The sequence below is a fragment of the Pseudomonas sp. KU43P genome (genome assembly GCF_033095865.1).
Classification (GTDB): Bacteria; Pseudomonadota; Gammaproteobacteria; order Pseudomonadales; family Pseudomonadaceae; genus Aquipseudomonas.
In genome coordinates, this window is the sequence record NZ_AP019365.1 from 2,362,544 (window position 1) to 2,477,886 (window position 115,343).

The 115,343-nt window shown below is 64.5% G+C and carries 90 protein-coding genes and 3 pseudogenes (2 of these 93 running past the window's edge); 54 read left to right on the top strand and 39 right to left on the bottom strand.

From position 1 onward, the window contains the following. From KU43P_RS10730 to KU43P_RS10745, 4 genes are all read right to left on the bottom strand, one after another. Positions 1-923, bottom strand: the 5' portion of a protein-coding gene (locus tag KU43P_RS10730) for a VCBS domain-containing protein (protein WP_317662936.1). It extends 9,619 nt beyond the left edge of the window; only the first 923 of its 10,542 coding nucleotides appear in the window; its start codon is at positions 921-923; the stop codon falls past the left edge of the window. 98 nt (positions 924-1,021) lie between these two features. Then, complete coding sequence (locus KU43P_RS10735) at positions 1,022-3,112, bottom strand: HlyD family efflux transporter periplasmic adaptor subunit (RefSeq protein ID WP_317662938.1); 2,091 nt, start codon at positions 3,110-3,112, stop codon at positions 1,022-1,024. After that, the gene (locus KU43P_RS10740; RefSeq protein ID WP_317662940.1) at positions 3,112-4,458 is read right to left on the bottom strand and encodes an efflux RND transporter periplasmic adaptor subunit; all 1,347 of its coding nucleotides are present in this window, start codon (positions 4,456-4,458) and stop codon (positions 3,112-3,114) included. Before KU43P_RS10740 ends, KU43P_RS10735 begins: the two co-directional genes overlap by 1 nt. Beyond that, positions 4,445-5,206 carry an efflux RND transporter periplasmic adaptor subunit gene (locus tag KU43P_RS10745; RefSeq protein WP_317662942.1) on the bottom strand — a complete coding sequence of 254 codons (762 nt, stop codon included), beginning with the start codon at positions 5,204-5,206 and terminating at the stop codon, positions 4,445-4,447. Before KU43P_RS10745 ends, KU43P_RS10740 begins: the two co-directional genes overlap by 14 nt. A 240-nt stretch (positions 5,207-5,446) precedes the next feature. Between KU43P_RS10745 and KU43P_RS10750 the strand changes: the two genes are divergently transcribed. The 11 genes from KU43P_RS10750 to KU43P_RS10800 all read left to right on the top strand — a co-directional run bounded on the left by KU43P_RS10750 (position 5,447) and on the right by KU43P_RS10800 (position 21,455). Beyond that, a complete protein-coding gene (locus KU43P_RS10750; protein WP_317662944.1) occupies positions 5,447-7,750 on the top strand; it encodes a tetratricopeptide repeat protein in 2,304 nt (767 codons plus the stop codon). A gap of 272 nt (positions 7,751-8,022) precedes the next feature. Continuing rightward, entirely contained in the window at positions 8,023-8,997 is a 975-nt protein-coding gene (locus KU43P_RS10755) for an AAA family ATPase (RefSeq protein WP_317662946.1), read from the top strand. Between the two features lie 11 nt (positions 8,998-9,008). Then, positions 9,009-9,959 (top strand): DUF58 domain-containing protein, encoded by a 951-nt coding sequence (locus KU43P_RS10760; RefSeq protein WP_317662948.1) that lies wholly within the window; start codon positions 9,009-9,011, stop codon positions 9,957-9,959. Continuing rightward, positions 9,956-10,441, top strand: coding sequence for a DUF4381 domain-containing protein (locus KU43P_RS10765; RefSeq protein ID WP_317662950.1), 486 nt, complete (start codon positions 9,956-9,958; stop codon positions 10,439-10,441). The genes KU43P_RS10760 and KU43P_RS10765 overlap by 4 nt, the downstream gene beginning before the upstream one ends. Beyond that, positions 10,428-11,429: a vWA domain-containing protein gene (locus KU43P_RS10770; protein ID WP_317662952.1), complete on the top strand. Its 1,002-nt coding sequence runs from the start codon at positions 10,428-10,430 to the stop codon at positions 11,427-11,429. Before KU43P_RS10765 ends, KU43P_RS10770 begins: the two co-directional genes overlap by 14 nt. Continuing rightward, positions 11,426-13,027, top strand: coding sequence for a VWA domain-containing protein (locus tag KU43P_RS10775; RefSeq protein ID WP_317662954.1), 1,602 nt, complete (start codon positions 11,426-11,428; stop codon positions 13,025-13,027). Before KU43P_RS10770 ends, KU43P_RS10775 begins: the two co-directional genes overlap by 4 nt. Continuing rightward, complete coding sequence (locus KU43P_RS10780) at positions 13,024-14,334, top strand: hypothetical protein (RefSeq protein ID WP_317662955.1); 1,311 nt, start codon at positions 13,024-13,026, stop codon at positions 14,332-14,334. Before KU43P_RS10775 ends, KU43P_RS10780 begins: the two co-directional genes overlap by 4 nt. A gap of 36 nt (positions 14,335-14,370) precedes the next feature. After that, positions 14,371-15,375, top strand: coding sequence for an HAD family hydrolase (locus KU43P_RS10785; protein ID WP_317662957.1), 1,005 nt, complete (start codon positions 14,371-14,373; stop codon positions 15,373-15,375). Positions 15,376-15,479: 104 nt separating this feature from the next. Beyond that, entirely contained in the window at positions 15,480-17,048 is a 1,569-nt protein-coding gene (locus tag KU43P_RS10790) for an arylsulfatase (protein ID WP_317662959.1), read from the top strand. 194 nt (positions 17,049-17,242) lie between these two features. After that, the gene (locus tag KU43P_RS10795) at positions 17,243-19,771 is read left to right on the top strand and encodes a fused MFS/spermidine synthase (RefSeq protein ID WP_317662961.1); all 2,529 of its coding nucleotides are present in this window, start codon (positions 17,243-17,245) and stop codon (positions 19,769-19,771) included. Between the two features lie 55 nt (positions 19,772-19,826). Continuing rightward, positions 19,827-21,455: a mechanosensitive ion channel family protein gene (locus tag KU43P_RS10800; protein WP_317662963.1), complete on the top strand. Its 1,629-nt coding sequence runs from the start codon at positions 19,827-19,829 to the stop codon at positions 21,453-21,455. A gap of 2 nt (positions 21,456-21,457) precedes the next feature. On the opposite strand, the gene KU43P_RS10805 is transcribed toward KU43P_RS10800, so the two are convergent. From KU43P_RS10805 to KU43P_RS10840, 8 genes are all read right to left on the bottom strand, one after another. Then, a complete protein-coding gene (locus KU43P_RS10805) occupies positions 21,458-22,471 on the bottom strand; it encodes an AraC family transcriptional regulator (protein WP_317662964.1) in 1,014 nt (337 codons plus the stop codon). 77 nt (positions 22,472-22,548) lie between these two features. Continuing rightward, positions 22,549-23,217, bottom strand: coding sequence for a DUF3313 domain-containing protein (locus tag KU43P_RS10810; RefSeq protein WP_317662965.1), 669 nt, complete (start codon positions 23,215-23,217; stop codon positions 22,549-22,551). 51 nt (positions 23,218-23,268) lie between these two features. Beyond that, on the bottom strand, positions 23,269-24,555 hold the full coding sequence (locus KU43P_RS10815; protein WP_317662966.1) for an OmpP1/FadL family transporter: 1,287 nt from the start codon (positions 24,553-24,555) through the stop codon (positions 23,269-23,271). Between the two features lie 350 nt (positions 24,556-24,905). Continuing rightward, positions 24,906-26,588: an aspartate-alanine antiporter gene (gene aspT, locus KU43P_RS10820; protein WP_317663775.1), complete on the bottom strand. Its 1,683-nt coding sequence runs from the start codon at positions 26,586-26,588 to the stop codon at positions 24,906-24,908. Between the two features lie 98 nt (positions 26,589-26,686). Then, a complete protein-coding gene (locus tag KU43P_RS10825; protein ID WP_317662968.1) occupies positions 26,687-27,154 on the bottom strand; it encodes a DoxX family protein in 468 nt (155 codons plus the stop codon). 11 nt (positions 27,155-27,165) lie between these two features. Further along, the gene (locus KU43P_RS10830) at positions 27,166-27,921 is read right to left on the bottom strand and encodes a DNA-binding domain-containing protein (RefSeq protein WP_317662970.1); all 756 of its coding nucleotides are present in this window, start codon (positions 27,919-27,921) and stop codon (positions 27,166-27,168) included. Then, on the bottom strand, positions 27,918-28,751 hold the full coding sequence (locus tag KU43P_RS10835) for a DUF692 domain-containing protein (RefSeq protein WP_317662972.1): 834 nt from the start codon (positions 28,749-28,751) through the stop codon (positions 27,918-27,920). The genes KU43P_RS10830 and KU43P_RS10835 overlap by 4 nt, the downstream gene beginning before the upstream one ends. Positions 28,752-28,767: 16 nt before the next feature. Next, positions 28,768-29,046 carry a DUF2282 domain-containing protein gene (locus KU43P_RS10840; protein WP_317662974.1) on the bottom strand — a complete coding sequence of 93 codons (279 nt, stop codon included), beginning with the start codon at positions 29,044-29,046 and terminating at the stop codon, positions 28,768-28,770. Positions 29,047-29,238: 192 nt separating this feature from the next. Between KU43P_RS10840 and KU43P_RS10845 the strand changes: the two genes are divergently transcribed. From KU43P_RS10845 to nhaA, 3 genes are all read left to right on the top strand, one after another. Continuing rightward, a complete protein-coding gene (locus KU43P_RS10845) occupies positions 29,239-29,823 on the top strand; it encodes a sigma-70 family RNA polymerase sigma factor (RefSeq protein ID WP_317662976.1) in 585 nt (194 codons plus the stop codon). After that, complete coding sequence (locus tag KU43P_RS10850; RefSeq protein ID WP_317662977.1) at positions 29,810-30,451, top strand: DUF1109 domain-containing protein; 642 nt, start codon at positions 29,810-29,812, stop codon at positions 30,449-30,451. Before KU43P_RS10845 ends, KU43P_RS10850 begins: the two co-directional genes overlap by 14 nt. Before the next feature lie 112 nt (positions 30,452-30,563). Then, entirely contained in the window at positions 30,564-31,922 is a 1,359-nt protein-coding gene (gene nhaA / locus KU43P_RS10855; protein ID WP_317662978.1) for a Na+/H+ antiporter NhaA, read from the top strand. A 126-nt stretch (positions 31,923-32,048) separates the two neighbouring features. Here nhaA and KU43P_RS10860 read toward each other — a convergent pair whose 3' ends face one another. The 3 genes from KU43P_RS10860 to KU43P_RS10870 all read right to left on the bottom strand — a co-directional run bounded on the left by KU43P_RS10860 (position 32,049) and on the right by KU43P_RS10870 (position 37,030). Then, complete coding sequence (locus KU43P_RS10860; RefSeq protein ID WP_317662980.1) at positions 32,049-33,563, bottom strand: nucleobase:cation symporter-2 family protein; 1,515 nt, start codon at positions 33,561-33,563, stop codon at positions 32,049-32,051. A gap of 125 nt (positions 33,564-33,688) precedes the next feature. Continuing rightward, a complete protein-coding gene (locus tag KU43P_RS10865; RefSeq protein WP_317662982.1) occupies positions 33,689-35,047 on the bottom strand; it encodes an 8-oxoguanine deaminase in 1,359 nt (452 codons plus the stop codon). Positions 35,048-35,704: 657 nt separating this feature from the next. Beyond that, the gene (locus KU43P_RS10870; protein WP_317662983.1) at positions 35,705-37,030 is read right to left on the bottom strand and encodes an MFS transporter; all 1,326 of its coding nucleotides are present in this window, start codon (positions 37,028-37,030) and stop codon (positions 35,705-35,707) included. A 310-nt stretch (positions 37,031-37,340) separates the two neighbouring features. Here KU43P_RS10870 and KU43P_RS10875 point away from each other — a divergent pair, with 310 nt between their 5' ends. From KU43P_RS10875 to gltS, 3 genes are read left to right on the top strand one after another with little or no spacing between them, the layout of a single operon-like run. Next, the gene (locus KU43P_RS10875) at positions 37,341-38,066 is read left to right on the top strand and encodes an IclR family transcriptional regulator (protein WP_317662986.1); all 726 of its coding nucleotides are present in this window, start codon (positions 37,341-37,343) and stop codon (positions 38,064-38,066) included. 20 nt (positions 38,067-38,086) lie between these two features. Further along, entirely contained in the window at positions 38,087-39,025 is a 939-nt protein-coding gene (gene hutG / locus KU43P_RS10880) for a formimidoylglutamase (protein ID WP_317662988.1), read from the top strand. Between the two features lie 42 nt (positions 39,026-39,067). Continuing rightward, positions 39,068-40,276 (top strand): sodium/glutamate symporter, encoded by a 1,209-nt coding sequence (gltS, locus tag KU43P_RS10885; RefSeq protein WP_317662990.1) that lies wholly within the window; start codon positions 39,068-39,070, stop codon positions 40,274-40,276. Positions 40,277-40,339: 63 nt separating this feature from the next. On the opposite strand, the gene KU43P_RS10890 is transcribed toward gltS, so the two are convergent. Beyond that, on the bottom strand, positions 40,340-41,566 hold the full coding sequence (locus KU43P_RS10890; protein ID WP_317662991.1) for an MFS transporter: 1,227 nt from the start codon (positions 41,564-41,566) through the stop codon (positions 40,340-40,342). 207 nt (positions 41,567-41,773) lie between these two features. Here KU43P_RS10890 and KU43P_RS10895 point away from each other — a divergent pair, with 207 nt between their 5' ends. Beyond that, a complete protein-coding gene (locus KU43P_RS10895) occupies positions 41,774-42,118 on the top strand; it encodes a hypothetical protein (protein ID WP_411567239.1) in 345 nt (114 codons plus the stop codon). 30 nt (positions 42,119-42,148) lie between these two features. Here the strand turns inward: KU43P_RS10895 and KU43P_RS10900 are convergent, their stop codons facing one another. Further along, on the bottom strand, positions 42,149-42,913 hold the full coding sequence (locus KU43P_RS10900) for a class II aldolase/adducin family protein (protein ID WP_317662992.1): 765 nt from the start codon (positions 42,911-42,913) through the stop codon (positions 42,149-42,151). Positions 42,914-42,927: 14 nt separating this feature from the next. Further along, positions 42,928-43,521 carry an HD domain-containing protein gene (locus tag KU43P_RS10905; protein WP_317662994.1) on the bottom strand — a complete coding sequence of 198 codons (594 nt, stop codon included), beginning with the start codon at positions 43,519-43,521 and terminating at the stop codon, positions 42,928-42,930. Here KU43P_RS10905 and KU43P_RS10910 point away from each other — a divergent pair. Together KU43P_RS10910 and KU43P_RS10915 are read left to right on the top strand one after the other, a co-directional pair. After that, on the top strand, positions 43,444-44,625 hold the full coding sequence (locus KU43P_RS10910) for a LysR family transcriptional regulator (protein WP_317662996.1): 1,182 nt from the start codon (positions 43,444-43,446) through the stop codon (positions 44,623-44,625). The genes KU43P_RS10905 and KU43P_RS10910 overlap by 78 nt on opposite strands. 28 nt (positions 44,626-44,653) lie before the next feature. Continuing rightward, positions 44,654-44,836 (top strand): annotated as a pseudogene (locus KU43P_RS10915) (integrase); the annotation flags it as partial. On the opposite strand, the gene KU43P_RS10920 reads toward KU43P_RS10915, so the two are convergent. The 3 genes from KU43P_RS10920 to KU43P_RS10930 all read right to left on the bottom strand — a co-directional run bounded on the left by KU43P_RS10920 (position 44,837) and on the right by KU43P_RS10930 (position 46,726). Then, a complete protein-coding gene (locus tag KU43P_RS10920; protein WP_317662998.1) occupies positions 44,837-45,544 on the bottom strand; it encodes an anti-sigma factor domain-containing protein in 708 nt (235 codons plus the stop codon). Further along, positions 45,541-46,089 (bottom strand): sigma-70 family RNA polymerase sigma factor, encoded by a 549-nt coding sequence (locus KU43P_RS10925; RefSeq protein ID WP_317663000.1) that lies wholly within the window; start codon positions 46,087-46,089, stop codon positions 45,541-45,543. The genes KU43P_RS10920 and KU43P_RS10925 overlap by 4 nt, the downstream gene beginning before the upstream one ends. A 109-nt stretch (positions 46,090-46,198) precedes the next feature. Then, complete coding sequence (locus tag KU43P_RS10930; protein ID WP_317663002.1) at positions 46,199-46,726, bottom strand: DUF3455 domain-containing protein; 528 nt, start codon at positions 46,724-46,726, stop codon at positions 46,199-46,201. Positions 46,727-47,180: 454 nt separating this feature from the next. On the opposite strand from KU43P_RS10930, the gene KU43P_RS10935 reads away from it, so the two are divergent. After that, positions 47,181-47,615 (top strand): PRC-barrel domain-containing protein, encoded by a 435-nt coding sequence (locus tag KU43P_RS10935; RefSeq protein ID WP_317663004.1) that lies wholly within the window; start codon positions 47,181-47,183, stop codon positions 47,613-47,615. Between the two features lie 173 nt (positions 47,616-47,788). Here the strand turns inward: KU43P_RS10935 and KU43P_RS10940 are convergent, their stop codons facing one another. The 3 genes from KU43P_RS10940 to KU43P_RS10950 all read right to left on the bottom strand — a co-directional run bounded on the left by KU43P_RS10940 (position 47,789) and on the right by KU43P_RS10950 (position 52,118). Continuing rightward, positions 47,789-49,609 (bottom strand): CocE/NonD family hydrolase, encoded by a 1,821-nt coding sequence (locus KU43P_RS10940; RefSeq protein WP_317663006.1) that lies wholly within the window; start codon positions 49,607-49,609, stop codon positions 47,789-47,791. A gap of 42 nt (positions 49,610-49,651) precedes the next feature. Next, positions 49,652-51,106, bottom strand: a complete 1,455-nt coding sequence (locus KU43P_RS10945; RefSeq protein ID WP_317663008.1) for a YfcC family protein — start codon at positions 51,104-51,106, stop codon at positions 49,652-49,654. 109 nt (positions 51,107-51,215) lie between these two features. Continuing rightward, a complete protein-coding gene (locus KU43P_RS10950; protein ID WP_317663010.1) occupies positions 51,216-52,118 on the bottom strand; it encodes a LysR family transcriptional regulator in 903 nt (300 codons plus the stop codon). A gap of 200 nt (positions 52,119-52,318) precedes the next feature. Here KU43P_RS10950 and KU43P_RS10955 point away from each other — a divergent pair, with 200 nt between their 5' ends. Both KU43P_RS10955 and KU43P_RS10960 read left to right on the top strand, forming a co-directional pair. Further along, on the top strand, positions 52,319-53,545 hold the full coding sequence (locus KU43P_RS10955) for an OprD family porin (protein ID WP_317663012.1): 1,227 nt from the start codon (positions 52,319-52,321) through the stop codon (positions 53,543-53,545). Positions 53,546-53,783: 238 nt separating this feature from the next. After that, a complete protein-coding gene (locus tag KU43P_RS10960) occupies positions 53,784-54,668 on the top strand; it encodes an alpha/beta hydrolase (RefSeq protein ID WP_317663778.1) in 885 nt (294 codons plus the stop codon). Between the two features lie 229 nt (positions 54,669-54,897). On the opposite strand, the gene KU43P_RS10965 is transcribed toward KU43P_RS10960, so the two are convergent. Beyond that, complete coding sequence (locus KU43P_RS10965) at positions 54,898-55,371, bottom strand: OsmC family protein (protein ID WP_317663014.1); 474 nt, start codon at positions 55,369-55,371, stop codon at positions 54,898-54,900. A 96-nt stretch (positions 55,372-55,467) separates the two neighbouring features. Beyond that, a pseudogene (locus KU43P_RS10970) lies at positions 55,468-55,758 on the bottom strand (cupin); the annotation flags it as partial. 222 nt (positions 55,759-55,980) lie between these two features. Here KU43P_RS10970 and KU43P_RS10975 point away from each other — a divergent pair. Together KU43P_RS10975 and KU43P_RS10980 are read left to right on the top strand one after the other, a co-directional pair. Further along, positions 55,981-56,424 (top strand): annotated as a pseudogene (locus tag KU43P_RS10975) (efflux RND transporter permease subunit); the annotation flags it as partial. Positions 56,425-56,774: 350 nt separating this feature from the next. Beyond that, positions 56,775-57,212: an acetyltransferase gene (locus tag KU43P_RS10980; RefSeq protein ID WP_317663015.1), complete on the top strand. Its 438-nt coding sequence runs from the start codon at positions 56,775-56,777 to the stop codon at positions 57,210-57,212. Between the two features lie 37 nt (positions 57,213-57,249). On the opposite strand, the gene KU43P_RS10985 is transcribed toward KU43P_RS10980, so the two are convergent. Then, positions 57,250-58,629, bottom strand: a complete 1,380-nt coding sequence (locus KU43P_RS10985) for a UDP-glucose dehydrogenase family protein (RefSeq protein WP_317663017.1) — start codon at positions 58,627-58,629, stop codon at positions 57,250-57,252. Positions 58,630-58,854: 225 nt separating this feature from the next. Between KU43P_RS10985 and KU43P_RS10990 the strand changes: the two genes are divergently transcribed. Both KU43P_RS10990 and KU43P_RS10995 read left to right on the top strand, forming a co-directional pair. Continuing rightward, positions 58,855-60,465 (top strand): 5-guanidino-2-oxopentanoate decarboxylase, encoded by a 1,611-nt coding sequence (locus tag KU43P_RS10990; protein WP_317663019.1) that lies wholly within the window; start codon positions 58,855-58,857, stop codon positions 60,463-60,465. A gap of 120 nt (positions 60,466-60,585) precedes the next feature. After that, complete coding sequence (locus tag KU43P_RS10995) at positions 60,586-61,614, top strand: LacI family DNA-binding transcriptional regulator (protein ID WP_317663020.1); 1,029 nt, start codon at positions 60,586-60,588, stop codon at positions 61,612-61,614. Between the two features lie 4 nt (positions 61,615-61,618). Here the strand turns inward: KU43P_RS10995 and KU43P_RS11000 are convergent, their stop codons facing one another. The 3 genes from KU43P_RS11000 to KU43P_RS11010 are packed head-to-tail and all read right to left on the bottom strand — an operon-like array spanning position 61,619 to position 64,412. Next, entirely contained in the window at positions 61,619-62,230 is a 612-nt protein-coding gene (locus tag KU43P_RS11000) for a lactate utilization protein C (protein WP_317663022.1), read from the bottom strand. Continuing rightward, a complete protein-coding gene (locus KU43P_RS11005; RefSeq protein ID WP_317663024.1) occupies positions 62,227-63,639 on the bottom strand; it encodes a lactate utilization protein B in 1,413 nt (470 codons plus the stop codon). The genes KU43P_RS11000 and KU43P_RS11005 overlap by 4 nt, the downstream gene beginning before the upstream one ends. Further along, positions 63,639-64,412 carry a (Fe-S)-binding protein gene (locus tag KU43P_RS11010; protein WP_317663026.1) on the bottom strand — a complete coding sequence of 258 codons (774 nt, stop codon included), beginning with the start codon at positions 64,410-64,412 and terminating at the stop codon, positions 63,639-63,641. The genes KU43P_RS11005 and KU43P_RS11010 overlap by 1 nt, the downstream gene beginning before the upstream one ends. Positions 64,413-64,548: 136 nt before the next feature. On the opposite strand from KU43P_RS11010, the gene KU43P_RS11015 reads away from it, so the two are divergent. The 3 genes from KU43P_RS11015 (at position 64,549) to KU43P_RS11025 (ending at position 67,633) form a co-directional block, all read left to right on the top strand. Beyond that, entirely contained in the window at positions 64,549-65,352 is an 804-nt protein-coding gene (locus tag KU43P_RS11015; RefSeq protein WP_317663027.1) for a response regulator transcription factor, read from the top strand. A 108-nt stretch (positions 65,353-65,460) separates the two neighbouring features. Continuing rightward, positions 65,461-66,708 carry a Zn-dependent hydrolase gene (locus KU43P_RS11020; RefSeq protein WP_317663028.1) on the top strand — a complete coding sequence of 416 codons (1,248 nt, stop codon included), beginning with the start codon at positions 65,461-65,463 and terminating at the stop codon, positions 66,706-66,708. Positions 66,709-66,721: 13 nt separating this feature from the next. Then, on the top strand, positions 66,722-67,633 hold the full coding sequence (locus KU43P_RS11025; protein ID WP_317663030.1) for a dimethylarginine dimethylaminohydrolase family protein: 912 nt from the start codon (positions 66,722-66,724) through the stop codon (positions 67,631-67,633). Between the two features lie 80 nt (positions 67,634-67,713). Here the strand turns inward: KU43P_RS11025 and KU43P_RS11030 are convergent, their stop codons facing one another. Further along, the gene (locus KU43P_RS11030) at positions 67,714-68,619 is read right to left on the bottom strand and encodes a LysR substrate-binding domain-containing protein (protein WP_317663032.1); all 906 of its coding nucleotides are present in this window, start codon (positions 68,617-68,619) and stop codon (positions 67,714-67,716) included. Between the two features lie 180 nt (positions 68,620-68,799). Here KU43P_RS11030 and KU43P_RS11035 point away from each other — a divergent pair, with 180 nt between their 5' ends. From KU43P_RS11035 to KU43P_RS11050, 4 genes are all read left to right on the top strand, one after another. Further along, the gene (locus tag KU43P_RS11035) at positions 68,800-69,540 is read left to right on the top strand and encodes a class II aldolase/adducin family protein (RefSeq protein WP_317663034.1); all 741 of its coding nucleotides are present in this window, start codon (positions 68,800-68,802) and stop codon (positions 69,538-69,540) included. A gap of 97 nt (positions 69,541-69,637) precedes the next feature. Further along, entirely contained in the window at positions 69,638-71,026 is a 1,389-nt protein-coding gene (locus tag KU43P_RS11040; protein WP_317663035.1) for a YjiH family protein, read from the top strand. A gap of 70 nt (positions 71,027-71,096) precedes the next feature. Continuing rightward, positions 71,097-72,833: an amidohydrolase gene (locus KU43P_RS11045; protein ID WP_317663036.1), complete on the top strand. Its 1,737-nt coding sequence runs from the start codon at positions 71,097-71,099 to the stop codon at positions 72,831-72,833. A 25-nt stretch (positions 72,834-72,858) separates the two neighbouring features. Beyond that, the gene (locus KU43P_RS11050; protein WP_317663038.1) at positions 72,859-73,827 is read left to right on the top strand and encodes a CobW family GTP-binding protein; all 969 of its coding nucleotides are present in this window, start codon (positions 72,859-72,861) and stop codon (positions 73,825-73,827) included. A gap of 54 nt (positions 73,828-73,881) precedes the next feature. Here KU43P_RS11050 and prpR read toward each other — a convergent pair whose 3' ends face one another. The 6 genes from prpR to KU43P_RS11080 all read right to left on the bottom strand — a co-directional run bounded on the left by prpR (position 73,882) and on the right by KU43P_RS11080 (position 84,354). Beyond that, a complete protein-coding gene (prpR, locus tag KU43P_RS11055) occupies positions 73,882-75,510 on the bottom strand; it encodes a propionate catabolism operon regulatory protein PrpR (RefSeq protein WP_317663040.1) in 1,629 nt (542 codons plus the stop codon). A gap of 16 nt (positions 75,511-75,526) precedes the next feature. Continuing rightward, positions 75,527-76,300 (bottom strand): SDR family NAD(P)-dependent oxidoreductase, encoded by a 774-nt coding sequence (locus KU43P_RS11060; RefSeq protein ID WP_317663042.1) that lies wholly within the window; start codon positions 76,298-76,300, stop codon positions 75,527-75,529. Between the two features lie 17 nt (positions 76,301-76,317). Then, positions 76,318-77,502, bottom strand: a complete 1,185-nt coding sequence (locus tag KU43P_RS11065) for an acetyl-CoA C-acyltransferase (RefSeq protein ID WP_317663044.1) — start codon at positions 77,500-77,502, stop codon at positions 76,318-76,320. A 34-nt stretch (positions 77,503-77,536) separates the two neighbouring features. After that, positions 77,537-79,639 carry a 3-hydroxyacyl-CoA dehydrogenase NAD-binding domain-containing protein gene (locus tag KU43P_RS11070; RefSeq protein ID WP_317663046.1) on the bottom strand — a complete coding sequence of 701 codons (2,103 nt, stop codon included), beginning with the start codon at positions 79,637-79,639 and terminating at the stop codon, positions 77,537-77,539. Positions 79,640-79,796: 157 nt separating this feature from the next. Continuing rightward, on the bottom strand, positions 79,797-81,584 hold the full coding sequence (locus tag KU43P_RS11075; protein ID WP_317663048.1) for an acyl-CoA dehydrogenase C-terminal domain-containing protein: 1,788 nt from the start codon (positions 81,582-81,584) through the stop codon (positions 79,797-79,799). Between the two features lie 112 nt (positions 81,585-81,696). Beyond that, positions 81,697-84,354 carry a LuxR C-terminal-related transcriptional regulator gene (locus KU43P_RS11080; RefSeq protein ID WP_317663049.1) on the bottom strand — a complete coding sequence of 886 codons (2,658 nt, stop codon included), beginning with the start codon at positions 84,352-84,354 and terminating at the stop codon, positions 81,697-81,699. Between the two features lie 166 nt (positions 84,355-84,520). On the opposite strand from KU43P_RS11080, the gene KU43P_RS11085 reads away from it, so the two are divergent. From KU43P_RS11085 to KU43P_RS11150, 14 genes are all read left to right on the top strand, one after another. Further along, a complete protein-coding gene (locus KU43P_RS11085; RefSeq protein WP_317663051.1) occupies positions 84,521-93,217 on the top strand; it encodes an RHS repeat-associated core domain-containing protein in 8,697 nt (2,898 codons plus the stop codon). Positions 93,218-93,358: 141 nt separating this feature from the next. Then, complete coding sequence (locus tag KU43P_RS11090; protein WP_317663053.1) at positions 93,359-93,568, top strand: cold shock domain-containing protein; 210 nt, start codon at positions 93,359-93,361, stop codon at positions 93,566-93,568. A gap of 251 nt (positions 93,569-93,819) precedes the next feature. Further along, the gene (locus tag KU43P_RS11095; protein WP_317663055.1) at positions 93,820-94,869 is read left to right on the top strand and encodes a phosphotransferase family protein; all 1,050 of its coding nucleotides are present in this window, start codon (positions 93,820-93,822) and stop codon (positions 94,867-94,869) included. Next, positions 94,866-95,228 (top strand): DUF6285 domain-containing protein, encoded by a 363-nt coding sequence (locus KU43P_RS11100; RefSeq protein ID WP_317663057.1) that lies wholly within the window; start codon positions 94,866-94,868, stop codon positions 95,226-95,228. The genes KU43P_RS11095 and KU43P_RS11100 overlap by 4 nt, the downstream gene beginning before the upstream one ends. After that, the gene (locus tag KU43P_RS11105) at positions 95,221-95,940 is read left to right on the top strand and encodes a histidine phosphatase family protein (RefSeq protein ID WP_317663059.1); all 720 of its coding nucleotides are present in this window, start codon (positions 95,221-95,223) and stop codon (positions 95,938-95,940) included. The genes KU43P_RS11100 and KU43P_RS11105 overlap by 8 nt, the downstream gene beginning before the upstream one ends. 27 nt (positions 95,941-95,967) lie before the next feature. Continuing rightward, positions 95,968-97,146, top strand: coding sequence for an acyl-CoA dehydrogenase family protein (locus tag KU43P_RS11110; RefSeq protein ID WP_317663061.1), 1,179 nt, complete (start codon positions 95,968-95,970; stop codon positions 97,144-97,146). Continuing rightward, positions 97,143-97,901, top strand: coding sequence for an SDR family NAD(P)-dependent oxidoreductase (locus tag KU43P_RS11115; RefSeq protein ID WP_317663063.1), 759 nt, complete (start codon positions 97,143-97,145; stop codon positions 97,899-97,901). The genes KU43P_RS11110 and KU43P_RS11115 overlap by 4 nt, the downstream gene beginning before the upstream one ends. Before the next feature lie 158 nt (positions 97,902-98,059). After that, positions 98,060-99,040 (top strand): quinone oxidoreductase family protein, encoded by a 981-nt coding sequence (locus KU43P_RS11120; RefSeq protein ID WP_317663065.1) that lies wholly within the window; start codon positions 98,060-98,062, stop codon positions 99,038-99,040. Positions 99,041-99,053: 13 nt separating this feature from the next. Then, a complete protein-coding gene (locus KU43P_RS11125; protein WP_317663066.1) occupies positions 99,054-99,902 on the top strand; it encodes a TauD/TfdA dioxygenase family protein in 849 nt (282 codons plus the stop codon). Positions 99,903-99,931: 29 nt separating this feature from the next. Then, complete coding sequence (locus tag KU43P_RS11130; RefSeq protein ID WP_317663067.1) at positions 99,932-100,984, top strand: 3-keto-5-aminohexanoate cleavage protein; 1,053 nt, start codon at positions 99,932-99,934, stop codon at positions 100,982-100,984. A gap of 166 nt (positions 100,985-101,150) precedes the next feature. Continuing rightward, a complete protein-coding gene (locus KU43P_RS11135) occupies positions 101,151-102,485 on the top strand; it encodes an MFS transporter (RefSeq protein WP_317663068.1) in 1,335 nt (444 codons plus the stop codon). Then, positions 102,482-103,144 carry a DsbA family oxidoreductase gene (locus KU43P_RS11140; protein WP_317663069.1) on the top strand — a complete coding sequence of 221 codons (663 nt, stop codon included), beginning with the start codon at positions 102,482-102,484 and terminating at the stop codon, positions 103,142-103,144. The genes KU43P_RS11135 and KU43P_RS11140 overlap by 4 nt, the downstream gene beginning before the upstream one ends. After that, a complete protein-coding gene (locus KU43P_RS11145; protein WP_317663070.1) occupies positions 103,141-103,467 on the top strand; it encodes a Rieske (2Fe-2S) protein in 327 nt (108 codons plus the stop codon). Before KU43P_RS11140 ends, KU43P_RS11145 begins: the two co-directional genes overlap by 4 nt. Further along, on the top strand, positions 103,464-104,474 hold the full coding sequence (locus KU43P_RS11150) for a YeiH family protein (RefSeq protein ID WP_317663071.1): 1,011 nt from the start codon (positions 103,464-103,466) through the stop codon (positions 104,472-104,474). Before KU43P_RS11145 ends, KU43P_RS11150 begins: the two co-directional genes overlap by 4 nt. An 18-nt stretch (positions 104,475-104,492) precedes the next feature. Here the strand turns inward: KU43P_RS11150 and KU43P_RS11155 are convergent, their stop codons facing one another. Next, the gene (locus KU43P_RS11155) at positions 104,493-105,548 is read right to left on the bottom strand and encodes an AraC family transcriptional regulator (RefSeq protein WP_317663072.1); all 1,056 of its coding nucleotides are present in this window, start codon (positions 105,546-105,548) and stop codon (positions 104,493-104,495) included. Between the two features lie 244 nt (positions 105,549-105,792). Between KU43P_RS11155 and KU43P_RS11160 the strand changes: the two genes are divergently transcribed. The 6 genes from KU43P_RS11160 to KU43P_RS11185 all read left to right on the top strand — a co-directional run bounded on the left by KU43P_RS11160 (position 105,793) and on the right by KU43P_RS11185 (position 115,089). Next, complete coding sequence (locus KU43P_RS11160) at positions 105,793-106,359, top strand: RBBP9/YdeN family alpha/beta hydrolase (protein WP_317663073.1); 567 nt, start codon at positions 105,793-105,795, stop codon at positions 106,357-106,359. Between the two features lie 82 nt (positions 106,360-106,441). Then, the gene (locus KU43P_RS11165; RefSeq protein WP_317663074.1) at positions 106,442-108,307 is read left to right on the top strand and encodes a DUF1302 domain-containing protein; all 1,866 of its coding nucleotides are present in this window, start codon (positions 106,442-106,444) and stop codon (positions 108,305-108,307) included. 33 nt (positions 108,308-108,340) lie between these two features. Further along, complete coding sequence (locus tag KU43P_RS11170; protein ID WP_317663075.1) at positions 108,341-109,699, top strand: DUF1329 domain-containing protein; 1,359 nt, start codon at positions 108,341-108,343, stop codon at positions 109,697-109,699. A 63-nt stretch (positions 109,700-109,762) separates the two neighbouring features. Beyond that, positions 109,763-110,839, top strand: coding sequence for a WD40/YVTN/BNR-like repeat-containing protein (locus KU43P_RS11175; RefSeq protein ID WP_317663076.1), 1,077 nt, complete (start codon positions 109,763-109,765; stop codon positions 110,837-110,839). A 30-nt stretch (positions 110,840-110,869) separates the two neighbouring features. Continuing rightward, the gene (locus KU43P_RS11180) at positions 110,870-113,395 is read left to right on the top strand and encodes an efflux RND transporter permease subunit (RefSeq protein ID WP_317663077.1); all 2,526 of its coding nucleotides are present in this window, start codon (positions 110,870-110,872) and stop codon (positions 113,393-113,395) included. A 47-nt stretch (positions 113,396-113,442) separates the two neighbouring features. Continuing rightward, positions 113,443-115,089: a fatty acid--CoA ligase gene (locus KU43P_RS11185; protein WP_317663078.1), complete on the top strand. Its 1,647-nt coding sequence runs from the start codon at positions 113,443-113,445 to the stop codon at positions 115,087-115,089. Between the two features lie 41 nt (positions 115,090-115,130). On the opposite strand, the gene KU43P_RS11190 is transcribed toward KU43P_RS11185, so the two are convergent. Then, on the bottom strand, positions 115,131-115,343 hold the 3' portion of the coding sequence (locus tag KU43P_RS11190; RefSeq protein ID WP_317663079.1) for a zinc-dependent alcohol dehydrogenase family protein. Its footprint extends 795 nt past the window's final position; the window shows 213 of its 1,008 coding nt (coding positions 796-1,008); its start codon lies off the right edge, out of view — the gene reads right to left on this strand; it ends in the stop codon at positions 115,131-115,133.

A 115,343-nucleotide genomic window follows, 5' to 3' on the forward strand; every position in this document is an offset into this window, starting at 1 on the left:
AAGCTGTTTACCGCCTGCCCCAGGTAGGTGGCGGAAACGAAGCTGGCACCGTCATTGCCGTCACGGCCGGTGGCCGGCATGAACACGTCGAGGAAGGGCGCATAGCCTTCCTGGGTCGAGGGGTTGCGGAAGCTCACGGTGAAGTTGAACTGGGTGCCGAGCTGCACTTCGGCGCCGCCGCTGCCCAGGCTGGCGGTGGGGCTGGCATCGGCCAGCAGGCCCTGGAAGTTGTCGAGGGTGGCGGCGGCCAGGGCGATGGTCTTGTCCACATCGCCGTTGCGCACTTCAAGGCGCCAGTCACCGCCGGCCAGCTGGCTACCGGTGGCATTGTTCGACGCGCCGACGTCGGCGCCGGTCCAGCGCGCCAGTTCGTTGACCAGGGCCTGGCCGGCGCTGCCGGTGCCCACGTCGCAGCCATAGAGCTGGATGTCGGCGCCGGCGTTGAGTTCGTCGCGCCAGGCGCTCAGGCGCTCGCCGAGTTGTTCCACGCTCTGGCGGGTGAATACCTGGTTGCCCAAGGTGAACTGGCCAGAGGCACCATGGGAGAACACCTGAATGGAGTCGACCTTGCCCAGGTGCGCCAAGGCATTGCTGATGGCCGCAATGGCATCCTGGCCGGGGTCGACCACCAGCGCGGTGGTGCCGGCCGGCAGATTGGCGGCCAGTTGGTCGCGGTTTTCCAGCCGCGCATCGATGACCACCAGGTTGCGCGGCGCCGGCGCTTGCGCGGTGGTTTGCGCTTCGCTGGCAGTGGGGGCGGGGTGGCTACTGTCCTTGGCGTCTGCAGTGCTGGGGTCGCTGTGGTGCTGCTGGTCGACGGCGGTCGCAGCGGCCCCGTCGAACAATATGCGCTGCTCAAGGGCAACCGTTTGTGTCCTCGGGCGCAAGGCTTTGGCGAAGCCGGCTCTGCTGTTGATGTCCATGTCCGTACCTGCTCAGAAATTAGACGGCAAAATCGTCGGCTTTAGCAATCCTAGACGGGTTTTTCGAAGGTGGATGGGCAGCCGCCGAGAGGTCGTATTCAGAACCCGCTTTCGCGCAGGCCAACGCCCAGCAACCATTTGCCCAGCTCACCCAGCACGCTGCGTCTTTCCCCTTCGATCTGCAGCTTGCCTCGGGTTTCGCGCACGCTCGCCAGGGGGTCGTCGAGGGCGATCAGGACCTGGAACAACGCCACGTTGGGTGTCAGCGATTGGCCGCTGGTGGGCACCGGCCCGCCGAAGTGTGACGACAGCATGCGGTGGGCCAGCTGCCCGGCGCGGGTGCTGCCAATGGCCAGTACCTTGCCATGCAGCGCCGTGGCCTGGCCTTCTGGGTAGAACTTCACCGGGTTGCCCACCGCCAGGTGGTGTACCTGGTCCTGGGCGACATAGGCATCGACCTGCCAGTGGCTAGGGTCGATCAGGATGCCCAGCGGTTCCTGGCGGTTGAGCCACTGGCCGGGCTGCAGGTCGCGGTCGACGTCCAGCCAGTTACCCGCGAACGGTGCCTGCAGGTTGAGGCGGGCAATCTCCCGGCGAGCAGAGCGGGCTTCTTCGTTCTGCACGCTCAGGCGTTGCTGGGTGGCAGCATCTTCGGCGAGCCCTGCCGGGTCGGCCAACAGCCCCGACAACCGCGCTTGGTAACTGCGTGCGCTGGCCTCGCTGCTGCGCAGGCGCGAATCCAGGTCCGGTTCGTCGAGCACTGCCAGCACCTCGCCAGCCTTTACCTGGCCTGACCCATGCAGGCTCTTGAGGCGCGCCGGGTAGGGTGTATAGACACGCAACTGATGTTCGGCTCGGGCCACACCCACGGCGTCCACCTGGTTGTGCCAGGGCACCGCCAAAGCCACTGCCAGCAGCCCCAGGCCGAGGTAAAACAGCCGCTTGCGCTGCCCGGGAATGCTGGCGCGCTGTTGCCACCAATGGCTGAGCTCGCGCTTTACCGGCAGGGCGATGAACCACGCCAATTCGACCATGAACAGTACGATCCCCAGCAGCTTGAAGAAGAACAGGTAGACCGCTACGGCGATGCCCAGAAACAGCACCAGGCGGTACAGCCAGGTGGCGAAGGCGAACGCGACCAGCAGGCGCCGCTGGCCGACCGGAAACGGCTCCGGCCAGGCTTCGTTGAGCCCCAGCAGGTTACGCCGCAGGGCCACCCGTGCCATGGCTGAGGCGCGCTCGTGCAGGTTGGGGAAGTCGAGCAGGTCGCTGAGGATGAAATAGCCATCGAAGCGCATGAATGGGCTGGCGTTGAGCGCCAGCGACAGCACCCAGCTGGTGGTCGCCAGGTACAGCAGGGCATTGCGCAGGGCGCCGTCATCGCACAGGGCCCAGCCGAGGGTGGCCAGGCCCGCCAGCGACAGCTCGGTGACGATGCCCGCCGAGGCGATCGCCAGGCGTTGGTGGGCGCGCTTAAGCTTCCAGCTTTCGCCGGTGTCGGTGTACAGCATCGGCCACAGCACCAGGAACGCCACGCCCATGTGCCCGACGCGCAAGCCCAGACGCGTGGCCACCAGGGCATGGCCAAGCTCGTGCAAGGTCTTGGCCACCACCAGGGCCAGGGCGAAGCTGAACAGGCCTTCGGTGGAGAACGACTCCACCACCGCATGGGTGAAGCTGTCCCACTGCTGCATCACCAGCACCAGGCCCACCAGGGTCAGAGTGACCACCAGCACGCCGGTGAGCGGGTGAAACAGCCAGCCCAGGGCTTTGGCCAGGTGCTGCAGGGCAGCTTGCGGGCGCAGCAGCGGGATGCGGAAGAACAGGTAGTGGTGCAGCCACCAGCGCCAGCTCGACCAGGTGCGCGCCTCGCTGGTGGCCTGTAGCCTGGCCAGTTGTTCAGGGCCTGGGCGCAACAGGTGGTGCTGTTCGAGGAACGCACGCAGCGCCAGCACCTGCTCGACATCCGGCTTGAGCGCGCTGTCACGCGACACCTGCTCGCTGACCTGGCGCGGGGTCTGGCCCCAGCGCAGCAGGCATTCGAACTCCAGCCAGCCTATGCGGTAGAAGCGGTTGACCACCGTGTCATGGATCATCCACGCCGGTTCACCCTCCGGGTTGTCGGCGGCTTCGCAAAGGCGCAGGTCCTCGCGCAGCGGGGGCAGGGGCAGGTCGCTGAGGTCGAGCATCACCAGCCACTCCAGGCACGCACGGTGGCTAGCGGGCGGCGCAGCAGGTAATAACCGAGCATCACCCTGCCGCCATAGAGCTTGGCGGTGCCGTGCAGGCCCAGGCGAGCATGCTCGGAATGCTCGTCGATGCTTGCCAAGAGGCGGTAGGCGACCACACCGTCGTCGCTGGGCTTGGCCTGGTAGCTGGTCTCGAGGATCTTGCCCTTGAGCGGGCTGAGCGGGTAGGCGGTGAGGAACAGGGTGACCTCGGCGCCTGGCTCCAGGGCAATGGCATCGGCCACGGCGAGCTGAATCTGCATCGCCGGTTGCGTCGGGTCGGCCACGTGCAGGATGCGCTCGCCGGTCGACACCGGTTTGCCGATCCAGTCGTTGGGGTCGCTGAACACCGCCACGCCGGCCCGCGGCGATACCACCTGAGTGCGCCGCAACTGGGCCTGCACGGCGGCCAGTTCTGCCCGACGTTGCTGGGCCCGGCCCTGCAGCAGGGTCAGCTCGTTCTTGCTTTGCGGGTTGTCGAAAGCCCGCTGGCTGGCGGCCAGCAGCTCGGCATCGGCCACCGCCACCTCCTTGCCAAGCACCTCGGCGCGGCTGCGCAGGGTGGTTTCATCGAGGGTGAACAGGGGGGTGCCGGCCTCCACCGGTTGGTTGGGGCGCACCAGCACTTGGGCGATCACACCGTCGATCGGCGAACTGACGATCTGCGCCTGGCGCGACACGATCTGCGCTGGCGCCAGCGCGGTCTGCCGCACGGGAACCAGCAGCAGCCCGGCGGCCACCAGCAGCGTCAGCAGCACCTGGCGGCGGCTGGGGCGCCAGCGGCGCAGGTGACGGCGGCGGGTAAGGGCACGCCAGCAGTACGCCCAGGTGCGGGTCAGACCTTCCAGTTGCGGGTACAGCACCTCGGGTGGCGCTTCTTCGAGCAGCAGCACCAGCACGCCGAGGCGCTCGCCGGCCGGCCCGTGCAGGGGTACGCACCACAGCCCATTGGGCCACCACTCGGTCCAGCCCTGGGCGATGTCCTCGGGCGGTGCGGCATTGTCGCGGGTCAGCCAGGCCGGCTGGGGCTCGACCAGGCGCTCGGCCAGCCAGCGGCTGGAGCGCTTGAGCCAGACCAGGTACGGCGAGTCTTCGGTGGGCCGCGCCAGGCCTGAAACGCACAGCAGGTCGAGGCCGGCCTTGCCTTGTTCGAACACTAGCGCCTGGTGGAAGGGCAGCAGCGGGTAGAGGTCGTTGGCCATGCTGAACGCCAGGGCGCCCAGGGTTTGGGCAGCCATGGCCTTGTCGCGCAGGGCGTCCAGTTGCAACAGCAACTGCGGGTGGGGGAGTGGCCTATTCACGGTCATGGTCGAACCGCGCCGTGCCGCTCATGCCGGCCATCAGTTCAGGGAAGCGCTGATCGAAGCGCGCCTCCAGTTCCACGGTCTGCGCCACGGCATCGACCCGGGCGTTGATGACGCTGACCTTGGCAGGGTAGGTCTTGCCCGTTTCGTGCACGCTCACTTGCAGCGGCTGGCCGGGGCTGAGGTCTTTCAACTGGCTCGATGGCACATTCAGGCGCACCTTCAAGGCACCGTCACTGACCAGGTCGAACAGCGGCGTACCGGCGCTGACCGTCTGGTAGGGCTTCACGTACACCTTGGCCACATGCCCGGAGAACGGTGCCAGCACCTGGCAGTAGCTCATCTGCGCCTCGCCCATGGCGCGCGCGCCATCGGCCTTCTGTACTTCGGTATTGGCGGCGGCTACTTCGATATCACCCACCGCATCGAGCTTGCGCAGCTGCTTCTTGGCTTCCAGGTTCTGCCGGGCCATGGCAAGCTCGGCCACTGCGACCTTGCCCCGGGCCTGGGCCTCGTTGCAGTTGAAGCGGGCCAGGGTGGCGCCCTTGGCCACGTGTTCGCCGAAGCTGGTCTTGAGCTCGCCCAAGGTGCCGCTCATCTGGCTGGACAGGGTGGTTTCCAGCTCGGCGGCGAGCAGTACGCGGATCAATTGTGGGTCTTCGCCAGTGGTTTCTGGTTCGGCCTGGACGGCAACACTGGCCAGGGCCAACAACAGCGGCAGGTAACGGCGATCAACGACGGGTAATGGCATCCTCGACTCCTTCCTGAGATCCTGCTTGACGCGCCAGCGCAAACGGTTTGAATTCTCATACTAGAAAGGAAACTCAAACTTGCCCAATCGCGCGGCATAGACGCGCCTTCAGCGCGTCGTTGTGGGGGCTGTGCGCAGGATCGAAGACGCTGTACTAGGGTGAAGCAGTGCTTTGGGGGCACGGGTACAACACAGAACAGCCTGCTACAGGGCGAACAGAAATAATCGTGGAGCTGACCAATGGGGTTGCGTGCACAGGTAGTGCGGGGTGCAAGTGTGGTGGTCATGCTGCTGGGACTGTGCAGCGCAGCGTTCGGTACGGCAGCGTCGGTTGATGGCCACTTGCCGGGTCAGGCCAAGGATCGCGAAGGCTACGCCGATGCCGGCAGTTGCCAGGGTTGCCATGCCGAGCAAGCAGGGCAGTGGCAGCATTCCGACCATGCCTGGGCGCTGCGTGACGCCTCCGGGGCCAATGTGCTGGGCAATTTCAATGACGTTCGCTACGACCAGGATGGGGTCAAGGCGCGCTTCTATCGCAAGGGCGACAACTTTTTCGTCAACCTCGAAGGCGAGGACGGCAAGCCAACCGACTTCAAGGTGCTCTACACCTTTGGCTATTCGCCGTTGCAGCAATACCTGGTGGCGCTGTCGCGGGGGCGCTTGCAGGCCCTGACCATCGCCTGGGACAGCCGGCCGGCGGAGCAGGGTGGCCAGCGCTGGTTCTCCCTGTATCCCGGGCAACGCTTTACCCCGGACGACCCGCTGCACTGGACCGGCCGTTACCAGAATTGGAACGGCATGTGCGCCGACTGCCATTCGACTCGGCTGGAGAAGCACTACGACGACGCCAAGGACAGTTTCGCCAGTACCTGGCAGGAAAAGACCGTGGGTTGTCAGGGCTGCCACGGGCCCAGCCAGGCCCACGTCGACTGGGCAACCCGCAACCCCGGTGCGTCGCCTGCCCAGGGCCTGGCGGTGGATTTCAAGGCGCTGGGCAGCAAGGGGCTTGTGGAACAATGTGCGTATTGCCACAGCCGGCGGCAGGGGCTGGGCACCGGCCAGTTGCCGGGCCACCCGCAGCTTGACCAGAGCTTGCCGGCCACCCTGCGCAACGGCCTGTACCACGCCGACGGGCAGATCGACGGTGAAGTGTACGAGTACGGCTCGTTCACCCAGAGCAAGATGTACGCCGCAGGCGTCACCTGCACCGATTGCCACAACCCACACACCACAAAGGTGCGTATCGAGGGCAACGGCCTATGCCTGCAGTGTCACAACACCCAGCCCAACACCGCGCGCTTCGCCGGCTTGCAGGCCAAGGACTACGACAGCCCCGAGCACCATCACCATGCTGCCGGCTCGCCCGGCGCGCAGTGCGTGAATTGCCACATGCCGAGCAAGAACTACATGGTGGTCGACCCTCGGCGCGACCACGCCCTGCGCATTCCGCGGCCCGACCTGGCAGCCCAGGGCATCGGCCCGGACGCCTGCACGGCGTGCCACAAGGACCGCCAGCCCGCCTGGGCCGCCAGCGCCATCGACAGTTGGTTCGCCAACCCCAAGCGCCCGGCCCATTACGGCGAGAGCTTCCATGCCGTGCGCCAAGACCCGAGTTCCGGCCTCAGCCGCCTGGGCTATGTGCTGGCAGACAAGCGCAACCCCGCCATCGTCAGGGCCACCGCTGCCGAGCAGTTGGCGGGCATGGGGCCTGCGGCCAGCAGCAACCTGCGCTGGGCGCTGCAGGACAAGGACGCGGTGGTACGGGCCTACGCGGTGAACGGCTTCAGCCGAGTGCCGCCCGAGCAGCGCGTGGCACCCTTGTTGCCGCTGCTGCAAGACCCGACCCTGGCGGTGCGCGACGAAACCGTGCGGGCACTGGCCGACGTGCCTGCCGCGCAGCTCCCCGAAGCCAGCCGCCAGACCTACGCGGCCATGCTCGCCGAATACGAGCAGCGCCTGCGCAGCAACGCCGACCTGCCGGGCGGGCGGCTCAACCTGGCGGTGCTGATGCAGCGCCAGGGCCATGACGAACAGGCCATGGAGCAATACCGCCAGGCCTTGCGCATGGACCCGTATTTCGTGCCGGCCAGGGTCAACCTGGTGACCCTGGCCAGTGGCAGCCAGCGCCTGGACGATGCCGAACAGCTGTTGCGTGAAGGCGTGGCGCTGGACAAAATGCCGACGCCTGACCGCGGCAACCTGGCGTACATGCTTGCGTTGTTGCTGGTGGAGCGAGGCAAACCCGAGGAAGCGGTGGAGTGGATGGAGCAGGCTGCCGTGGCACTGCCGAGCAATACCCGCATTCGTTACAACCAAGGGTTGCTGCTGTCGCGCATGAACCGCCGTGATGAGGCGCTGCAGGCGTTGCGCAGCGGGCTAGAGCAGGCGCCGGAGGATGCGGATCTGTTGTATTCGCTGATCTACCTGCATGCCCTGGCGGGGGAGCGGGAGCAGGCCTGGCCGTACGTGCAGCGGATGCGCGAGGTGGCGCCGGAGGATGAGCGGTTGCGCGGGATCGAACCCTATTGGCAGAAGCAGCCCTGACGCTTGTGGGCAGAGCACCGCCGTGAAGGCTGCGGTGGTACCTGTGGGAGCCGGCTTGCCGGCGATAGGGCCCTGTCGGGCGACATGACTGGCTTGCTCCTGCACTGGCCTCATCGCCGGCAAGCCGGCTCCCACAGAGGAGGGGGCGCAAGCGTGTGGACTGCCAACAAGACAGCGGCCCCTCCATGCTCTCTTCACGACACCCCATTGCACCTCAGCCCAACCCAACTAGATTTACTTGACCCTCATCCTCACCCAGGAACCCCCGCCCCGTGAACACTCACGAACACGTCCAGGCCCTGGAAACTTCGGTCGCGCAAAAGGTCCTCGGCCAGGCCGAGACCATTCGCCACGTGCTGCTGGGCCTGCTCGCCAACGGCCACGTGCTGCTCGAAAGCCTGCCGGGCCTGGCCAAGACCCGCACGGTCAAAGCCCTGGCCACGCACCTGGAAGCCCAGATGCGGCGCATCCAGTTCACCCCCGACCTGCTGCCGTCGGACATCACCGGCGGCGAGATCCTGCAGCAGACCGCCGAAGGCAACAGCATCCGTTTCCAGCCCGGGCCGCTGTTCGGCAACGTCATCCTCGCCGACGAAATCAACCGCGCCCCCGCCAAGGTCCAGGCCGCCTTGCTGGAGGCCATGGAAGAACGGCAGATCACCGTGGCCGGGCAGAGCTACCCGATGCCCGGGCTGTTCATGGTGCTGGCAACCCAGAACCCCATCGAGCAGGAGGGCACTTACCCGCTGCCCGAAGCGCAGATGGACCGCTTCCTGATGAAGCTGCAGCTCAATTACCCGCTCCCTGAAGACGAAACCCAGGTCCTGCGCCTGGTGCGCGAAGAGGACCAGGCCAGCCAGGACAGTGCGGCGCAACCGGCGCGGTTGGCCCAGCAGGTGATCTTCGACGCCCGCCGCGAGGTGGCCCAGGTGCATGTCGCCACAGCCATCGACCGCTACCTCATCGACCTGGTCAACGCTACCCGCCACCCCGCCGACTACGACGCCGACCTGGCGCGCTGGATCAGCATCGGCGCCAGCCCGCGCGGCGGCATCAGCCTCGACCGGGTGTCGCGGGCCCATGCCTGGCTCAACGGCCAGGACTTCGTTTCACCAGATAATGTACGGGCCGTGGTGCACCCGGTGCTGCGCCATCGCCTGCAGCTTTCCTACGACGCCATCACCGATGGTGTGGGTGCCGATCAGGTCATCGATCGGCTGTTGGACAAGGTGGCCATTCCTGCCTGACGGAGATGCCGATGCCCATGAGCAGCGTTGCCGCCGACGGCTTCGTGTATGCCTCTCTCACCGAGCTGATGGCGCTGGAGGCGCGTGCCCGGGGCTTGAGCTTCGTCGCTCGCCAGCCGCTGTCGAGCATCCTCTCGGGCAACCATGCCTCGCGCCTGCGCGGGCGTGGGCTGAGTTTCGATGAGCTGCGCCACTACATCCCCGGCGATGACCTGCGCCACCTCGACTGGCGGGCGTCGCTGCGCTATGGCAAGCCGTTCGTGCGCACGTTTACCGAGGAACGTGACCGGCCCACGCTGGTGCTGGTCGACCAGCGCATGAGCATGTACTTCGGCTCGCAGCGCTACTTCAAATCGGTCAGCGCCGCACAGGTGGCGGCCATCTGCGCATGGATGGCCTTTCATGCCGGGGATCGGGTTGGTGGCATGGTGTTTGGCAACCAGCAGGTCGATTACGTGCGCCCGCTGCGCAGCCGGGCGCGGGTCGAGGCGTTGTGCAGTGCGGTGGTCAAGGCCAACCAGCGGTTGTCGGCCTACGCGGCCGATGCCGAGCACGACGCCCAGTTGGACAAGGTGCTGCGCAGCTGCGTGGCATCGGCGGGCCATGACCACCTGATCTGCATCATCAGCGACTTCGCCGGCATCGGCCCGCACACCCTGCCATTGCTGCGCCAGTTGCGTCAGCACAACGACGTGATCGCCATTCAGGTCTACGACCCGATTGCCCTGCAACTGCCGGACAAAGGCCGGCTCAATATCACCCAGGGCGCCCAGCAGGTGGAGCTGGAGGTCGGCCAGCGGCGGATCAACCGGCCCCTGGGCGAGTTCCTGGCCGGGCGCCTGCGTGATGTCGCCGAGCTGCTGCGTCGCAGCCAGGTGCCGTTGCTGCTGGTAAGCACCGGCGATGACAGCCTGGAGCAGTTGCGCCGGGAGCTGGGCCGCCTGGCCCAGGCACCACGATGACTACCCCAGCGCCGGCCATCGATCAGCTGCGCGAGCTGGCGCCCGGGGTGCCGCCGTTCAGCTACCTGCCGCAGACCTGGGCCTGGCTGGTACTGGCCGTGCTGCTGTCGGCTGCGGTGCTGCTGTGGGCGGCGCTGCGCTGGCGACGCTGGCGGCGCGAGCGTTATCGCCGCGAAGCCCTGCAGCGGCTCGATCAGTTGGCCGCAGGCGGTCTGGCCGGCTTGCGCGAATTGCCCGAGCTGCTCAAGCGGGTGGCCTTGTCGATGCCGGATGCACCACCGGTGGCCAGCCTGGCCGGCGCGCAATGGCAGGCGTTTCTTGCCCAGCGCGCGCCGCAGCCATTGCCCGAAGGCTTTGCTGGCACCCTGCACAAGCTCGCCTATGCCCCGGATGCTGACGTGCTCAGGTTGCAGGCGCAGGAAGTGGACACCTTGTTCAGTACCAGCCGCCGCTGGATCGAGGGGCACCATGTGGCAGTTTGACTACCCATGGGTGTTCCTGCTGCTGCCGCTGGCCTGGCTGGCCTATCGCGTGCTCGGCGTCTATCAGGAAAGCCGCAGCGCCTTGCGGGTGCCGTTTTTCGCAGCCATGAGCCGCGCCGTGGGCAAGCAGCCGGGGGCGGCGAGCACCAGCGGCGGGCGCGGGCAGTTGCTGCTCAACGTACTGGTCTGGGCGTTGTTGGTGGCCGCCTGTGCCAGGCCCGTGCTGGTGGAGCGGCCGATCCAGCGCGAGCAACCCATTCGCGACATGATGCTGGCCATCGATATCTCCCAGTCCATGTCGGCCACCGACTACACCAACGCCGAGGGCCAGCGCACCGATCGCCTGACGGCAGTGAAGTCGGTGGTGCGCGACTTCATTGCCCGGCGCAAGGATGACCGAATCGGCCTGATCGTGTTCGGCACCGGGGCCTATCCCCAGGCGCCGTTGACCCTCGATCACGCCAGCCTGCTGATGCTGCTGGACGAAGTCGGCATCGGCATGGCCGGGCCGAATACCGCGCTGGGCGACGCCATCGGCCTGACCATCAAGGCGATGGCCAACGCCCAGGCGCCGGAGAAGGTGCTGATCCTGCTGACCGACGGCAACGACACCGGCAGTGCCATCACGCCCGACCATGCAGCGCGCCTGGCCCGAGCCAATCGTATCGTGGTACATACCATTGGTATCGGTGACCCGAAGGCCACGGGAGATGCCAAGGTCGACCTCGCCACACTGCAGTCCATCGCCCGCACCACGGGCGGCCAGTTCTTCCGCGCCGACGATCGCCAGGCCCTGGAGCAGGTGTACGCCACCCTCGACCGCTTGACCCCGCACAAGGTCAAGACCTTCAGCCATCAGCCCAAGCGCGACCTGTTCTTCTGGCCGCTGGGTGCGGCCCTGGCACTCTTGCTGGCGGGCCAGCTGCTGGCGCTGCTGCGCGCCAGGGTGGTCGGTCGCCAGCCGAAGACCGTGGAGCCCCGGGCATGACCCTCGACCTCAGCGCGTTCCACTTTCTGCGGCCGCTGTGGCTGCTGCTCCTGTTGCCCGGCATGTTGCTGCCGGTGTTGTGGCTGCGACGGCATGACCTGCGCCGCCAGCTCGACGGCATCATCGCCCCGCACCTGGTCGCGCACTTGCTGATCACGCCCCAGGAGCAGCGGCGCTGGCGCCCCGTGCACCTGCTCGGTGCCATCCTGATTCTCGGCGCCCTGGCCGCTGCCGGGCCGACCTGGGAGCAGGACCAGCCGGACTTTCTCGATGACCGCGCACCCTTGATACTGGCCGTGGACCTGTCGCCCTCGATGGCCGCCGACGACGTGCCGCCCAGCCGCCTGGCTGCGGTCCAGCACACCCTGCACGACCTGGTGATGCGCCGAGGTGGCGCGCGCACCGCGCTGATCGCCTATGCCGGCAGCGCGCACCTGGTGTTGCCGGCTACCGATGACCCGGCGCTGCTCGATACCTTCATCCAGGCACTGGCCACCGACCTGATGAGCCAGCCCGGCAAGGATGCTCTGGGCGCGATCGACCAGGCGCTCAGGCTGCTGGAAGCGGAAAAGGCCCCCGGCAGCCTGGTGCTGCTGACCGATGGCGCCGACGCCAGCCAGTTCGACGCGATCGGCAAGCGCCTGCAAGGCAGCCCGCTGCAGGTACTGGTGCTGGCGGTCGGCAGCCAGTCGACCGGCGCGCTGCGCGATGCCCAGGGCCTGCCCAGGCTCGATGCCGACGGCCGCCCGGTACAGGGCGATTTCGATGCCAAAGGCCTCGAAGGCCTGGCCAAGGCGGCGAGCGCGCCGCTGGGTAGCCTGTCGCTGAATGATGATGACCTGGACTGGATCGAGCTGCATGCTCAGCGCCACTTCAGGGCCGCCAGTGGTTTAGATGCGCAGTTGCACTGGAAGGATGCCGGCTACTGGCTGTGCTGGCCGTTGCTGTTGCTGGTGCTGCTCAGTGTACGCCGAGGCTGGCGGGTGAACTGGCTGCCGGGCCTGCTGCTGGCGCTGCTGCTGGGCGGCGCGGCGGAACCCGCGCGGGCAGGGGGGCTGGCCGATGCCTTCTTTACCGCCGACCAACAGGGGCGCTGGGCCTTCGAGCACGGGCACTATCCGCAAGCCGCAGCGCAGTTCCACGACCCGTACTGGAAGGGTGTCGCCGCCTATGAGGCCGCCGACTTTCAGGCGGCGCTGGCCAGCCTGGGCAAGGTCGACACGGCACCTGCCTGGTTCTATCAGGGCAACAGCTACGTGCGCCTGTTCAAGTTCCCCCAGGCCATCGCCGCCTACCAACAAGCCCTGCGCCTGCAACCCGCGTTCCCGCAGGCCCAGGCCAACCTGGCGCTGGCCCAGGCACTGCTCAAGGACTACGAGGACCAGCAGCAGGCAGACCCACCCGACGAGAAACCCGACAAAGTGGTCGAAGACCAGACACCCGCCGCTGGCGGCAAGCAACAGCAGCAACAGACGCCACAGGCAGCCTCCGACGAGTTGTGGCTGAACAACCTGACCACCTCGCCGGCGCAGTTCCTCAAGCGCAAGTTCGCGCTCCAGGATGCCGCCCGCCAGCAAGCTGTCAAGGAGGCGCCATGATCCGTTGGGCGTTGCTTGTGCTGATCTGCCTGGCAGGCTGGGTGAATGCTGCTGACCCCGAGGTGCGGGTGCAAGCGCGGCTGGTGCCGGACACGGCGATCATGACCGGGGCCACGGTGAGCCTCGAGGTGGACCTGCTGGTCGACACCTGGTTCACCGATGCGCCGCAGCTGCCCACCCTGCAACTGGCGGGCGCGGTGGTAACCCCGCCTGGCGGCGAGGCTCAGCACCTGAACCAGCGGATCGACGGCAAGGCCTTCTTCGGCTTGCGCTACCGCTATCAGATCACGCCCACCGAGGCCCAGCGGTTCAGCATCCCGGCGCTGGCGTTCCAGGTCCAGCCGGGCCCGGCCAGCACCGAGATGACGGTGCACAGCCAGCCTTTGACGTTCGAGGCCAAGGGCCCGGCCAACACCAAGGGTGAACTGCGACTGGTCGCCCAGCAGGTCGAGCTGACCCAGGCCATAGAGCCTTCGCACACCCCGTTGCGGGCCGGTGACAGCATTACCCGCCGCCTGCATCTCAAGGCTCCCGGTGCCCAGGCCATGCTGATCCCGCCGCCGCGCTTCGCCGAAGTCGAAGGCCTCAAGCGCTATGTGCAGACGCCCCGCGTCACAGCGCTCAGTGATGGCCGCGGCGGCACCCTTGGTGGCCAGCGCGAGGACAGCGTCAGCTACGTGGCCACGGCGGCCGGGCATTATCGCCTGCCGGCCATCGAGGTGAAGTGGTGGGACGCGGCCACGGGCGAGTCACACACGGCCACGGTGCCCGCCGTGGAGGTGGTGGCCGAGGCGGGTACTTATCAGGCGCCGTTCTCCCTCAAGGAAGACCTGCGCGCACTGGGGCAGGGTGCGCGGGTCAGCATCGCCAGCCATTGGCTGTGGCTGCTGACTCTGCTGCTGGTAGTGATTGCCCTGGCCTGGGCGGGGCGCGAGTGGGGGCGGGCGGGTTGGCAGCGGTTGCGGCGTTGGCGGGCGCGGCGTCATCAGGCCTGGCTCGACTCGCCCGCTTACGCGTTGCGCCAGGCCCGCCAGCAGTGCGCCAACCAGCCGGCGCGCCTGGACGGCCTGTACCTGTGGGTGCGGCGCAGTACTGGGCGGCGCATGCTGTCGTCAAGTGAACATCCCTCGGCCGGGCATTCGCAGGACGATTTGCTACCCTTTTTCCAGGCTGCGTATGGTGCCCAAGCCAAGCAAGGGCCAGGCCCGGACGCCCGCAAACACCTGCTGCAGCGCCTGCGTCAGGGCGCAGCAGCGGGCCAGGCCACTGCTCAAGACAAGCACGGGCTCAAGCATTTGAACCCCTGAAACGGTGTGTTCAGGTAAACGCAAGGACGGTAAAGCATGCGCGAATCGACGACTGGCGTTTCACCGCGCGGTCTGATGTACCTGGTGCTGATCCTGCTGCCCATGCTGGCACAGGCGGCCGATCCCTTGCCGGCCTGGCGTGAAAGCCCCTCGCGCAGTGCCATCGTGGCCTTCGTCGAGGCGGTCAGCCAGCAAGGTGGCCCGGATTACGTCGCGCCTGCCGAGCGCATCGCCGTGTTCGACAACGACGGCACCCTGTGGAGCGAGCAGCCGCTGTATTTCGAAGTGCTGTTCGCCATGGACGAGGTCAAGCGCCTGGCCCCCGAACACCCCGAATGGCGCACCCAGCAGCCGTTCAAGGCGGTGCTGGAAAGCGACCACCAGGCCCTGGCCGCCCAGGGCATGGAGGGCTTGCTGAAGATCGTCGCCGCCACCCATTCGGGCATGAGCAGCGCCGACTTCATCGCCCGCAGCCGTAGCTGGCTGGCCAGCGCCCGCCACCCGCGCACCGGCAAGCCCTACACCGAGATGGTGTTCCAGCCGATGCTGGAACTGCTGGCCTACCTGCGTGACAACGGCTTCAAGACCTACATCGTGTCCGGCGGCGAGGTGAGCTTCATGCGCGCCTTTGCCGAAGAGGTGTACGGCATTCCCCCAGAACAGGTGATCGGCACTACCTTTGCTGCCACCTTCCAGGACCAGCAGGGCACGTTGAGCATCCAGCGCCTGCCGAAGATTCAGCACAACGACGACGGCCCCGGCAAGCCAGTCAGCATCGACTGGATCATCGGCCGGCGCCCGATCCTGGCCTTTGGCAATTCCGACGGTGACCTGCAGATGCTGCAGTGGACCATGGCCGGTCCGGGCCGGCGCTTTGCCGGGCTGGTGCACCACACCGACGCCCATCGCGAATGGGCCTATGACCGTACGAGCAAGGTCGGGCACCTGGACAAGGCCCTCGACCAGGCCCGTGCCAAGGGCTGGACTGTGGTGGACATGGCCGGGGAATGGCGCCGTGTGTACCCCTTTGAAGCCCCCTGAGTTTCGATAACAACCGCAGGAGTACTGGGCCAGCCCCGTGTCGGCAAAACCCATGTGCACGAAGTCGTGGACTAAAGCAGTGACGTGAAACGGAGAGCGTAGCTATGAAGTCCAGAAGAGCATGGTTGTCGGCGGCCGCCCTCGCGGCCACGGCAACGTTCGCGGCGGGGCTGGCCAGTGCGGCAGACAAGCCGAACATCCTGGTGATATTCGGCGACGATATCGGCCAGACCAACATCAGTGCTTACGGTAAGGGCGTGGTGGGTTACCAGACACCGAACATCGACCGCATCGCCAAGGAAGGGATGCTGTTCACCGATTACTATGCGGAGAACAGTTGCACGGCAGGGCGCTCGACCTTCATCACCGGCCAGTCGGCGTTGCGTACCGGTTTGTCCAAGGTCGGCATGCCGGGCGTGCCGGTCGGTTTGCAGGCACGTGACGTGACCATTGCCCAGGCGCTCAAGGCCGAAGGCTACGCCACGGGTCAGTTCGGCAAGAACCACCTCGGCGACCGGGATGAATACCTGCCCACCAACCATGGTTTCGACGAGTTCTTCGGCAACCTCTACCACCTGAACGCCGAAGAGGAACCCGAACGCCCTTACTGGCCCAAGGACGACCAGGAGTTCGTCAAGGCCGCCTCGCCACGGGGTGTGATCAAGTCCAGCGCCGACGGCAAGATCGAGGACACCGGTGCCCTGACCAAGAAGCGCATGGAGACCATCGACGACGAAACCACCCAGGCCGCCATCAACTTCATCGACAAGCAGGTCAAGGCCAACAAGCCGTTCTTCGTGTGGATGAACACCACGCGCATGCACGCCTTCACCCATGTGCGCGAGTCGATGCAAGGGCAGAGCGGTATGGTCGGCAACGATTATGCCGACGGCATGCTCGAGCATGACGGCGATGTCGGCAAGCTGCTCAAGACCCTGGACGACTTGAAGGTCGCCGACAACACCATCGTCGTCTACACCACCGACAACGGCCCGAACCAGTGGTCCTGGCCGGATGCGGCGACCACGCCGTTCCGCAACGAGAAAAACTCCAACTGGGAAGGTGCCTTCAGGGTGCCGGCCATGGTGCGCTGGCCAGGCAAGATCAAGGCTGACACCGTGAACACCCAGATGATGTCCGGCCTCGACTGGTTCCCGACCTTGCTGGCCGCAACCGGCGATACCGACATCAAGGACCGCCTGCTCAAGGGCGCTGACGTGGGTGGCAAGAACTTCAAGGTCCACCTCGACGGCTTCAACCAGCTCGACATGCTCACCGGCAAGACCGACAAGAGCGCCCGCAACGAGTTCTACTATTTCAACGATGACGGTGAGCTGGTGTCGATGCGTTATGGCGACTGGAAAATCGTCTTCTGCGAGCAGCGTGCACCGGGTGGTTTCGCGGTCTGGAGCGAGCCGTTCACCTGCCTGCGGGTACCGAAGATGTTCAACCTGCGCATGGACCCGTACGAGCGCGCCGATGTGGTATCTGACCAATACAATGACTGGCTGACCAAGAACGACTACCTTGTCTTCAACGGTATCAAGAAGGCCGCCGCGTTCCTGCAGACCTTCGTCGACTACCCGCCAAGCCAGCGCCCTGCAAGCTTCAGCATCGACCAGATCCGCGCCGATGTGGACAAGAAGATCGAGGAGAAGATGAAGAAGCAGTGACCTCCTGAAAGCGTGCGCAATCCCCTGTAGGAGCCGGCTTGCCGGCGATGAGGCCAGCCGCGGCACTACGCCAGCCTGGTCGGGCCCCATCGCCGGCAAGCCGGCTCCCACAGGTACAGTGCAGGCTTTGGAAATCGTGGTGTACCTGTAGGCGTTTTTTGCAGTGCCAACTTCACCAGACAAGGGCTTCGTGCATGGCATCATCAGCAGCATCCTCCGTGGCCACTGACGCGCCGCACAGCAAGGCGCACCTGCAGGTGCTGTTACCCGCCACGTTGCTCTTCCTCTCCGGCGCCGCCGGCCTGGTCTATCAAGTCCTCTGGATCAAACAACTGTCGCTGGTGGTCGGTGTGGAAGTGCATGCCGTGGCTACCGGTATCAGTGCCTTTTTCGCTGGCCTGGCCCTGGGCGGCCTGCTGTTCGGGCGCTGGGCCGACCGCTTGCAGCGCCCGGTGCTGCTCTATGTGTGCCTGGAGCTGGCGGTGGCAGCGCTCGGCATCGGCGCCACCCTGGGCCTGGCCCACGCCGCCGGGCCGTTCGCCCGGCTGGAAGGCAGCGCCGGCCTGTTCGCCTGGGCCTTGCCTTTCGCCTTGGTCGGGCTGCCGGCGTTGCTCATGGGCGGCACCTTGCCGGTGCTGGTACGCGCACTGGCACCGGCCACGGGCCAACTGGCAGAGGCGGGCGGCCGGCTGTACGCGGCCAACACCGCCGGCGCCATCGCCGGCACCTTGCTGGCCGCCTTCGTGCTCCTGCCCCACCTGGGCGTCAGCGGCAGCGCCTGCGCCGCCGCCTCGCTCAACCTGCTGGCCGCCCTGGGCGCCTGGCTGGCCCGTCGTCGCGATGCTGCGCTGCCGCCACCGGCCCAATTGTCTTCGACCCCGCGCAGCGCGCAGGCGCGACTCGCCATTGGCCTGTACTGCATCGCCGGGGGCGTGGCCCTGGGCTACGAAGTGGTGTGGAGCCAGTCGATCGTGCCGTTCATGAGCACCCGTGCGTTCGCCTTCGCCGTGGTGCTGGCCACCTACCTGGCCGGCTTGCTCGCCGGCAGCGCCCTGTATGCCCGGCGCGCCGACCGTATCCGTGACCCCTGGGGCCTGTTCGGTTTGCTGATCGCCGTGGCTGGCTTGCTGGCCCTGTTGCAGCTCGCCGGGCTGGGGCGCTGGCTGGTGCTGGCGCAGACCCAGGCCGAAATGCTCGCCCTGCAGCTGTTCGGCAGTGAACTGGCTGGCATGTGCGCCCGGTTCGCCACGGCGGCGCTGTGCATGGTACTGCTGCCGACCACCTTGCTCGGCGCGGCCTTCCCGCTGGCCTTGCGCCTGGCAGTGGACAGCGGCCATGTCGGCCGTGATGTGGGGGCGGTGGTAGCGCTCAATACCTTGGGCGGGATTGTCGGCGTGCTGCTCACCGGCTTCGTGCTGGTGCCGCAACTGGGCCTGGTGCGCGCACTGGGGGTTCTTGCCGGGCTGGCCGCGTTGGTCGGCCTGCTGGCAGTGTGGCGTGGCCAGGGCGTGCGGCGCCCGGCGGCTGTCGCGGTCATCGCGGTGGCCGCTGCGACCTTGCTGGTGGCGATCTTCACGCCGCCCCAGCGCCTCGCCGAACTGCTGCCCGGTGCGCGCAACGGCCAGCTCACCTATTACCACGAGGGCAAGGGCGGCACCGTGGCGGTGGTTAGCCAGGGGCGCCAGGGCCAGACCTTCAGCCGCCTTTACATCCAGGGCGTGTCCAACACCGGCGATGCCATGCCATCGCTGCGCTACATGCGCCTGCAGGCTTTGTTGCCGTTGTTGATCCACCGCGGCGAGCCACGTTCGGCGCTGGTGATTGGCTTCGGCACCGGCATCACCGCCGGGGCGATGCTGCGTTACCCCGGCCTGGAGCGCCCGGTGGTGGCCGAGTTGCTGCCCGAGGTGCTGCAGGCGGCGCCGCAGTTCAAGGGTAATTTCGCGGCCGTGACCGACCCGCGCCTGGATATCCGCCTGCGCGATGGCCGCCGCGAACTGCTGCGCAGCGAGGATCGCTACGACCTGGTGACCCTGGAACCGCCACCCCCTTCGGCGGCCGGCGTGGTCAACCTGTATTCCCGCGACTTCTACCAGCTCGCAGCCGCACGCTTGCAGCCCGATGGGTTGGTGGCGCAGTGGCTGCCATTGCCGACCCAGAACGAAGAAGACAGCCGTGCGCTGGTACGCAGCTTCATCGACGTCTTCCCCCATGCGTCGCTGTGGACCACCGAGTTCCACGAGATGCTCCTGATCGGCTCGCTGCAACCACTGCAACTGGACGTGCCCCGGATTCGCGAGCGCCTGGCACAACCACCGGTAGCCGCCGCCCTGGCCGAAGTCGGCGTCGATTCGGCGCAGTCCCTGCTTGCGACCTGGATCACCGACCGCGCCGGGCTCGAACGCTTCGCCGGCGATGCACCACCGGTGACCGACGACCAACCGCGCATCGAATACGCCGGCTGGGTACGGCCGCGGGAGATCACCCGCGTGCTGCCGACCTTGCTCGCCCTCAAGGGTGCGCCGCCCCTGCAAGGCGCCGAGCCCGGCTTCTCCAGTGCGGTGAACGACCGCTGGCGTGTGCTGGAACGCTTCTACAGCCTCAGCCTGCATGCCTACAACGGCAACCGTCAGGCCTGGGCGCGGGAGGCCCGCGAGCTGGCTCGCAGCGACGGCGACAACCCTTATTTCCGCTGGTTCCTGGGCCCAGGCCCCAGCCTGTGAACCCTGTGCTATCACTAGAGGGATACCGTTTGTCCTAGTGCTCAGGGAGTGCGCAATGACCCACCTTTTCCGCCTGCTGCTGGTGCTGCTGCTCCTGTCGCCCGCCGTGGGGCAGGGCGCTGACACCGCCAGCAGCGCCACCGATGGCTTGCCCGCCGACCCGGCCGAGCTGGTGATCGCCAACCGCAGCATTTTCACCTTCAATGCCACGCTGCTTGGCGAGACGCCGGCTGCACGCGTGCAGCGGGCCACGGCAGTGATCGAGGAGGCCCTGCGCGGCAGCGACGAGTTGCAGGTCAGTGTCGACAAGATACTCAACAGCCACATGGTGTTGCTCGGTGGCCATCGAGCCTTCATCGTCGCGCCGCTGGACCTGGGCGTGAACGGCGGTGACACGCGCCTGGCCGCCGAACAGGCCGCCGCAGAACTGCGCCAGGTGGTGGAAGAGACCGGGGAAGCGCGCAGCCTGCGGTTTTTGGTCAAGGCGGTGGGGTGGTCGGCCCTGGCCACCCTGATCTTCGTGGTGCTGATCAAGGCCGCCAACTGGGGCCGACGCAAGCTGCGCGGTGTACTGACGCAGTTGATGCGCGAGCGCGCCAAGCAGATTCGCGTCGGCCAGCTGCCGCTGTTCGACATGCAGTACGTGTACTACCTGACCGATCGCCTGCTGCGCCTGTTGTACTGGGTGGTGGTCTTCCTGCTCAGCTACCAGTGGCTGAGCTTCGTGCTGTCGCAGTTCCCTTACACCCGGCCCTGGGGCGAGAGCCTCAACGTGCACCTGCTCGACCTGCTGCGCTACCTGCTGCACGGTATCCTGCAGGCCATACCCGGCATCGCCGTGGCGGTGATGATCTTCTTCATCGCCCGTGGCATCAGCGGCTTCAGCCGGCGCATGCTGGAGCGCATGGCACGCCCAGGCACGCTCAAGTGGCTGACCGAAGAAACCCTGCAACCGACCACCCGGCTCACGTCGCTGGCGATTTGGCTGTTCGCCCTGGTGATGGCCTACCCGTACCTGCCAGGCTCCGGTACCGATGCGTTCAAGGGCTTGTCGGTGCTGCTCGGGCTGATGATTTCCCTGGGCGCCTCCAGCGTGGTGGGGCAGGCCGCCGCCGGGTTGATCCTCACCTATTCGCGTACCTTGAAGGCAGGGGAGTACGTGCGGGTGGGCGACAACGAAGGCACGGTGACCGAAGTGGGCATGTTCAACACCACCATCCGCACAGGCCTGGGCGAAGTGCTGACGCTACCCAACTCGATGATCACCGGCTCCGTGACGCGCAACTACTCGCGGGTGGTCCAGGGCCGGGGCTATATCGTCGATACCGTGGTCACCATCGGCTATGACACTCCCTGGCGCCAGGTCGAGGCAATGCTGGTGGAGGCGGCCGAACGAACCGAAGGCATCGTCGCCAAGCCCCGGCCCCAAGTGTTCCAGACCGGGCTTTCGGACTTCTACCCGGAATACCGCCTGGTGGCCCAGGCCGTGCCCAGCGAGCCGCGGCCACGGGCGGAGCTGTTGAGCCTGCTGCACGCCAACATCCAGGATGTGTTCAACGAGTACGGCGTGCAGATCATGTCGCCGCACTACCTGGGGGACCCGGCGCAGGAGAAGTGGGTGCCGCGGGAAAAATGGTTCACCGCGCCGGCCCGTGACGCATCCACGAAGCCGGACGGCGAATAAGGCTAGAGGTGGGCGACCTGCGGGTCGCCATACTGGTGGCGATGTTGCAGCGGGGTCATGTCGAACCAGCGCAGGTGGGCGCGGCAGAACGAGGTGGTGCGTCGATAGCCCAGTTCACCGGCGATCTGCCCGACGCTCAGGCTGGTGCTGCGCAGCATCTGCTGCGCCTGGCGCTGGCGCATGCCATCGAGGTGATCCTCGAAATCGATGCCTTCGCCGGCCAGGCGCCGCTGCAGCGTGCGCGGGTTCAGCTCCAGAGCCAGGGCCACCTGCTCCAGGGTGCAGCGTTGGCTGGGCAAGAGCATCTGGATCTTGCGTTCTACCTGGGCGCGCAGGCTGTCGCAGGGGACGGCCTGGTTCTCCAGGTAATGGCGGACGATGGCGTGCAAGGCCGTATCGTGATGGACGCAGGCCTCCTGCAGCACGTCTGCCGACATCACCAGGCAATTGTGCGTCTGTTCGAACAGCACCGGGCAATCGAAGTAACGCAGGTAGCCTGTGGCCTCGCCTAGCGCCGGGTGGCGGAAGGTCACCGCCCGGGGGCGTAACGGTGTACCACACAGCTCGCCGATCAGCAGCCTGGCACCCATCACCGATTTCTCGACGATCTGTGGCGTCTGCTCGGCGCCGGGCAGGCCGTTGTCGAAATACAGCAGCGCCTGGCCGGCGCGGTGCTCCAAGCGAAAGTGGATGGCCGGGCTGTAATGGCGCATGTAGCGAATCACCGCCACTAGCGCATGGCCGACGGTGGGCGCGGTTCTGGCCAGGTGACGCAACGGGCCGACCAGGGTCGAGCCCTGCAGCAGCGCAAGGTCCAGGCCGAAGCGCGGCAGGCTGAGGGCGTGCGCGCTGCCCTCTAACAACTGCACAAGGCTTGTGTAGGGAAAGGTCTTGCCGTAGTTGCCGACCACGTCCAGGCCGATCTGCAGCGGGGCCAGGAAATCCTGCTGCAGAGCACCATGCTCGGCCAGCAGATGGTCGAATTGCAGCAGAGCGCTGCCGCGAATGCTGTCCATGGAATCGCGCCTCGTTGGGGCCGAGTAGGCGTACTACGCCCCACTGCAGGCTCGGCCCTGCAGTGGGGTGGGGCGGTTTACTTCCTCAGGGACTGGAACGAGGTGACCATGTCCTTGGCCCAGCCATCAAGCACGGCCTTGGCGTCCTTGGCCTGCATTACCTGGGACGAGTTGTCGAGCTCGGTGCCGGCGCCCTTGCGCACTACTTCGGCGACGACCTGGTTGGTCTCGCCATCGAGGAACGCCGCTTCCGTGGCAATGCTGGTGTCCTGGTCACGGATGCCGGTGGCGGTGCTGATACCGGCGGCAATCAGCGCGATCGGGATGACTTCATACGGGCGCAGGCTCTTGGTCTGGGCGCTGACGGCGGTGATCGCCGGGCGTACCACCAGTACCCGCGGGCCTGGGCTGGTAGCCAGTGGCAGTACCTGGGAGAAGTGGTTCTTCAGGGTCTGGTCGTAGTATTGGGTGATGCCCTGCAGGGTCGATTGCGGCACCTTCTCGGTCGGTTGCGGCTTCGGGTAGAGCTGGCTCGGTTCGATGTACACGCTGCTGTAGCGCTTGGCATCGACCCCTGGCTTGATCCAGCGCATCACCGGCGCACCCGAAGGCGACTTGTCTTCCTTGAGGATGCTGTAGTCCTTGAGGAAGCCCGAATACTGGTCGGACTCCACGTATTTGCTGGCACAGCCTTGCAGCATGAGTGCTGCCAGGCACAGCGATGCAGCTAACGACTTGGTGTTCATGCAGCTTCTCCTTCTTACGATGATCGTTACCCTGCAGCCTTGCAGGGCGATTCAGAACCGCCAGGTCGCGCCACCGCCGAGGATGTGCAGCGCACTGTTGTCGTAGCTACCCGACAGGCTATTGCCGGAGCGTGCCTTGGTCTGCTCGACGTCCATGTCGCCGAGCCACACCAGGGTATAGGCCAGGTGCAGGTCGAAGCCTTCCTCGACCTGGTAATTGACCCCCGCCGCCAGCCGCCAGGCTTCGCCCATGGGGTTGTCGACGGTGCGGTCCTTGTCGTCCACGGCCGAACTGTCGTAGCCCAGGCCAAGGCTCCAGCGCCATTGCCGGGTAGCCTGGTACTGCGCCCCCACCGAGGCGTGCCAGGTGTCCTTGTATTTGCGGTCGACGGTGCGGCTGGTACCGCCGGCGTTGCTGTCGACCTCCACGCCGACATCGCCGAAATCGCTCCAGTCCTGCCAGTTGAGGCTGCCGAGCAGGGTCCATTGGTCGTCCAGTTCGTGGGCGACGCTGAAGGTCACGGTCTGCGGCACGTTGAGGTCGAGCTCCAGGTCGTCCACGTTGAGGCGACGCAGGGCGACGTTGAGCAGCGGGTTGCTGACGTCCTTGAGGTGCGGCTTGTCCTTGAACTCCAGCTTGACCTTGCTGGTGTAGGCCAGGCCCACGCGGGTGCGCGGGTCGACCTGGTAGAGCAGACCGAGGTTGGCGCCCACGCCGACATCGGTGTCCTTGTATTCCAGTTGCCCGTCCGGGCGATCGGCCAGGCCGAGCAGGTTGTTGTTGATGGCCATTTCGGTGCGGTAGTAGCCGAGCATGATCCGCGGGCCGACGCCGATGGACAGGTCATCGGTGAACTTGTAGGCCACCGTGGGCTGCATCGACACGCCGATCACCGCCGCTTCCTGGGTGAAGTAGCGGCCGGCCCAGTCATCGTCGTAGTCCAGGGCCAGGCCGAAGTTGCCGTACATGCCGAAGCCGATGGCCGCGCGTTCGTCGAGCTGGTGGCTGATGAACAGGCTGGTGCCGGGCAGGTACTGCAGCGCGTTGCCGCCTTCGTTGCCGTCGAACTGGTTGTTACTGTCGCGCGAGAAGCGGATGTCGCCGAGGATCACCTGGGCGTTGGCGCTTATCTGGGTGCCCTTGAGACGGGTGATACCAGCCGGGTTGCTCATCAGCACACTGGGGTCGTTGGCCAGTGCGGCAGACCCGGCGTTGGCCAGGCCATTGCCTTCCTGGCCGGCTTCGTAGATGAGGATGCCACCGGCCCAGGCGCTTGCGCCGGGCACGGCTGCCGCGCAGGCCAGAGCGAGTACAGCCCAACCGCGCTGCGGCCTCATGATGCAAGGTACTTTGGTGGAGTGGTCGAGGTGTCGACGGCAAAGTGGCCCAGTCGGTTGCAAAACCTGTCGATCGATTCCATCACACGCTCCTTGGTGATCTGAAGCGCCGTACCGTTCAAGGCAACTACCAGCGTAAATTTGGGGCTAGGTTCAAGCAGCGTAGCGGGTAGAAATGCCGCCATGGCTTGGCATGGCTTTCATTTCGCGACATCTGGCCAGATTTGAACGAGATGCAGATAACAGGCTTTCGCGTTGATACTTTAGACGACACATCTCGTCCCGCAAGTTTTGCCCGCCGGGTCAGTGGCGGCCAGCCCCAGGGCTGGGCGGAACACGCGATTCAGCACTCAAGCGAAGGCAATGATGATGGGCCCGCAGACGGCTAGTAGTACGTTGGAAACGGCATAGCAGACGGTAAAACCGATAACGGGTGTGTTGCTGCCGGACTGTTCGATGATCTTGTTCATCGAGGCGGCCTCGGTCTGCGCACCGGCCAGCGCACCGAACAGGATCATCGGGTGCAGGCGCAGGATGTAGCGCCCGAAAAACAGCGTGACCAGGGGCGGAATGAGGGTCACCAGGGCGCCGGCAATCAGCAAGGCCAGGCCTTGTTCTTTGATTGCCGTGATTGCTGCGGGGCCCGCCAGCAGGCCTACCACGGCGCCGAAGGCGGTCAGGCCGAACTCGGAAAAGGCCCATTGCGCGGCCGGGGGCAGGGCGCCGAGTTCGGGGTGTCGTGAGTTGTACCAGCCGATCAGCAAGCCGGCCAGCAGGATACCGCCGCCGATGCCCAGCTCCACCGGGATCATGCCGATATGGGTCGACAGCAGGCCGGCCAGTGAGCCCAGCACCAGCCCCAAGGCGTGCAGGGCGATGTCGCTGCGGTAGCTGGCTTCGCGGATGCGGCCCACCTGCGCGGCCAGCGCTTCGACACTGGCGGCTCGGCCGGTCAGGCTGATCACATCGCCTCGGCGCAGCACCGTGTCGGGCAGCAGCGGCAGCGGCAGCCCCTGGCGGGTGATGCCGGTGAGGAAGCAGCCCATGCGTTCGGCCCCGGTCAGCGCTGCTTTCACCTGATGCAGAGTGCGCCCGGCCAGGCGTGGGTTGGTCAGTGCGATGTCCGCGCTGCGGGTGGGGAACGACAGGCTGTCGGGGTGATCCACCTCCGGGCCGATCCAGTCATGCAGGTCACTAACGGCCTCGCGCAGGGCGTAGATACCGAGAATGTCACCGTTGGCCAGAACCCGCGCCGGGTCGCGGTCGAACGCCTGCCCGTCGCGGGTGATGCGTTCGACGCTCAAGGAAGGGTGCAGGGCCTCGATGTCGGCGATGCTCAGGCCGATGGCGGTGCCCGCATCCAGGCGATGGGCGCGCACCACGATGCGGGTATAGGGGATGCTGATGGCGTCCTCGTTACGCTCGATGCCCAATTCGCGCTCCAGCTCCTGGGCACTGGCGCGCAGGTCGACCCCAAGAAGGCGCGGCGCCAAGCTGCCGACGAAGACGATCAAGCCGACCGTGCCGAACACATAGGTGATGGCGTAGGCCACGGCCATGTGGCTGTTGAGGGTGGACTTGGCCGCGTCGTCCAGTGGCAACTGGGCGATGGCACTGCTGGCGGTGCCCATGATCGCGGTGTCGGTGAGGGCACCGGCGCCCAGGCCTGCGGTAAAGCCCGCGTCGAAGCCATAGAAGGCGTTCATCGCCAGGATCACTGCCAGTGCGGTCGCGCACAGCACCACCGACAGCAGCACCAGCTTGAGCGTGCCGCGGTTGAGGCTGCCGAAGAATTCCGGGCCACTCTTGAAGCCCACCGCGTAGATGAACAGGGCGAAGAACACCGACTTGAGTTCGTGGGGCACCTGCAGGCCGACCTGGCCGATCAGCAAGCCCATCAGCAGGGCGCCGGCCACCGAGCCGAGGTGAAAGCTGCCCAGCTTCACCCGGCCCAGCAGGATTCCCAGGCCGATCGCCAGGAACACCGCGATTTCCGGGTTGGCTCGCAACGCATTCAGGGCCAGGTCGATCATCGCGCACTCCTTCGATGGGCGCATGCTTGCAGACCTGCTTGAGTATGCGCACAAAAGAAGCGGTGGCCACGCCTGTCGTCAAATGTTCAGGTGCTCGCTCAGCGCAGGCGCAACACCCGATCCAGCGACAGGGCCCCTGCACCCCGGCCGATCAACAGCAGAAGCAGCCCGGCCCAGGACAGGTGTGTCGGCCAGGCATCGGGATAGACGAACACCTCGATCACCGTGGTCATGCCCAGCAAGGCCAGGGCCGACAGGCGGGTGAACAGGCCGAGCACCAGCAGCAGCGGGAACAGGTGTTCGGCATAGGTCGCCAAGTGCGCCGCCAGCCAGGGGGAAACCAGTGGCAAGGCGTAGTCGGTCTGGAACAGGTCGTAGGTGCCGGGGGTGATGGTCAGCAGCCCCTCGACCTTGGTACGGCCTGACATGAAGAACACCGAGGCGATACCCAGCCGCGCCACCAGGCACAGCACGCTGTCGCTCAACCAGCCTTGCAGGTGCTCGGCCAGGTTGTTCCAGCGCTGGCGCAGGGTATGAGTGGGGGCGTTGGAGCGGATGATGTCCATGGCCGTTACCTTCAGGCGAATGTGAGGGGGCGAAAGGCCTTGGCCTGCAGCAGCCGGCCGAGCAGGTCGCTGAAGTCGAGGTCGGGTTGGCGTTGCTGGGCGAGCTGTGAAGCGACTTGCAGTGAGTGGCCTGCCGCGCAGGCGTCGAGGAAGGTGCATGCGCCGCGGCCCAGGGGCTGGTGGCCGACGCCGTCGCTGTCGCCGCTCAACAGGGCGCCTTCGGCCACCCAGGGTTGTTCTGGCGACCAGGGCAGCCCCTCGCGACTGACGCGCCACAGGCTGTACGCCGGGTGCGGCTCGAACCATTGCCAGCGCACGCTGCGGCGGGGCTTCAGGTGCCCGCGGGCAAGGTCGGCGGCGGTCATGCCGGCCAGGTCGGCCAGTGTCAGGCTCGGGTCTTCTTCTGCGCTGAATACCTCGCACCAGTGCCAGTCCAGGCGCGCGACGTCGCCCAGGTATGGCAAGCCGTGGCTGGCCTGCAGCGCTTGCAGGAAGTCGGGGAAGGTTGCCCCGTAGTGGATCAGCCGGGGATCTTCGGGCGGCGTCTGTTGCGCGTAAGCGCGGGTCACGTCGTGCATCCAGCCGGGCCCGACCAGTGTCTCGATGCTGGGGAAGTTGGCGCGCAATGCCTCGACACAGCCGGACAGCACGGTATTGCGGTAAACCGCGAAGGCCGCCTGCCCAGTGAGGCCCTCCAGTGCCGGGGCAGGGCGCTGGTACAGCGCGTCGACGAACGCGTCCTGGAATTGGCCGAGGGACAGGTTCATGACAGGGCTCCTGTGCGGGCGAGGGTTGACTGGGCAATGGCGCGTTCGGCCAGCAGCTCGGTGAACGCCGGGAGGTTGCCGTCGCGTTCGATCAGCGTCGGGCGCGGGCCTATCCGCTCGATCAGATGGCGGTACAGCGCCCAGACCGGTTCGGCGATGGCCGCGTCGTGGGAGTCGATCAGCAGGGCTGCCTGATCGTCCACGCTATACCCGGCAAGGTGAACTTCGCTGATGGCCTGGGCCGGGAAGCGGTCGAGATAGCTCGCCGCATCGAAGCCCAGGTTGTGGGCACTGACGTGCACGTTGTTGACGTCCAGCAACAGCGTGCACCCGGTGCGGCTTGTGAGTTCGCTGAGAAAGTCGATTTCGTCCCAGTCGTGGCCGTCGAGGTGAAGGTAGTGGCTGGGGTTTTCCACGGCGATGCTGCGCCCCAGGGCATCCTGGGTGCGCGAGATATTCTCGCTGATGCGCTGCAGTGCTTCATTGCTGCGGGGAAACGGCAGCAGGTCGGGGTGGTACTGGCCGCGCCAGGTGGACCAGGCCAGGTGCTCGGACACCAGCACCGGGCTGACCCGCTCGATCAGCGCACGCAGGCGGCGCAAGTGGCCGGCATCCGGCTCGGCGTCGGCGGCCAAAGACAGCGCCACGCCGTGCAGCGACAACGCATGGCGTTCGGCCATGCGTTCCAGCCAGGCCAGGCGCGGCCCGCCGACCATGTAGTTTTCCGGGTGCACTTCGTACCACAGGCCTTCGGCGTCACACGCCAAGGCTTGGTCATAGTGCTCGGCCTTGAGCCCGAGCCCTGCGCCCAGTGGGGTGTTCCGGTTCATGGTCGGCGGCCTCCAGTCAAGACTTGATCGGGGTGAGCGAGCCCATGCCGTTGGGGGTCTTGATCGTGGTGCAGGTGCCGGCCGGGACGTTTTTCCAGTGCATGCCGTCGTAGTCCTTCTTGGCGCTGCCCGCGCAGGTGGTGCCGGCGCCGGCCTTGCAGTCGTTCTTGCCGGCCATGGCGACGCCGTAGCATTTTTCCATGGCTGCACCGGTGCTCGGGGTATTGCCGGCCACGGCGACCCCGGCCAGCGAAGCGAGGGCGAGGGCGGCGGCGGTGAGGGCGATGTTGTTCATGGTGGTGTCTCCAGAGTGTGGGGGCCGTGGCGAATTACCGGCGGCTCATGGAGTAGTTCGCGGCGATCGGCATGACGGTTACAGCGCAGTAAAAATATTTTTTTCGCGGCCACGGCAATCCCCGGGTGCGCTCACGGCAGCGTCTATGGTTCGATAAAAAGAAATCCTTCCCAGGTGTAACCTTGGCGCGCCATGCAACGAACTAACTCACAGGACCTGCTCTGCGAGCGCGAGGCGCACCTGCAGGCGCTGCTGCTTCAGGGCCTCTCGGGCGATGCACGGGCTTACCGTGAATTTCTTGCGGCACTGGCGTTGCACCTGCGCGGTTTTTTGCGCCGGCGCCTGGCACAGCGCCCGGCCGAGGTCGAAGACCTGCTGCAGGAGGTGCTGCTGGCCGTGCACAACGCGCGCGACACCTATCAGCCGCAACAGCCGCTGACGGCCTGGGTGCAGGCCATCGCCCGCTACAAGCTGGTCGACTACCTGCGCCGTTACGGCCAGCGCGAAGCGCGGCATGAGCACCTGGAGGAGGACAGCGACCTGTTCGCCGCCAGTGATGAAGCACCCGCCGAGGCCCGTCGCGACCTGGGCAAGCTGCTGGGACAATTGCCTGAACACCAGCGCTTGCCGATCGTCCACGTCAAGCTGGAGGGTTTGACGGTGGAGGAAGCCTCGCGTATCACCGGGCTGTCCAGCTCGGCGGTGAAGGTAGGCATACACCGTGGGCTCAAGGCCCTGGCCAGGCTGATTCGAGGTAGTGATGATGAAAACCGATGAACTGATTGCCCTGCTGGCCAGCGGGGAAGGGCCGGTGGACCGGCACGCACTGGCCCGGCGGCTGGCTCGGGCGTTACTGGGCGGCGTGCTCGCTGCGTTGCTGCTGACGGCGGCGCTCTACGGGGTGCGCAGCGACCTGGCCGAGGTGGCCCGCACGCCGTTGTTCTGGGCCAAGCTGGCGTTGCCTGGCAGCCTGGCGCTGCTCGGGCTGTGGCTGACCCAGCGCCTGGCCAGGCCAGGGGTGAAAGGGGGCGCCGTGTGGGGCCTGCTTGGCGTGCCGCTGGTGCTGGTCTGGCTGGGGGCGGCCATCAGCCTGGCCGGTGCGCCGGTCGAGGCCCGCGCCGAGCTGATTTTCGGGCGTACCTGGCGCACCTGTGCGTTGAACATCACGCTGCTCTCGGCACCGTTGTTCGTTGCCGTGTTCTGGGCCTTGCGCGGCCTTGCGCCCACCCGCCTGCGCGAGGCAGGCGCGGCTGGCGGCCTACTGGCAGGCGCGACGGCGACATTGGCCTACTGCCTGCACTGCCCGGAAATGGAGGTGCCGTTCTGGGGCGTGTGGTACTTGCTGGGGATGCTGCTGCCTACCGCACTCGGGGCGGCATTGGGCCCGAGGCTGCTACGCTGGTAGAACTGCGGGGAGGTTTTCCGCTAGAATGCGGCCCGGGTGCTAGCTGCAAGAAGCAGTGAAGCAGGTTAAAAAGCTACGCAGGTCGGGCCGCCTTGCGGGAGTCCTTGCGCCCATGCAAAAACATGTAATGCCCCGTGCCCAGCGAATCGCCCAGCGCGCATTCGCCAACCTCGAGCGCTTCCTGCATATCGAAGCTGTCAGCGGTATTGTCCTGCTGATCGCCGCCGTGGCCGCGCTGATCTGGGCGAACTCGCCCGCTGCCGCCAGCTATGATGCCCTCTGGCATGCCCCTGTGACCTTCGGTGTGGGTTCGCTGGTGTTCTCGCAATCCCTGCACTTTTGGGTCAACGATGGCCTGATGACCATTTTCTTCCTGGTGGTCGGCATGGAAATCCGCCGTGAAATCCATGAAGGTGCGCTGTCCAGCCTGCGCCAAGCCACACTGCCCATGGCCGCGGCCGTCGGCGGCGTGGCCGTACCCGCGCTGATCTACCTGGCATTCAGCCACGCGCCTGCTGAACAGCAAGGTTGGGCAGTGCCCACCGCCACCGACATCGCCTTCGCGGTCGGCGTGCTGGCCTTGCTCGGCAAGTCGATCCCTTCGAACGTGCGGGTGTTCCTGCTGGCGCTGGCGATCATCGACGACATCATCGCCGTGCTGATCATTGCCTTCTTCTACACCGGCGGGCTGGATTACAGCGGCTTCGCAGTCGCTGCAGTCGGCCTGCTGCTGGTGGTCGGGCTGCAGAAGATCGGGGTCGGCTCGGCCTATGCCTATGTGGTGCCCGGCGCCATCGTCTGGTTGGGCGTGCTGATGACCGGTGCCCACCCGACGTTGGCCGGCGTGATCCTGGGCCTGATGACCCCGGTTCGGTCGATGCCCCTGGGCCAGCGCCCGGTGGAAGCCATTTCCCGTGTAACCGACGAACTGCTCGGCCGCGCCAAAGCCCCAGAGAGCGACAGCAGCAGCTTGAGCAGCCCGTTGAAGCAACTGCGCCTGGCCCAGCGCGAGCTGGTGCCGCCGGTAACCCGCGTGCAAACCAGCCTGCACCCCTGGGTGGCCTACGGCATCATGCCAGTGTTCGCCCTGGCCAATGCCGGTGTCGGGCTGTCGGGGGTCGACCTGTCTGCCAGCGGGCCCTACTGGGTGATGGTGGCCGTGGCGGTGGCGCTGGTGGCGGGCAAGCCGTTGGGCATCGTCCTGGTCAGCTGGTTGATGGTGCGGCTGGGCTGGTGCTCGCTGCCTGCGGGGGTGACCTGGCGTAGCATCACCCTGATCGGTTTGCTGGCGGGTATCGGCTTCACCATGTCGATCTTCATCGCCAACCTGGCCTTCGCCGACCCGGGCGCCCTGGGCGCGGCGAAGCTGGGTGTGCTGTCGGGCTCGGTGATCGCTGCCGTGCTCGGCCTGGCGTGGGGCACCTGGAGCCTGCGCAAGGCGGCCAGGCCCGTCGCTGCCGAAGCGAGCTGACCGCCACCTGATACGGGGGCTGCTTTGCAGCCCATCGCCGGCAAGCCGGCTCCCACAGATGAGGTCGATGCGGGCCCAGTGGGAGCCGGCTTGCCGGCGATGGGCCGCGACGCGGCCCCTCAGCACTCAGTGCGCCTGTTCCAGGCGCCGTTTGCGGGGGGCGGGTACGTCCCCATGGCCGTCGTCCTCTGCCAGCACTGGCACTTCATTGCCGTCGCAGTCGAACAGCTTGCCATCGCGGAAGAAGTCACCGTCATTGAGGCCGGCGATGTCGCGGTAGCGCAGGGTACGCTCGCTGGCGGCGACGAACACTGACTGCTGGTCGGAGTTGCCGGCACGCAGGTGGTTGAACAGCAGGTTGAGCAGGATCGCCATGATCGCGGCCGAGCTGATGCCAGAGTGGAAGATGGTTTCGACCCAGGCCGGGAAGTGGTGGTAGAAGCCGGGCGCAGCGATCGGGATCATGCCGAAGCCGATCGAGGTGGCGACGATGATCAGGTTCATGTTGTTGCGATAGTCCACCTGGGACAGGGTGCGGATACCGCTGGCCGCCACGGTGCCGAACAGCACCACGCCAGCGCCGCCGAGCACCGAGGTAGGCACGGCAGCGATCAGCCGGCCCATCACCGGCAACAGCCCCAGGGTCACCAGGATCAGGCCTGTGGTGGCCACCACATAGCGGCTCTTCACGCCGGTGACCGCCACCAGGCCGACGTTCTGCGCGAAGGCGCTTTGGGTGAACGAGCCGAACAGCGGCGCCACGGCGCTGGAAATCATGTCGGCACGCAGGCCGTTGCCCAGGCGTTTGGAGTCGACCTTGGTGTCGATGATCTCGCCCACGGCCAGGATGTCGGCCGAGGTCTCGACCATGGTCACCACGATCACGATCAGCATCGACAGGATCGCTGCCACTTCGAAATGCGGCACACCCAGCGGCAGCACCTGCGGCAGCGCGACGATCGAGCCTTGCAGCACCTGGGAGAAGTCGGCCATGCCACAGGCCGTGGCCACCAGCGTGCCGACCACCATGGCCAGCAGGATCGACAGCCGCGAGATGCTGGCGTTGCCGAGCTTGCTCAGCAGCAGCACGGTGGCCAGGGTGAACGCCGCCAGGGCGATGTTGGAGGTGCTGCCGAAGTCGGCGGCCTGGCTATTGCCGCCCATGGCCCAGCGCGCCGTCACCGGCATCAGCGTCAGGCCGATGGTGGTGATGACGATGCCCGTGACCAGCGGCGGGAAGAATTTCGTGATGCGCGAGAACAGCGGCGTTATCACAAGCCCGATCAGCGACGCGGCGATCACGGCCCCGAACACCACCGCCAGGCCGCCTTGGCCGTCGTTGCCGATGATCGCGATCATGGTCGCCACGCCGGCGAAGGACACGCCCTGCACCAAAGGCAACTGGCAACCGAAGAAGGGAATGCCCAAGGTCTGCAGCAAGGTGGCCAGGCCCCCGGCGAACAGCGACGCGGCGATCAGCAGGCCCACGTCGGCGGGGGAGAGGCCCGCAGCCTGGCCGATGATCAACGGAACGGCAACAATGCCACCATACATCGTCAGCACATGCTGAAGCCCGTAGGCCACGTTGGCGCCGACGCCGAGGTTCTCGTCTTCCGGACGAGGTGTAGCGGGAGAAGTCATGGTGAGTAGCTCGCTTTTGTTATTTTGATGCGTCTAACAGCACGGTCTCAGTCGCGGTGGGGTGAAGCGGTGTTGCACAGAAGGCAGGCCGTTGCCTCGAGGCGACGGGCAACGGCCTGGGTGGGTTACTCGCCGATTACCAGTTGGCGTGCCAGTTGGTTGTGGCGCTCCAGCACCCGTGGCAGGTCGACGGTGGTGATACGGCCGTCCTTGACCACCACGCGGCCGTTGATGACGCTGGTGTCGACGTGGGTCGGGGTGCAGAAAACCAGGGCCGCCAGCGGGTCATGCAGGGCACCGGCATAGGCCACGTGGTTGAGGTTGAAGGCGACCAGGTCGGCGACCATGCCAGGGGCGAGGGCGCCGATGTCGTTACGGTTGAGCACCTTGGCACCACCGAGGGTGGCGATCTCCAGGGCCTCGCGCGCGGTCATCGCATCGGGGCCGAAGCCGACGCGCTGCAGCAACAGTGCCTGGCGCACCTCGCCGATCATGCTGGCGCCGTCGTTGGAGGCCGAGCCATCCACGCCCAGGCCTACTGGCACGCCGTGGTCGCGCATCTTGCGGATCGGCGCGATGCCCGAAGCCAGGCGCATGTTCGAGCACGGGCAGTGGGCCACGCCGGTGCCGGTGCGGGCGAACAGTTCGATGCCGTGCTGGTCGAGCTGCACGCAGTGGGCGTGCCACACATCGTGGCCGACCCAGCCCAGGTCTTCGGCATATTCGGCGGGGGTCATGCCGAACTTCTCGCGGCTGTAGGCGATGTCGTTGACGTTTTCTGCCAGGTGGGTGTGCAGCGACACGCCGTACTCGCGCGCCAGTACGGCGGCTTCGCGCATCAGGTCACGGCTGACCGAGAACGGCGAGCAGGGCGCCACTACCACGCGCAGCATCGAGCCGTGGCTGGCATCGTGGTAGTCCTCGATCAGGCGCTGGGACTCCTTGAGGATCGCGCTTTCCTTCTCCACCACCGAATCCGGCGGCAGGCCGCCCTGGCTCTGGCCCACGCTCATGCTGCCGCGCGCGGCGTGGAAGCGCATGCCGATCTCTTCGGCGGCATGGATGCTGTCGTCGAGCTTGCAGCCGTTGGGGTAGATGTACAGGTGATCGCTGGAGGTGGTGCAGCCGGACAGGATCAGCTCGGCCATGGCGGTCTGGGTCGACACCGAGATCATTTCCGGAGTCAGCCGGGCCCAGATCGGGTACAGGTTGGTCAGCCAGTTGAACAGCTCGCCGTCCTGCGCTGCCGGCACCACGCGGGTGAGGCTCTGGTACATGTGGTGGTGGGTGTTGACCAGGCCGGGGATGACCACCTTGCCGGTCATGTCGAGGATTTCGTCGGCGTGCTGGGGCAGTTCGTCGCTCGGGCCGACCTGCTTGATCAGGTTGTCCTCGATGTACAGGCCGCCGCGTTTGATCTCGCGGCGATTGCCGTCCATCGTCACCAGCAGTTCGGCGTTCTTGATCAGTAATGTCTTGGGCATAGGTGTTCCACTCCCACATGGGGTTCTGGTTGCAATTCGAGGTTTGCAGACACCCGGTTTTCGATTAGAGCCAAACCCTAGAAACCAGGCGCTGTTTCAGCACAGGGTTCGTCAGAGCAGCAGCGCACGCGTCGACGCCGCCTGGGCACAGAGGCTCGGCGTTGGGGGACGGAGAGGGTGGCGGCTTGACGGAACAGTGGCGAATGCGGTGATTCGCGCAGAGGGCTCGGAAGGGGCGAGCAGATAGGGGTAATGCATGGCTTTAGCCTGTCGCAATACGCAGCGGCGATTACCGTTGTCGTAGGCGTCGGCTAATGTAACCAGGAAAGGCCGATTTTGTATACGAAAAATTGGAGTGTTGCTACCAGGTGCTTGGCTTGGGTATTGGGGTGGGGCGTAAATCGAGCGCCGCCCGCGCGGCGCATCGCGGATAAATCCGCTCCTACATTTTTTGCAACGTGCCACGGTCTGTCAGGCCATGGTTGTCCGCCTTTGGCGCCCGCCGAGAAATCGCGTCGTACCCCAAGAGCTGGCAACCATGGCCTATCAGGCATAGGCACGTTGCAACAAATGTAGGAGCGGATTTATCCGCGATGCGCCGCGCGGGCGGCGCTCGATCTCACGGACAACAAAAATAGCGCGACAAGCCCCCTGCACCTACACCGCTTCGAGCTTGCGCGGCGCCATGAAGTACAACCACACCAAGGCAACGAAGTACACCGCCGGAATCAAGGTGAACAGCACCGCATAATTGTTATGGGTAAACGTCAGCACACTCCCCACGATCTGCGTCATGAACATCCCGCCAATCGCCGCACACATGCTGCCGAAGCCGAACACCGTGCTCACCAGGTGCTTAGGCGTGTAGTCCATCAGCAGGCTCCAGATGTTCGCCGTCCAGGCCTGGTGCGCGCCCACGGCCACGGCGATGGCCAGCACCGCCAGCCACAGGCCGCTGGCGTGCGCGGCAAAGGTCACGCTGACGATGGTGCAGGCAAACAGCAGCATCGACACCAGCCGCGCACGAATGGCGTTCATGCCGCGGCCGATCAGCCACGATGAAAGGATGCCGCCGCCGATGCTGCCGAAGTCCGCTGTCAGCCAGATCAGGATGAGCGGGATGCCCATCTGGGTGACGCTGATGCCCAGGTCATATTGCTGGTTGAGAAACGGCGGCAGCCAGTACAGGTAGAACCAGAACACCGGCGCCGTGATCGCGAACGCCACGGCAAAGGCCCAGGTGCCGCGCATGCGCAGGATGCGGCTGAACGGTACGCGCGCCGCCTCGGGCTCGATTTCCTGCTGGATGTAGTCCAGTTCGCTCTGGCGCACATGGGGGTGCTCCTCGGGGTTGAAGTACTTCAGCCCCCACAGCACCACCCACGCAAGGCCCAGGCAGCCCATGGCGATGAATGCCGCCTGCCAGCCCCAGGCCGCCAGGATCACCGGCAGCAACGCCGGGGTGATCATGGCGCCGACATTGGTGCCGGCATTGAACAGCCCGGTGGCGATGGCCCGCTCGCCGGCGGGGAACCACAGGCGGGTAGTCTTCACGCAGGCCGGGTAGTTGGCCGCCTCGGTCAAGCCGAGGATGAAGCGACAGACCATGAAGCCTGCGGCCGAGGTGGCCAGGCCGTGGGCGCCGGTGGCCAGGCTCCAGAGCAGCACCGCGACGAAGAACGCACGCTTCACGCCGACCTTGTCGATCAGCCTGCCTTGCAGCAGAAAACCGATGGCGTAGCCCACCTGGAACCAGAAGTTGATGTTGGCATAGTCCATCGCCGTCCAGCTCATGTCCTTGGCCAGGATCGGTTGCATGATGCCGAGGGCGGCGCGGTCGATGTAGTTCAGGGTGGTGGCGAAGAACACCAGGGCGAGCATGCCCCAGCGCGTCTTGCCGACGGCGAAGGCGCCGCGAATCTTGCTGCCGATGGAGCCCTGGGGCAGGGCGGGCAGGGTGCTGTCGATCTTCGAAGGCGTCATGTGCTTGTTTCTTGAAATTGTCAGGAGCTGCCGAGTGCATGTGCGTGCCGCCAGGTTCAGGGCAGGGCGGCGCGCCACGTCATGGAATGGTGAGCAGTGCAGGCAGGGCCGTCAATGCAAGGGGAGGGGCTATTGTTCGATAAACGAACACATGCGAAGCGGCGTTGCGTCTGAAGCTGATTCTCGAAGTGCCTCGCTCCAGCGTGATAAGCCTTTTCGTCGGGTTAATGCACGATATTTCTCACCAGGTGGGAATCCTGTTTCACCCTCTGGGAAAACCGGGTGCACCATGTCGGAAAAGGAGGCGCTCATGAATTACACCAGCCCCACCGATCGCTTGCTGCAGATTCTCGTCGCTCTCGGACAAGCCGATGATGCGGTGGCGGCCAAGGAACTGAGCCTGCAGTTGGCCCAACCGCTGAGCAGCACCTACCGGCACCTGAAAACCCTGCTTCGCTGGGGGCTGGCCGAAGACAATGGCTACGGCCGCTATCTGCCAGGGCCCGCCTGCCTGCAGTTGGCGAAGAAGTTCGACCGCCAGGCACTGTTGGTGTCGCTGGCAATGCCTGAACTCAAGCGCCTGGCCGAACTGAGCCGCGAAAGTGTCGCCTTGATGGTGCCCAGCAATGGCCAGGCCATCTGCATCGAAATGATCGACAGCCCGCAGCCACTGCGTTGCTGTTACCAGAAAGGCCTGGCCCAGCCACTGCTGGTGGGCGCTTCGGCGCGGGTGCTGCTGGCCCACATGGAGCCCGAGCGCAGCGAGGCATTTCTTCGCGAGCAGGGAGTGGATGCCGAAGGTATTGCGCAGTACGCGCACAGTTTCGTCGCAATTCGCGAACAAGGCTTCGCCGTCAGCGTAAGCGAGATCGACGACGGTGTATGGGGCGTCAGCGCGCCCGTGCTCGACAGCCGCAACCGCCTGCACGGGGCGATCAGCCTAATGGCGCCGGCCTTCCGTGCACAAAAGAGCAGCGAGCGCCTGACCCACTGGACCTGTGACGTCGCCTTGCGCGTCGGTGCGCGGCTGGACTGAATCACACCTGGAGTTTTTGCATGACTGACCATCTTTCCCAGCCCGCGTGGCAGGGCCGTATCGACACGGGCGAGGGCGCCTCGGCGCTGCGCTGGCACCAGTGGGTTCAGCCCCTGGCCGAGCGGCAGGTACCCGGCACCGCCTTGGTGGGCCTGGCCTGTGATGAAGGCGTGAGCCGCAACCAGGGCCGCACGGGCGCGCGTCAAGGGCCGCAGGCCTTGCGCAAGGCGCTGGCCAACCTGGCCTGGCGCGGCGAGCGACCGCTCTATGACAGCGGTGATACCACCTGCCAAGGCACCGACCTTGAAGGCGCACAAAAGGCCTATGCCGAACAAGTGACCCGGCTGCTCGACCAAGGGCACTTGCCCCTGGGCATGGGCGGCGGGCACGAAATCGCCTATGCAAGCTTTCTGGGCCTGGCCCGGCACCTGCGCCGCCTGGAGCAACGTCCGCGCATCGGCATTCTCAATTTCGATGCCCACTTCGACCTTCGCAGCGCCGAGCAGAGCAGCTCCGGCACGCCGTTTCGACAAATCGCCGAGTACTGCGAACAGGCGGGCCTGGCCTTCGACTACTGCTGCCTGGGGGTCAGTGAACTGAACAACACCCAGGCGCTGTTCGAGCAGGCGCATCGCCTGAATGTGCGCTACTGCCTGGACCGCCAGATGCAGCCCTGGAACATCGCCCAGATCGAGGCCTTTCTCGATGCGTTCCTGGCAGGCATCGACCACCTGTACATGACTATCTGCCTCGATGTGCTGCCGGCCAGCCAGGCACCGGGCGTGAGTGCGCCCTCGGCGCATGGCGTCGACCTGATGGTGGTCGAGCACCTGGTTCGGCGCGCCAAGGCTTGCGGCAAGTTGCGCATGGCCGACGTGGCCGAACTGAACCCTGCGCTCGACCAGGACATGCGCACAGCAAGGATTGCTGCCCGGCTGCTGGCGAGCCTGGCCGACTGATCCAACTCCCTTCACCTGAGTACAAAAACAAGAGTATTTGCCATGCTGACCCTGAAACTCGATGCACTGACCACTGTTGCCCTGGCGCTATTGCTGCTGGCCATGGGCGCGCAGTTGAAAAAGCACAGCTATTGGCTGCGCCAACTCTGCGTACCGGCCCCGGTGATCGGTGGCTTTGGTTTTGCCCTGGTGGTGTGGTTGCTGCGCAACCAGCAGTGGCTGGACATCACCCTCGACACGGCGATGCAGACACCCTTGATGGTCGCGTTCTTCACCACGGTCGGCCTGGGCGGCAGCCTCGGCCTGCTGCGCCAGGGCGGCAAGATCCTGTTCGTCTACCTGGGCGCCTGCTGGGGGCTGGCGGTGCTGCAGAACCTGGTGGGCGTGGGCATGGCCAAGGCGCTGGGGATCGACCCGCTGCTAGGGATCATGGCCGGTGCGGTATCGCTGGAAGGCGGCTTCGGGGCAGCCGCTGCGTTCGGTCCCATTGCCGAAAGCCTGGGCACCACGGGTGCGACCACGGCGGCCCTGGCTTCGGCCACGTTCGGCATGGTGGCCGGCGGCTTGCTGGGCAGCCCGGTCGCACGCTACCTGATCGACCGCAAGAAGCTGGCCGTTCAGGCCGACAAGGCAGACACCCTGCAAGCGCTGGAGAAAGCCCACGAAGCACCCAGTGTGGCCATCGACGCCAAGGTGCTGCTGCGTCTGCTGACCTGCATGCTGGTGATCATGGTGCTGGGCTTCTGGATTGGCGACGCCTTGAAAGCGCACCTGGGCATTGTCTTGCCGGTGTATGTCGGTGCCATGTTCGTGGCGATCATTGCGCGTAACTTCAACGACCGTGCACGGCTGATCGAGATTCCGGATAACGCGGTCAGCACCTTGGGTGACATCAGCCTGGGCATGTTCCTGACCATGGCCATGATGAGCCTGAAGTTCTGGGAGCTGGAGCAGTTGGGCCTGCCGTTGCTGGTGATCCTGGTGGTGCAGGTGCTGATCATGATTGCACTGTGCGTGTTCGTGCTGTTCCGCCTGTTCGGTGGCAACTACGATGCGGCGGTACTGTGCGCGGGCTACATGGGCCATGGCCTGGGGGCCACGCCCAATGCGGTGGCCAACATGGGGGCCATCTGCGACCACTACAAAGTGTTCTCCTACAAGGCCTTCATCATCGTACCGCTGTGCGGTGCGGTGCTGATCGACATCGTCGCCTTGCCGGTGATCACCTGGTTCATCAACGCGTTCAGCTGATTCCTTGCCCCTCACCTGTGCAGCGCTTGCCGAGCGAGCGCTGCAGTTTTGAAGGTCGGTCGATCAGCTGGGTTGTGCGGCCAGGCTGTTGCTGACGTTACGCCCCAGCACCAGCACCGTGACAAACCCGACACCCACCAGGGCGGTGGCCAGGCTCAGCAGCATCGCACTGCCGAACTGGTCGACGATCCGCCCGCCGAAGAACGAGCCCAAGGCAATGATCACCTGGAACATGGCGACGAACAGCGGCATGCCGCGTTCGACATCCTTGGGCGCCACCACGAACATCCAGATGCTGGCGCAGGCCGGGAAGGCGCCGAAGGCGAAGCCCCAGAGTGCGATCAGCATCGCAGCGCCGGTCAGGCTGGTGGCGAAGTAGGGGAACAGCGCGGTGCTGATGGCGATCAGCAAGGCGACCAGCATCAAGGTATAGCGCACGCTCTGGTTGGCGGCGAAGCCGGCGAACAGGTTGCCGATCACCCCCGCCACACCGTAGAGCAGCAGCAAGGAACCGATGGTCGGCCCATCGAAGCCGGCACTCTCTTTGAAGAACGGCGCAACGTAGGTATACGCGGCGAAGTGCGCCAGGCCGATCAGCAGCACGGCGATCAGGCCGACCCGCGCCAGTGGGTTGATGAACAGCGCCGGCAGGTCACTGATGCGAATCGCCTTGTCCGGGTTGAGCCGCGGTAGCAGGAGCACCTGCGCCAGCAACACCGGCACTCCCAGCAGTGCGGTGACCAGGAAGGTCATGCGCCAGCCCATCAGGCCGCTCAGCCAGGTGCCGACCGGCACGCCCAGCACGGTGGCCAGTGTCACACCGACCATGATGATCGAGGTGGCCTGCGCAACCCCCACGCCTTTGGGTGCCAAGCGGCCACTCAGGGCAATGGCCGTCGCCCAGAAGCCGCCAATGCTGATGCCCAGCAGCACACGGCCGAACAACAACAGGCTGAAGTCGCTGGCGTAGGCCACGACCGCGTTGGCGATGATCATGATCAGCGTCAGGCCGATCAGCAGGTAGCGCCGGTCAAGGGCGCCGATGCCCACCGACAGCAGGGGGGCGGCGAGGGCGGCCATGATACCGGGCAGGGTCACCATCAGGCCGGCGTGGCCGGCACTGATGCCCAGGTCGCTGGCAACATCGTTGAGCACGCCCACCGGGAGGAATTCGCTGGTCACCAGGGCAAAGGCACCCACGGCAACCGAGAGAATCGCCAGCCACTGCTGCTTGACGCTTTGTTGATCATGTTCGGGAAGGCCGTGAGCGGCCTGGCTGTCGCTTGGCATGGTGCAGGTTCCAAGGGAAAGTCGCCTGGAGCAGGCGAGGGGAAGGGAAAAATTGAAGGCGATTGTAAAAGTCGGTACTGGCAACCAGACAGTCGGGCGTCTCGATAGTAATCATCAGTGCGATCGATAAGACGCTTAGAATAGCCTGTCAGTTGGCCGCGCCCATTATGGGGCAGCTTTGTTTGCATTCGACAGGGGGCCAAGCTGGTGACGATGCAGACAGTGTCACACACCAACGGCAAGCCGTCTTTCGTGGAGCAGGTAACGGTTGAAGGGAAGATGGCAGACGCCGGTAGCGGAGAAGTGATTGCAGCGATGATCGACCGTCGAGTGGGGCTCGCAAGCCAAAGCCGGCAATCAGCGACTTTGGCGAACGAGGCCGCCGCCAGGAATCGGGCATCACTTTTCTTTGCTTGCTGTGTGGATTTTTCACTGATCGACTCGCACTGCGTTCATGCTGGTTGCATCACAGCACGCAATGATCAAGTTGCATTCAAGCGTGCGACTGTGCTTGAAGCCCATCGCTGCACGGAATCACCAGGGCTTCAGTGAATTACCCGCCCCATTGAAGATGGTCGGCGCTTACTGCCTGAAACTGGGATCTAGCCGGTCCAGCTTGCGGAGCAGTGCCGGCCAGGCAATTTCGGCGCCCATGCCACTGGTGGCATGCTTGAAGACGTCATCAAGCCCTTGGCGAATGGACTCTGAGATCTCGATCAGCGGGCCGCCAGCCTGAGCGTCGAGCTGAATCCGGCAGGCGTTCTCGAACGTATACATCTTGAGGAAGGCATCCGCAATGCCGCGCGCGACCACCAGCAACCCATGGTTGCGCAGCACCAGGTAGTCGGCCTGGCCAAGGTCGGCCTGCAACCGCGGTTTCTCGTCGGCGCGAAGGGCAACGCCTTCATAGTCATGGTAGGCCAGCGAGTTGAGCACGAAGATGGACTGCTGGCTGATGGGCAGCAACCCACAGGCCTGTGCACTGACGGCCACACCACTGCGGGTGTGGGTGTGAATCACACACACGGCGTTCTCGCGTGCAGCATGGATAGCGCTGTGGATGGTAAATCCGGCCGGTGTCACCGGGAATGGTGAGTCGCTGAGCTTGTTGCCGGCGGCGTCCACGCGGATGAGGCTGGAGGCTGTAACTTCTTCGAAGAGCATGCCATAGGGGTTGAGCAGAAACTGTTCGGGTTCACCAGGCTCTGAGGGCAGGCGAACGCTGATATGGGTAAATACCAGGTCTGACCAACCGTACAGGGCCACCAGCCGGTAGCACGCCGCCAGTTCCACGCGCAGACGCCACTCAGCATCGCTGACCTTTCCCTCAAGCGATTCGATCTTCATGTCGCAAGTTCCTTTCAGGCCTGTTGATTCATGCGTTCCAGCGCTGCCGAGTAGAGGCTTTGCTTGGGTTTGGCAAACACGCGGCGCAGCATCGGCTCGAAAAAGTCCAGCTCAAGCATCTCGCCGTTGGGATCGAAGGCCGGATTGTCGTATAGCGCAACGAACTCGCGCGTATGGGTGAAGTGCGGATACTCGGTATACATGTCGCGCAGGTTGCGATCCATGCCAATGAAGTGGAAGAAGTTATAGCCCTGGAACACGCCGTGGTGCTGCACCATCCAGTGGTTGGCTTCACTTACAAACGGCTTGAGTATTGCCGCCGCCACCTCAGGGTGATTGAACGAGCCTAGGGTGTCGCCAATATCGTGCAGCAACGCGCAGACCACATACTCCTCATCGCGACCATCGCGATAAGCCAGAGTCGCGGTCTGCAGGCAATGGCTGAGTCGGTCGATGGGGAAGCCTGAGTAGTCTCCCTGCAGCAGCATAAGGTGGGCAATGATGCGATCGGGCAGTGCCTGGCTGAAGTGATGAAATTCTTCACCGATGATGTCCCAGTCGGCCTGGGTGCTTTGGTCCATGCGGGTAAAGCTGGCAAGAGAATTCATACGGCCAATCTCACGATAAACGCGCTGCTGACAACGCTGATTGTTTTAGTTGGAGGAGTCCGCATCCAGCATGAAACTGGCCATCTAGCGGGCCCTTGTCACTACGCTATCGGCGTCCTATATTCGCGTCTAATGCATTCTTTTCGGGAATCTTATGCGTTGAAGGCATCAATCGATTTGAAACGCCTACACCATCTGGAGCTGCTTTCTGAAGAGCTGAACTTCTCGAGAGCGGCGGACCGTGCGCACCTATCGCAGACGGCGTTCAGTCGCAGCATTCAGTCGCTGGAGGCCGATTTCGGCATGCGGCTGTTTGACCGCGACACGCGCTCGGTACGGCCGACCCCCGCTGGTCGCTACCTGATCGATAAAGCCAAGCTGCTGCTGGGACGAGCCCGTGATCTGGCGAACGACGTCTATTACCTGGCTCATGCCGAACGCGGCGAGTTGAAGTTCGGCACCAGCTTACTGGCCATCGATGGTCCACTCAGGCGCGCGCTGACCGAGTTGAAAATGCAGTGTCCTCATCTGAAATTGCACATCGAGGTGAGCCAGACCCTCAACTTGCAGTTGCATCTGGAACAGGAACATATTGAGTTCTTCGTCGCCAACCCAGGCGAGTTGGAGCAGGACGACCGATTCACGGTGACTCAATTGCCAGCCGAGCCTGCGTCCATCTTTTGCCGACCAGGCCACCCGCTGTTGCAGCAAAATACCCCGCCAGCGCCCGCACAAGTGGCGGACTACCCTTGGTCGGCCGTGATGATCGACAAGTCTTTTGCCCCGCGTCTACGCGAGATGTTTGGCATGAAGCCCAACCAGGCTCTGCCGCTAGCGTTGTCCTGTGACAATCTGCAGTTGCTGCGCGACCTGACGCTGTGTAGTGACAACCTGCTGTTCACCTGGAGTTGCTGGACTAATCGGGACAGTAGCAACGGCGAGCTGGTAAATATTGGCCAGCTATTGAAACCGGCACTTGACCCCCGGCAACTCAACATCGAATGCGCCATCGTGCAGTTGGCAGGACGCACCCTGTCACCACCCGCTCAGCGCTTGATGGATCTTATCCTTGCGCAACATTCACACATTTCCCTAAGCCAATGACCGTCGCCATCCGACCCAAAGCGGGCAGATAACTCAAGAAAAATTGGCCGGGCAGAAAGCGCCACTGCGACTGAAAGAGATCTGGGCCATTCGGGTAAGGCTCCAGACCGCGGAGGAACCTCGTGATCTAGCCCTTTTCGATCTGGCCATCGACAGCAAGCTACGAGCCTGCGATAAGACCAGGCATCGCGTGCGCGCCGTTGCTCATGGGTCATATGACTTTCACAGCACGGCCAATGAACTTGACTGGGCCCGTTGGCGTGCCGGTGGGGGAGCCTCCTGCCTTCTCGAGTGTCAGCTCGAACAACTGATTCGGCTCAAGCGCAGGTAAGCGCTCCATCGGCACGCGGTACTGCTCGCCCGGTTTTACCAAGCCCAGCGAAACAGGGGCGTGCCACTGCTCGCCCTTGGTCCAGAACTGCAAGGTCATGCCGTCAGGCACATCATCATGGCCCAGGGGAATCAGTTCGATCATGCGCGCATCGTTGGCTTGCACTACCCATCCTGGGGCTTGCCCCGATGGCGCCACGAGTACAACCATGTACGTGGTTACCGGCGGTGCCGTGGCCCACAAGGCGAGGGCGAGCAGCAAGCTCGCGGCCAGGCCTGCAGCACTCAAGCCCTGCCAGACTGCCAGCCGCTGCCACCAGCGAGTACTTTGCGGCCTTGCAGGCTGTGCCTGCTCAAGGCTGCGTTCGATCCGACCCCACAAGCGGTGGCTCGGCGTGATGGGCTCTACCTGCGAGGTCAATTCGAGCAGGCGAGCCTCCCATGCATCAACTGCGGCACGCAGGGCCGGCTCTGTTTGCAGCCGGCCCTGCATGGCAGTACGTTGTTCGCCACTCAAGGTACCCAGCACATACTCGGCCGCCAGCTCGTCCAGGTCCTCGGTATTGCCATCATCAGGGCTACGTTTCATGCCATGCACTCCCGCAGGGCCTTCAGGCTTCGCTTGATCCAGGCCTTCACGGTGCCCAGCGGCGCACCCAGCAGGGTTGCGATTTCGGCGTTGCTGCACCCGTCCACGTAGGCGTGCAGGATGCAGCGCTGAGGCGCGGGTTGCAGTTGCTCAAGGCAGCGATAGATCTTCGCCGAGCCTGACCACAGTTGCAGGTCATCCAGCTGCGCAGGCACCGTCACAGCCTCGATACTGCCAATCTCATCCAGGCCTGCTTCCCAGCGGCTGTCTCGCACGCAGTTCAGCGCCAGGTGACGGGTGATGCTGTAGACCCAGCCCCGGGCCGAACCACGCGAGGGGTCAAAGCTGGCAGCACGTGTCCAGATACGCACAAAGGCATCATGAACAATGTCCTCAGCGCTCGCCTGGTCACGTGCGATCCGACGTGCGACGCCCAGCAATCGCCCGCCCTCATGCTCGTACAGCGCCTGCAGGGCATGGCGGTCTCCTTGGGCGCAAGCGGCAAGACAGCCTTCGAAGTCAAAAGGAACAACTGGAGAATTCAAGATATGGGCGTTCCCTTTTTCATGAAGGCCAGGCGATGCCTCGGCCTGGCGGCCAAGGCTTGCCCAGGAGCGTAGATCATCACGCGCAAGTGCGCGGCTCAAGCCCTCATCACTTGGCTGACCAGAACACGTAGTCGGCCTGGTATTTGACGACCTGTTGCGCGCCCTTGTTCTGCGCCGTGCAGTCCATGCTCGGCGCTACGCCGCCGCGTGTCGCCAGCCGCTGGATATAGCTGACCCCTTGCATGGCGCCCTTGCCATCAGCAGGGTTGGCTTTGACCAGTTGATAGGGGAGGTCGCCTTTGGCCGCTGGGGCGACGGCAAGCTGGGTGCCGGTCACTTTCGAGCCGTCCTTGGCCTGCCAGGTGGCTGGAGGGCCGAAATAGTCCCCCACAGGTTTGCCGGCACGGTCATTGAGCACCGCTTTGGGGCCTACGAAAAACCATTCCGTCTGGCCGGGAGCATTGGCCTTATCGCGGCACTCGTAGGTGATGTCACCCACACCGACGGTTTCAAGCATGACGTTGTGGCCGTCGGGAACCTTGACGGCATCCGGGATGCCTGATTGAGCATGGGCGGTTGCAGACGCAAGGACGAGACCGGTCACAAGCAGGGAAAAAGCGGGCTTGAGGTTCATGAGGCGAATTCCTTTGGGGTCATGGGATGGGCAATCATCGACTGCCTGATAATGACTACCCACCAGCTGCCGTTTTGGATGCACCGGTCCAGAAATCATTTTGGCCAGTGAGCCCTGAGGAAGGTGTTCAGACCACATTGACGGCCATCCGCAGCACCGCCTCTGTCGATTCCACGTCCCACCGCTGGTCGCAAATAGCGAACGGCTGTTTATGCTGACCACTCTCCTATTCTGAGCGCCGCAGAAACGCATCCAGGCCATCGAAGCTAAGTGTCCTATCCCGTCGCTCGCTGTCTCGCCCGCCTCTCATACGAGCCTTGCTAAATGCTCGAGGGAGATCGCGCGGTAAAAAAACGTCTGATCACGCCGGGCATTCTCGCCGGCGTCACCCGAGCAGCCTTGAACCAAGAGTCGGGATGCTCTACTGCCTGTGGCCTCTGGCCAGGAGCGCACTATGAACTTCGAAGAACGCGACAAGTACGGTATGTACAAGGGACGGACCGATTTCACTGCCGACGGAGACCGCGGCCCGGGGCCGCGGCTGATGGGCGCGGATACCCTCATCGGCAACGACGTGTATAACACGCAAGATGAAGACCTGGGTGACATCAAGGAAATCATGCTGGACACCGCCAGCGGCAAGGTTGCGTACGCCGTACTGTCGTTCGGCGGTTTCCTGGGGATGGGTGAAAAGCTGTTCGCCGTGCCATGGGCTGCGCTGCGCCTGGATACGGTAAACAAGCGCTTCGTCCTAGATGCCGACAAAGACCGCCTGAAGAACGCCCCAGGCTTCGATAAGGACAACTGGCCAAACATGAGCGATCCGACTTGGGGCAAAGGTATCCACGACTACTACGGCACCACGTGGGAAAACGATCCCCAGCTGTGATATTGCCAACCTGCTTGGCCGGGCTCCCGGCCAAGCCTCCCCTGACCAAGGGTCCGGGACAGGGGCCTTTCGGTCGATAGCTGTCATTTTCAGGCATGCAATCATCTGTTGCCTGGTCTTGATTGGCCATTGATTACGAATTTAGATGACAGTGCTTTGATCGTTCGCGATCGCTAGGTACGTAGCACGGTCATGATGACACGAGACGGTTTTTCGCTGCTCATATGAACGGTGTTTCGGGCTATTCGTTTGTTCGCAGCTTGCCCTTCAGGCTCACCGCTATTTGGGTTCACATCGAAGCGGGGGAAATTGCTGCTCGCAATATCAATGCGCAGGCGATGACCTTCCTTGAAACGATTGCAAGTGGCAAAGGGATGGATTGATACCTTAAAGCACTGACCAGGCACCGTGGGCGAAGGGGCACTCCAGGAGTTGCGATACCGGGCACGGATGATCCCGTCCGTGATGTTCATTGCGAAACCCTCTGGGTAATCAATACTCGGTGGGTAGACGTCAACCAGTTTTGCAGTGAAGTCAGTATCCAGGCCATCTGTCTCCACCCACAACTCAAACTCGATACTGCCGGCAACCACAAGGTCTGCCGCCAACGGCTCAGTTGAGAAGCTGAGTACATCGGGTCTGTCGCTCAAAGGACGGTTGTCACCTTGGGCTCCGAAAAAACGAGCCGTCTCGCGCTGGTCGTATGCACCGCCTGCAAATACAGGCGCACCTGAGGTGAGCGCCCCACCAATGGTTGGCACTGGGTTCAGTGGATCTGCTAGGTACGTCTGGCTGCTGGAATTCGTAGGTGCTTCATCTCTCAGAACACCATCAGCGTAGAAGTGCAGCGTCATTTGCTGACTACCGGGTAAAGGCCACTGGGTTGCCGACAGCCACTCCCCGCCATGATCGATTCGTTGGGATTCGTTTCTGCTACCCGACCCACCGCCCATGATGAACACCTGCACCTGTTGGAGGGATGGCAAGGTTGCGGTTGACTGAAGCAGGTGGTTTTTAAACCACTGCAGGCGGCAAGATAGCCAGTCTTCCTCTACATGCCCATCGAACGCAGAGTTCACTCCGAACTCTGCGTCGCCACTGTGCGTGACGTTGCGATCACCGTGCAGCCACGGCCCCATAATCAGCCGTTGAGGTGCGTTCCCGTGGCGAATGAAGGCGTTGAAATTTTCCAGCGTCGAGCTGACATAGGCGTCATACCAGCTAGACATGTGGAGCACTGGAATGTCGGGAATCCTTGCGCGGTAATGGTCGGCGCAGATACCCAACTGCTTCCAATAGGCGTCGTAATTGCCCCGTCGCCACTGGTCAAGAAGGTAGTCCTCATATTCGGGGGCATGGCGTAACGGAGAGTGGCCAGCCTGCCACGGCATATTCGCAAACCATTCGTGGATGTCCTCCTGCTCAAGCGATGCTCGCAGTTGTAGATCAGTGTTTGCAGCGGGACTCTCTTTGGCCTGTTTGTAGGCCCAGGTAGCCTGCTTGAGTTCAAATGCCCCGCCTTGGCGAATTCCGCACTGGAAGGCGTTGGCGAACCCTCCTGAATCGAGAACCATCGTGCAGAGACCAGGTGGGTTAAGGCATGCCATGGCCAACTGCGTATGGGCGGCATAGGACAGACCCATACTGCCCACGCGCCCGTTACACCAAGGCTGCTCTACCAGCCAGGCGAGTGTGTCGTACCCGTCTTCACCCTCGTTGATGTACTTGACGAATTCGCCTTCGGACTCATACCGACCGCGACAGTCTTGGAAGACGGTCACGAACCCTTCGGTGGCAAAGGCGGCTGCCATTTCCTCACGCCCGAGGTGATGCCCATCCAGACGCTTCTCGGAACGAGATGGCATCGATTTGTTGTACGGGGTGCGCTCGATGATTACGGGTAGTGGAGAGTTCGTGGCATCGGGCAAATAAACGTCCGTGGCCAGCCGAACGCCATCGCGCATCGGCACCATCAAGTTTTTCAAAACGTGCATATCTGCTACTCGAAGTTGCTGGGCTGCTTGCACAGACCGTGATTAGTAACCGATGAGGACGGCGATACTGAGGAGCGCCAAGGCAATGGCGGTGAAGGCCAAGAGCAGGGGCCAGATGAAGCGCGCCCACTGGCCCCAGCCCACTTGTGCAGTGGCAAGCAGAACCAGCAAGCCGCTGGAGGTCGGTGTGATGAGGTTTGTCAGTCCATTGCCGAGCAGGAAGGCATACACAGTGGTCTGCGGCGTTACCCCAGAAAGTTGTCCGAGCGGGCCAAAAATTGGCATGGTCACGGCAGCTTGGCCTGACGTGGAGGGAATCAGAACGTCCAGCCCCAATTGGGCGAAGAACATACCGAATGCTGATACCAGTGGGCCATGCTCACCCACCAACTCAGACAGGTGATTGACGATGGTGTCGAGTACCTGACCGGTGCTCAGGATGATTTCAACCGCAGTGGCCAAGCCAATCAGTACGCCGGCCATCAATACCTTTTTCATACCATCGACGAAGGCGCCGGCAGCTTCGCTAGCCCCAATCCCGGCAACAACCGCGAACACCATGCTCAGAGCCAGGTAGTACGCGGAGAGCTCCGGATACTTCCAGTGCCACCGGTTCGATGCGTACACCAGAAATGCTACACCCAGTGCCAAGAGCATGAGATTCGCAGCATGTCGCGGATGAAGGCGTGATTGCTTGAAGTCGAATTGTGCGGTGCTGTCGAAACCGTGACGGCGAATGCTCAGCAGCACAAATGCGATGCCGACTACCAAAAAGGTGAAATAGCTGGCCACCCGCATATCGAGCCCGCTAAACATTGGCACTCCCACCAGCGGCTGGGCTACAGCTAATGCGACAGGGTTGGTGATTGAGCCGAGGTAGCCCACTTTCACCGAGATGGCCACTATCGCGAGGCCGATGATGTTGGGGAGGCCGAGCCGATTGGCCATGGCGACCATCAGCGGGACGATGAGAATGAATTCTTTCGCCAGGCCCATGAATGTGCTGCCGGCGGAGAACACCAGCATCAAACAGGGAACCAAGACGTAAATGTTACCTTTGGTGAGGCCTAGTACACGCTCTAGGCCTGCATCGATGGCGCCTGCTTTGTTCAGAACGCCAAACATTCCGCCGATGAACAGCACCATGAAAATGAGCCCTGCACGCTTTTCGATCCCTTGAGGAATCGCCATGAAGGCTTCAGTCAGGGACACAGGCCGTGCGGCCTCTGCATTAGCGGTTCGAGGCTCGACCGAGAACAATTGACTGAGGCCAGAATCCTTTTCCAGGGTCTGATATGAACCAGGGATGACAGCAATGTCCTTGCGCTCAAATTGGCCTGAGTCCACAAAGTAAGTGAACGCGAGCGCCATGAAAACGATGCTCAGCAGGATCAATGCTGGGTTGAGCTGTTTGGACGGTTTGTTGGAAGTGGGGCTGGAAGGTGCAGCCTCATCAACCTGTTCGACTATTGCCGACGGAGAGTGGGAGCGATTCATAGTGCGCATTCTCGTTTGTTGTTCTTGGGGGGCCAGGCGTTATGGCGGCACACTAGAACAACCCTTCGTGAATGCTCAACGTTATGAGTAATTCGGGTTGACCTATGCGTTACTCGTTATTCGATATCGCCTTGAGGCGTTCACTCATGTGTTCAGCGAAGGCGTCGACCAGCCTGGAGCGAGGTTGATCTTTGCGGAAAATCAGACCGAATCTGTACGGCAGCGCCGGGCGAAGCGGCCTGCTCTGAAGCGCCAAGCTACCGAAGTCTCTGGCAAGCAGTCCGTTGATGATTGAGACGCCCATCCCCTCGGCAACGAATGCACAGGCTGCGCTTACGGAATGCACTTCGACACGTACCTGCGGGGTCACACGAGCCTCTCGAAAACGCTGATCCAGTTCTGAGCGAAGATTCCTTTGCCGCCCCAGGAGAACCAAGGGAACCGCTCGAAGATGATCTACGGTGACCTCCGATAGCTCTGCCAAGGGGTGTCCCTCAGGCACCACGCAAACTCCCTCGGTCTCCAGTACCGGTTGTACCTCGAAATCAGGAAGCTCTGCGGGCAATCGGACAAACGCAAAGTCCGCACTGCGGTCGAGGACAGCACGCTCCAAGGTGTCATAGCCCCCAGTAAGGATTTCAACCACTACGTCTTCCCGCTCGCGCAGGAACTCGGCCACGATGCCCGGTAGCAGGTGATGAGTCATGCTTGTTGGTACTGCCACGCGGAGCAGAGTTCTTCGGGAGCGACCGACCCGAAGCTCGTCAGCCAAACGTTGAACACGTTGAAGGTTGTCGACGAGTGAGGAGACTTGGCCCAAGAGCTCCTCTGCTTCAGGTGTTGCCATCAACCGCCCCTTGCGGCGCAGGAAAAGTGAGAAGCCCAAGTGCTCTTCAAGCTGCGTAAGAAGCCTGCTGACAGCCGACTGGGACAGATCCATCCGCGTGGCTGCGCCTATGGTAGATCCGGTCGCCATGATGGCTTGAAATGCTTCGAGCTGTTTCAGATTCACGTCCTGCTCCCAACGACTTAAGTAGGAGCGTGTGCATAGGGTAATGCGCATCGCTCATAACGTTGTGACTTGTTTCACAGGGCGCTAGTGTCCGCCGCACGAACACGTTGAGTCCAGTCCTGACCTCCACGAGGAGGTACTGACGCCAGTTGTTCGATTGCCAATCTGCCAATAATCACAACATCTAGCAGAGACCTCCTATGCGCATGCTTTTGAGCACGGGCACCCTCGCTTGCGCGGGTGTAATGACCAGCCTCGTCCCTGATTTGGCCGTTGCCGACTTCTTCAAGGATTCCGAGGCACGTTTGGCCCTTCGAAATTACTACTTCAATGACGACTACCGAGATGGCGGTGCTGATCGCAGAGAGTGGGCCCAAGGCTTCATTCTGAAAGCGCAGTCTGGTTTCACAGAGGGGCCAGTTGGGTTCGGAATGGAAGCATTGGGGCTTTCCGGTATTCGACTGGACTCAAGTACGAATCATGCTGGAACGGGCCTACTTCCTGTTCACGACGATGGGCGTGCTGCGAGTGAATACTCCAGCCTTGGCATTACCGGAAAACTGCGCTGGCAAGACACCCTGGTCAGTACAGGCACCTTGCTGCCCAAGATTCCTGTTCTGGTATACAACGACGGGCGCCTTTTGCCTCAGACTTTTCAAGGCACTCAAGTTGAGTACACCGGCATTGATAGGCTGTATGCGCATGCTGGGCATCTGGACAAGCTGAAAGCCCGGAACTCTACCGATAGCGTTGACATCTTTGCGCAGGGCTACACCGGCGGTGAAGGCACAGACTTCGACTTCGTGGGGCTCCGCTACGACCTGAGCAAGCGGTTCAGCATGAGCAGCTACTACGGGGAGTTGCGTGATTTCTATCGGCAGCAATTTTATGGCTTGACCTATACAGCTCCTGTTGGAAAAGGAAAGCTCACAAGCGATCTCCGGTATTTCATCAGCGATGACGCCGGATCAGCCAGAAATGGTGTGGTCGATGCCGACATGTTCAGTGGGCTGTTTACCTATCGCCAAGGGGGGCATTCACTCGGGTTCGGCTACCAGGAAGTCAGCGGGAGTACGGCTCTGCCCTATGTGAGTGTGAGTACGGTTTACTCCTTCAGCAACGCCAGCATTGGAAAATTCATCCAGCCAGGGGAACGCACCTGGATGCTGCGCTACGACTTCGATTTTGCCAGTGTTGGTGTGCCGGGTCTTGCGTTCATGACCCGCTACTACAACGGTAGCGGCGGTGAGTACCGTGGGCTAGAAGCCAAAGAGCATGAGACCGATACCCAACTGAAGTACGTGGTTCAGGACGGCCTGTTCAAAGGGATAGGGGCCGAGCTTCGACACGCTATTTCAAGAAGCACCTATGCTAGTGACCGCGACAATGTTCGGGTCTATCTGATCTACGGGATCGCGCTGTGGTGAGTTCGTGTGGTTGACTCATGCTGTGAAGGCCTCGATTGCTGAGATGGCCGCGCTGGAGTAGGTGTGGGTGTCCTGCTTGCAAGGGGCAAACGCGGTTTTGATCAACAATGTCGAGGCTCTGTCCTATTCGAGTGTGGCGCTTCTGACTTTGCCAAGCCAAGTCGGTTCAGTGAAGGCGCCAACTGAATTCTTACCCAGGCTCGCAGTCTCAGAAGCACACCTCCTCAGAGAAAAAACCATGATCAGGATAGCCCTACGCATAACTGTTGCCGTTGGGTTATCGGCCCTGTTGCTGGGCTGTTCACCTCTGAAGTTTTTAAACTTCCTCACTCCGGGAGGCACATGCAACAAGGCATATGACCTGAAGTACGGTAACGATCCGCGGAACCGGCTGGATGTCTACACACCCGTCAATCTCGCCACCGACGTGCCAGTGGTAGTGTTCTTTTATGGAGGCAGCTGGAGCAGCGGTTCGCGCAGTGACTACGGCTTTGTCGGCGAAGCGCTGGCAGCACGAGGCATCGTAGCTGTAATAGCCGATTACCGGCTTTATCCGCAGGTACACTATCAGGGTTTTCTAGAAGACAGTGCGCGAGCGATCGGCTGGACCCGCGAACACATTCGCCAATACGGTGGAGATCCAGCGCGGCTATATGTGATGGGCCATAGCGCAGGCGGCTACAACGCAGCAATGGTTGCGCTAGACCCCCAATGGCTGGCAGCGGTGGACATGGAGCCTTCGATGCTCAGCGGCTGGATCGGTCTGGCCGGACCCTACGACTTTCTGCCCGTCGAAAATCCGGCGGTGAGACCGATTTTCTTTTTTCCGAATTCGCCACCCGACTCTCAACCGATCAACCACGTTGGCGCCAAATCGCCCCCTGCGCTGTTGATAGCCGCGAGGGACGATACGCTGGTCAATCCCGAGCGCAACACGGGAGGCATGGCCCGACGTTTGCGGGAGCAGGGTGTGCCCGTGCGCGAGCTCTATTTCTCCAAGCCGGGCCACGGGACATTAATTGCAGCATTCTCCCGCCCTATGCGATGGCTGGCGCCGGTTCTGGATGAGGTAGTGGCGTTCATTCATGGGCAAGGTCTAGCATCGGAAATTTCTCACGACTGATGACGGGTTTCTGCCCGGTGCGCATCCTTTATCTGGAAACGTGAAGACATTTTCGCGTGGCAATTTCCCTCATCGGACGGGGGCTATTGGCCGGTTTCTGACTAAGCTGGAATGGTCGCTTTGAGTCGAAAGCGGCCAGGCCCCATCCGTTGCAACCAGGTCTTGCCGACTAGCACGGCGGCTTGCAATGACTGCGCGGCATGCGCCTGCTTGCTGACTCACTGAGGATCTAGCCCTGATGCTTTATCACAGCCCTGCATCTGATGGGGAAGTTGACCGAGTTCGCAATGAAACACTCATGATGAGCATCGTCATGCAGACGCATCGCGAGGTCGATATCTGATTGGCTACTGATGACGATCTGAGGCCGCAACTCTGCGTCCTTGAAATGCCCCTTTCGCTGTGCATCGCCCTCAATCATCCGGGCCACTGGGTGGTCGACGTATTCCAACACGTTCACATTGTTGACCGCACATAGATGGAGATACCAAAGCTTATGGCAGGCCGATACCGAGGCCAGCAGCATGTCTTCTGGATTCCAACGTTCGGAATTACCGCGAAAGGCTGGGTCGGCGGAGCCATGGATCTGGGGCTTACCCGGGCCTTGTACAGTGAAGTCTCTTTTGTACGACGTATAGCTGGAGGTCCCTTCACCCGTGTTGCCCGTCCAGTTTACGGTCACAGCGTATGCGTGCTCTTTCATCGTAGCGCCTATGTTGTGAAATCTGCCCGGAAGATAATGTTGATCCCTACTTGCTCGGAAAACATCTTGCACGCGCTAGGCGGCTTTGTGAATCGCCCCCTCGATCACATAAAAGACTTGCGAGGTTGCATTCGGGGCTAGTGAAATGCTGTCGCCCTCGTTGATCCTCAGGAAGTTGGCGCAAAGACCAGGGCCTGTGGCTGGTCCGCTGCAGCCGAGCTTCTCGCTCAGGTCGAGTGGCACCAGGCGAGTCGGCCCCGAATTGCAGAGCTGGGCAGGAAAGGTCTGATAGGGAACCTTGCTGATCAGCTTGGCGCCAATTGGGTTTGCAGCTTTGCTGTACTCGAAAAATTCAGCTTCTGCTTCATGAAGAGTGCGGGACAGGATCTTATGTTCAGTCGCAGGTGCGTTCACGGTCGCGCCTCATTGGTATCGATGTGGGGGCTGGGCGAATCCACTATACGAAGGCAACAGAAGTTGGATTAAGCACCTGTCCCGCAAAGCAGTTGTGTGCGTTAGGGGTTGATCTTTCAACGAGGTAGGAATGCTGGTAGGCATATGGGAAGCGGGCCTGCACCTGGAGCGCTGCACGTGCGACTTCCACGAGCTTTGTCACATCGCTCTTGGCGCATCACCCTCTGCCTGATCGTGCCACTGGCGCTGGTCACGGTGCTGTGCAATGCCCTGATGGCCTTGCTGGGGATCGGCGTGAAGGTCAATACGCTGCCGGTGGTGGCCCTGGGTGTGGGCGTAGGGGTGGACTATGGCATCTACCTGTTCGAGCGGATCAAGCACGAGATGCACGAACGCGCGTTGAGCCTGCGCGAGGCATTTGTCGAGGCACTGAAACAACGCGGCACGGCGTCGGTGTTCACGGCCGTGACCATGACCCTGTCGATTGCTACCTGGGCGTTCTCCACGCTCAAGTTCCAGGCCGACATGGGCGTTCTGCTGGCCTTCATGTTCCTGGTCAACCTGCTGGGCGCGATCCTCTTGCTGCCCGCGCTGGCTGCCTGGCTGCTGCACCCGGCCAAGTCACACCGGCTAGCGTAGAACAACGCAGTCGGGCAAGCGATCCTGCTTGATCCATTCATCGACGCTTGTCGGCGCCTTTGCCGACAGGCCCGACCCCGGGAATTGGGGTCGGGCTGCTTTTCTACTGCTAAAGTCCTTGGCTGAAGGCCTTCAGCGAGCACTGGCATTGTGTCTGCGATGCCCTGAAACCCAGCAATTCACGGCAGCCTGACAACCGTTTAGAATGCCGCCTCCTTCCTTTTCGGCCACGCTGCCGTGCACCGCCCAGGCGTTGATTCGCGAAGCGGTCATACACGCCGCCGACGTCCACAGGCTCGCCCCGCAAAGGCGCGCCACGTTTTCATCATCCTGTGAACGAGGTTGATTCGATGATCATTCGCCAGGGCATTGCCGCGGACCATCCGCTGCTGCTCGACATCTGGCTGCGCGCCGTGCGTGCCACCCACCATTTCCTGCAACCTGCCGATATCGAGGCGCTGATAGTGCCACTGCGTGACAGCTACCTGCCCGCTGTCGAGCTGATGGTCGCGATCGATACCAAAGACACCCCGCTGGGTTTCATCGGCCTGAGTGACGACCATGTGGAAATGCTTTTCGTCGACCCTGACCTGCATGGCCAGGGCATCGGCCGGGCATTGCTGGATCATGTTCGCGCCTCGCGACAGGCGCTCAGCGTCGATGTGAACGAGCAGAACCCGCAGGCGGTGGGCTTCTACCTGCACTATGGGTTCATCCAGACCGGCCGTTCCCCGCTGGACGGCGAAGGCCGGCCGTTCCCGTTGCTGCACATGAGCTTGCCGGGCTGAACGTAGGTTCGAACCCAGTGGGTGGGTGAGGGCGCCCTTACCGGGCCAGTGGCCGAGCAGTAGCCAGCGGGGCTCGGGGTGCCGCCAGCCAACGCGGCGGTACCTGCCCACGGCCGATGCCGTAGTAGGTCAGGCCGGCGGCGGCCATGTGCTCGGGTTCGAACAGGTTGCGGCCGTCGAACACCACCCGATCGGCCAGCTGCTGCGGCATCTGCTCCAGGTTCAGCACCCGGTAGTCCTGCCACTCGGTGACGATCACCAGGGCGTCGGCGCCGTGCAGCGCATCCTCCTTGCATGGCACCAGTTGCAGGTCGGCGCGCGGGCCGTAGTGCCGACGGATCTGCGCCATGGCCTGCGGGTCGTGGGCCTGTACCCGCGCACCTGCGGCCCACAGGGATTCCAGCAGTACGCGGCTGGAGGCTTCGCGGATGTCGTCGGTGTTGGGCTTGAACGACAGCCCCCACAGGGCGAAGACCTTGCCACGCAAACCGCCGGGGTAATGCCGCTGGATCTTGTCGAACAGCCGGTGCTTCTGGCGCTGGTTGACCGCCTCCACCGCGTGCAGCAGCTGCGGCTCGAAGCCTTCGGCCTCGGCGCTGCGGCGCAGGGCTTGCAGGTCTTTGGGGAAGCACGAGCCGCCAAATCCGCAGCCGGCGTAGATGAAGTCGTAGCCGATGCGCGGGTCCGAGCCGATGCCGCGGCGCACCATCTCGATGTCGGCGCCCAGGTGCTCGGCCAGGTTGGCCATTTCGTTGATGAAGGAAATCTTCGTCGCCAGCATGCAGTTGGCTGCGTACTTGGTCAGCTCGGCGCTGCGCGCGTCCATCACCATGAATTTTTCCCGCTTGCGGTTGAACGGCTGGTACAGCTCGCGCAGCAGCTCAACTTCGGCCGGCGCGGCGCCGCCGATGATGATGCGCTCGGGGCGCATGCAGTCATCCAGGGCTGTGCCTTCCTTGAGAAACTCCGGGTTGCTGATGACCTGGAAGCGCTCGGTGTCAGCCACTGCCTGGGCGATGCGTGCTTTGATCCGGTCCACCGTGCCCACTGGCGAGGTGGACTTGTTGACGATCACCTTGGTGCCCTCGGCGTGTTCGAGAAGAGTGTCGACCACGGCGAACACCTGGCTCAGGTCGGCGCCGCCATCGGCCAGCGGCGGAGTGCCGACAGCAATGAACAGCAAGCGGGCAAAGTGGCTGGCAAGGCCCGGGTCGGTGGTGAAGCGCAAGCGCCCGCACGCCAGGTTTTTTTCCAGCAGGGGCGCCAGGCCCGGCTCGAAGATCGGGCAATGGCCTTGTTCGAGGGCGCTGACCCGTTCGGCATCGACATCCATGCACAGCACCGAGTGCCCCACCTCGGCCAGGCACACTGCCTGAGTCAGGCCAACATAGCCGGTACCAAAAACCGTAACCTTCATGTGACAGCTCCGTCGTCGTCCATAGGCAGATCGCGGCAAGCTGAAAAAAAATGTCACGTTTGTATTGAGGATTTGTGACCACGCTGACCTGAAACCCACCGCGTACCCGCCCTCAGGCCATGGGGTTTTTACTGGGAATGAAGAATCCGACAAAAGCAATGTTAGCGCTAACAGTCTGATGTTACAGTGCCCTCCATTCGATGACACATCCTTGGAGGACACTTCATGTTGACCTGCGGAGAACTGCTGGTTGAGCTGCTGGAAGGGCTTGGCGTGGATACCGTGTTCGGTATTCCCGGCGTGCACACCGTGGATCTGTATCGCGGCCTGCCCAATACCGCCATCCGCCACGTGACGCCGCGCCATGAGCAGGGCGCCGGCTTCATGGCCGACGGCTATGCCCGCGTTTCCGGCAAGCCGGGCGTGTGCTTCATCATCACCGGCCCGGGCATGACCAACATCACCACGGCCATGGGCCAGGCCTATGCCGACTCGATCCCGATGCTGGTGATCTCCAGCGTCAACAACACCGGGCAACTGGGCATGGGCGGTGGCCGCCTGCACGAGCTGCCCTCGCAGAGCAACCTGGTGTCCGGCGTGGCCGCCTTCAGCCACACCCTGATGCGCCCGGACGAGCTGCCCCAGGTGCTGACCCGCGCCTTCGCTGTGTTCAACGGCGCCCGTCCGCGCCCCGTACACATTGAAATCCCCATCGACGTGATCACCGCGCCGGCCGACCATGTGCGCCGCAAGCTGGGCGCGCTGCCGAGCCGCCCGGGGCCGTGCCCGCACGCCATCGTTCACGCCGCCGCCATGCTCAAGGCTGCCAAGCGCCCGCTGCTGCTGCTGGGTGGCGGCTGCGCCGACGCCGCCGCCGAGGCCCAGCGCCTGGCCGAAGCCCTGGATGCACCCACCGCTTACACCATCAACGCCAAGGGCGTACTGCCCAAAGGCCATAGCTTGGCGCTGGGTAGCAACCAGACTTGGGTGCCGGTGCGCAAGATGGTGCTGGCTTCGGACCTGATCCTGGCCATCGGCACTGAACTGGGCGAGACCGACTACGACGGGGTGTTCGACGGCAACTTCCGCATCGAGAGCCCGCTGATCCGCATCGACATCGACGCCGAGCAGCTGAACCGCAATTACCCGGCAGACCTCGCCATCCTCAGCGACGCTCGCCAGGCCATGCAGGCCCTGGTGGCGGCCTTGGGGGAGGTGCCGGCGTTCAATGCCGAAGGCGTGGGCAGCCAACGCGCGGCCACGGTGCGTGCGGAGCTGGACGCCCAGTGGCCGGCCAACTGGAAGGGCCAGTGCAAGGTGCTGGACACCCTTCAGCGCACCCTGCCGGACCTGATCGTGGCGGGCGACTCCACCCAGCCGGTGTACTCGGGCAACTACCTGTTCGAAGCCACCCGCACCCGCAGCTGGTTCAACTCCGCCACTGGCTACGGCACGCTCGGCTACGGTCTGCCGGCTGCCATCGGCGCCAAGTTGGCGGCACCGCAGCGCCCTGTGATCGCATTGATCGGCGATGGTGGCATCCAGTTCACCCTGCCGGAGCTGGCGTCGGCGGTAGAAGCCGGCGCGCCCATCATCGTGCTGCTGTGGAACAACAGTGGCTACGGCGAAATCAAGCGCTACATGCAGAACCGCGACATCCCCACCCTGGGCGTCGACATCTACACGCCGGATTTCCAGGGCCTGGCCCGCGCCTTCGGCTGCAACGCCGAGAAGGTCACCAGCCTGGATCACTTGGCAGCGCTGCTCGAGGCCGCCGCCAAGGCCGATCGCCCAAGCTTGATCGAGGTGTGGGAGCACGCTGACTTCCTGGCCTGATGGCGCAACCGTGGCCCTGCCTGTGGGGGCGAATGAATTCGCCGCCTCAGGCAGGGACTTGCCCATTCACAGGGCCGTTCAGGGATAATGCGCCCCTTACCACAGGCGCCAGAGGCCAGGATGTCCACCAAGAGCAAACCCGCCACCCTGCATGACGTCGCTCGATTGGCCGGGGTATCCGGCATGACGGTCTCGCGGGCGCTGAGCAAGCCGGACAAGGTTTCCGAACGCACTCGGCAGAAGATCGAGCAGGCGGTGCGCGAGCTGGGCTACGTGCCGAACCTGGCTGCCAGCCAGCTGGTGACCGGGCGCAGTGGCATCATCGGCGCGATGATCACCACCATCACCAACCCCATTCTCGCCACCACCATCGAGGTGCTTCAGCAAGGCCTGGCCCGTGCCGGCTACCACCTGCTGATCGGTGAGACGCGCTTCTCCCAGGACGAGGAGCACAAGCTGCTGCGGGCTTTCCTCGGCCGTCAGCTGGACGGCCTGATCCTCGCCTACGGCTATCACTCGGCGCAAACCCTGGCGCTGTTGCAGTCCGCCGACATCCCCCTGATCGAACTCTGGGACTTGCCCGAGGGCGAGGTGCCGCGCCAGCCCGTGGGGCAGGTGGTGGGTTTCTCCAACTGGGCGGCCGGGGCCGCGGCCGGGCGCCACCTGGTGGAGTCCGGTTATCGCCGGCCGGCGTTCTTCGGCTATGACGACGAGCGCGAGAACCTGCGCTTCGCCGGTTTCCGCCACGCGGTGCGCGACGCGATCGGTGTCGAGCCGCAACGCTTCAACACGTCCCCCATACCCCAGGTCGACGACGGCGTGGCGGTGATCGAGCGCCTGGTGCGGGGCGAGATCGATTGCGACGGGGCGTTCTTCACCAACGACATGCCGGCCCTCGGCGCGCTGTTCACCTGCCAGCGCCTGGGCTTGGACGTGCCCGGGCGCCTGGGCATCTGCGGCTTCGGCGATATGCCCATCGCGCGGGTGGCCACACCGTCGCTCACCAGCGTGCGGATCCCCTCCGAGCGCGTGGCCGACGCCACCGTGGAGCTGCTTTTCCAGCGCATCCGCAACGAGGCGCCCAGTGCGGTCAATGTGGATGTGGGCTGCGAGCTGGTGGCGCGCGAGTCCACCGCGCTGCGCGGTTGAGTCCTCAGGGCGTTAGCAGTACATGTACGGCACGCGGGCCATGGGCGCCGTAGAGCAGCTGGCCGCCGATATCGGCGGTGCTGGAGGGGCCACCCACCAGGTGCAGCGCCTCACCCGGATGCCCGCCCACCAACGGCCACAGCTGCTCCAGCCGGCCCACCAGGCGCGCCTTTGACAGCACCACCAGATGATGCTCTGGCAAAAAGCCCGAGCGCGGTGGATGGTCGGGGCCTGCCAGAAACACCAGGCTGCCGCTGGCCGCCACGGCAGCGAAGGCACGGGTTACCGCCACTTGGTGATGGGGCAGGGCGCCGCCCACATCCACCGCCACGCCCCGCCAGCACTCGTGCGCCAATCCCGGCGCCAGAGCCACCGCATGGGTGAGGCCCCGCGTTGCCAGGTAGGCTGCCACGGCGCCGGCGAGCTCGCCTGGGCTGGCCAGGGTTTGCAAGGTTACCCCGGTAAGCGCCAGGCGCTCACCCAGGCGCTGCTCCAGGTCGCTGCCGTCGCCCGTGACGATCGCGGCGGGCGGTGGCGCCGGCTGGACGCAATCGCCCGGTTGACGCCCCAGCGCCTGGCGCACCTTGCCAAGGATGGCCGCACGTGAGCAAGTCATTGGCGTTTCTCCTTCTGCTGACGTTGCCAGCGTTGCTGGAAGGTGGCGCCCTGGGGCGCGGGCAGGTCGCGCTCGGCGGTCCAGGCGCCTGCCAGTGGCAGGCGGCGGAGCCGGCCACGGCCGCGCGCGGCCAGTTTCAGGGCGCAGGCTAGCAGGGCGGTAAGCCGGTGGTAGAGCGCCGGGCGCCGCGCCAGCGCCGCCCACACGCGCAGGCCCAGGCGGGTGCCGGTGGGCGTCAGCTGCCGTTGCCACTGCTGTTCGCGCAGCGCGCGGAGCATGTCGGGGAGGGGAATCTGCAGGGGGCAGACTTCCTTGCAGCGGCCGTTCAGGGTACAGGCGTTGGGCAGGTCGCGGGTGCCTTCCAGACCGGCGAGGTTCGGCGTCCACACCGAGCCCATGGGGCCTGGGTAGATCCAGCCATAGGCGTGGCCGCCGACCCAGTTGTAGACGGGGCAGTTGTCCATGCACGCCGCACAGCGGATGCAGCGCAGCATGGGGCGGAAGGCGCCGGCGAGCATCTCGCTGCGGCCGTTGTCCAGCAGGACCACATGGCATTGCTCGGGGCCGTCGCTATCGGCGCCGCCATACACCGAGGTGTAACTGGTCAGCGGCTGGCCGGTGGCACTCAAGGCCAGCAACTGCAGGTGGGTGCCGGCATCCGCCAGGGTCGGCAGCACCTTCTCGATGCTCGCCAGGACGATGCGCACCGGCGGCAGCAGGCTGGTAAGGTCGCCATTGCCTTCGTTGGTCACCAGCACATGGGTGCCGTCCTCGGCGATGAGGAAGTTGGCCCCGGTGATGCCCACATCGGCCGCCAGGAACTGACCGCGCAGCAGGCGCCTGGCTTCGGCCAGAAGTTCGGCCGGGTCTTCCAGGTATCGCTCGCGCCCCAGCCCCTGGTGATGCTGGTGGAAGAGTGCCTGCACCTGGCGCAGGGTCTTGTGGATCGCCGGGCCGTTGATATGGCTGGGCGGCTCGTCGGCCAGCTGCAGGATGTATTCGCCCAGATCGGTCTCGACGCGCTCGATGTTGGCGTGGGCCAGGGCCGCGTTGATGCCCATCTCCTCGCCGATCATAGTCTTGCCCTTGATCACCCGGCGCGCACCGGCCTGACGGCAGATGGCGAGCACCTGCTGCTGCGCCTCTTCGGGGGTCGCGGCCCAGTGCACCTGGATGCCCCGCGCTTGCGCGGCGGCTTCGTAGCGTTCCAGGTAGTGGTCGAGATGGGCCAGGGTGTGGTCCTTGACGGCCCGGGCCCGTTCGCGCAGGGCCTGGAAGCTGCCGCTGGCCGCCACCTGCTCGCGCACATGGGCGGCGAAGCGGCGATTGTCGGCCATGGCCTCTTGCAGGTCCGGATCGAACAGGGCGGCGCGGACACTGGGCTGAAAGTGGGCAGAGCGCAGTTCCATCAGGTGCTCCTGCCTTCGCCGATGGCCGGGGCGTCGGTCATGCCGGCCAGCACCTCTGCGGTGTGAAACACCCGCACCGACTGGCCCAGGCGGGTCAGCCGGCCGCTGATGTTGAGCAGGCAGCCGAGGTCGCCGCCGAGCAGGGTGTCAGCGCCGCTGGCGCGGATACTGGCGACCTTTTCGCTGGCCATCCGCGCGGAAATATCGGGGTACTTGAGGCAGAAAGTGCCGCCAAAGCCGCAGCAGGTCTGCCCGTGCGCCATCTCCACGAGCTTCAGGCCCACCACGCCGGCCAGCAGGCGTCGCGGCTGTTGCTCGATACCCAGCTCGCGCAGGCCGGAACAGCCGTCGTGGTAGGTGACACTGCCCGGGTAAGCGGTGGTTGGCTGCCAGGCCATCGTCTCGTCGAGGAAACTCAGCAGCTCATGGCTGCGCTCGGCCAGGGCCAGGGCGCGCGAATGCCAGGCGGGGTCGTCCTTGAGCAGCTCGGGGTAGTGCCGCTTGATCATGCCGAGGCAGGCGCCCGATGGGGCCACCAGGTAGTCGTAATGCTCGAAGGCCGCGATCAGCTGCTTCGCCAGCGCCCGGGCCGGGTCGGCGGCGCCGCTGTTGTAGGCTGGCTGGCCGCAGCAGGTCTGGGTTCGCGGCACCTCGACTCGGCAGCCTGCCTGTTCCAGCAAGTCCACGGCGGCGAAGCCGACGCTGGGGCGGTGCAGGTCCACCAGGCAGGTGACGAACAGCCCCACCCGAGGGTTTTTCTGGCTGATGGACATGAGGCGTCTCCGAAGCAAGGTGACAGGCAATCTATGTTAGCGGTAACATTCATGTCAAATCCAAATCACGAGCGTTGGCCCGCAGGCCCGTGCTGTGGACAATGAGCGCCTCTGCGTACCACGAGACGAGCTGCCCTTGACCGACCATGCCTTCGACCTCGCCCGCTGGCTGAGCCATGAAGCCCCGCTGATTGAGGCCATCGGCCGTGCCGATTTCCCTGCGCGACTGCTGCAGTCGGTGTTTGCGGCAGTGCCCATCGACACCGCCTTCATCGTCGCCCACGTGCCGGCACGGCCGCCGGCGATGCTGGAGGCGGGCCGGGTATTGCCCGAACGGCGAGAAGAGATCCAGCGCTACCTGGTGGGGCCCTACCTGCTTGACCCAGTACGCCAGGCCTGTATCGAAGGGCGGCGGGGCGTGCTGCGGCTGGCTGACATCGCGCCGGACGGTTTCCAGGCGTCGGAGTATTACCGCAGCTTCTACGTGTCCCATGGGCTGGCGGACGAAGTGAACATCCTCATCGACCTCGCCGGTGCCGGCGGCCTGGCCCTGTCCATGGGGCGTCTCGCTGGCCATGGCGCCTTCGCCGCCGAGGCGCTGGCGAGGTTGCAGGCCATCGAGCCGCTGGTGGGGGCCGCCGCCCGCCGCCACTGGGGCGCCGTCCTGGTGGACGGGGAGGGCGAGGGGCAGGCCTTGCACCGGCAGCTGCAGCGTGCCTTCGAGCGCTTCGGAGAGGGTTGCCTGACCGAGCGCGAGGCCGAGGTGGCGAGGCTGATCCTGCGCGGGCATTCCTCCAAGTCGGTGGCCCACGCACTGGCCATCTCCACCGACACCGTGGGCGTCCATCGCAAGAACATCCACGCCAAGCTCGGCATCAGCTCCCAGGGCGAGCTGTTCTCCCAGTTCATCGCCAGCGTCACCGCCTCCGGCGTGGCCTGAGCCGGGTCCTACCCTGATCCGGGTATGGTTGGGTTCGCCCGCCGACTCTAGGCTGCCTCTCGTATCCACCACCGACCCCACGCCGGTGGTCCGTCGAGAGAGCATCCCATGGCCAACACCCACACTGCTTCACTTCGCATCGATGGCGAACGCCTCTGGGCCCGCCTCATGGCGATGGCGCAAATCGGCGCCACCGACCAGGGCGGCTGCAATCGCCAGGCCCTGACCGACCTCGACAAGGCCGGTCGCGACCTTTTCGTCGGCTGGTGCATCGAGGCTGGCTGTACTGTGAGCGTCGACCGGATGGGCAATATCTTCGCCCGCCGCGCCGGGCTCGACGACAGCCTGGCGCCGGTGCTTACCGGTTCGCACCTGGACACACAGCCCACCGGCGGGCGCTTTGACGGCGTCTATGGCGTGCTCGCCGGCCTGGAGGTGATCCAGACCCTGAACGACGCCGGCCTGTGCACCCGCGCACCCCTGGAGGTAGCGGTGTGGACCAACGAGGAGGGCGCGCGCTTTTCGCCGGCGATGATCGGCTCTGGCGTCTGGGCCGGCGCCTTCGACCTCGCCTATGGCCATGGCCGTGCCGACCGCCAGGGCCTGACCCTCGGCGCCGAGTTGGAACGTATCGGCTACCTCGGCGAACTACCGGCACAGGCCAGGCCCCTGGCTGCCGCCTTCGAAGTACACATCGAGCAAGGCCCGATCCTCGAAGCCGAGCACCTCACCGTAGGGGTGGTGACCGGGGTGCAGGGCATTCGCTGGTACGACCTGACCCTCACCGGCCAGCCGGTGCATGCCGGGCCGACGCCGATGACCGTGCGGCGGGATCCTTTCATGGGCTTGGCCGCAATCCTTGCGCGCCTGTATCGCCTGGCCGAAGAACACGGGCCCTGGGCCCGGGTGACGTTCGGCGACATCCGTGTCGAACCCGGCTCACGCAACACGGTACCCGAGCGCCTAGTGCTGGCAGTGGACCTGCGCCACCCCGAGCAGGCTGTGCTGGATCGGCTGGACGCCGCCTTTCGCGCGATCGTCGCCGAAGAGACAGGGCGCTTGCGCCTCGAAGCCGATATCCGTGAGGAGTGGCATTCCCCGGCGGTGGCCTTCGATGCCGACTGCGTGGCCGCGGTGCAGGACGCCGTGGCGCAATTGGGCTACTCGCACATGCCCATGTGCAGTGGTGCCGGCCACGATTCGGTGTACCTGGCGCGGGTCGCCCCCACCAGCATGATCTTCGTCCCCTGCAAAGGTGGCATCAGCCATAACGAGGCTGAGGACGCCGCCCCCGCCGACCTCGAGGCCGGCGCAAACGTCTTGCTACACGCCATGTTGCGCATGGCCCATTCCTGACCTGGAGAACACCATGAGTGCATTCACCCTCAAGCACCGCCGCGACAGCGGCGACACACCGCGCCTGGAGCACTGGGGCGCCAACTCCGAATACGGCACCCTGCGTGACGTGCTGCTGGGGCCGGTGGACCACTACCACTGGCTGGAGACCAGCTCCATTTCGAAGAAGAGCCTGCGCCTGGGCTACCGCTTCGACGCCGATGTGGCCCGTGCCCAGCACGCCGAGATGGTTGACGCCTACCGCGAGGCGGGGGTGAAGGTGCACATGCTGCCCACCGACCCCAACCTCAAGTATCAGGTGTTCGCCCGCGACTCGAGCGTGATGACCCCCTTCGGCCCGATCGTCACCCAGATGGCCCAGTGGTGGCGCCGTGGCGAGTACGCCCCGGTGATCCAGTTCTACAAGGACAACGATATTCCGATCTATGACATGATCAGCGCCGGCTCATTCGAGGGCGGTGACTTCATGATGCTGCAGCCGGGGGTGATCCTCTGCGGCTACACCGGCGAGCGCTCCCAGGCGCCGGCGGTTCAGCAGATGAAGGGCTGGCTGGAAGCCGAGGGTTGGGAAGTGAAGCTCTACGGCATGGACCCGTACTTCGTGCACATGGACGCGCTGTGCGTGATGCTCGCCGACCGCTTGGCGGCGGTCTGCGTCGATGCGGTGGAGCCCGAACTGGTGAATTGGCTGAAGGCCAAGGGCATCGAGATCGTCGATATCCCCTTCAAGGACGCCATGGAGCTGGGCTGCAACGTGGTGGCCCTGGGCGAGGGGCGAGTGCTGCTGCCGTCCACCAGCCTGACCCTGAAGGAGAAGTGCCTGGCCCTGGGTTTGAAGGTCTATGACCCGGACATCAGCATGATCGCCAAGGGGGGTGGTGGCGTGCACTGCATGTGCCAGCCGCTGCGGCGTGATTGGGTGTAATCGGCCACGGCTGAATGCCTTGTTTACCCCTCTCCCTGACAGGAGAGGGGTAACCGTGGGCATCGAACGCGCCGTAGCGTTCAATCCGGACCCGGCTCCCTCCACTGCAGCAACCAGTCGACAAGATGCTTCACCTTGGCATCGTTGTTCTGCTTCGGCCACACCACGTAGTACCGTCCCGCCACCAGCGCCTCCTGGCAGGCAAGCACCAGCAGCCCTTCGCAAACCTCCCGCTCGACGAAGAAGCGCGGCAGCACCGTGACGCCAAGCCCATGCAGGGCGGCATCGAGCACGAATTGGAAGTGCTCCAGGCGCTGGCCGGGCAGGGCTTCGATTTCCTTTGCCGACAGACCGGCATGGTGCAGCCAGAGCTGGGTCGAGGATTTTGTCAGGCCGGTGAGGGAGCTGTGGTGCAGCAGTGGATAGCGCAGGATGTCACGTCGCTCGATGATCGGTCCAAAACGCTCCAGCAGGTCGGGAGTGCACACCGCGACCATTTCCCCCTCCATCAGCAGGCGGGAGTCGAACTCGGCCCAGTTGCCGTCGCCGTAGAGGATGCCGACGTCGTAGCCTTCATACCGGTCATACAGGCGCCGCAGGTCGTTCATGATCTCCAGCTCGACCTCGGGGTGTTCCCGGGCGTAGCTCTTGAGCTTGGGCAGCAACCAACGGGTGGTGAAGGACGGCTCGGCGCCGACCCGCAGGCGCCTGGAATGGCTGCTGCTTACGCGCAGGGTGGCGGCCTCCAGCTGGTCCAGCAGCAGCGCGACTTCCTGTACGTACTCACGGCCCTTGTCGGTCAGCAGCAAGCGCTGGCGGACCTTTTCCACCAGGGGGCAGCCGAGCATGTCCTCGAGGTTCTTGATCTGCCGGCTCACGGCGCTCTGGGTGAGGTTCAGCTCTTCGGCCGCGCGCGTCACGCTCATGTACCGGGCGAAGGCGGAGAAGCAGCAGAGGGAGATCATGCTGGGGAGCTGTCTGCGCATCGGAGTTCATGACGTTTTGGAATGATTGTCTGCAAGATAAATCGATATTCGCCCCCAGGCAAGCCCCCTAATCTACCTCCTCGAAGGACCATAGGCGGGTAGGCGCACAGGCCGTGCGTAGGCATCAGGGATGCACCGTGCTGCCCAGCGATAGCCGCACCTGAACGACTGGATGGTTCCATGATTACAACAACGAACGAACGAATGCTCCGCACCGATCTCGCCGCCGCCTACCGGCTGCTGGAGGTCAACGGCTGGAGCGACCAGGTCTTTACCCATATCTCGGTCAGGCTGCCGACGGACGAGCCGGCCTTCCTGATCAACCCGTACGGTCTGCGCCCCAGCGAGGTGTGCGCCTCCAACCTGGTGGCCATCGACGTCAATGGCCGCAAGCTCGATGACAGTGCTCCCGAAGTGAACCCCGCCGGTTTTACCGTGCACAGTGCCGTGCACATGAGCCGCCACGACGCCGTCTGCGTGATGCATACCCACACCCTGGCCGGCATGGCCGTCGCCGCCCTGAAAGAGGGCCTGCTGCCGCTGAACCAGACCAACATGATGTTCTACGACCGTGTGGCCTACTACGACTACGAGGGTGTGCCCCTGGACCTGGAAGTGCGCCAGCGCATCGTCGACGCCCTGGGCGACAAGCACAGCGCCATCCTGCGCAACCACGGTTTGCTCACCGTGGGCCGAAGCGTCGCCGAAGCCTATTTCCGCATGTACTACCTGGACCAGGCCTGCCGGATCCAACTGCAAGCCCTGAAGACCGGCCGTGAACTGACCGTACCGGACCACGAGGCCTGCGAGTTCACCGCACGGCAGATGGAGAACGAGCGTTACCACCTGGAAAGCGTTGACCTGGTGTGGCAGTCCGAACTGCGCCGGCTTGACCGCCTGGATGCGACTTTCCGGGCCTGAGTCCCTGCGTTGCGCCTTGAATCGCGATGAACAATGCCTGCGTACTGGAACGCCAGCGGGCGCTAGGTCCACTACAACTACAAAAAGGTGTGAACCCATGAACGAACAACCCGAGTCCGGCGTCTTCGCGAAGTCCGGAGGCCTCTTGATGCAGTACAGCCCCGCACAGCTGCTGCGCTTCCTGATCCCCTCGTTGATCGGCGTGATGCTGTTTCTGGTGCCGATCGAGATCAACGGCAAGAGCAACATCCTGATCGCCTTCCTGATCGACTACATCAACGACGTGGTCAAGCCGCTGATGGTGCCGGTCACCGTCGGCGTTGCCACCATTCCCAGCCTGCTCACCGTGCTGGTCACCTTCAGCTCGCTGAAGAAGCATCCCAACCGCTTCGTCCAGTTGTTCAACCCCGGCATGGGCTGGACCGTCGTGCGCGTCATCGGCGCCGTGCTGATGGTCATGACCTATTGGAAGATCGGCCCGGAGTGGGTCTGGCACCGCAACACCGGCGGCGTGATGCTGTATGACGTCGGCCCGGTGGTCCTGGCCATTTACTTCCTGTCGGCCGTGCTGCTGCCGCTGCTGACCGACTATGGCCTGATGGAGTTCGTCGGCAGCCTGGTCAGCCGTGGCTTCGAGAAGCTCTTCGGCCTGCCCGGCCGCGCCGCGGTGGACTGCATGGCCTCCTGGCTGGCCGCCTCCAGTGTCGGCATCATCCTCACCACCCAGCAGTACCGCCAGGGCTTCTACTCCAGCCGCGAAGCCTGTGTGATCGCCACCAACTTCTCCATCGTGTCGATCGCCTATTCCTACCTGTTGCTGAAGCTGATCGGCATGGAACACATGTTCCTGCCCTGGTACGCGGCCGTTGCCGTCACTGGCCTGATCTGCGCCCTGATCGTGCCCAAGCTGCCGCCCCTGCGTGGCAAGCCCAACGCCTACAATCCGCTCGTCGGCAAGCAGCTGCGCACCGATCGACGCGAAGGTGAAGGCCTGATGGCACTGGGCCTGCGCCGAGCAATCGAGCGTGCCGATACCGCGCCGTCGATCTTCGCCCAGCTGCGCCATGGCGTGCATGTGAGCCTGGACATCGCCATCTCGGTCTACCCGGCGATGATGGTGATCGGCTGCCTGGGCTTGTCGCTGGTGGAGTTCACCCCGCTGTTCAAGTACCTGTCGATGCCGCTGGTGCCCTACATGGAGCTGCTGCAGCTGCCGGAAGCCGAAAAGGCCGCCCCGGCCCTGCTGGCGGGCATGGTCGACAGCATCATGCCGTCCATCCTTGGCGCATCCATCCAGAGCGAAGTGACCCGCTTCGTCATGGTTGGCGTGGCGGTCAACCAGATCATCTTCTTCACCGAAGCGGCCATCCTGCTGATTCGCGCCGATATCGGCCTGAAGCCGCTGGACCTTCTGCTGATCTACATCGTGCGGGTGCTCGTCTCCCTGCCGATCCTCGCCCTGCTCGGTCACCTGATCGTCGGCTGACGCGCCGCCGGAGCGCCCATGGCGCTCCGGCCCATAACCAGAAAATCACCTAGCTTCGGATTCGACTGCCATGGACCAACACACCGACTACCGCTCCAGCAACGTACCCGGCCCGCTCGGTGCCGCCGACCTGGTGCTGACCAACGGCCGCATCTATACCGTGGACGCCGCCAACCCATGGGCAGAGGCCGTGGCCATCCGTGGCGGGCGCTTCATCGCGGTTGGCACAAATGCCGACATGGACAGCCTGACGGGGCCGCGCACCCAGGTCCTGGACCTCAAGGGCCGCTTCGCCATGCCGGGCCTGTACGACATGCACACCCACCCGGACCTGAAGCTGGCCCCGGGTTACGCTGGCTACCTGGAAGTGGGGGTGGAAGACCCGACGCCGGAACAGGTCCGCCAGGCCGTCCTCGACTACGCCGCAGCCCACCCCGGCGATGGCTGGGTCTATGGCCAGTACTTCGTCCGCTACACCTTCAAGCAGGCCGGCCTGGTACCGGATCGCCACTGGCTGGACAGCGTCCTGCCGGATCGCCCGGTGGCCATCCTCGACCGCTCCTGGGGCTGCATGATGGTCAACTCCAAGGCCCTGGAGCTGGCCGGCATCGACGCCGAGACCATGGACCCGCGCCATGGCTACATAGAGCGCGACAGCGTCACGGGCGAACCCACCGGTATCCTGGTGGATGGTGCCTATGCACTGATGCACGCCGCCATGCCGCCCACCCCGCAGTACGCCCTCAAGCGCGCCTATCGTGAAGGTGTGTGGTTCCAGAGTGGCCATGGGGTGGTAGGCACCAAGTTCGTCCACGTCTGCGAGCATCGCCTGGATGCCCTGAAATCCATCGACCAGGCCGGCGAGCTCTCGGTACGGGTCGAAGCCGCCATCAGTTGGCAGGACGACATCTTCCCGGTGAAACGCCGCTGGCAATTGCTGGCCGGCGAGCGCCACTACTACCGCAGCGCCCGGCTCAACGCCAACGCGGTGAAGTTCCACTTCGACGGCACTCACGAATCCCGCTCGTCCTACCTGTCCAGTGCCTGGCCGGGTGACAGCAGCTGGCGTGGCCACCTCAACATGACCCCGGAGCACATCACCGACATGGTGGTGGACATGGACCGCAAGGGCATCCGGGTGATTGCCCACTGCACCGGCGACGGCGCTTCCGACCTGTTCCTCGACGCGGTGGCGCAAGCGCGCCAGCGTAACGGCTACAGCGGCGTGCGCCACCAGTGCGCGCACAGTACCACGCTGCTGGATGCCAACCTGCCTCGCTTCGCCGAACTCAACGTCACCGCCGAATTCTCACCGGTGGGCTGGTTCCCCTCGTCCTTCGCCAATGCCCGCGCGGTGTTCGGCGAGGACCGCATGCAACGCGCCTACAACTTCAAGGGCGTGCTGGAGCACGGCGGCGTGGCGGTCATGGGAACCGACTGGCCGGTTTCGAGCATCAACCCCTGGATCGGCTTCGAGGCCATGGTCACCCGCGAGAACCCCTACGGCGAACAAGAAGGAACGTTCTACGGCAGCCCCATCAGCCTCGAACAGGCCATCCGCGTGATGACCCTCAATGGCGCCTGGTGCATGGGCATCGAGGACAAGGCCGGCTCCATCGAGGCGGGCAAGTCCGCCGACCTGATCGTCCTCGACCGCAACCTGTTCGAGGTGGCGCCCAAGGGCAACATCCACAACACCCAGGTGCAGCTCACCCTGCTGGAAGGTGAGGTGACCTGGGATCGCAACGGCGAGTTCGACGGCTCCAACCACCAGGCCACCTGGCGTGGCGAGCTGCCCAACTTCTGATGGCCGGCGACAAGGAGATACGCTAATGAGCAGACTGCCCCCCATTCCCGTGACCCTGGTGTCGGGGTTCCTCGGTGCTGGCAAGACCACCTTGCTCAACCGCATCCTCAACAGCGACCACGGCCTGCGCATGGCGGTGATGGTCAATGACTTCGGTGCCATCAACATCGACAGCCAACTGATCGTCAGCCAGACCCAGACCACCGTCAGCCTGGCCAACGGCTGCATCTGCTGCACCGTCGAGAGCGACCTGATCGAACAACTCGGGCGCCTGCTGGATGACCGCAGCAACCGCCCCGAGTACATCGTGATCGAGGCGAGCGGGGTGTCCAATCCGAGCAAGATCGCCAACACCTTGCGTTATCCGCAGTTTCGCGACGCCCTCGCCATCGACACCATCCTCACCGTGGTGGACGCCGAGCAGTTCGGCAGCCTGGAAGGCGAGATGGCGCAACTGGCCATGGAGCAGCTGGATGTGGCCGACATCATCGTCATGAACAAGGTCGACCGGGTCGGCCGCGAGCAACTTGACGCGCTGAAGGCTCGCTGGCTCTACCCCAACGCGCGCCTGCTGGAGTGCGAGTACGGCGAGGTTCCGCTGGAACTGGTGCTTGGTGTAGGGCGCGCCAGGTCCGGCTGGCGCCTCACCCCCTCGGCGTCGGCATCGACTTCGGTGCGGGTGGCGGGCGAGAAGGATCATTCGACGCTCTTCGATACCTGGAGCTTCTCCAGTGACCGGCCGCTGTCGCTGAAGGCCCTGCGCCAGGCACTGGCGGCCTTGCCGAAGGACATCTACCGGGCCAAGGGGGTGTGCCAGATCGCAGAGGCACCGGGCAAGCGCTGCATCCTGCACCTGGTGGGCAGCCGCAGCGAGATCAAGCCGGAAGATGGCTGGGAGGGCCGTGCCCCCTTCAGCCAGATGATCTTCATCGGTCGCCGGGGAAGCCTCGATGGCACGCAGTTGCAGGCGATGTTCGAAGGATGTCTTGTGTAGGGGACACCAAGGGCTTGCAGGTCCATGGGCAAGCACGAGCCAGCAAAGCTTCAGTCAACCGCGTACCCGACGCCAGACGGTGCTACGGCTGACTCCGAGGCGCCGAGCGGCCTCGTCCATGTCGCCGTCGCATCGCTCCAGCACCTGGCGGGCATGGGCCGCTTCCGCAGCTTTACCCAGGCTGCGCAGGTTGTCAGTGGGGGCAGGGGGCAAGTCTTCGATCCTGACGGTGTGGAGTAACTCCGGAAACAGCGTGTACAGGGCGACGCCATCGTCGTCGCCCAGTGTGTTCAGGCACAGGGCCGCGCGTTCGGCGATGTTGTCCAGCTCGCGGATGTTGCCGGGCCAAGGGTGGCGCAGCAGCAACGGCAGCAGGGGTTGCACGTGCTCCGGGCCTGCCAGTGGCATGCCGCTCGCCCGGCTGTGGCGCGCCAGCAGGGCATTGAACAGCGGCAGGATGTCTTCGACTCGCTCACGCAGCGGCGGCACGGCCAGGCGCAGGGTGTTCAGGCGATAGAACAGGTCCTGGCGAAAGCGTTGCTCAGCGATGCGCGCGGTCAGGTCGCAATGGGTGGCAGCAATCACTCGGATATCCACCGCGGTCGGCTCGCAGGCGCCCAGGCGCAGCACCTCGCGCTCCTGCAGCACACGCAACAGGCGGGTTTGCAGCGCCACTGGCATGTCGCCGATTTCGTCGAGGAACAACGTGCCGGTGTGGGCCAGTTCGATCAGGCCCGGCTTGCCGCCTTTGCGCGAGCCGGTGAAGGCGCCGTCCTCGTAGCCGAACAGTTCGCTTTCGAGCAGTGATTCAGGCAAGGCCGCGCAGTTGATCGCCACGAACGGCGCCTGCTGACGCGGGCTGGCGTTGTGCAGGCTTTGCGCCAACAGCTCCTTGCCGGTGCCGCTTTCACCGGTGATCAGCACCGTGGCATCGGTCTGCGCGTAACGCTGCGCCAGGCGCAGGGTGGCGCGAAAGGCCGGCGCATCGCCGAGCATCTGCTCGAAGCGGTGGCGGGCGTTGAACTGGCGCGCGGCGGGTTGCTCGCGCAGGCGACGCGGCATGCGCCGCGCGGGTGCTTCATCAAGCCTGGCACCCAAGGTCATCAGGCTGTCGAAGGTATGGCGCAGGCTTTCGGCATCCAGCGCCAGCACGCCTTGGGCACCGGCTGCGTCGGCCAGCTGGCAGACCGTCGGCGAGCCGATGATGACTTCGAAGCCATCTTCGACCAGGCCTTCGACCTGCGCCCGGGCTTGTTCCAGGCTGGTGTAGGTGTGCTCGCGGATCTGCAGGGTGAACAGCGCCTGCATCGCGGCCAGCTCCGGATAGGGCTGGCCAAAACTGAGGATGCCCACCCGGCTGGCCCGGTCGCGGGCCAGCACCAGGGCACGGATCAGGTCGAATTCGCCCAGGTGCAGCGTGCGCACCGTGGTCGACAGGTGCTGGCGCAGGTAGTCTGCGGCCGCACCAGAACACAAGATGACGTCTGCCTGCTGACGGCTTTCCAGCTCGCGCGCCAGTGGCAGCAAATCGGCCAGGGAGGTTTCGATGACTTCGATGCGCGCCTGCTGCCGGTAGTCGGCGCTTACCTGCTCGATCAACTGTGCCATGCGGCTGGGCGCGGCAGGGCGATGCAAGTGGGTGACCAGCGCGATCACGCGCGGCAGGTAAGCGGCGACAGGCATACAAGCTCCTTTTCAGTTACAACGGATTGACCAGGTGTCCGCCATCCACGGCCAGTACGCTGCCGGTCATGTAGGCACCGGCGTCGCTGGCCAGCAACAGCAAAGGGCCATCGAGCTCCTGCAACTGCCCCAGGCGGCGCATGGGCACTTGCCCCTTGATGTAACCCTGGCCGGCTTCGCTGTCGAAATAGTCTTCGTTCATCTCGGTCTTGAAGTAGCCTGGTGCGATGGCATTGACGCGGATCCGGTAGCGCGCCAGCTCCAGCGCCATGGCCTTGGTCAGTTGCACCACGGCGGCCTTGGCTGTGCAGTAGTGGCTCAGGCCATTGCCCACGCGCAGGCCGAGGATCGAGGCGATGTTGACGATGCTCCCCGGCCGTTCGGCCTTGACCAGGCGCTGGCTGGCGCACTGGGCGACGTGGAACACGCCGTCGAGGTTGGTCGAGAGCATGCGCTGCCAGTCCTGCTCGCTCAGGTCGAGAAAGCGCCCAGGGTCGCCGATACCGGCATTGTTGATCACCACGTCGACCACGCCGAAGCGCGCCTCGGCCTGGTCGAAGGCCTGTTCGACGCTGTCGCGCTGGGTCACGTCGAGGGCCACGGCCAAGGCTTCACCGCCGTTGGCCTGGAGCATTTCGGCCAGCGCCTGCAGGCGCTCGACCCGGCGCGCCGCCAGCACCACGCGGGCGCCGGCGGCCTGGGCCAGGCGGGCGAAGTGGGCGCCCAGGCCGCTGGAGGCACCGGTCACCAGCACGGTCTTGCCGGCCAGGGAAAATGTGTTTGCAAGCATCGTGTCGGTCCTTGAATTCAGAGCACTTCGAACAGGCCGGCAGCACCCATGCCACCGCCCACGCACATGGTCACCACCACATAGCGCACGCCGCGGCGTTTGCCTTCGAGCAGGGCATGCCCGACCATCCGCGCGCCGCTCATGCCGTAGGGGTGGCCGATGGCGATGGCGCCGCCGTTGACGTTCAGGCGCATCGGGTCGATGCCCAGCGTGTCGCGGCAGTACAGCACCTGGCAGGCGAAGGCCTCGTTGAGTTCCCACAGGCCGATATCGTCGACCTTCAGGCCATGCTGCTTGAGCAGGCGCGGCACGGCGTAGACCGGGCCGATGCCCATTTCTTCCGGGGCCAGCCCGGCCACCGCGATGCCCCGGTACAGGCCGATTGGCTGCAGGTTGCGCTGTTCAGCCAGGCGTGCGTCCATCAGCACGCAGGCACTGGCGCCGTCGGACAACTGGCTGGCGTTGCCGGCGGTGATGCAGCCGCCTTCGAGCACCGGTTTCAGGCCGGTCAGGTCGTCCAGGTGGGTTTGCGGGCGGTTGCCTTCGTCCTGCGTCAGGGTCACCTCGTGGTAGCTGACTTCGCCGGTCTGCTTGTCCTTGATCAGTTGCTGGGTGGTCACCGGCACGATCTCGGCCTCGAACAGCCCGTCGCGCTGGGCAGAGGCGGTGCGCAGCTGCGACTGCAAGGCATAGGCGTCCTGGGCATCACGGCTGATGCCGTAACGCTTGGCCACGTGCTCGGCGGTTTGCAGCATCGGCATGTAGGCGTGCGGCACACGTTGGATCACGCTGCTGTCCTGCTCGCTCAGTGCCCACTCCAGGTTGCGCGCCTGCACCGCGCTGATGTTCTCCTGGCCGGCGCCGATGGTTGCCTGCATGCCATCGACGATGATCTGCTTGGCGGCGGTGGCGATTGCCATCAGGCCGGAGGCGCACTGGCGATCCAGGGTCTGGCCGCTGACCGACACCGGCAGGCCGGCGGCCAGCGCGCTCATGCGGCCTAGGTTCCAGCCGGCGGTGCCGGAGGGCATCGCGGTGCCCATCACCAGGTCTTCGATTTCGTCGGCGGCGATACCGGCGCGGGCTACCGCGGCCTGGATGGCGTGCGCGGCCAGGCTCGGCGAGCGGGTGTTGTTCAGTGCGCCGCGAAAGGCCTTGCCGATCGGGGTGCGTGCGGTGGAGAGGATGACGGCTTCTTTCATGTTCGGTGCTCCTTGATTGCCAGGGGGGAACAGCTCAGAGGCTTGCCGCGCGCAGCTTCGCGCTGGACGCCAGGCGACGCAGCAACGGGGCAGGCTGCAGCCACATGTCGCCATAGGCGCCGAGCTGTTCGCGCTGCTGCTCGATGCCGGCCAGCACGCGGTCCAGGCCCAGCTCGCGGGCGTAGTGCAGCGGGCCGCCACGCCAGGCGGGGAAACCGTAGCCGTTGGTCCACACCAGGTCGATGTCGCCACTGCGCAGTGCGATGCCTTCATCGAGCAGTTGCAGGCCTTCGTTGATCAGCATGAACAGGCAGCGGTCGTGGATTTCCGTGTCACTGATGGCGCGCCGGGTGATGCCCAGCTTGGCCGCCAGTTGCGCCGCGATCTGCTCCACTTCCGGATCTTCGATGCGCTCACGGCCTTCGTAGCGGTAGAACCCGCGCCCGCTCTTCTGGCCATGGCGGCCCAGGCTGTAGAGCTCGTCGGCCAGGCGGAAGTAGCTCGGGTCGTGGGCGATCTCGCTGCGCCGCGCCTGGCGCACCAGGTAGCCGACATCGATGCCGGCCAGGTCGTACATGGCGAACACGCCCATGGCCAGGCCCAGGCCGGTGAGCACCTTGTCCACCTGGGCCGGGGAGGCGCCTTCGAGCACCAGGCGGTGAGCTTCGCGGGCATAGGGTTCGAGCATGCGGTTGCCGATGAAGCCGAAGCACACACCGGACACTACCGGCAACTTGCCGATGCGCTTGGCGATCTTCAGCGTGGTGGCCAGCACATCGGGCGCGGTGAGCCGGCCGCGCACCACTTCGAGCAGGCGCATGACGTTGGCCGGGCTGAAGAAGTGCAGGCCGACTACATCCTGCGGCCGTTGAGTGCAGGCGGCGATACGGTCGACGTCCAGGGTCGAGGTGTTGCTGGCGAGGATCGCGCCCGGCTTGCAGACGCGGTCCAGGGTGCGAAACACCGACTGCTTGATCGACAGGTCCTCGAACACCGCTTCGATCACCAGGTCGGCGTCGGCCAGGTCGGCGTAGTCGAGGGTGCCTTGTAGCAGGCTCATGCGGTGTTCGAGCTGTTCGGCGTTGAGCTTGCCGCGCTGGATGCTGCCTTCATAGTTCTTGCGGATCTGCGCCAGGCCACGGTCCAGGGCCTCGGGCTTGAGCTCCAGCAAGCGCACCGGGATGCCGGCGTTGATGAAGTTCATGGCGATACCTGCGCCCATGGTGCCCGCACCGATCACCGCCACCTGGGTGATGCTCCGCAGCGGCGTGTTGGCGTCGATGCCGGGAACCCGCAGCGCTTCGCGCTCGGCGAAGAACTGGTGGCGCAGGGCGGTGGCCTGCGGGTCTTGCAGGGCTTGGCGGAACAGCGCTTGCTCGCGGGCCAGGCCCTCGGCCAAGGGCAGTTCGCAGGCGGCGCGCACGGCGGCGAGTACGCGCATCGGTGCCGTCTGGCCGGGCTTGCGGGCCACCAGTTGCGCCTCGCGGTTGGCGAAGAAGTCGTTCTCCAGCTCATCCGCCAAGGGGGTTGCCGTGGAGCTTGGGGCTGCGGGCCGGGCCAGCAGCTCGCGGGCGAAGGTGCAGGCTGCTTCGAGCAGGTCCTGCCCAGGCTCGACCAGGCGGTCGATCAGGCCCAGGGCAAGGCCCTGGCGGGCATCGACCGGGTCACCGCCGAGCATCATCTCCAGGGCGGGCGCCACGCCGATCAGGCGTGACAGGCGCTGGGTGCCGCCGGCGCCGGGCAGCAGGCCCAGGCGTACTTCGGGCAGGCCCAGACGGGCGTTGGCGGTAGCCAGCCGATGGCTGCAGGCCAGGGCCAGCTCCAGGCCGCCGCCCAGTGCCACGCCATCGATGGCGGCGATCAGGGGTTTGCCGAGGCGGGTCAGGGCCTCGAGCAGATGTGGCAGTGCCGGTTCCTCCCAGGTCTTTGGGCTGCCGAACTCGCTGATGTCGGCGCCGGCGCTGAACGGTAGCTGTTGCCCGTGCAGGATGATGGCCTGCACTTCGGGGTCGGCGGCGGCCTGGCTACAGGCCTGCATCAGTGCCTGGCGCAGATCGTGGCCAAGGGCGTTGACAGGCGCATGGCGCAGGCCGATCAAGGCCAGTGGGTTGTCGCGGCGATAGTCGATGAGCGGCATGGGCGGGAACCTTCTTGTTATTGGGCCGGGGGAGGTGTTGCGCGCCTCGCCTTGGCCAGGACGAATGAAAAAACCAGGTAGCGGCCCGTAGCGCGGGCCGCCACCCGAAAAGTCCGCCGCCCGGAGGGAACAGGCAGCGGAAACCAGCTCGGTTGAATCAGCGGGCGAACGCGGCTTCGCTGATGTCCATCAGGTTGTGGCTGCCCGTGCGGATCAGCGTTTCATGCAGGTGGGCGCGTGGTAGCAGGCGTTCCAGGTAGAAGCGTGCGGTTTCACGCTTGCCCTGGTAGAACGCCACCTCGTCGCTGCCAGCCGCCAGGGCGCGCTCGGCCACACAGGCGGCGCGCAGCCAGAGGTAACCCAGCAGGGTGTAGCCGCTGAGCATCAGGTAATCGAAGGCACTGGCGCCGATCAGGTTGACGTCGGTTGCGCTGGTGTCGCGCAGCCACGCGCTGACTTCGCGCCAGGCCGTCACTTGTTTGAGCAAGGCCTGGGCCAGGTGCGCCGGGGCGGTGGTGCTCTGGGTGAAGTCTTCGATCTCACCCAGCAGTTCGGCCAAGGCTTCGCCGCCGTCGGCCAGTACCTTGCGGGTCAGCAGGTCAAGGCCCTGGATGGTGTTGGTGCCTTCGTAGATCGCGGTGATGCGCACATCGCGGGCGATCTGCTCCATGCCCCACTCGCGGATGTAGCCGTGGCCACCGAACACCTGGATACCCAGTTGTGCGGCCTCGTTGCCGGTTTCGGTGAGAAAGCCCTTGGCAATCGGCGTAAGCAGCGCCAGGCGGCGTGCTGCGGCCTCGCGCACGCCGGCGCTGGCGCCGTGGTGCAGCTGGTCGACGCCCTTGGCGCAGGTGTAGGCCAGCATGCGGCCGCCTTCGGCGTAGGCCTTCTGGGTCAGCAGCATACGCCGCACATCGGCGTGGCCAATGATCGGGTCGGCGGGCTGGCCCTCGCGCAGGCGCGGCGTGGCACGCATCTGCACACGTTCGCGGGCATACGCCAGGGCGCCTTGGAACGAGGCTTCAGCGTGGGCCTGGGCCTGCTGCGACACTGCCAGGCGCGACTCGTTGATGTAGGTGAACATGGCGTTCAAGCCGCGGTTGGCCTCACCCAGCAGGTAGCCGGTGGCGCCGTCGAAGTTGAGCACGCAGGTGGCGTTGCCGTGGATGCCCATCTTGTGTTCGATGGAGCCGCAGCTCACGCCGTTGGGCGCGCCGAGCTGGCCGTGGGCATCGACCTGGATCTTCGGCACGGCGAACAGCGAAATACCCTTGACCCCGGCCGGTGCGCCCTCGATGCGCGCCAGCACCAGGTGGATGATGTTCTCGGTCATGTCGTGTTCACCGGCGGAGATGAACATCTTGCTGCCGCTGATCTGGTAGCTGCCATCGGCCTGGAGCTTGGCGCTGGTGCGCAGCAGGCCGAGGTCCGAGCCGCAGTGGGCTTCGGTCAGGCACATGGTGCCGCCCCAGCGGCCGGCGATCATCGGCGGCAGGAAGCGCTGCTGCAGGGCCTCCTCGGCATGCTCGCTGAGGGTGCTGATGGCGCCGCCGGCGAGGTTGCCGTACATGCCCCAGGCGTGGTTGGCGCTGCAGACCATCTCATAGTTGACGAAGCCCAGCGACGGCGGCAGGCCCTGGCCACCGAAGGCCGGATCCTTGTCCAGGCCCAGCCAGCCGTTGTCGGCAAAGCGCTTGTAGGCATCGGCGAAGCCGGGTGGGGTGGTCACCTTGCCGTCCTGCCACTGGCAGCCATGCTGGTCGCCCACGGCGTTGAGGGGAGCCAGCGCCTGTTCGGCGAACTTGGCACCTTCTTCGACGATGGCGGCGAAGGTGGCCTCGTCCGGGGCTTCACAGCCAGACAATTGTTGGTAGTGGCGGCTCAGGTCGAGCAGCTCCTGGGCAACGAAGGTGATATCGCGCAATGGGGCGGTGTAGCTGGGCATGCCGAACTCCTGGCTGGGTGGACTCGGCATGTTGTAACAGGCAGCCCCCTGGCGCCGCGTCCACCCCCCGGGTGGAATGGGGGGTGGAATCGGCGCCGGGCCCAGGTGGAGGTCAGTTCAGCAGTTGCAGTTCGCGCGCCGAACACAGGGCGCTGTCGCGGTCGGCCACGTCCAGCTTGCGGAACAGGTTGTTGATGTGGGTCTTGACCGTGCTCAGGCTGATGAACATCGCCTCGGCGATCTGCCCGTTGTTCTGCCCGCGGGCCATGCGCTGCAACACTTCCAGCTCGCGGCGCGAGAGCGGCACGATCAGTGCGCTTTCGGTGTTTTCCTTGCTCGCCAGCAGCGGCCGGAACAGCGCGTTCAGGTGCTCGCGAGCGGGTGCCGGGGCTTGCAAGCCGAGGCGTTCGCGCACCTGGGGCTGCAGCAGTTGGCGCAGGGCCTCCAGGCAGGCATCACCCTCGTACTGCAGCAACTGCCCGAAGCCGTAGGCGCAGGCCAGTTGCAGCGCCTGTTCGAGGCTGAGCAGCGCTTCGTCGCGCGCGCCACGGTCTTGCAGCAGGGCCGCGTCGAGCACCAGCGCGTCGAGCATCAGGCGGCGGTTGGCCTGCGCCTCGGCGCGGCTCAGCAGGGCCTGCTGGATCTGCCGCGCCTTGTCGCGCTGGCCGAGGTGGCGTTGCACCCAGGCATAGGCGAGCCATTCCTCGGGCAGCAATTGCTCGCCGTACTGGCGCCGGCACCAGTGCCACTGGTCGAGCCAGTCGGGCAGGTAGTCCGGGTCGTTATCGTGCAGCGCCAGGCGCGCCAGCCAAGCACCGGCCTGGCGGTACAGGGTGAACAGGCAGTACTGCCGGGCCAGCCGGCGCACCTCTGCCCAGCGCGCTTTGGCCTGGACGGTCTCGCCCAGCGCCCAGTGCAGGCACGCCTGGTGGTGGAACACCCAGGGCAGCGCGGCGCTGTGGGGGAAACCCAGCGCCAGCACTTCGGCCTGGGCCAGGGCGTGACGAGCCTGGGTCAGGCGGTTGGCCTGCAGCAGCGCCAGGCCCTTGCCCAGGTGGCGGAACAGTTCATAGAAGCGCCCTGAACTGCCGGTGGCTGGCATTTCGGTCATGCCTTGCAGGCGTTCCCAGGCCGCATCGCTGGCGCCTTGGGCCAACTCGATCTGGGCCAGCAACAGTTGCAACAGGTTGGTGTAGCCGCTCAGGCCGAAGCCCTGCAGCTCGCGCAGGGCGCGGCTGCCTTCGGCGTGGGCCTGCTCGAGCTGGCCAAGCGCGGCGAGGCAGTTGGCGCGGTCGAAATACAACACCGAGCGCGCCGCATTGTGCTGGGGAAACTGCTGCAGTGCCCGCGCTGCCAGGGTGAGGGCGTGCTCCAGGTTGCCCCCCAGATAAGCCAGGCGGCTGCGCAAAAACATCAGCGTCTGCTGCACCCGTTCGGGGTGGCGCGGCACGGCCTGGCGGCGCTGCAGGGCGTAGAGCTGGTGCAGGCACTGGCAGGCCTGGGCGATATCGTTGGTGACCATCACCGTGGAGGCTTCGGTCACCGCCAGGGTGAAGCTGTCGTTGCCTTTGTTGCCGGCCACCTCGTCGAGCACATCGACCAGGGTGTTGACCTTGCCCTCGCGCAGCAACTCGAAACCATGCCGGTCGACGATGCTCAGCACCGCATCCAGATCACGGGCGCGGCCGAACTGGTAGATCGCCTCGGTGTAGCGGCGCTGGGCCAACAGCCAGTGAGCGGCCTGGCGGTGCAGCTGGCGCAGCTGCTGCGGGTCGCGTTGTTCCAGGCGCTGGTAGAGGCCGTTGCGCAGGGCAGGGTGGTAGCGGTATTCGGCCTGGCTGCCCTGGGGCACTTCGAGCATCAGGTCCAGGCGTTGCAACTGGCGCAGTGCTGCAGGCACATCGGCAGTGTCGGCCAGCTCACTGGCGAGGTCCGCATCGAACACCTGGGCCACCGCCGTGTGTTCGAGAAACGCGCGCAATGCGGCTGGCAGCTGCTGCAGGCGTTCTTCTTCGAGAAACTGCCGGGCATGGGCATAGGCCTGGCGGGTAATCGGGCGCAGGTCGCCGGGTGCCTGGCCGGTGCTGAGCAGCGCCTCGCGGTAGGCTTCGAGCCAGAACAGCACACCACTGGGCCAGCCTTCGCTGCCGGCGCGCAGCTGGTACAGCGCATCGCTGCCCAGGGCGACGTCGCGGGCCTGCGCCAACTGGCGCGTCTCTTCGCTGTCCAGGGCCAGGTCTCGGGCGCCCAGCACGGTCAGCCGGCCATCGCGGCGCAGGTGGGCCAGGGGCAGGTGCGGCGGGCCCTCGCTGGCGGCGACCAGGCGCAGCGCGGGTGGCGGGTAGCGCAACAGCGTGTCCAGGAACTGCCAGGCGGCGGTGGCGGTGAGCAGGTGCAGGTCGTCGAGCAGCAGGGTGACCGGGGTCTGGCGGGCTTCCAGATCGGCGAGGATCAGGCTCCACAGGTAGTCGGCCTGGGGCGTGTCGCGTTGCTGTGCGGGCAGTTGCAGCGCCGCGTGCAGGTGCAGCAGCAGGGCCAGTGGCTGGTTTTCGGCGCGGGTCAGGCGCAGCCAGGCCCAGGGGCCAGTTAGGTGGCGGGCGAACTGGCCGAGCAGGGTGCTCTTGCCATAGCCCAGCGGTGCTTGCAGGAGCACGAAGGTGTTCGCCTCCAGCGCGTTGGCCAGGTGTTCGAGCAGCCGCGTGCGCTGCACGCCCTTGGCGGGTTCGGCAGGCGGGCGCAACTGGTTCGCTTTGAGCGCGGGAAGATGCATGGCGAGCAGGTTCCGTCGGTTCGGCCAGACATCCTAGCGGAGCGCGACTGGCGCGGGGAAGTTTTACCGGGCAGGGGAAGACCTTACTAGCATTTTTGTCAGTTGTGGATACTGACAACACGGTTCAAATTGCTCCGGAACTCTCACCTGAGCGGAGCACTGAGTGATGGCTTACAACACTACGCAGATCAGCAAATATTTCTCCCGTGGTGAAATCATCACCCTTGATGACGTCTCGGGTGAACTGGTAACTGGCGGCAGTGACTATGTCACTATCACGAAACCAGGTATACCGGCCTACAAGGGCACAAAAAATGTCATTGTCAGCGGTGTCAAATTCATCAAAGAGTTCGACGACAAGAAACGGCGTTGGGATCAGAATCTGGAGAAATTGATTAAAGCCGGTGCGGTGAAAGTCGAACCTGACAAGTGGTCGAGCCTGACCACTGATCATGGGCTGGTTTTGGTTGAGCTGATTAAGAGCTCTTTTTTTACGGAAGATTTTTTCGCACTTGCTCGGGTCAGGTACGGCCATGCCACGGTTCGTACCAACATGACCGACGCTACCGGAAAAACAGAGGCGCTGTTTCTCCACCTTGATAGTGAAGTGAAAGAGGCCCTCAAACGTCTTAAAGCGATCCATGATCCCCAGAACAAATGGACAACCATTCCTCCTGACTACTTCATTCTCGACAGTATCGCCAACGTCTACCTGATGGATGCAGTGGAGGGCGCCACGAACAAAACGCAAAGCCCTTCCACCGAATCACCGGGCGCCTTGCCGATGATCGAGGCCAAACAGACCTTCCAAGTCCCCTACCTGATCACCAACCAACCCGATGGCACCCTGCCCGATATGCACGACTTCGGTTTGGAACGGGTGGGCAGTGCCGAGGGTGGCTGGTACAGCCTTTGCCCGATCAAGGCCGATCGCGCCCTGGCCGAGAAGGAAACCATTAGCGCCTGCCTGGTGCACCGCCGTACCGGCGAGCTGACGCGTGTCGACTACACCGCGCAAACCGGCAAGCTGGGCGCCGCGCAGTGGCTCAAGGATTTCGCCAAGCATGTCGCAGAGGCCGGCAAGCCCATCACGGCCGGGGGCTGGAACGACAGCAGTGAATTTTCCAGCAGCCACAAGGCACCGCGCCTGTGGTGCCAGGCCGACTATCGGGCCTTCAGCACCGCGCCGTTCAGCAGCAACTTGGTTCAGGTGCTGGCCTGTGACGACGATTACCCGCTGGCCAAGGGGCAGACCCTGAGCCTGCAGGTGCGCGACCTCAAGACCCAGGCCCTGCACGAGCAACACCTGTTCACCGCCCAGGCGGAAAGTGGCTGGGTCAAGGCCTTGTGTGAACAGGTCAACAAGGATAGCCACGTGCTGCGGGCCGGGGTGCAGGGGGCCGGCTGCACGGTGACGCCGGGTGAAGTGAACAATGCGTTCTGGGGGCCGCAGTGCGCCGAGCTGTGCGTGACCTTGGCCGAAGTGAACTGGTGGGCCAGCCGCGCGATTGACGGTGCGGCGGTGCCCAGCGGTGGCGCGCTGCATGCTTGGGTTTATGATGCGTTCTCCCAGCGCCTGCTCGGCCAGCATGTCTGGACCCCGAGCAAAGCGCAGTGTGCCAGCGGCAAATGGTTGAAGGCCTGGGCCGAGGCGCTGGCCACCTCGGACGTGGCGCCGTACCTGCGCGTCAACACGACAACCACGATGCTGGAACAGCGTGGCGATGGCTTGCGTATTTTCGCCACGCTGCCAGGCGACGAACACGCGGTCGAAGGCCCGCTGCTGGCCTCGGCGTTCAAGGCGCCGGAAGATGCCGTGCTGGTGACCGTACGGCATCCCGGTAACCGGGCCTTGCTGCACCATGCGCTGTTCAGGCCCCAGGACTGCGAAGAGCAGCCCAGCAATAACAAAACTTGGCTGCAAGCGCTGGCCAGCTTCATCGAAGCACAGAAATGGCCGGAGTTGAGTGTCAAGGATGGCAAGCAGCTGTGGCTGCCCCGTCATGCCGAACTGCAGGTCGCGCTCGATAACGTCGGCGACGGCAACGACTGGAGCGTCGATGACTATGGGGTGGAACTGTTGAATGCCGATGAATGGCCTAGGGCCGAGGCGGCCGAAGAGGTGCACTTCACCCTTGAACCGCAAGAGGGGCTGACCGAGGTGACCATCAGTTCGCTGGGGGCGGAGCTGGAGTTTCGCCTGGGCGATGAAGCACGTAAAAAAGGCTACCGGGTGATGGCTTGCGTGCCGAGGCAGCGTGCAACCTATCAACTCAGGGAGGGCTATATCGATTACGTCGAAGCCGCGGTTAGCGCCCAGAAGCTAGTTTTCGAAATTGGCAATGTTACTGCATCTGTAGCAGCGGCGGCCGCAGTTGCCGCCGTCACTATCATGGAAGAGGAAGAGGAAGAGGAAGAGGAAGAGGAAGAGGAAGAGGAGAAGCGGAAGAACGCGGCCGAAATTGTATACGAGTACGCGAATAATTTTCCCCACGAAGACGTTATCCAAGCTGTCAAGTTTTTTACCAGCTTCTCATTTGAGGCTGCTGCTGCGATAGCTCACGCAGTCAGCAAACTTACTGACAAAAATGTCGAAAAAGCTACCAGCACCGCTGGCATTAAAGCCGCTGCCTCCTTGATTGCTAAAGCAGCCTTTAACTTTAGCAATAAAGAGTTCAGCTCACATCTTTTGAATATGAGTGAAGAAGTAACCGAGGCCGCTAAGCACGCCAAGCAGGTCGCTGCCAATGTCAATAAAGTCATTACCAGTACCGATACGATATTCGCGGTAGCTGATTGTGCCATCAGCTTAATTAATGCAATCGCTGCGTTGGTCTCTATCTACTCTTTTTATCTCGACGAGCAAGCCGAAGATTCAAGCTTGATGGAGCAAAGTGGGATACCATTTTGCGATAGTAGGGCAGGTGCTGCTAGAGCCTCCGTCGAAGCCCTTAAGGCCGCCAAGTTTGCAGTAACAACAGCCAAACTCGCCGCCGCCATTGTTGCAGCCGAAGACGAGGATAGTGCCGTATGGCCAGTATCAGTCACCGGGGACACCATCACCTGGCAAGGCCCGCTCGCCAACCAAGGGTATGACATTTACCTGGACTTCCCCGAGTCCGAACGCGGCAACGCTGCCCTGACCGTGGGCCATATCGGTGCCTTGCAGACCACGCAGTTCTGGCATGACGCCAAGCCAGTCAGCTTCACTCCGCCCAAAGCCCTCAAGGAGTGGAATGAAATCAGCTTCCTCTGCGAGGACTACGGCAACACCAGCCGCTCTGAACTGTTCGACACCACCGGCCATGCCGAGTCAGGGGTGGATCCACGCACGGGTCTGTTCCATGCCCACTACCCTGTGGCCAGCTTGCAGGGCCTGCAAGGCCAGGGGCCAGCAGTTGATCTGACCTTGCACTATTCGGCCCTGCGCGCTAACGAGGCAGGTCTCGGTGATGGCTGGGCCTGGCGCTTCTCCAGCGTCCAGGTACGCGACAAGCTGCTGACCCTGGCCGATGGCGCTCAGATCCACTTCACCAACGGACAATGGTCCGACTTGGGCGCGGGCAAGGCGGTAAAGCTGGCCACATGCGTAGTTCGCAGCAACGCAGATTACAGCGAGTTCACCCTCGACCTACCCAGCGGGCGGCAGGAGATTTTGAAGAAACCTGCTGCCATAGGCAGTGACGAAGAGGAACCGAACAAGAAGTTCCACGACCAGGTCGTGAAAACGTTGAAGGCCATTAAGGACAAGTCCAAACCGGACTTTCCTGCCCAGCCGGAAAACTGGCAGCAATGGGTACTGATGTGCATGCCCCATGCCTATTACGCCGCAGCGGCAATCGATTACAACGAAGCGATCAAGGCATGGGAAGGTGATGAGAACATCAAGAAGCTGGACGAGCGCATTGCCGAATGCGAGGTGCCATTTGTGCTGCTTTTGCCAGCGACCATCGAGTCGCCCTACGGCGAGCAGTTGACGCTGGAATGGAAGCGCCAGAAAGGCCAGTTCTTGCTGCTGACGGTCAACAGCGGCACTGAAGCCCTGTTCAAGGCCGAGTACGTCAAGCCGCAAGAAACGTCCTCGCAGGTGATCATGCAGGTTTGGCCGCAGAGTCAGTCCGAAAAATACGAGGTCAAGTTAGACATCAAGGATTACCTGCTACGCACCCTCAAACGTGTAGAGAACGACAGCGTGTTGCAGCAGGTCGACTGCGATTATGACGACGATCAGACGCTGGATCGGGTGCTGTGCGGTCTGCGCGAGCTCGATGGGTCGGTGGAATGCGTGAAGTACCAGCCTGCTGCACCGAAATGGGGGCGCCCGGGTTTGCCTCGGGTAATGCTGCATACCCTGGTGCCGGGCGATGGGCAACAGAACCAAGTGGCGACCTATCTCTACGATGGGGAGTTTCTGGAGACCGACCAAAGGATCGTCAGTGTCGAGTACGAGAGCGGCTCGCATGGGGCCCGAGAGCGGCATTTGCTGGTGCACGGTCGAGTTAAGCACGGTAGCCGCGTAGATCGTTTCGAGCTATTGCGAGGGGTTGCCTCGGAGCAAGACCATTGGCTGGCTTTCAGCACACGCAAGGACGAAAAGAAAAACGACAAACACCGGGTTACCAAGGGCTACCGCTACACGGGTGCGGGCGACGAGTTCGCCGAACTGTTCTATGCCATCGAGGCCGGTGCCGACAACGACGACATCAAGGTGAAGGACGGCGCGGTGCTGGTCGAACGCCAGCGCGAGCTGCTCAACTGGTTCTTCGACAAGTCCGATAGCGCCGACCGACCGCATCTCGCCGCATGCATCACTCGGTTGTTGGCCGGAGCACCCCGCTCGCAGCGCGATGCGCTTGGGCGCTCGGTAGAAGTGGCGATGCAGGAAGAAGACATGGCGGGCAACGTGGAGCGGTTGCAAAAGAGCGACGAGCACTCGCTGTACCGTTGCTATTACACCAAAGGCGGGGACAACGCCATCACGCTCACCGCGGTGGCAGGGCTCGAAGCGCTGCCAACGTTGAGCTGTCCACCCATTCCAAGGCATGCCGCAGCGCCCGTCATGGCCGAATACCAATGTGACCCGTTCGGCAATCCTCAGGGGCTGCGCTTGTTTGGTTATCGCAAGGTGACGCATGGCAGCCGGGAGCTGCTGGAGCAGAGCGAAGTGGTCGTGATAGAGGGGGTCAAGGGCCAATTCAAGGGCGACCGGCTCGACGCCGATACCACCTGGGCGCTGGCCGATTCACCCGCCAAGTTGCTGTGGCGTCAGCGCAGCACCGAAGTCACGCAGGTCACCCCCAAAACCACTCCGAGTGGGGAAAGCAAGGTCATGCAGTGGGCGGTCAAGGACACCCAGGTGACCCATCTGGACGGAAAGTCGTTCACATTGAAGAACGTTCAGCAGTTTGAGGACAACCCGAACGCAGACGGCATCGTGGTGCGTGTCACTTCCACCACCGAGGCCGGTACCGGGCAGGTCAGCAAGGAGCTACGCTCGCGCCATGGGCGGCGCCGCCTGCAGCAGGTGGAGCAAGGGGACGAGGTGCACTGGCAGTACGATGCGTTGGGACGGGTGACGAAAGAGACGCGTTACCTGCTCAAGCCGGGCAGCACAGGCAAGGACAAGGACCAGCAACCCGACGAGCAGACCAGCACTACCTATTCGGCGGACGGCAAGGTGGCAACGCACACCCATGCGAACAAAGACCTGAGCCGCAGCTACCTGGATGGTTTGCAGCGTGTCTGGCGCCGCGAGTGGCGCAAGCACGGCACCCAGCACTTTGCGCCGGTGGATCAATTGAGTTTGCAAGGGCTGGATGCATCGCAGCTGCTGGCCAGTTGCGAGTGGGACTACCTGCCGGGTGGGCAGGCCCTGGTGGAAATGAGCCCGGCGGTGTTGGGCGTGGGGCCGCAAGCGTGGGTCAGGGAGCAAGGGGGGCTGGATGGCCCTGCCATGCGGAGCCTGTTGAAAGCGACACCTGGCGAGACGGCTGTAGGCACTCAGGCGGCGTCGGTCGGTGCGATCGATTTCGAGCCCTACGTAACGCAAGATGCCTCGACCCGGCGTCTTGTCGAACAGGGTGTCGACGAGCAATGCCTGTACCAGCGCACCACCGCTTATACCTACCGCAAGGATGGTAGCTTCGAGCAGGTGGAGCAGTTGGCCGACGGCAATGGGCAACTGCATCTGACGCTGGGCAAACGCTTCGACAGCTCAGGCCATGTCATCGGATACGACCGAACAGTGGGTAAAGAAATCCGCTCATATGCGCTGGAGCGTGACGCGCTGGGCCGGGTCACCAAAATCACCCGCCCGGACAACTCCATCATCGAGCACAGCTACCACGGTCTAAGCAACCACGCCACCGAACTCAAGGTGGATGGCAAGGTGCTGGCGACGCAGAAGGTCGAGAACACCAGCACACTGATCTCACGCCAGGTGGGTGGCCGCGCGTACAGCTTCACGGACGACACTGTGACGTTGCCCGACAAGACCGCCCTCGCCACCCATCGAAGCGATCAGGGCCTGAGCTTCAAGGCGGGCGACCACGCGCTCTCCACCCTCACCCAGAAAGACGGCACGCTGGCCCTGGCCTCAGCGGCCAGCGACGACGCGATGAAGTCGATCGGCTGGGAGCAGACCTACCGCGACAGGCGTTTGCCGGGCCGGCAGTGGGTCGCGCAATCCTCGCCGCGTGCCAAGCGTCAGGGCTGCCGCTGGGTGAGCCTGCGTGGACGACCCATGGCTTCCCTGCGTGCAGACGGCCACTGGCAGCGGGTGTTCACCGATGGGCAAGGTCGTGTACTGCGCACCTGTCAGGACCACGAGGAAGTGGTGCACCGCTATGATGCCCTGGGCCGTCTGCAGTCGCGTCAAGCTCAGGCGCTCAAGGCCGGCGGGCAGTGGCAGGTGCTCAGCGAGCATGACGGCTTTGGCCAGGAAGTCACCCGACGCTTCCTGCACAACGGCAACGAGTGTTTCAAACAGTGCCTGACATGGCGCGGGGACGGTCGCCTGGCGAGCAAGGCCAGCTACCAGAGCGGCACGCTGGTGCGCACCGAACGCTTCACCTACGATGCGCTCGACCGTCTGCAGCGCTACGAGTGCGAGGCCAGTTCGGCCGAACATTGCCCACAAGATGCCCAGTGCACGGCGGTCAAGGACCAGGTATTCAGTTGGGACGCCCTGAGCAACCTGGTCAAGTGCGTTACCACCGGTTTTGATGGCACCCAGCGCACCGAGGATCTGGCTTATGACACGATCAGTAACCCGACCCGGCTGACGGCAATCACACGTGACAAAGACAAGCGTGCATTGACCTGGAGCAGCAATGGCTACCTGACCGATGACGCCAGGCAACACCGCTTCGACTACAACGCTGCCGGTCAGCTCGACAAGGTCCGCGACAGCGATGGCAAGTTGCTGGCCCGCTACGAGTACGATGGCAGCCAGCGCTTGGCGGCGCAGTATCTGCACAGCGACGAAAGCACCCGCGAGCTGCGTTACAACGGCGATGAGCTGATCGGCGAAATCCGCTATGACAAGGCCGGCAAGGTCAGCCAAACCACAAGCCTGTCCAGTGGGTTGGCCCAGTACGATGGAAACGAGGTGCGTTGGCTGATCGACGACCCGCAAGTGGGTATCGCCGGGCAAGTCAAGGGTGGCGCGCTGGAACTGGCGCCGCTGTTGCCATTCGGCGAGGGCAAGGCGCTGGAGGGTGTTGTCGAAGGCTATAACGGCATGCGTCGCGACCCGCTCACGGGGCACTACCACGCTGGCAACGGCTACCGCAGTTATGACCCGCAACTGCGCCGTTATGCCCAGCCCGACTGGCTCAGCCCATTCGGTGAGGGTGGGCTCAACGACTACGCCCACTGCCCGGATCCGGTCAACCTGCATGACCCCAGCGGGGCGATCATGCTCAGCCGCTGGGATCAGAATCAGCAACTGGCTATCTACGAAAAAGCACTGCAGGACACAGAGAAGACGCAGGGCGGCAGTCGCTGGCGGGGCCTGGCGTTCTCGGCGATGGTTGCCATAGCTGGCTTCGCCCTGACCCTCGTCACGGGGGGGATGTCGATGCTTTTGTTTGCGTTCGTCACGACGATGAGTGTGCTGTCGTTTGGTTTTGAAGTGGCTTCGGTGTTCACTGCCGATAGCAACCCTGACTTGTCCAGGACATTGAGTATCGCGTCGCTGGCCACGGGAGTACTGAGTACGTTGGGGTTCGTTGGTTTGTTCAAGGCAGGCCTCAAAGGGCTGCAACTGCTTGGCAAGGGTGCCAAGATGCTGGGGAAGGGCGCAAAAGTCGTGTGGAACGCTGCTAAAACATTGTGGCGTACGGGCTCCAAGGGTTTAAAGGAAGCTTGGCGCACTGCCAAGAATGCCCGCCATGCCAGGCAAGTTGTAGATGATGGGCTGGGGGCCCTGGCAGGTGCTGACAAAGGCCTTAAGCAGCGACTTCTGAATCACTTGAGAGAGATCGCGCCCAGTGAAAAACCCGCCAACTTTTCTCGTTCGGGATGGTTTGGAAAAGTTGGTAACTACCTGCACAACAAAGGTTTACTCGAGCCAATCATGCAAATTCGCATGGCGCAGGGTGCCTCGTACGCAGCCGATGTTGCCGGCTGGGTGGTCGAAGGCAATATCCTGCAAGGAGCGGTCTTGTCCAGCATAGGGCTGGAGGAACAGCGACGTGAGGCGTTGCAGCGCAATCCAGAACAGCCGGCGCAAGGTGTCAATACGCCTGTCAGCGTGAGAAACGCGGGCAGTTATTCGATGTCGCAGGTTCCCCAGCTTTCGTTGCCAAAGGTCGTGCGACATCGTTTGCCTGTGGGCACGTACGGCGTGAGGTTCTGGTAGTGGGCGAGGCGCAGTGCTGACGAAACAGTACCTGATAAAAATGCCAGTTTCCGTGGCAATGATGGCGAAGTAGGCTCTTCCTAGTCCCCCTGTTCGGGGATCGTTAAATGTCAAGGGGCATCAACACCGAGGGTCGAAACCATGAGTGCAACAACAGGCAAGACAGGCAAAGTGGTGGAGTACGATGAGGAGGAGCACTACGGCTACATCGACTACAAACACAACGGGAAAAGGGTGTATCTGCCGCACGAGCAGGCCAAAGGCCTGGGCCTGGAAGATGACACCGAGGTGACATTCGATATCACGATGGTGGACTCAGTGCCGCACGCCACCAACGTAAAGCGCAAATAGGTCAAGGCTGTTATTACCGCGCCCGGGCGCCGCTCGAGCGGGTGGGCGCGGTAATCAGGCGGTGTGAGTGCAACGCTGATACGCCTGTTCAAGTTTGCAATGGCGGTATTCAAATTTGCTATTCGGAACGTTTCCTATACCTATCATCAATCTTTAATTGATTGATTCTATTGATATTTTCCGAGTTGCTAAAAACTGGCAGCACTCTTGCTTAGGGCATGGTCACGTGTGAACAGTGAGTGGGACCGACCATGCCAAGCAGTCATTTCGCGCAGCAACCCAGCGCTCGCATCGACGTCGCAGACGCCCATGAGGTGCTGTCTGTCTATTTACAAGAACGCCTCCACGGCCAGCCGGTGCGCATCACCCACAGCGAGCGCTTGTCGGGTGGCGCCATCCAGGAAAACTGGCTGCTCGAGGCCGAGGTAGCCGGCGTACCGCAACGCTGGGTACTGCGCACCGACGCCGCCTCCGCCGTGGCCGCCAGCATGAGCCGTGAGCAGGAGTTCGCCGTGCTCAGCGCTGTGCACCAGGCGGGCGTCAAAGTGCCCGAGCCGCTGTGGTTGTGCCAGGCGCCCGAGGTGATCGGGCGCGATTTCTTCATCATGCAGGCCCTGGCCGGCAACGCCAGCGGCCACCGCTTGACCAGCGCCCACAGCGCACCCGAAGGCAGCCCGGCGCTGTGCCGGGCGCTGGGCGCCAACCTGGCGCGCTTGCACCAGCTGCGCCCGCCACAGGCCGCGCTCGGGTTCCTGCCCGCGCCGGTGAGTGATGCGGTGCAGGCCAGTGTCGATCAATACCGCGCCTACCTGGATGCCTTGCCGGGCAGCCACCCGATCATCGAGTGGGGCCTGCGCTGGTGCGAGCTGAACAAACCCGCGCCCATGGCCGCCTGCCTGATCCACCGCGACTACCGCACCGGCAACTACATGGTCGAGGGCGGTGTGCTGAGCGGCGTGCTGGACTGGGAATTCGCCGGCTGGGGCGACCCGCGCGAAGACCTGGGCTGGTTCACCGCACGCTGCTGGCGCTTCGCCCGACCCGACCTGGAAGCCGGTGGCGTCGGCCACCTGGACGACCTGCTGGCCGGCTACCGCAGCGTCGCGCCACTGGACCTGGACCGCGACACGCTGCGCTTCTGGCAGGTCATGGCCCACCTGCGCTGGGCGGTCATCGCCCTGCAGCAGGCCGAACGCCACCTCTGCGGCCAGCAACGTTCGCTGGAGCTGGCGTTGACCGGGCGCCTGGTCAGCGAACTCGAACAGGAACTGCTGCTGCTCACCCAAGGAGGCCGCGCATGAACCAGCCCGATGCCCACGACCTGCTGCTCACGGCCCGTGACGCCGTGCTCAAGCAGTTGCTGCCCGCGTTGCCAGGGCACTTGCACTACGACGCGCGGATGGTCGCCAGCGCCATGCTGATTGCCAGCCGCGAGCTTGCCCAGGCGGCGGCCTGTGCCGACATCGAGCGCCAGGCCATGGCCAGCTTGCTGCTCGGTCAGTCTGCGCCCGAGCAAGCCCGCAGCGAGCTCGCCCAGCGTATCCGCCAAGGGGCCTACGACCAGGCGGGCGAAGCCCGCAGCCGCTTGCTGGCAGCGCTGCGGGCCATCAACCGCGCGCAACTGAGCATCAGCAACCCCAAGGTACTGGCCCATGATTGAACAGCCTGCCCAGCCCGTGCGGCGCCGCCGCTGCTACCTGGTGCGCCATGGCCATGTCGACTACTTCGACGCCAGTGGCCGGCCCCTCGACCCGCGCAGCGTGCCGTTGTCGGCCAAGGGCGTGGCCCAGGCCCAGGCCCTGGGCCAGGTGCTGGCGCAGACGCCTTTCGACCGTGCGGTGTGCTCGGACTACCCGCGCACCCGGCAGACCCTTGAGCAGCTCTTGGGAAGCCGGGCCCAGCCCGTGGAAGAACGCGCCGCGCTGCGCGAGATCCGTGCCGGGCGCCTGCGGGAAATCCCCCGCGAATGCCTGCACCGCGAAGTGGCTCAGGCCTACCAGCTCGCCGACCGCCCCGACGCAGCCTTTTTACGCGGGGAAGCGTGGACGGCGTTTCAGCAACGCGTACTGGGCAGCTTCCAGCAACTGCTGGAAGAGCCGGACTGGAACGCGCTGCTGCTGGTCAGCCACGACGCGGTCAACCGCATCCTCCTGGCCTGGGCCTGCGGCGCCGGCCTGGGGGCGCTGGCCGCCTTCGAACAGGACCCGGCCTGCCTGAACATCGTCGACATCGACATGGCCGGCCCGCAGGTGCTGCGCGCCTACATCCGCACCCTCAACTATTCAGCCTACGACCCCGGCAAGGCGACGATCGACAAGACCGTCATGGAGCATGTGCACGCCTCCATCGACCCGCGCCGCCTGCACGCCTGAACCCATTTGCCTACAAGGAACACCGCCATGCATTTCGCCCTGTCTGCCGAGTTGACCGCCCTGCAAGCCAACGTCCGGCAATTTGTCGCCGATGTCGTCATCCCCCTGGAGCGCGACCCGCGCCAGACGCCCCACGGCCCGTCCGCCGAGCTGCGCCAGGTGCTGCTCGACCAGGCCCGCGAACACGGCCTGCTGACCCCGCATGCCTCGCGAGACATGGGCGGGCTGGGCCTGAGCCACATCGAGAAGGCGATCGTCTTCGAAGAGGCCGGCTATTCGACCCTGGGCCCGGTGGCCCTGAACATCCACGCCCCGGACGAAGGCAACATCCACCTGCTGGAGCAGGTGGCCACGCCTGCGCAGAAAGACCGCTGGCTCAAGCCGTTGGTGCAGGGCCGCATCCGCTCCTGCTTCGCCATGACCGAGCCGAGCCCGGGCGCCGGCTCCGACCCCTCGATGCTGACCACCCAGGCCGTGCGCGACGGTGACGACTACCTCATCAACGGCCAGAAATGGTTCATCACCGGTGCCGAAGGCGCACAGGTGGCAATCATCATGGCGCGCATGGAGGATGGCAGCGCGACCATGTTCCTTACCGACACCGACCGCCCCGGCTTCATCCTCGAACGCATGATGGACTCGCTGGACAGTTGCTTCGCCGGCGGCCACGCCGTGCTGCGCTTCGACAACCTGCGCATTCCCGCCAGCGATGTGCTGGGCGAAGTGGGCAAGGGCTTCCGCTACGCCCAGGTGCGCCTGGCCCCGGCGCGCCTGACCCACTGCATGCGCTGGCTAGGCCAGGCCCGCCGCGCCCATGATGAAGCCTGCCGCTACGCCAACCGCCGGGTGTCGTTCGGCAAGCCGCTGGGCGAGCACCAGGGCGTGGGCTTCATGCTCGCCGACAATGAGATGGACCTGCACACCACGCGCCTGGCGATCTGGCACTGCGCCTGGGTGCTGGACCAGGGCGAGCGTGGCAATTTTGAATCGAGCATGGCCAAGGTGCTCAGCTCCGAGGCCATCTGGCGGGTGATCGACCGCTGCGTGCAGGTGCTGGGCGGGCAGGGCGTGACCGGCGAGTCGATCGTCGAGCGTATCTTCCGCGATGCGCGCAGCTTCCGCATCTATGACGGCCCGAACGAAGTGCACCGCATGAGCCTGGCGAAGAAGATCCTCGCCCGCACCGCTGCGCAGGTGGCCGGATGAACCTCGACAGCTATCGCGACCAGGTGGTGATGATCACCGGCGCCGCCAGCGGCTTTGGCGCCTTGCTGGCCGAACGCCTGGCCGGGCTGGGCGCCCGGCTGGTGCTGGGTGACCGTGATGTGGCGGGCCTTGAGCGGGTGGCCGGTGCCCTGCGCGAGGCCGGGGCCACGGTGCTGGCGGTGCCGTGCGACGTGACTCGCGAGGTGCAGGTCAAGGCGTTGGTGGACGCCGCCATGGCCACCTTCGGCAGGCTCGATGTGGGGGTGAACAACGCCGGCATCCTCACGCCGATGAAGCGCTTCGTCGACACCACCGAGCAAGAGCTGGACCGCAGCCACGCGGTCAACACCAAGGGCGTGTTCTTCTGCATGCAGCAGCAGATCCGCCAGATGCTGGCGCAAGGTGGCGGGGTGATCCTCAACATCGCCTCCATGGCCGGGCTCGGCGGTGCGCCCAAGCTGGCCGCCTATGCTGCGGCCAAGCACGCGGTGGTCGGGCTGACCCGCACGGCGGCGGTGGAATACGCACGTCAGGGCATCCGCGTCAACGCACTGTGCCCGTTCTACAGCGCAACCCCCATGGTCACCGACAGCGAAGTGGGTGAGCAGCAGGCGTTTCTCGCACAGGGGTCGCCGATGAAGCGCCTGGGTACTCCCGAGGAAATCGTCGCGGCGATGCTGATGCTGTGTGCCCGCGAGAACAGCTACATGACCGGCCAGGCGATTGCCGTGGACGGGGGCATCTCGGCGTTCTGAGCCAGTGCCTGCGGTGCCCCGGTGCTGAAACCCGGGGCGCTGTCATGAACTGAAAAACCGTTGTCGTCCGATGATAAGCGGCGCGTAACGCAACGGCCTAAATTGCCCTTCAAGACGAATGTTGCTGTTCAACAAAAACTACAAGAAGGGAGATTGGCATGGCCAAAGCGGTACGTTTCTACGAAACCGGAGGGCCTGAGGTCCTGCGCTACGAAGACATCGAAGTGGGTGAGCCGGGCCCGGGGCAGGTGCGCCTGCGCCACGTGGCGGTCGGCCTGAACTACGCCGACACCTATTTCCGTAACGGCACCTACCCGATCCCGCTGGCCAACGGCATGGGCGTGGAAGCGTCCGGCGTGGTCCAGGCGGTTGGCGAGGGCGTCAGCCACGTCGCGGTCGGTGACCGGGTCACCTACACCGGCTTTCTCAACACCCTCGGTGCCTACAGCACCGAGCGCCTGATCCCGGCCGCGCCGCTGATCAAGCTGCCGGAAACCATCGCTTTCGAGACCGCTGCGGCCATGACCATGCGCGGGCTGACCGCTTCGTACCTGATGCGTCGCCTGTACGACTTCAAGCCCGGTGACAGCATCCTGCTACATGCCGCCGCAGGTGGCGTGGGCCTGATCGTTTCGCAGTGGGCCAAGCTGCTCGGCCTGACCGTGATCGGCACCGTTTCCACCGACGCCAAGGCCGAGGTGGCACGCGCCCACGGTTGCGACCACACCATCAACTACAGCCACGAAGACGTGGCCAGGCGCGTGCGCGCGCTGACCGACGGCGTGGGCGTCAACGTGGTGTTCGACAGCGTCGGGCGCAATACCTTCATGGGCTCGCTGGACTCGCTCAAGCGCCGTGGCCTGATGGTCTGCGTGGGCACCGCCTCCGGCACCATCGAACCGTTCGACCCGCAGATCCTGGCCATGAAAGGCTCGCTGTTCATGACCCGCCCGGCACTGGCCGACTACATCGCCGACCCCGCGGAGAAAACCCGCCTCTCCAGCGAGCTGTTCGACCATGTCAGCAGTGGCCGCATCAAGATCGAGATCAACCAGCACTACGCCCTGCAGGACGCGGTCCAGGCGCACCGTGACCTGGAGTCGCGCAAGACCACCGGCTCGTCGATCTTCGTCATCTGAGGAGGGCAGCGCCATGCAAGTCGAACAATTGACCTGCGCCATCGGTGCCGAGCTGGTCGGCGTCAAGCTGGCCGATGCCATTCACGATGACGGCCTGTTCGCCGCGATCCGCGCCCAGTTGCTCAAGCACCGGGTGCTGTTCCTGCGTGATCAGGACATCAGCCGCGCCGAGCACGTGGCGTTCGCCCGCCGCTTCGGCGAGCTGGAGGACCACCCGGTGGTCGGCAGCGACCCGGACCACCCGGGCCTGGTGCAGATCTACAAATCGCCGCAAACCCCGATCGACCGCTACGAAAACGCCTGGCACACCGACGCCACCTGGCGTGAAGCGCCACCCATGGGCTGCGTGCTGCGCTGCGTGGAAAGCCCCTCGGTGGGCGGCGACACCATGTGGACCAACATGGTGCTGGCCTACGACAACCTGCCCAGCGAGATCAAGGCGCGCATCGAAGGGCTGCGTGCCCGCCACAGCATCGAGGCCAGCTTCGGCGCGGCCATGCCGATCGAGCAGCGCCTGGCGCTCAAGGCACGCTTCCCCGACGCCGAGCACCCGGTGGTGCGCACCCACCCGGAAACCGGCGAGAAGGTGCTGTTCGTCAATGCCTTCGCCACCCATTTCAGCAACTACCACACCCCCGAGCGGGTGCGCTTCGGCCAGGACGCCAACCCCGGTGCCGGCGAGCTGCTGCGCTACCTGATCAGCCAGGCCTACATCCCCGAGTACCAGGTGCGCTGGCGCTGGAAGCCCAACAGCATCGCCATCTGGGACAACCGCAGCACCCAGCATTACGCCGTCATGGATTACCCCGCCTGCCACCGCAAGATGGAACGCGCCGGGATCATGGGCGACGCGACTTTCTGACCGCACAAGAACAAGATTGAGGAACACACATGCAATTCTTCGACGACTCGCTGCACCCGGAAAACATGGAAAAGGTGGTGATCACCGTGGCCCCTTATGGCCCCGAGTGGATGCCCGACGACTTCCCTGAAGACATCCCCGTGACCATGGACCAGCAGGTGCAGAAGGCAGTCGATTGCTATGAAGCCGGCGCCACCGTGCTCCACCTGCACGTGCGTGAGCTCGATGGCACCGGCTCCAAGCGCCTGTCCAAGTTCAACGAGCTGATCGCCGGTGTGCGCGAAGCCGTACCGGACATGATCATCCAGGTCGGCGGCTCGATTTCTTTCGCCCCGGAAGGCGAGGGCGAAGCGGCCAAGTGGCTGAGCGACGACACCCGCCACATGCTGGCCGAGCTGACCCCAAAGCCGGACCAGGTGACGGTGGCGATCAACACCACCCAGATGAACATCATGGAGCTGCTGTACCCGCAATACCTGGAAGGCACCTCACTGGCCAACCCGGCAATCCAGGCGGCCTATAGTGAAATGACCGTACCCGCGGGCCCGGCCTGGGTCGAGGAGCACCTGCGCCGCCTGCAGGCCAGCGGTATCCAGCCGCACTTCCAGCTGACCGGCATGCACGCCCTGGAAACCCTCGAGCGCCTGGTGCGCAAGGGCGTGTACAAAGGCCCGCTGAACCTGACCTGGATCGGCATCGGTGGCGGTTTCGACGGCCCGAACCCGTTCAACTTCTTCAACTTCGTGCACCGTGCGCCGGATGGCTGCACCCTGACCGCCGAGTCGCTGCTCAAGAACGTGCTGCCGTTCAACATGATGGCCCTGGCCATGGGCCTGCACCCGCGTTGCGGCAACGAAGACACCATCATCGACCAGCATGGCAAGCGGTTCACCTCGGTGCAGCAGATTCAGCAGACCGTGCGTGTGGCCCATGAGCTGGGCCGCGAGATTGCCAGCGGCAAGGAAGCGCGGGCGATCTACCGTATCGGCGAGCAGTACGCGAGCGTAGAGGAAACCCTGCTGGCCAACGGCATGGCGCCGAACCGTCGGGCCGGGCAGAAGGGCGTGCCGCAACGCGGCTGATGGCCCCAATGGCCCTATCGCCGGCAAGCCGGCTCCCACAGGTCAGGAACGGCGTTCATCCCTGTGGGAGCCGGCTTGCCGGCGATAGGGCCAGTCGATGCAGCACCGATTTTGGCAAGTATCCATAACAACAAAAGCAACTCAGCCAGATACCCGAGGAGGCAGCATGGCCACCTATCACGCCAGTGCGGCAGAACCAGGCACCGATACTTCGCTCGGCATTCCACGGCGCTACGCCTGGATCGTCTTCGCCCTGACCTTCGGTCTGTTGATATCCGACTACATGTCGCGGCAAGTGCTCAACGCCGTGTTCCCGCTGCTGAAACAGGAATGGCAGCTCAGCGACAGCCAGCTCGGCCTGCTCAGCGGCATCGTCGCGCTGATGGTCGGCCTGCTGACCTTCCCGCTGTCGCTGCTCGCCGACCGTATCGGCCGGATCAAGAGCCTGACCTTCATGGCGGTGATGTGGAGCCTGGCGACGCTGGGCTGCGCCGTGGCGGAAAACTACCAGGAGATGTTCATCGCACGCTTTTTGGTCGGTGTCGGCGAGGCGGCCTACGGCAGCGTCGGCATCGCGGTGGTGGTGGCGGTGTTCCCGCGCGAGATGCGCGCCACCCTGGCCGGCTCGTTCATGGCCGGTGGCATGTTCGGCTCGGTACTGGGCATGGCCCTGGGCGGCGTGATGGCCCAGCACCTGGGCTGGCGCTGGGCGTTCGCCGGCATGGCATTCTTCGGGCTGCTGCTGGCGGTGCTGTATCCGCTGATCGTGCGCGAAGCGCGCATCGCCCCCCAAGGCCTGGTGGCAAAGCCCGACAAGGCCGCGCTCAAGGCTTTGCGCCCACTGCGCACCCTCTATTCCAGCCGCTCGGTCATCAGCGCCTACATCGGCAGCGGTTTGCAGCTGTTCGTCGGCGGCACGGTGATCGTGTGGTTCCCCAGCTACCTGAACCGTTACTACGCCATGAGCACCGACCGCGCCGGCGCGGTGGCCGCGATCATCGTGTTGTGCAGCGGGGTCGGCATCGTGCTGTGCGGCATGCTGTGCGACCGCATGGGGCGCAACTGCCCAGACCGCAAGATCAGCCTGGCCATCGCCTACTGCCTGGGCAGTTGCGTGCTGCTGTCGGTGGCCTTCGCCTTGCCGCCCGGGCTGCCACAGTTGGTGCTGATCTGCCTGGGCATGATGATTGCCGCCGGCACCAATGGCCCGTCCAGCGCCATGGTTGCCAACCTGACCCACTACACGGTGCACGGCACCGCGTTCGCCACCCTGACCTTGAGCAACAACCTGCTGGGGCTGGCCACCGGCCCGCTGATCACCGGCAAGGTGTCCGACCTGATCGGCCTGCAGTCGGCCTTCCAGTTGGTGCCGCTGATCAGCATCGGCGCGGCGGCGGTGTTCTTTTACGCCAAGCGTCACTACCACCCTGACATGGCGCGCCTGCAGCGCGGCGAAACCGCCGAGGCGCCTGTTCAGCCTGTACTGGAGGCCCGTTCGTGAAGCGTACGTTGTCGATTGATGTGTACTTCGATTTCATCTGCCCGTGGTGCCTGATCGGCCGCCGGCAACTGCAAGCTGCGCTGGCGCAGTTCAAGGCGTCGCAGCCGCAGGTCGAGGTCAATGTGGCCTGGCAGGGCGTACAGCTGTTGCCCGAGCTGCCATTCAACGGCCAGCCGTTTGCCGAATTCTACCGCCGCCGTCTGGGCAGCGATCAGGCGGTGCAGCAACGCCAGGCCCAGGTTCGCCTGGCGGCCAGTGCCGTAGGCGAGCAGATCGATTTCAGCCGCATCGAGCGCATGCCCAATACCGCTGATGCCCATCGTTTGTTGCTGCATGCCAGTGAGCTGGGCAGCGAAGCGCAGGTCGAGGCGCTGCTTGAACGCCTGCTGGCGGCGTATTTCAAGCATGGCGAAGACCTGGGCGACCGCGCCACGCTGTTGCGCATCGCCCAGGCGTGCGGCTTTGCTGCGAACACCCTGGCTGGCAGCTTGCGCGGTGATGGTTTGCCCTTCGTCAGTGCCAACGCCGACATCGCCGGCCGCGGCGTGCCGTGCTTCGTTTTCGACGACCGCCTGCAGGTGGTCGGTGCGCAGCCTGCAGAAGCACTGCTCGAGGCCATGCACATGGCCGCGTCACGGCTGGCGGAGGCGGGCCAATGAGTGTGCGCATCGAAGTACCGGCGCAGCGCGTGCCGGCCGTCGGCGAGCGCTGCCTGGTCGAAGCTGAAGGCAAGAGCGTGGCGCTGTTCAACGTCGGCGGCCGGCTGCTGGCCATCGATGACAGCTGCCCGCACCAGGGCTCGTCGCTGTGCGCCGGCAAGCTGGAGGGCGCGGTAATCCAGTGCCGTGCCCATGGCTTGCGTTTCGATCTCGCCAGCGGCTACCTGCTCAATGCCAAGGCGCTCAAGGTGGCCAGTTACCCGGTGCAGGTCGAGGATGGCCGGGTGTTCATCGTGCTGGCCTGCCAGGAGGCGGTGTCATGAGCACGCTGGCACTCACCCAGGTAAACCACCGCGTACGGGAGCTGGCGCCCGGGCTGATCGTAAGCCTGATCGCCGCAGGCGCGGCGAGCTTCCTGGCCGAACATTACGGCGCTCCGGTGATGCTGTTCGCCCTGTTGCTGGGGCTGGCGCTGAACTTTCTGAGCGCGGACGGCAAGTGCAAGGCCGGCATCGAGTTCACCGCGCGCAGCGTGCTGCGCCTGGGGGTGGCCTTGCTCGGCATGCGCATCACCCTGGAGCAGATGGCCGGCCTCGGCTGGAGGGCGGTGGCGCTGGTGGTGATCCTGGTGGTGGTGACCATCGGCGTGTCGATGGTCGCGGCCAAGGCCCTGGGTTTCCAGCGCCTGTTCGGTATGCTCACCGGCGGTGCCACGGCGATCTGCGGCGCTTCGGCGGCGCTGGCGCTGGCCGCTGCATTGCCCAGCCACCCGCAGAAGGAACGGGCCACGCTGTTCACCGTGATCGGGGTGTCGGCGCTGTCGACCCTGGCGATGATCCTCTACCCGATGATCGCCAATGCCCTGGGGCTGTCGCCGCAAGCGGCCGGGGTGTTCCTCGGCGCCACCATTCATGATGTGGCGCAGGTGGTGGGGGCGGGCTACAGCATGTCCACCGAAACCGGCGACACCGCCACGGTGGTCAAGCTGATGCGCGTGGCCATGCTGGTGCCGGTGATCGTGGTCGCGGCCATGATCGGCCGCCGCCAGGGCATCGACAGCACCGGCAAGCGTCCGCCGTTGCTGCCGTGGTTCGCGGTGGGCTTTCTGATTCTGGCCTGCGTCAACAGCACCGGCTGGGTGCCACTGGTGGTGCAGGGCAGCATCAACGAGCTGTCGCGCTGGTGCCTGGTGGTGTCGATCGCCGCCTTGGGGATGAAGACCCAGCTCAAGGAGCTGGCCGCCGTAGGCATCAAGCCGATCCTGCTGATGGTGGGTGAAACGGTGTTCCTGGTGCTGCTGGTGCTGGGGCTGATGCACCTCGGTTCGTAACCCGCAGCCCAGGGGCCGTCAGCGTGGGCTGACGGCGACCTGGGCGGTGGCGCGGCTGCGCTTGGTTTGCGTGTGCGGTTCGTGCTGTGCGCGCCAGCTGGCAGGCGGCTGGCCGAACTGGCTGATGAACCAACGGGTGAACGAGCTGTGCATGGAGTAGCCGAGCATGTCGGCGATGCGCCCCAGCGAATAGCCCGGGCTTTCCAGGTAGCGCACCACCAGGTCGCGGCGCACGCCGTTGACCAGTTCGCTGAAGGTTGCGCCTTCTTCTTCCAGACGCCGCTGCAAGGTACGCACGTTCATGCCTTGGGTCTGGGCGATGTGTTCGATGGTGGCGCGGCCCATGGGCATCAGCAGGAAGATCGCCTTGCGCACTTCCAGCGTCAGCGACGGCAGGTTTTCATCCTGCAGCAACCCCACATAGCGCTGCGCCAGCCGCGCCATGCCTTCGTTGGCCTGGGGGTTGGCGGTGTCGAGGTCGGCCGCCGAGCAGACGATGCCGTTGAAGTCGCTGTTGAACTCCAGCTTGCAGCCGAAGATGCGCCGGTGGATGGCAAGGTCCGCGGGGGCGGCGTGGGTGAAGTTGGCGCTGATCGGGTGCCAGTGCGAACCCAGCAACGCCGAGCAGAAGCGGTGCATTACGCCGATGGCCAATTCGATGGCCTGACGGCTGTGCATCGGCTGGTCGGTGATGACTTCCTGGCGGATGATCACCGTCTTGCCGATTTCCTCGATATGAATGGCCAGGGCGTTGTTGAGCAAGTGGCGGTACTGCACGATCACCTGCAGGGCGTCGCGCAGCGAATGCTGGTGACTGATCAGCAGGCTGACTTGGCCGAAATCCGACAGCTGGCGCAATTCGGCCATGCGCAGGCCGAAGGCTTCGCAGCCGCTCAGGCGCGCCGACTCTTCCAGCACGTTGATGGCGGCGGCGACCGGGATGCGTTGGTCGGGTGTTTCCAGCAGCGATGCACTGAGGCCGGCCTGGGCCAGCAAACCATGGCTGTTGAGGCCCAGATGGCGTGAGACTTCCAGGTAATTGGTGAGCGTTGCAGCACGGGCGAGCACGGTCATTTTATTGTTTTCCACGTGATCTTGATGAGTGCCCGCTGCGCTGGCGGGCAATCACTTATAGCGGTTGTGTCATCAGATGAAAAGCCATTTCCGAGCGACGGAGCCGGGGGCAGGGCACCACGGCAGCCGTGTCATCAACTGAAAAGTTCGTGACGCGCAATGTAAAGCGCCTGGCAGGGCGACTCTTTACTCTGGCCTCAAGCAGTCGGCAATCGACCGAGTTAACCAGAGCAAGGGCCCTGACGTGGAAAAACTGCAAACCACCGCAACCGTGCTGATCGTGCCCGGCTTGCGCGACCATGTACCGGAACACTGGCAAACCCTGTTGCAAGCGCGCCTGGCCAAGGTGCGCTCGGTACCCCCCCTTGAAACCGACAAGCTCAGCTGCAGCGCCCGCGTCGAAGCGATCGAGCGCGAGCTGGCCAGCATCGAGGGCCCGGTGATCCTGGTCGCGCACAGCGCCGGTGTACTGATGGTGGCGCACTGGGCCGCCCGCTACCAGCGCCCGATCAAGGGCGCCTTGCTGGCCGCGCCACCGGACCTGGAAACCGACTGGCCGGCCAATTACCCAACCCCCGACACCCTACGCGCCAACGGCTGGGCACCGCTGCCCAGTGGCCGCCTGCCGTTCCCGAGCCTGGTCGCGGCCAGCAGCAACGACCACCTGGCCAGCTTCGAAGCCGTGGCACGCATGGCCGACGAGTGGGGCAGCGAGCTGGTCGAACTCGGCGCCGTTGGCCACCTCAACCCTGCCTCGGGCTTTGGCCCATGGCCACACGCCGAGGCACTGATCCGGCAACTCGATCGCTAACCCGCGCAAGGCACGCGCATTCAAGGGCAGGCCAGCGCCCGATCGTGGCTGGCACCTTGCACATCCCAAGCAGAGATACCGCATGAACAACAATAAGAACGTTCTCTTCTGCCTTCACCACCGCAAACTGATGGCCACGCTGTTGCTGGTCGCGGGGGCGCCGGCTGCCCAGGCATTCCAGCTTGACCTTGCCGACCCCGACTGGAGCGTACGCTTCGACAACACTGCCAAGCTCAGCTACGGCCAGCGGGTCGAGGGCGAAAATGCCAAGATCGCCCGCACTGCCAACCTCAACGACGGTGACAAGAACTTCAGCGTCGGCAGCGCGGTGACCCAACGCCTGGACCTGTTGACCGAGCTGGACGTGATCTACCAGGGCAACATGGGCATGCGTGTCAGTGCTGCCAGCTGGTACGACCACGCCTACGACGACGTGGGCTCCAACTCCAACCCGTTTCCGGGCCAGGCCGGCAATGCCGGCAACCTGGTACTGGCGCGCCCGGTCGGTGGCCTGCCGGCCGGCACGGTGCTGCAGGGCGGGCCGTCGAAGCGCCATGGCCTGAGCCGTTACAGCGACCGCTACTACAATGGCCCGTCCGGCGAATTCCTCGATGCTTTCGTGTTCTACAACACCGAAATCGGCGACGAATCGATGCTCAGCGGCAAGCTCGGCTGGCACTCGGTGTACTGGGGCGAGACCCTGTTCAACGCCGCCAACGGCATCAACTACGGCCAGTCGGCCCTTGACCTGGCCAAACTGTACAACGTGCCGGGCACCGAGACCAAGGAGCTGTTCCTGCCGCGCAAGCAGCTGTCGCTCAGCTACACGGTCAACCCGGAGCTGACCCTGGCGGCCCAGTACTTCCTCGAATTCGACAACTCGCGCCTGCCTGAAGGGGGCACCTACATGGGGGCCTACGACATGCTCGGCGACGGCGGCGACATCTTCTGGTTGCCGGTGCCCAACGCCGTCGGCGGTGCCGGGGCCTTCTACGGTGCGCCGCGTGGGCATGACATCCGCCCGCACAATTCCGGCGACTTCGGCGTCATGGCCAAGTGGAGCCCGGAGTGGCTCGACGGCACCCTGGGCTTCTACTACCGCAACACCTCCGACCCGACCCCGGCGGTGCTGATCAACGCCCCGAACCTGCACAGGGGCAGCCTGGAAGGCACCAGCTACATGACGGCCTACGCCGACGACATCGACATCTACGGCATCAGCCTGGCCAAGAACGTCGGCCCGGTCAGCGTCGGCCTGGACGTCAACTACCGCGAGAACATGCCGCTGATCAGCAACTTCACCACCATCAACGGGCCGCTGTACGACGCCCTGGCCGGCACTGCCGGCGGCACCAACCTGATTGGCGAAGTGCCGGGCCACGGTGAAACCGGGCTGGCCCGCGGCAAGACCTTCCATGTAGTGCTCAACGGCCTGGTGTCGTTCGGTGCCACGCCCCTGTGGAATGCCTCGTCGCTGGCCGTCGAAGGCGCGATGACCCACCTGGTCAGCGTCGACAAGGGCGAGCAGACCTTCAAGGGCGACTCCAGCTACGAAGGCGTCGACAAGGTCACCACCAATGCCTACACCCTGGCGGTGAACTTCACCCCGACCTGGTTCCAGGCGTTGCCGGGGGTCGATATCACCCTGCCGCTTTCCTACAACGTCGGCCTCAAGGGCAACTCGGCAGTGCAACTGGGCGGTAACGAAGACTCCGGCAGCTACTCGATCGGCATCGCCGCCGACGTGTACCAGAAGTACAAGTTCGACCTCAAGTACGTCGATTCCTTTGGCAAGTTCGATACCTGTGAAACCGGTACCGACAACAACACCCCCGGCACCAATGGGCGCTACCAGTGCATCCCCGGGCAGATCACCTCGCAGGCAGGGCTGGCGCCGCTGCTCAAGGATCGCGGCATGGTCACTGCCTCGTTCAAGACCACCTTCTGAAACGCCTAGTACAACAACAAGCGGAGAAACGCGATGAAGTATCTCAATAGCCTGCTGTCGGCCTCGCTTGCGGTCGTGATTGCCGGTAATGCCCATGCGGCCGCCCCGGCCCAGGAAGTCGCCCGCATGGGCAAGGACCTGACCCTGGTCGGTGCCGAAAAGGCAGGTAGCGCCGATGGCACGATCCCGGCCTACCAGGGTGGCCTGAACACCCCGCCAGCCGGATTCAAGCAGGGCGACACCCTACGCCCGGACCCCTACGCATCGGAAAAACCCCTGCTGGTGATCGATGGCAAGAACGTCGACCAGTACAAGGACTCGCTGACCGCCACCACGGTGGAGCTGGCCAAGCGCTTCCCGACCTTCCGCATCGATGTCTACCCCAGCCACCGCACCGCGGCCTTGCCCAAGGCGCTGCTCGACAACACCCTGAAGAATGCCGCCAATGCCAAGTCGTTGCAGGACGGCATGGCCATCGAGAACGTGCTGCCGGGCGTGCCGTTCCCGATCCCGCAGTCGGGTGCCGAGGCCATGTGGAACCACCTGCTGCGCTACCAGGGCGTGGCGCAGAAGGCCAAGTACGACTCCTGGAACGTCGATTCGGCCGGCGTCGCGGCCCTGGCTACCACGGGCCTTGCCTACAACGCCTACCCGATCTACGAAGACCTGAACAAGGTCATCGAGCCCAAGGACATCTACTTCCAGACCAAGCTCTACTTCGAAGGCCCGGCGCGCCGCGCCGGTGAGTCGATGATGCTCAAGGACGCCGCCAACCCGCTGGTGCAGGAGCGCCGCGCCTGGCAGTACCTGCCAGGGCAGCGCCGGGTGAAGCTGGCGCCGAACCTGGCTTATGACACGCCAAACCCTGGCACTGCCGGCTCCGGCACCTTCGATGACGTGTACGTGTTCAACGGTGCGCTGGACCGTTACGACTGGCACCTGGTCGGCAAGAAGGACATGTACGTGCCGTACAACACCTACAAGCTGACCTACATCCACGACCCGAAGACCCTGACCACGCCGAACCACCTGTCACCTGACCAGGTGCGCTGGGAGAAGCACCGCGTGTGGGTGGTGGAAGGTACCCTCAAGGGCAATGCCCGCCACATCTATGCCAAGCGCCGCTTCTACCTCGACGAGGACAGCTGGTTCGCCCTGGCCTCCGACCAGTACGACGCCCGTGGCCAGCTGTACCGCGGCTCGTTCAGCTTCTTCACCCAGAGCTACGACGTGCAGATCCCCAACAGCAACCCGCACGTGGTCTACGACCTGGTCGGTGGCACCTACAACGTCAACGGCCTGATCGGCCCGCACGGCGGTATCGAGTACATCGCCCCTCTGTCCAAGGCGCAGTGGTCGCCCGAAGCCCTGGCCGGCGCCGGTATTCGCTGACCCGACGACCCGCCTGACGGCGGCCCGACAGTGGCCGCCGTCAGGTTTTGCAGAGGATGTGGCATGGCTTCTTCGAACAAGTATGCGCCGTGGGCGCTGGCAATCACGCTCGCCCTGGGCGGCACCTGCGGTGTGGCCCAGGCGGCCTATGTGGATGTACTGGACCTGCCGGCCAGGCCCAGTGCGCTGGCCGTGCACAGCGTGCTGCGCGATGTGGCGCAGGCCGGTAAGCGGCTGGTCGCGGTAGGGGCCCGCGGCCACATCGTGTATTCCGACAACCAAGGCCAGGCATGGCACCAGGCCAATGTACCGGTGAGTGCCGACCTCAATGCCCTGGCGTTTCCAACGGCTGAAGATGGCTGGGCGGTGGGCAACGATGGCGTGATCCTGCACAGCCGTGACGGTGGTGTGAACTGGGCCGTGCAGCTCGATGGGCGCAAGATCGGCGCCCTGGTGGCCGCCCACTACCAGGCCCTGGCCAAGGCCCACCCGGACGATCAGCAATGGGCGCAGTTCGCCGCTGAAGGGCAGCGCCTGGAGGAGGAGGGCGCCGACAAGCCGTTTCTCGGCGTGTGGTTCGCCGACGCCCGGCACGGTTATGCGGTGGGCGTGTTCAACCTGATCCTGCGCACGGACGACGGCGGCGCGAGCTGGGTGCCGATGCAGGACCGCACCGATAACCCCCAAGGCCTGCACCTCAATGCCATCCGTGCGGTCGGCGATGACCTGTACGTGGCCGGCGAGCAGGGCCTGCTGCTCAAGTGGAATGCCCAGCAGCAACGCTTCGTCGCCTTGCCCAGCCCCTACCAGGGCACCTGGTTCGGCATCCTCGGCAAGCCTGGCGAAGTGCTCGCTTACGGCCTGCGCGGCCATGTGGCGCGCAGCGTCGACGGCGGCCAGAGCTGGACCAAGGTCGACACCGGCCTGGGCCTGAGCATCACGGCGGCCAGCCTCGACAGCACGGGTGACTACTGGCTGTTCAGCCAGGCCGGGCATGTGCTGCGTAGCCACGACGGCGGCCAGCGCTTCGCCCTGCAACCGCAGGTGCCGCTGGCACCGGTGGCCGGCGCCTCGCAAACCCTTGGCAACGGCACCGTGCTGGTTGGTGAGCGCGGCGTGCGCGTACTGCCCGCCCGCTAAGACCCACAAGAATTCTAAGAGAGCCTCGTGATGGCCAACATCAAGCAAGACACCATGCCGGTGATCCGCGACCTACGGGATTTCGATCGACGCTCCGGCAACCTGCTGGAACGCATGGTCTTCAACTATCGCCCGCTGTTCATGCTGTTCATGGTGCTGGCCACGCTGGTGCTCGGCTATGTGGCGGTGACTCGCCTGGAGCTGCGGCCCAGCTTCGAGAAGATGATTCCGCAGAGCCAACCCTACATCCAGAACTACCTGGACAACCGCAAATCGCTGCGCGGCCTGGGCAACTCGGTGCGGGTGGTGGTGGAGAACACCCAGGGCGACATCTTCGACCCCGAATACCTGGACGTGCTCAAGCAGATCAACGACGAGCTGTTCCTCGCCCAGGGCGTCGACCGTGCCTGGATGAAGTCGTTGTGGAGCCCGGGCGTGCGGTGGACCGAGGTCACCGAGGAGGGCTTCCAGGGCGGCGCGGTGATGCCCGACGACTACCAGGGCAAGCCCGCCGACATTGAGCAACTGCGCCAGAACATCAACCGTGCCGGCATCGTCGGCAGCCTGGTGGCAAGCGACTTCAAGTCGAGCATGCTGGTGGTGCCGCTGCTCGACCACGACCTGGCCACCGGGCGCGGCATCGACTACCGGCAGTTCTCGCAGATGCTCGAACAGCAGCTGCGCGACAAGTACGAATACGGCGGTGACGCCAAGGCGCGGGCGTCGGGCAAGGAAGGCGAGGGCAAGTACAAGGTACGTGTCATCGGTTTTGCCAAGCTGATGGGCGACCTGATCGACGGCCTGATCCAGGTGATGATGTTCTTCGCCCTGGCCGTGGTCACCTCGCTGGTGATCATCTTTTTGTATACCCGCTGCGTGCGCAGCACCTTGCTGGTGGTGTTCTGCTCGCTGGCGGCGGTGGTGTGGCAACTGGGTATCGTCGGCTGGCTAGGCTATGCCATCGACCCGTACTCGATCCTGGTGCCGTTTCTGATCTTCGCCATCGGCGTGTCGCACGCGGCGCAGAAGATGAACGGCATCATGCAGGACATCGGCCGTGGCACCCACAAGCTGGTGGCGGCGCGCTATACCTTCCGCCGCCTGTTCGTGGCCGGGGTCACGGCGCTGCTGGCCGATGCCGTGGGCTTTGCCGTGCTGATGCTGATCGACATCCCGGTGATCAAGGACCTGGCGATCACCGCGAGCATCGGTGTGGCGGTGCTGATCTTCACCTCGTTGCTGCTGATTCCGGTGGCGCTGTCCTACGTCGGTGTGGGCCGCAAGGCGGCCGAACGTGCCTTGCGCATCGACCGCCGCGCCGCCGAGCACCGTGGTTTCGGCAAGCTGTGGGACGCGCTCGACCGCTTCACCACACGCAAATGGGCCACCGGCGCGGTGCTGGTCGCCACGCTGATGGGGCTGGGCGGGTTCTGGGTGAGCCTGCAACTGAAGATCGGCGACCTCGACAGTGGCGCACCGGAGTTGCGCGCCGACTCGCGCTACAACCGTGACAACGCCTACATCACCAGCCACTACGCGCTGTCCAGTGACCTGTTCGCGGTGATGATCAAGACCCCACCGGAAGGCTGCCTGAGCTACAAGACGCTGATTCTCGCCGACCGCCTGGCCTGGGAGCTGCAGCAGTACCCAGGGGTGCAGACCACGGTGTCGCTGGTCAACGCGGTGCGCCAGATCACTGCCGGTTCCTTCGAAGGCAACCCGAAGATGAACAGCCTGCAACGCAACCAGGACATGCTCAACTACGCGGCCCAGCAGGCTTCGGTGAATGCGCCGGAGCTGTTCAACAACGACTGCTCGATGATGCCGGTGATCGCCTACCTCAAAGACCACAAGGCCCAGACCCTGGACGACGTGGTGGCCATCGCCGACCGCTTCGCCCGCGACAACAGCAGCCCCGACCGCCAGTTCCTGCTGGCCGCTGGCAGCGCCGGTATCGAAGCCGCCACCAATATCGTGGTACGCGAAGCCAACCGCACCATGCTGCTGTTCGTCTACCTGGCGGTCACGCTGTTCTGCCTGATCACCTTCCGCAGTTGGCGCGCGACCCTGGTGGCCTTGCTGCCGCTGGTGCTGACCTCGGTGCTGTGCGAGGCGCTGATGGTGGTGATGGGCATAGGCGTGAAGGTGGCCACCTTGCCGGTGATCGCCCTGGGCGTAGGCATCGGCGTGGACTACGCGCTGTACCTGCTCAGCGTGCAGCTGCACTACCAGCGCCAGGGCCGTACCCTGGGCGAGGCTTACCAGAACGCCGTGGCCTTCACTGGCCGGGTGGTCGGGCTGGTGGGCATCACGCTGGCCGCTGGTGTGGTCGGCTGGGCCTGGTCGCCGATCAAGTTCCAGGCCGACATGGGCATCCTGCTGACCTTCATGTTCCTCTGGAACATGCTCGGCGCGCTGCTGCTGATCCCGGCGCTGTCGCACTTCCTGCTGCCCGACAAACGCTTCGTCGCCCCCGCCCCCACACCCTGCGAGGCCGAACCCCAACCCTGTGACAGCGCCCAGGCGCCGCGCGCGCAAGCGCAGGTGCAGGCGTAGCCAGGTCTTTTCAAGTCGAATCGAACACAAAAATCGGAAACAACGTCATGGCCAAGACAAAAATAATGCCGCCGGCACCTGGTGCCTACGCCTACCCCTTGCTGATCAAGCGCCTGCTGATGTCGGGCGTGCGACACCAGCCGGACCAGGAGATCGTCTACGCCGACAAGCTGCGCTACACCTACCGTGAGCTCGAGCAGCGCGTTCAGCGCCTGGCCAACGTGCTGCGCGCTGCCGGGGTGCAGGCCGGCGACACCGTGGCGCTGCTGGACTGGGACAGCCACCGTTCGCTGGAATGCTTCTTCGCCGTGCCGATGCTGGGCGCGGTACTGCACACGGTGAACATTCGCCTGTCGCCGGAGCAGGTGGCCTACACCATGAACCATGCCGAGGATGACCTGGTGCTGGTGCATGATGACTTCGTGCCGCTGCTGGAGCAGCTCCAGGGCCAGTTGGGCAGGGTCAAGGGCTATGTGCAGCTCACCGACGGCGAGGCGGTGGCCACGTCGCTGCCGGTAGTGGGCGAGTACGAGTCGCTGCTGGAAGCCGCCAGCCCTCAGGCCACGTTCGAAGACTTCGACGAGCAGTCGGTGGCCACGCTGTTCTATACCACCGGCACCACCGGCAACCCCAAGGGCGTGTACTTCTCGCACCGCCAGCTGGTGCTGCACACCCTGAACCAGCTGGGCACCTTCGCCGCTTACGACGGCCAGCCGCTGCTGCGCTCCAGCGACGTGTACATGCCGATCACGCCAATGTTCCATGTGCATGCCTGGGGCGTGCCTTACACGGCCACGGTGCTGGGGATCAAGCAGGTGTACCCGGGCCGTTACGAGCCGGACAAGCTGGTGCGCCTGTACCGCGACGAGGGGGTGACGTTCTCCCACTGCGTGCCGACCTTGCTACAGATGATGCTCGACAGCGACCGGAACCTGCACACCGACTTCAGCCGCTGGAAGATCCTGCTCGGCGGCAGCGCCCTGACCCACGGCCTGGCGCGCCAGGCCAGCGAGCGCGGCATGCTGATCTTCAGCGGTTATGGCATGTCGGAAACCTGCCCGCTGCTGACCCTGACCCACCTGCGCGACGAAGACCTGGCCCTGCCCATGGGCGAGCAGGTGGCGCAGCGGATCAAGACCGGCGCCCCGGTGGCCATGGTCGACCTGCGCATCGTCGATGCCGGCGGCAACGAGGTGGCCCACGACGGCGAATCGCTGGGCGAGATCGTGGTGCGTTCGCCGTGGCTGACCCAGGGTTACCTGCACGAGCCGGAAAAGGGCGCCGAACTGTGGCAGGACGGCTGGATGCACACCGGCGACATGGGCTCGATCGACCGCCACGGGGTGCTGGAGATCAAGGACCGGATCAAGGACGTGATCAAGACCGGCGGTGAATGGATCAGCTCGTTGGCGCTGGAAAACCTGATCAGCCAGCATGCGGCGGTCAATGCCGTGGCGGTGGTGGGTATCCCTGATGAGCACTGGGGCGAGCGGCCGATCGCGCTGGTGGTGTGCATGCCCGGTGACAGCCTCGACCAGGTGGGGCTGGAAGCGCACCTGAGGCAGTTCGTCGACAGCGGCCAGATCAACAAGTGGGCGATCCCGCGGCAGGTGCATTTCGTGGCCGACATTCCCAAGACCAGCGTCGGCAAGATCAACAAGAAGCTGATCCGCGAGATGCACATGAGAGCCTGACCTGCGTGAGCGCCACTGTTCAGGTGGCGCCGCTTGAGGTTTCAGTAGTGCAGGCAAATCTTGCCGAAGTGCTGCGCCGACTGCTGGTGGGCGAAGGCCTCGGCAATCTGCTCAAGTGGGTAGCGGCTGTCGATCACCGGGCGCCAGGCGAAGTGCTCCAGGGCGCGCACCATGTCCTGCTGGTGCTCGCGGCTACCGACGATCAGCCCGCGCAGGGTCTGCTGCTTGCGCATCATCTCGACCGTCGGCACGGT

What these genes read in the sequence shown, in the direction of transcription:
- KU43P_RS11095 (WP_317663055.1), top strand. Translation starts at nt 93,820, where the DNA reads ATGCCAAGCAGTCATTTCGCGCAGCAACCCAGCGCTCGCATCGACGTC.
- KU43P_RS11145 (WP_317663070.1), top strand. Translation starts at nt 103,141, where the DNA reads ATGAGTGTGCGCATCGAAGTACCGGCGCAGCGCGTGCCGGCCGTCGGC.
- KU43P_RS10940 (WP_317663006.1), bottom strand. Translation starts at nt 49,609, where the DNA reads ATGCACGTTTTGAAAAACTTGATGGTGCCGATGCGCGATGGCGTTCGG.
- KU43P_RS10845 (WP_317662976.1), top strand. Translation starts at nt 29,239, where the DNA reads ATGCAACGAACTAACTCACAGGACCTGCTCTGCGAGCGCGAGGCGCAC.
- KU43P_RS11075 (WP_317663048.1), bottom strand. Translation starts at nt 81,584, where the DNA reads ATGCCCAGCTACACCGCCCCATTGCGCGATATCACCTTCGTTGCCCAG.
- KU43P_RS11045 (WP_317663036.1), top strand. Translation starts at nt 71,097, where the DNA reads ATGGACCAACACACCGACTACCGCTCCAGCAACGTACCCGGCCCGCTC.
- KU43P_RS11035 (WP_317663034.1), top strand. Translation starts at nt 68,800, where the DNA reads ATGATTACAACAACGAACGAACGAATGCTCCGCACCGATCTCGCCGCC.
- KU43P_RS10870 (WP_317662983.1), bottom strand. Translation starts at nt 37,030, where the DNA reads ATGACGCCTTCGAAGATCGACAGCACCCTGCCCGCCCTGCCCCAGGGC.
- KU43P_RS10945 (WP_317663008.1), bottom strand. Translation starts at nt 51,106, where the DNA reads ATGAATCGCTCCCACTCTCCGTCGGCAATAGTCGAACAGGTTGATGAG.
- aspT (WP_317663775.1), bottom strand. Translation starts at nt 26,588, where the DNA reads ATGATCGACCTGGCCCTGAATGCGTTGCGAGCCAACCCGGAAATCGCG.
- KU43P_RS11005 (WP_317663024.1), bottom strand. Translation starts at nt 63,639, where the DNA reads ATGGAACTGCGCTCTGCCCACTTTCAGCCCAGTGTCCGCGCCGCCCTG.
- KU43P_RS10990 (WP_317663019.1), top strand. Translation starts at nt 58,855, where the DNA reads ATGTTGACCTGCGGAGAACTGCTGGTTGAGCTGCTGGAAGGGCTTGGC.
- KU43P_RS11030 (WP_317663032.1), bottom strand. Translation starts at nt 68,619, where the DNA reads ATGCGCAGACAGCTCCCCAGCATGATCTCCCTCTGCTGCTTCTCCGCC.
- KU43P_RS11170 (WP_317663075.1), top strand. Translation starts at nt 108,341, where the DNA reads ATGAAGTATCTCAATAGCCTGCTGTCGGCCTCGCTTGCGGTCGTGATT.
- KU43P_RS11100 (WP_317663057.1), top strand. Translation starts at nt 94,866, where the DNA reads ATGAACCAGCCCGATGCCCACGACCTGCTGCTCACGGCCCGTGACGCC.
- KU43P_RS11180 (WP_317663077.1), top strand. Translation starts at nt 110,870, where the DNA reads ATGGCCAACATCAAGCAAGACACCATGCCGGTGATCCGCGACCTACGG.
- KU43P_RS10865 (WP_317662982.1), bottom strand. Translation starts at nt 35,047, where the DNA reads ATGCCCAAGACATTACTGATCAAGAACGCCGAACTGCTGGTGACGATG.
- gltS (WP_317662990.1), top strand. Translation starts at nt 39,068, where the DNA reads ATGCTGACCCTGAAACTCGATGCACTGACCACTGTTGCCCTGGCGCTA.
- KU43P_RS11050 (WP_317663038.1), top strand. Translation starts at nt 72,859, where the DNA reads ATGAGCAGACTGCCCCCCATTCCCGTGACCCTGGTGTCGGGGTTCCTC.
- KU43P_RS10930 (WP_317663002.1), bottom strand. Translation starts at nt 46,726, where the DNA reads ATGAACCTCAAGCCCGCTTTTTCCCTGCTTGTGACCGGTCTCGTCCTT.
- KU43P_RS11020 (WP_317663028.1), top strand. Translation starts at nt 65,461, where the DNA reads ATGGCCAACACCCACACTGCTTCACTTCGCATCGATGGCGAACGCCTC.
- prpR (WP_317663040.1), bottom strand. Translation starts at nt 75,510, where the DNA reads ATGCCTGTCGCCGCTTACCTGCCGCGCGTGATCGCGCTGGTCACCCAC.
- KU43P_RS11090 (WP_317663053.1), top strand. Translation starts at nt 93,359, where the DNA reads ATGAGTGCAACAACAGGCAAGACAGGCAAAGTGGTGGAGTACGATGAG.
- KU43P_RS10825 (WP_317662968.1), bottom strand. Translation starts at nt 27,154, where the DNA reads ATGGACATCATCCGCTCCAACGCCCCCACTCATACCCTGCGCCAGCGC.
- KU43P_RS11135 (WP_317663068.1), top strand. Translation starts at nt 101,151, where the DNA reads ATGGCCACCTATCACGCCAGTGCGGCAGAACCAGGCACCGATACTTCG.
- KU43P_RS10745 (WP_317662942.1), bottom strand. Translation starts at nt 5,206, where the DNA reads ATGCCATTACCCGTCGTTGATCGCCGTTACCTGCCGCTGTTGTTGGCC.
- KU43P_RS10790 (WP_317662959.1), top strand. Translation starts at nt 15,480, where the DNA reads ATGAAGTCCAGAAGAGCATGGTTGTCGGCGGCCGCCCTCGCGGCCACG.
- KU43P_RS10785 (WP_317662957.1), top strand. Translation starts at nt 14,371, where the DNA reads ATGCGCGAATCGACGACTGGCGTTTCACCGCGCGGTCTGATGTACCTG.
- KU43P_RS10735 (WP_317662938.1), bottom strand. Translation starts at nt 3,112, where the DNA reads ATGCTCGACCTCAGCGACCTGCCCCTGCCCCCGCTGCGCGAGGACCTG.
- KU43P_RS11080 (WP_317663049.1), bottom strand. Translation starts at nt 84,354, where the DNA reads ATGCATCTTCCCGCGCTCAAAGCGAACCAGTTGCGCCCGCCTGCCGAA.
- KU43P_RS10750 (WP_317662944.1), top strand. Translation starts at nt 5,447, where the DNA reads ATGGGGTTGCGTGCACAGGTAGTGCGGGGTGCAAGTGTGGTGGTCATG.
- KU43P_RS11150 (WP_317663071.1), top strand. Translation starts at nt 103,464, where the DNA reads ATGAGCACGCTGGCACTCACCCAGGTAAACCACCGCGTACGGGAGCTG.
- KU43P_RS10805 (WP_317662964.1), bottom strand. Translation starts at nt 22,471, where the DNA reads ATGGACAGCATTCGCGGCAGCGCTCTGCTGCAATTCGACCATCTGCTG.
- KU43P_RS10815 (WP_317662966.1), bottom strand. Translation starts at nt 24,555, where the DNA reads ATGAGGCCGCAGCGCGGTTGGGCTGTACTCGCTCTGGCCTGCGCGGCA.
- KU43P_RS11065 (WP_317663044.1), bottom strand. Translation starts at nt 77,502, where the DNA reads ATGAAAGAAGCCGTCATCCTCTCCACCGCACGCACCCCGATCGGCAAG.
- KU43P_RS10850 (WP_317662977.1), top strand. Translation starts at nt 29,810, where the DNA reads ATGAAAACCGATGAACTGATTGCCCTGCTGGCCAGCGGGGAAGGGCCG.
- KU43P_RS10965 (WP_317663014.1), bottom strand. Translation starts at nt 55,371, where the DNA reads ATGAAAGAGCACGCATACGCTGTGACCGTAAACTGGACGGGCAACACG.
- KU43P_RS10740 (WP_317662940.1), bottom strand. Translation starts at nt 4,458, where the DNA reads ATGACCGTGAATAGGCCACTCCCCCACCCGCAGTTGCTGTTGCAACTG.
- KU43P_RS10980 (WP_317663015.1), top strand. Translation starts at nt 56,775, where the DNA reads ATGATCATTCGCCAGGGCATTGCCGCGGACCATCCGCTGCTGCTCGAC.
- KU43P_RS11085 (WP_317663051.1), top strand. Translation starts at nt 84,521, where the DNA reads ATGGCTTACAACACTACGCAGATCAGCAAATATTTCTCCCGTGGTGAA.
- hutG (WP_317662988.1), top strand. Translation starts at nt 38,087, where the DNA reads ATGACTGACCATCTTTCCCAGCCCGCGTGGCAGGGCCGTATCGACACG.
- KU43P_RS11040 (WP_317663035.1), top strand. Translation starts at nt 69,638, where the DNA reads ATGAACGAACAACCCGAGTCCGGCGTCTTCGCGAAGTCCGGAGGCCTC.
- KU43P_RS10995 (WP_317663020.1), top strand. Translation starts at nt 60,586, where the DNA reads ATGTCCACCAAGAGCAAACCCGCCACCCTGCATGACGTCGCTCGATTG.
- KU43P_RS11165 (WP_317663074.1), top strand. Translation starts at nt 106,442, where the DNA reads ATGAACAACAATAAGAACGTTCTCTTCTGCCTTCACCACCGCAAACTG.
- KU43P_RS11185 (WP_317663078.1), top strand. Translation starts at nt 113,443, where the DNA reads ATGGCCAAGACAAAAATAATGCCGCCGGCACCTGGTGCCTACGCCTAC.
- KU43P_RS10985 (WP_317663017.1), bottom strand. Translation starts at nt 58,629, where the DNA reads ATGAAGGTTACGGTTTTTGGTACCGGCTATGTTGGCCTGACTCAGGCA.
- KU43P_RS11130 (WP_317663067.1), top strand. Translation starts at nt 99,932, where the DNA reads ATGCAATTCTTCGACGACTCGCTGCACCCGGAAAACATGGAAAAGGTG.
- KU43P_RS11115 (WP_317663063.1), top strand. Translation starts at nt 97,143, where the DNA reads ATGAACCTCGACAGCTATCGCGACCAGGTGGTGATGATCACCGGCGCC.
- KU43P_RS10840 (WP_317662974.1), bottom strand. Translation starts at nt 29,046, where the DNA reads ATGAACAACATCGCCCTCACCGCCGCCGCCCTCGCCCTCGCTTCGCTG.
- KU43P_RS11060 (WP_317663042.1), bottom strand. Translation starts at nt 76,300, where the DNA reads ATGCTTGCAAACACATTTTCCCTGGCCGGCAAGACCGTGCTGGTGACC.
- KU43P_RS11120 (WP_317663065.1), top strand. Translation starts at nt 98,060, where the DNA reads ATGGCCAAAGCGGTACGTTTCTACGAAACCGGAGGGCCTGAGGTCCTG.
- KU43P_RS10900 (WP_317662992.1), bottom strand. Translation starts at nt 42,913, where the DNA reads ATGAAGATCGAATCGCTTGAGGGAAAGGTCAGCGATGCTGAGTGGCGT.
- KU43P_RS10920 (WP_317662998.1), bottom strand. Translation starts at nt 45,544, where the DNA reads ATGAAACGTAGCCCTGATGATGGCAATACCGAGGACCTGGACGAGCTG.
- KU43P_RS10800 (WP_317662963.1), top strand. Translation starts at nt 19,827, where the DNA reads ATGACCCACCTTTTCCGCCTGCTGCTGGTGCTGCTGCTCCTGTCGCCC.
- KU43P_RS10780 (WP_317662955.1), top strand. Translation starts at nt 13,024, where the DNA reads ATGATCCGTTGGGCGTTGCTTGTGCTGATCTGCCTGGCAGGCTGGGTG.
- KU43P_RS10775 (WP_317662954.1), top strand. Translation starts at nt 11,426, where the DNA reads ATGACCCTCGACCTCAGCGCGTTCCACTTTCTGCGGCCGCTGTGGCTG.
- KU43P_RS11105 (WP_317663059.1), top strand. Translation starts at nt 95,221, where the DNA reads ATGATTGAACAGCCTGCCCAGCCCGTGCGGCGCCGCCGCTGCTACCTG.
- KU43P_RS11010 (WP_317663026.1), bottom strand. Translation starts at nt 64,412, where the DNA reads ATGTCCATCAGCCAGAAAAACCCTCGGGTGGGGCTGTTCGTCACCTGC.
- KU43P_RS10875 (WP_317662986.1), top strand. Translation starts at nt 37,341, where the DNA reads ATGAATTACACCAGCCCCACCGATCGCTTGCTGCAGATTCTCGTCGCT.
- KU43P_RS10770 (WP_317662952.1), top strand. Translation starts at nt 10,428, where the DNA reads ATGTGGCAGTTTGACTACCCATGGGTGTTCCTGCTGCTGCCGCTGGCC.
- KU43P_RS10835 (WP_317662972.1), bottom strand. Translation starts at nt 28,751, where the DNA reads ATGAACCGGAACACCCCACTGGGCGCAGGGCTCGGGCTCAAGGCCGAG.
- nhaA (WP_317662978.1), top strand. Translation starts at nt 30,564, where the DNA reads ATGCAAAAACATGTAATGCCCCGTGCCCAGCGAATCGCCCAGCGCGCA.
- KU43P_RS10935 (WP_317663004.1), top strand. Translation starts at nt 47,181, where the DNA reads ATGAACTTCGAAGAACGCGACAAGTACGGTATGTACAAGGGACGGACC.
- KU43P_RS10810 (WP_317662965.1), bottom strand. Translation starts at nt 23,217, where the DNA reads ATGAACACCAAGTCGTTAGCTGCATCGCTGTGCCTGGCAGCACTCATG.
- KU43P_RS11110 (WP_317663061.1), top strand. Translation starts at nt 95,968, where the DNA reads ATGCATTTCGCCCTGTCTGCCGAGTTGACCGCCCTGCAAGCCAACGTC.
- KU43P_RS11025 (WP_317663030.1), top strand. Translation starts at nt 66,722, where the DNA reads ATGAGTGCATTCACCCTCAAGCACCGCCGCGACAGCGGCGACACACCG.
- KU43P_RS10910 (WP_317662996.1), top strand. Translation starts at nt 43,444, where the DNA reads ATGAAATTCTTCACCGATGATGTCCCAGTCGGCCTGGGTGCTTTGGTC.
- KU43P_RS10955 (WP_317663012.1), top strand. Translation starts at nt 52,319, where the DNA reads ATGCGCATGCTTTTGAGCACGGGCACCCTCGCTTGCGCGGGTGTAATG.
- KU43P_RS11175 (WP_317663076.1), top strand. Translation starts at nt 109,763, where the DNA reads ATGGCTTCTTCGAACAAGTATGCGCCGTGGGCGCTGGCAATCACGCTC.
- KU43P_RS10830 (WP_317662970.1), bottom strand. Translation starts at nt 27,921, where the DNA reads ATGAACCTGTCCCTCGGCCAATTCCAGGACGCGTTCGTCGACGCGCTG.
- KU43P_RS10760 (WP_317662948.1), top strand. Translation starts at nt 9,009, where the DNA reads ATGCCCATGAGCAGCGTTGCCGCCGACGGCTTCGTGTATGCCTCTCTC.
- KU43P_RS10960 (WP_317663778.1), top strand. Translation starts at nt 53,784, where the DNA reads ATGATCAGGATAGCCCTACGCATAACTGTTGCCGTTGGGTTATCGGCC.
- KU43P_RS11000 (WP_317663022.1), bottom strand. Translation starts at nt 62,230, where the DNA reads ATGACTTGCTCACGTGCGGCCATCCTTGGCAAGGTGCGCCAGGCGCTG.
- KU43P_RS11125 (WP_317663066.1), top strand. Translation starts at nt 99,054, where the DNA reads ATGCAAGTCGAACAATTGACCTGCGCCATCGGTGCCGAGCTGGTCGGC.
- KU43P_RS10765 (WP_317662950.1), top strand. Translation starts at nt 9,956, where the DNA reads ATGACTACCCCAGCGCCGGCCATCGATCAGCTGCGCGAGCTGGCGCCC.
- KU43P_RS10795 (WP_317662961.1), top strand. Translation starts at nt 17,243, where the DNA reads ATGGCATCATCAGCAGCATCCTCCGTGGCCACTGACGCGCCGCACAGC.
- KU43P_RS10860 (WP_317662980.1), bottom strand. Translation starts at nt 33,563, where the DNA reads ATGACTTCTCCCGCTACACCTCGTCCGGAAGACGAGAACCTCGGCGTC.
- KU43P_RS10905 (WP_317662994.1), bottom strand. Translation starts at nt 43,521, where the DNA reads ATGAATTCTCTTGCCAGCTTTACCCGCATGGACCAAAGCACCCAGGCC.
- KU43P_RS11155 (WP_317663072.1), bottom strand. Translation starts at nt 105,548, where the DNA reads ATGACCGTGCTCGCCCGTGCTGCAACGCTCACCAATTACCTGGAAGTC.
- KU43P_RS11070 (WP_317663046.1), bottom strand. Translation starts at nt 79,639, where the DNA reads ATGCCGCTCATCGACTATCGCCGCGACAACCCACTGGCCTTGATCGGC.
- KU43P_RS10890 (WP_317662991.1), bottom strand. Translation starts at nt 41,566, where the DNA reads ATGCCAAGCGACAGCCAGGCCGCTCACGGCCTTCCCGAACATGATCAA.